The 115,343-nt window shown below is 72.1% G+C and carries 80 protein-coding genes, 1 tRNA gene, 2 rRNA genes and 2 pseudogenes (2 of these 85 only partly in view); 24 read left to right on the top strand and 61 right to left on the bottom strand.

Going from position 1 to position 115,343, the window contains the following annotated elements; all coding sequences use genetic code 11:
- Positions 1-824 carry the 5' portion of a dipeptidase gene (locus AC1VWI_RS31815; protein WP_499514428.1) on the bottom strand. 544 nt of this gene lie to the left of the window's left edge, so only the first 824 of its 1,368 coding nucleotides appear in the window; it begins with the start codon at positions 822-824; its stop codon lies off the left edge, out of view.
- Positions 825-1,878: 1,054 nt separating this feature from the next.
- On the opposite strand from AC1VWI_RS31815, the gene AC1VWI_RS31810 reads away from it, so the two are divergent.
- A complete protein-coding gene (locus AC1VWI_RS31810; protein ID WP_499514427.1) occupies positions 1,879-2,460 on the top strand; it encodes a hypothetical protein in 582 nt (193 codons plus the stop codon).
- A gap of 190 nt (positions 2,461-2,650) precedes the next feature.
- Here the strand turns inward: AC1VWI_RS31810 and AC1VWI_RS31805 are convergent, their stop codons facing one another.
- The 7 genes from AC1VWI_RS31805 to nrdR form a co-directional block, all read right to left on the bottom strand.
- Positions 2,651-3,139, bottom strand: a complete 489-nt coding sequence (locus AC1VWI_RS31805; RefSeq protein ID WP_499514426.1) for a hypothetical protein — start codon at positions 3,137-3,139, stop codon at positions 2,651-2,653.
- An 81-nt stretch (positions 3,140-3,220) separates the two neighbouring features.
- Complete coding sequence (locus AC1VWI_RS31800; RefSeq protein WP_499514425.1) at positions 3,221-3,745, bottom strand: hypothetical protein; 525 nt, start codon at positions 3,743-3,745, stop codon at positions 3,221-3,223.
- The gene (locus tag AC1VWI_RS31795) at positions 3,742-5,970 is read right to left on the bottom strand and encodes a hypothetical protein (protein ID WP_499514424.1); all 2,229 of its coding nucleotides are present in this window, start codon (positions 5,968-5,970) and stop codon (positions 3,742-3,744) included. The genes AC1VWI_RS31800 and AC1VWI_RS31795 overlap by 4 nt, the downstream gene beginning before the upstream one ends.
- Positions 5,963-7,819: a hypothetical protein gene (locus AC1VWI_RS31790; RefSeq protein ID WP_499514423.1), complete on the bottom strand. Its 1,857-nt coding sequence runs from the start codon at positions 7,817-7,819 to the stop codon at positions 5,963-5,965. Before AC1VWI_RS31790 ends, AC1VWI_RS31795 begins: the two co-directional genes overlap by 8 nt.
- Positions 7,820-9,208: a site-specific integrase gene (locus AC1VWI_RS31785; RefSeq protein ID WP_499514422.1), complete on the bottom strand. Its 1,389-nt coding sequence runs from the start codon at positions 9,206-9,208 to the stop codon at positions 7,820-7,822.
- Positions 9,209-9,349: 141 nt separating this feature from the next.
- Positions 9,350-12,259, bottom strand: coding sequence for a vitamin B12-dependent ribonucleotide reductase (locus AC1VWI_RS31780; protein WP_499514421.1), 2,910 nt, complete (start codon positions 12,257-12,259; stop codon positions 9,350-9,352).
- 127 nt (positions 12,260-12,386) lie between these two features.
- Entirely contained in the window at positions 12,387-12,899 is a 513-nt protein-coding gene (nrdR, locus tag AC1VWI_RS31775) for a transcriptional regulator NrdR (RefSeq protein ID WP_499514420.1), read from the bottom strand.
- Positions 12,900-13,435: 536 nt separating this feature from the next.
- Here nrdR and lexA point away from each other — a divergent pair.
- Positions 13,436-14,206, top strand: coding sequence for a transcriptional repressor LexA (lexA, locus tag AC1VWI_RS31770; RefSeq protein ID WP_499514419.1), 771 nt, complete (start codon positions 13,436-13,438; stop codon positions 14,204-14,206).
- Between the two features lie 105 nt (positions 14,207-14,311).
- On the opposite strand, the gene AC1VWI_RS31765 is transcribed toward lexA, so the two are convergent.
- The 4 genes from AC1VWI_RS31765 to AC1VWI_RS31750 form a co-directional block, all read right to left on the bottom strand.
- Entirely contained in the window at positions 14,312-16,300 is a 1,989-nt protein-coding gene (locus AC1VWI_RS31765) for an ATP-dependent DNA helicase (protein WP_499514418.1), read from the bottom strand.
- A gap of 82 nt (positions 16,301-16,382) precedes the next feature.
- Positions 16,383-17,132: a GNAT family N-acetyltransferase gene (locus tag AC1VWI_RS31760; protein ID WP_499514417.1), complete on the bottom strand. Its 750-nt coding sequence runs from the start codon at positions 17,130-17,132 to the stop codon at positions 16,383-16,385.
- A 21-nt stretch (positions 17,133-17,153) separates the two neighbouring features.
- Positions 17,154-19,019, bottom strand: coding sequence for an IucA/IucC family protein (locus AC1VWI_RS31755; RefSeq protein ID WP_499514416.1), 1,866 nt, complete (start codon positions 19,017-19,019; stop codon positions 17,154-17,156).
- A 67-nt stretch (positions 19,020-19,086) separates the two neighbouring features.
- A complete protein-coding gene (locus AC1VWI_RS31750; RefSeq protein ID WP_499516968.1) occupies positions 19,087-20,469 on the bottom strand; it encodes a diaminobutyrate--2-oxoglutarate transaminase family protein in 1,383 nt (460 codons plus the stop codon).
- A gap of 203 nt (positions 20,470-20,672) precedes the next feature.
- Between AC1VWI_RS31750 and AC1VWI_RS31745 the strand changes: the two genes are divergently transcribed.
- Positions 20,673-21,848: a trypsin-like serine peptidase gene (locus tag AC1VWI_RS31745; protein WP_499514415.1), complete on the top strand. Its 1,176-nt coding sequence runs from the start codon at positions 20,673-20,675 to the stop codon at positions 21,846-21,848.
- A 69-nt stretch (positions 21,849-21,917) separates the two neighbouring features.
- Here the strand turns inward: AC1VWI_RS31745 and hflX are convergent, their stop codons facing one another.
- From hflX to miaA, 6 genes are all read right to left on the bottom strand, one after another.
- A complete protein-coding gene (gene hflX, locus AC1VWI_RS31740; RefSeq protein ID WP_499514414.1) occupies positions 21,918-23,417 on the bottom strand; it encodes a GTPase HflX in 1,500 nt (499 codons plus the stop codon).
- A gap of 145 nt (positions 23,418-23,562) precedes the next feature.
- Positions 23,563-25,047: a M1 family metallopeptidase gene (locus tag AC1VWI_RS31735; RefSeq protein WP_499514413.1), complete on the bottom strand. Its 1,485-nt coding sequence runs from the start codon at positions 25,045-25,047 to the stop codon at positions 23,563-23,565.
- A gap of 72 nt (positions 25,048-25,119) precedes the next feature.
- On the bottom strand, positions 25,120-27,252 hold the full coding sequence (locus AC1VWI_RS31730) for a RelA/SpoT family protein (protein WP_499514412.1): 2,133 nt from the start codon (positions 27,250-27,252) through the stop codon (positions 25,120-25,122).
- Between the two features lie 152 nt (positions 27,253-27,404).
- Positions 27,405-28,283, bottom strand: coding sequence for a diaminopimelate epimerase (dapF, locus tag AC1VWI_RS31725; protein WP_499514411.1), 879 nt, complete (start codon positions 28,281-28,283; stop codon positions 27,405-27,407).
- A 16-nt stretch (positions 28,284-28,299) separates the two neighbouring features.
- Positions 28,300-28,776 (bottom strand): hypothetical protein, encoded by a 477-nt coding sequence (locus AC1VWI_RS31720; RefSeq protein WP_499516967.1) that lies wholly within the window; start codon positions 28,774-28,776, stop codon positions 28,300-28,302.
- A gap of 99 nt (positions 28,777-28,875) precedes the next feature.
- Positions 28,876-29,817: a tRNA (adenosine(37)-N6)-dimethylallyltransferase MiaA gene (gene miaA / locus AC1VWI_RS31715; RefSeq protein WP_499514410.1), complete on the bottom strand. Its 942-nt coding sequence runs from the start codon at positions 29,815-29,817 to the stop codon at positions 28,876-28,878.
- Positions 29,818-29,925: 108 nt separating this feature from the next.
- Here miaA and AC1VWI_RS31710 point away from each other — a divergent pair, with 108 nt between their 5' ends.
- Positions 29,926-30,165, top strand: coding sequence for an antitoxin (locus AC1VWI_RS31710; protein ID WP_499514409.1), 240 nt, complete (start codon positions 29,926-29,928; stop codon positions 30,163-30,165).
- Between the two features lie 30 nt (positions 30,166-30,195).
- Here the strand turns inward: AC1VWI_RS31710 and AC1VWI_RS31705 are convergent, their stop codons facing one another.
- The 4 genes from AC1VWI_RS31705 to AC1VWI_RS31690 all read right to left on the bottom strand — a co-directional run bounded on the left by AC1VWI_RS31705 (position 30,196) and on the right by AC1VWI_RS31690 (position 33,791).
- Positions 30,196-30,891, bottom strand: a complete 696-nt coding sequence (locus AC1VWI_RS31705) for a class III extradiol dioxygenase subunit B-like domain-containing protein (protein ID WP_499514408.1) — start codon at positions 30,889-30,891, stop codon at positions 30,196-30,198.
- A 25-nt stretch (positions 30,892-30,916) separates the two neighbouring features.
- Positions 30,917-31,246 carry a hypothetical protein gene (locus AC1VWI_RS31700; protein WP_499514407.1) on the bottom strand — a complete coding sequence of 110 codons (330 nt, stop codon included), beginning with the start codon at positions 31,244-31,246 and terminating at the stop codon, positions 30,917-30,919.
- A 44-nt stretch (positions 31,247-31,290) separates the two neighbouring features.
- The gene (miaB, locus tag AC1VWI_RS31695; protein ID WP_499516966.1) at positions 31,291-32,781 is read right to left on the bottom strand and encodes a tRNA (N6-isopentenyl adenosine(37)-C2)-methylthiotransferase MiaB; all 1,491 of its coding nucleotides are present in this window, start codon (positions 32,779-32,781) and stop codon (positions 31,291-31,293) included.
- A gap of 122 nt (positions 32,782-32,903) precedes the next feature.
- Entirely contained in the window at positions 32,904-33,791 is an 888-nt protein-coding gene (locus AC1VWI_RS31690; RefSeq protein WP_499514406.1) for an MBL fold metallo-hydrolase, read from the bottom strand.
- 131 nt (positions 33,792-33,922) lie between these two features.
- Between AC1VWI_RS31690 and AC1VWI_RS31685 the strand changes: the two genes are divergently transcribed.
- Positions 33,923-34,906: a TAXI family TRAP transporter solute-binding subunit gene (locus AC1VWI_RS31685; protein ID WP_499514405.1), complete on the top strand. Its 984-nt coding sequence runs from the start codon at positions 33,923-33,925 to the stop codon at positions 34,904-34,906.
- Positions 34,907-35,030: 124 nt separating this feature from the next.
- Positions 35,031-36,872: a bifunctional serine/threonine-protein kinase/glutamate ABC transporter substrate-binding protein gene (locus AC1VWI_RS31680; protein WP_499514404.1), complete on the top strand. Its 1,842-nt coding sequence runs from the start codon at positions 35,031-35,033 to the stop codon at positions 36,870-36,872.
- 36 nt (positions 36,873-36,908) lie between these two features.
- Here AC1VWI_RS31680 and AC1VWI_RS31675 read toward each other — a convergent pair whose 3' ends face one another.
- Genes AC1VWI_RS31675 through AC1VWI_RS31655 form a run of 5 tightly spaced genes read right to left on the bottom strand, consistent with a single transcriptional unit; the run spans position 36,909 to position 42,728 of the window.
- Entirely contained in the window at positions 36,909-38,690 is a 1,782-nt protein-coding gene (locus AC1VWI_RS31675; RefSeq protein ID WP_499514403.1) for an HAD-IA family hydrolase, read from the bottom strand.
- Between the two features lie 49 nt (positions 38,691-38,739).
- Positions 38,740-39,831, bottom strand: a complete 1,092-nt coding sequence (locus tag AC1VWI_RS31670; RefSeq protein ID WP_499514402.1) for an ABC transporter ATP-binding protein — start codon at positions 39,829-39,831, stop codon at positions 38,740-38,742.
- A gap of 7 nt (positions 39,832-39,838) precedes the next feature.
- Complete coding sequence (locus AC1VWI_RS31665; RefSeq protein ID WP_499514401.1) at positions 39,839-40,675, bottom strand: ABC transporter permease; 837 nt, start codon at positions 40,673-40,675, stop codon at positions 39,839-39,841.
- A complete protein-coding gene (locus AC1VWI_RS31660) occupies positions 40,663-41,571 on the bottom strand; it encodes an ABC transporter permease (RefSeq protein WP_499514400.1) in 909 nt (302 codons plus the stop codon). Before AC1VWI_RS31660 ends, AC1VWI_RS31665 begins: the two co-directional genes overlap by 13 nt.
- The gene (locus AC1VWI_RS31655; protein ID WP_499514399.1) at positions 41,568-42,728 is read right to left on the bottom strand and encodes an ABC transporter substrate-binding protein; all 1,161 of its coding nucleotides are present in this window, start codon (positions 42,726-42,728) and stop codon (positions 41,568-41,570) included. Before AC1VWI_RS31655 ends, AC1VWI_RS31660 begins: the two co-directional genes overlap by 4 nt.
- A 276-nt stretch (positions 42,729-43,004) precedes the next feature.
- On the opposite strand from AC1VWI_RS31655, the gene AC1VWI_RS31650 reads away from it, so the two are divergent.
- Positions 43,005-43,772, top strand: a complete 768-nt coding sequence (locus AC1VWI_RS31650) for a GntR family transcriptional regulator (protein ID WP_499514398.1) — start codon at positions 43,005-43,007, stop codon at positions 43,770-43,772.
- Here AC1VWI_RS31650 and AC1VWI_RS31645 read toward each other — a convergent pair.
- A complete protein-coding gene (locus AC1VWI_RS31645; protein WP_499514397.1) occupies positions 43,747-45,135 on the bottom strand; it encodes a sensor histidine kinase in 1,389 nt (462 codons plus the stop codon). The genes AC1VWI_RS31650 and AC1VWI_RS31645 overlap by 26 nt on opposite strands.
- A gap of 14 nt (positions 45,136-45,149) precedes the next feature.
- On the bottom strand, positions 45,150-45,860 hold the full coding sequence (locus AC1VWI_RS31640; RefSeq protein WP_499514396.1) for a response regulator transcription factor: 711 nt from the start codon (positions 45,858-45,860) through the stop codon (positions 45,150-45,152).
- Positions 45,861-46,151: 291 nt separating this feature from the next.
- Between AC1VWI_RS31640 and AC1VWI_RS31635 the strand changes: the two genes are divergently transcribed.
- The 5 genes from AC1VWI_RS31635 to AC1VWI_RS31615 all read left to right on the top strand — a co-directional run bounded on the left by AC1VWI_RS31635 (position 46,152) and on the right by AC1VWI_RS31615 (position 51,253).
- On the top strand, positions 46,152-46,928 hold the full coding sequence (locus tag AC1VWI_RS31635; protein ID WP_499514395.1) for an amino acid ABC transporter ATP-binding protein: 777 nt from the start codon (positions 46,152-46,154) through the stop codon (positions 46,926-46,928).
- Between the two features lie 39 nt (positions 46,929-46,967).
- The gene (locus AC1VWI_RS31630; protein WP_499514394.1) at positions 46,968-47,888 is read left to right on the top strand and encodes a glutamate ABC transporter substrate-binding protein; all 921 of its coding nucleotides are present in this window, start codon (positions 46,968-46,970) and stop codon (positions 47,886-47,888) included.
- Between the two features lie 111 nt (positions 47,889-47,999).
- Positions 48,000-48,647 carry an amino acid ABC transporter permease gene (locus tag AC1VWI_RS31625; protein WP_499514393.1) on the top strand — a complete coding sequence of 216 codons (648 nt, stop codon included), beginning with the start codon at positions 48,000-48,002 and terminating at the stop codon, positions 48,645-48,647.
- Positions 48,644-49,492: an amino acid ABC transporter permease gene (locus AC1VWI_RS31620; RefSeq protein ID WP_499514392.1), complete on the top strand. Its 849-nt coding sequence runs from the start codon at positions 48,644-48,646 to the stop codon at positions 49,490-49,492. The genes AC1VWI_RS31625 and AC1VWI_RS31620 overlap by 4 nt, the downstream gene beginning before the upstream one ends.
- A 105-nt stretch (positions 49,493-49,597) precedes the next feature.
- Positions 49,598-51,253, top strand: coding sequence for an FAD-dependent monooxygenase (locus AC1VWI_RS31615; RefSeq protein WP_499514391.1), 1,656 nt, complete (start codon positions 49,598-49,600; stop codon positions 51,251-51,253).
- Between the two features lie 73 nt (positions 51,254-51,326).
- Here AC1VWI_RS31615 and rny read toward each other — a convergent pair whose 3' ends face one another.
- The 5 genes and pseudogenes from rny to AC1VWI_RS31590 all read right to left on the bottom strand — a co-directional run bounded on the left by rny (position 51,327) and on the right by AC1VWI_RS31590 (position 56,405).
- Positions 51,327-52,814 (bottom strand): ribonuclease Y, encoded by a 1,488-nt coding sequence (gene rny / locus AC1VWI_RS31610; RefSeq protein WP_499514390.1) that lies wholly within the window; start codon positions 52,812-52,814, stop codon positions 51,327-51,329.
- Positions 52,815-52,907: 93 nt separating this feature from the next.
- Positions 52,908-53,615: pseudogene (gene recX, locus AC1VWI_RS31605) on the bottom strand (recombination regulator RecX); the annotation flags it as partial.
- A complete protein-coding gene (gene recA / locus AC1VWI_RS31600) occupies positions 53,507-54,643 on the bottom strand; it encodes a recombinase RecA (RefSeq protein ID WP_499514389.1) in 1,137 nt (378 codons plus the stop codon). The pseudogene recX and the gene recA, both read right to left, overlap by 109 nt.
- 247 nt (positions 54,644-54,890) lie before the next feature.
- Positions 54,891-56,189, bottom strand: a complete 1,299-nt coding sequence (locus AC1VWI_RS31595; protein WP_499514388.1) for an AI-2E family transporter — start codon at positions 56,187-56,189, stop codon at positions 54,891-54,893.
- Between the two features lie 21 nt (positions 56,190-56,210).
- Complete coding sequence (locus AC1VWI_RS31590) at positions 56,211-56,405, bottom strand: DUF3046 domain-containing protein (protein ID WP_499514387.1); 195 nt, start codon at positions 56,403-56,405, stop codon at positions 56,211-56,213.
- A gap of 339 nt (positions 56,406-56,744) precedes the next feature.
- Here AC1VWI_RS31590 and AC1VWI_RS31585 point away from each other — a divergent pair, with 339 nt between their 5' ends.
- The 3 genes from AC1VWI_RS31585 (at position 56,745) to AC1VWI_RS31575 (ending at position 61,139) form a co-directional block, all read left to right on the top strand.
- Positions 56,745-57,326, top strand: coding sequence for a TMEM165/GDT1 family protein (locus tag AC1VWI_RS31585; protein WP_499514386.1), 582 nt, complete (start codon positions 56,745-56,747; stop codon positions 57,324-57,326).
- Positions 57,327-57,519: 193 nt separating this feature from the next.
- Positions 57,520-58,740 carry a PP2C family protein-serine/threonine phosphatase gene (locus AC1VWI_RS31580; RefSeq protein ID WP_499514385.1) on the top strand — a complete coding sequence of 407 codons (1,221 nt, stop codon included), beginning with the start codon at positions 57,520-57,522 and terminating at the stop codon, positions 58,738-58,740.
- Between the two features lie 92 nt (positions 58,741-58,832).
- Positions 58,833-61,139 carry a SpoIIE family protein phosphatase gene (locus AC1VWI_RS31575; RefSeq protein ID WP_499514384.1) on the top strand — a complete coding sequence of 769 codons (2,307 nt, stop codon included), beginning with the start codon at positions 58,833-58,835 and terminating at the stop codon, positions 61,137-61,139.
- Here the strand turns inward: AC1VWI_RS31575 and AC1VWI_RS31570 are convergent, their stop codons facing one another.
- From AC1VWI_RS31570 to AC1VWI_RS31555, 4 genes are all read right to left on the bottom strand, one after another.
- Positions 61,140-61,751 (bottom strand): HdeD family acid-resistance protein, encoded by a 612-nt coding sequence (locus AC1VWI_RS31570; RefSeq protein ID WP_499514383.1) that lies wholly within the window; start codon positions 61,749-61,751, stop codon positions 61,140-61,142.
- 61 nt (positions 61,752-61,812) lie between these two features.
- Positions 61,813-62,232 carry an SHOCT domain-containing protein gene (locus AC1VWI_RS31565; protein ID WP_499514382.1) on the bottom strand — a complete coding sequence of 140 codons (420 nt, stop codon included), beginning with the start codon at positions 62,230-62,232 and terminating at the stop codon, positions 61,813-61,815.
- A 93-nt stretch (positions 62,233-62,325) separates the two neighbouring features.
- A complete protein-coding gene (locus AC1VWI_RS31560) occupies positions 62,326-64,803 on the bottom strand; it encodes an ATP-dependent Clp protease ATP-binding subunit (protein ID WP_499514381.1) in 2,478 nt (825 codons plus the stop codon).
- Between the two features lie 145 nt (positions 64,804-64,948).
- On the bottom strand, positions 64,949-67,603 hold the full coding sequence (locus tag AC1VWI_RS31555; RefSeq protein ID WP_499514380.1) for a Pls/PosA family non-ribosomal peptide synthetase: 2,655 nt from the start codon (positions 67,601-67,603) through the stop codon (positions 64,949-64,951).
- Between the two features lie 323 nt (positions 67,604-67,926).
- Between AC1VWI_RS31555 and AC1VWI_RS31550 the strand changes: the two are divergent.
- The 4 genes and pseudogenes from AC1VWI_RS31550 (at position 67,927) to AC1VWI_RS31535 (ending at position 72,610) form a co-directional block, all read left to right on the top strand.
- Positions 67,927-69,778 (top strand): annotated as a pseudogene (locus AC1VWI_RS31550) (Na+/H+ antiporter NhaA).
- A gap of 72 nt (positions 69,779-69,850) precedes the next feature.
- On the top strand, positions 69,851-70,567 hold the full coding sequence (locus AC1VWI_RS31545) for a HEAT repeat domain-containing protein (RefSeq protein ID WP_499514379.1): 717 nt from the start codon (positions 69,851-69,853) through the stop codon (positions 70,565-70,567).
- 280 nt (positions 70,568-70,847) lie between these two features.
- Positions 70,848-71,513, top strand: coding sequence for a response regulator (locus tag AC1VWI_RS31540; RefSeq protein WP_499514378.1), 666 nt, complete (start codon positions 70,848-70,850; stop codon positions 71,511-71,513).
- Positions 71,510-72,610: a sensor histidine kinase gene (locus AC1VWI_RS31535; RefSeq protein WP_499514377.1), complete on the top strand. Its 1,101-nt coding sequence runs from the start codon at positions 71,510-71,512 to the stop codon at positions 72,608-72,610. The genes AC1VWI_RS31540 and AC1VWI_RS31535 overlap by 4 nt, the downstream gene beginning before the upstream one ends.
- On the opposite strand, the gene AC1VWI_RS31530 is transcribed toward AC1VWI_RS31535, so the two are convergent.
- The 6 genes from AC1VWI_RS31530 to AC1VWI_RS31505 form a co-directional block, all read right to left on the bottom strand.
- Positions 72,571-75,360: a cation-translocating P-type ATPase gene (locus tag AC1VWI_RS31530; RefSeq protein WP_499514376.1), complete on the bottom strand. Its 2,790-nt coding sequence runs from the start codon at positions 75,358-75,360 to the stop codon at positions 72,571-72,573. The genes AC1VWI_RS31535 and AC1VWI_RS31530 overlap by 40 nt on opposite strands.
- 51 nt (positions 75,361-75,411) lie before the next feature.
- The gene (locus AC1VWI_RS31525; protein WP_499514375.1) at positions 75,412-76,371 is read right to left on the bottom strand and encodes a polyphosphate kinase 2 family protein; all 960 of its coding nucleotides are present in this window, start codon (positions 76,369-76,371) and stop codon (positions 75,412-75,414) included.
- A gap of 61 nt (positions 76,372-76,432) precedes the next feature.
- Positions 76,433-77,491 carry an AraC family transcriptional regulator gene (locus AC1VWI_RS31520; protein WP_499514374.1) on the bottom strand — a complete coding sequence of 353 codons (1,059 nt, stop codon included), beginning with the start codon at positions 77,489-77,491 and terminating at the stop codon, positions 76,433-76,435.
- Between the two features lie 139 nt (positions 77,492-77,630).
- The gene (locus tag AC1VWI_RS31515; protein WP_499514373.1) at positions 77,631-79,721 is read right to left on the bottom strand and encodes a SpoIIE family protein phosphatase; all 2,091 of its coding nucleotides are present in this window, start codon (positions 79,719-79,721) and stop codon (positions 77,631-77,633) included.
- Between the two features lie 147 nt (positions 79,722-79,868).
- Positions 79,869-82,310, bottom strand: coding sequence for an ATP-binding SpoIIE family protein phosphatase (locus AC1VWI_RS31510; RefSeq protein WP_499514372.1), 2,442 nt, complete (start codon positions 82,308-82,310; stop codon positions 79,869-79,871).
- 100 nt (positions 82,311-82,410) lie between these two features.
- A complete protein-coding gene (locus tag AC1VWI_RS31505; RefSeq protein WP_499514371.1) occupies positions 82,411-83,586 on the bottom strand; it encodes a hypothetical protein in 1,176 nt (391 codons plus the stop codon).
- A 164-nt stretch (positions 83,587-83,750) separates the two neighbouring features.
- Between AC1VWI_RS31505 and AC1VWI_RS31500 the strand changes: the two genes are divergently transcribed.
- Positions 83,751-84,653 (top strand): hypothetical protein, encoded by a 903-nt coding sequence (locus tag AC1VWI_RS31500; protein ID WP_499514370.1) that lies wholly within the window; start codon positions 83,751-83,753, stop codon positions 84,651-84,653.
- 7 nt (positions 84,654-84,660) lie between these two features.
- Here the strand turns inward: AC1VWI_RS31500 and AC1VWI_RS31495 are convergent, their stop codons facing one another.
- Genes AC1VWI_RS31495 through AC1VWI_RS31480 form a run of 4 tightly spaced genes read right to left on the bottom strand, consistent with a single transcriptional unit; the run spans position 84,661 to position 87,822 of the window.
- Positions 84,661-85,881 (bottom strand): PucR family transcriptional regulator, encoded by a 1,221-nt coding sequence (locus tag AC1VWI_RS31495; protein WP_499514369.1) that lies wholly within the window; start codon positions 85,879-85,881, stop codon positions 84,661-84,663.
- Between the two features lie 48 nt (positions 85,882-85,929).
- Positions 85,930-86,238, bottom strand: coding sequence for an AzlD domain-containing protein (locus AC1VWI_RS31490; RefSeq protein ID WP_499514368.1), 309 nt, complete (start codon positions 86,236-86,238; stop codon positions 85,930-85,932).
- Positions 86,235-86,963 carry an AzlC family ABC transporter permease gene (locus AC1VWI_RS31485; RefSeq protein WP_499514367.1) on the bottom strand — a complete coding sequence of 243 codons (729 nt, stop codon included), beginning with the start codon at positions 86,961-86,963 and terminating at the stop codon, positions 86,235-86,237. The genes AC1VWI_RS31490 and AC1VWI_RS31485 overlap by 4 nt, the downstream gene beginning before the upstream one ends.
- 10 nt (positions 86,964-86,973) lie before the next feature.
- Positions 86,974-87,822 carry an AraC family transcriptional regulator gene (locus AC1VWI_RS31480; RefSeq protein WP_499514366.1) on the bottom strand — a complete coding sequence of 283 codons (849 nt, stop codon included), beginning with the start codon at positions 87,820-87,822 and terminating at the stop codon, positions 86,974-86,976.
- Between the two features lie 112 nt (positions 87,823-87,934).
- Between AC1VWI_RS31480 and AC1VWI_RS31475 the strand changes: the two genes are divergently transcribed.
- Genes AC1VWI_RS31475 through AC1VWI_RS31465 form a run of 3 tightly spaced genes read left to right on the top strand, consistent with a single transcriptional unit; the run spans position 87,935 to position 94,317 of the window.
- Positions 87,935-92,644, top strand: coding sequence for an ATP-dependent helicase (locus AC1VWI_RS31475; RefSeq protein WP_499514365.1), 4,710 nt, complete (start codon positions 87,935-87,937; stop codon positions 92,642-92,644).
- Between the two features lie 18 nt (positions 92,645-92,662).
- Positions 92,663-93,487: a DNA-formamidopyrimidine glycosylase family protein gene (locus tag AC1VWI_RS31470; RefSeq protein ID WP_499514364.1), complete on the top strand. Its 825-nt coding sequence runs from the start codon at positions 92,663-92,665 to the stop codon at positions 93,485-93,487.
- Between the two features lie 32 nt (positions 93,488-93,519).
- Positions 93,520-94,317 carry an SDR family NAD(P)-dependent oxidoreductase gene (locus AC1VWI_RS31465; RefSeq protein ID WP_499514363.1) on the top strand — a complete coding sequence of 266 codons (798 nt, stop codon included), beginning with the start codon at positions 93,520-93,522 and terminating at the stop codon, positions 94,315-94,317.
- Positions 94,318-94,854: 537 nt separating this feature from the next.
- Here the strand turns inward: AC1VWI_RS31465 and AC1VWI_RS31460 are convergent.
- The 9 genes from AC1VWI_RS31460 to AC1VWI_RS31420 form a co-directional block, all read right to left on the bottom strand.
- The gene (locus tag AC1VWI_RS31460; protein WP_499514362.1) at positions 94,855-95,325 is read right to left on the bottom strand and encodes a Dps family protein; all 471 of its coding nucleotides are present in this window, start codon (positions 95,323-95,325) and stop codon (positions 94,855-94,857) included.
- Positions 95,326-95,486: 161 nt separating this feature from the next.
- Complete coding sequence (locus tag AC1VWI_RS31455) at positions 95,487-95,870, bottom strand: helix-turn-helix domain-containing protein (RefSeq protein WP_018561778.1); 384 nt, start codon at positions 95,868-95,870, stop codon at positions 95,487-95,489.
- 94 nt (positions 95,871-95,964) lie between these two features.
- Positions 95,965-96,507, bottom strand: a complete 543-nt coding sequence (locus AC1VWI_RS31450) for a CinA family protein (RefSeq protein ID WP_499514361.1) — start codon at positions 96,505-96,507, stop codon at positions 95,965-95,967.
- Positions 96,504-97,241 (bottom strand): CDP-diacylglycerol--glycerol-3-phosphate 3-phosphatidyltransferase, encoded by a 738-nt coding sequence (gene pgsA / locus AC1VWI_RS31445; RefSeq protein WP_499514360.1) that lies wholly within the window; start codon positions 97,239-97,241, stop codon positions 96,504-96,506. The genes AC1VWI_RS31450 and pgsA overlap by 4 nt, the downstream gene beginning before the upstream one ends.
- The gene (gene rimO / locus AC1VWI_RS31440; protein ID WP_499514359.1) at positions 97,238-98,722 is read right to left on the bottom strand and encodes a 30S ribosomal protein S12 methylthiotransferase RimO; all 1,485 of its coding nucleotides are present in this window, start codon (positions 98,720-98,722) and stop codon (positions 97,238-97,240) included. The genes pgsA and rimO overlap by 4 nt, the downstream gene beginning before the upstream one ends.
- Positions 98,723-98,836: 114 nt before the next feature.
- Positions 98,837-99,637: a helix-turn-helix domain-containing protein gene (locus tag AC1VWI_RS31435; RefSeq protein WP_499514358.1), complete on the bottom strand. Its 801-nt coding sequence runs from the start codon at positions 99,635-99,637 to the stop codon at positions 98,837-98,839.
- Positions 99,638-99,857: 220 nt separating this feature from the next.
- Positions 99,858-102,491 carry a DNA translocase FtsK gene (locus AC1VWI_RS31430; protein ID WP_499514357.1) on the bottom strand — a complete coding sequence of 878 codons (2,634 nt, stop codon included), beginning with the start codon at positions 102,489-102,491 and terminating at the stop codon, positions 99,858-99,860.
- Between the two features lie 114 nt (positions 102,492-102,605).
- On the bottom strand, positions 102,606-103,286 hold the full coding sequence (locus AC1VWI_RS31425) for a response regulator (RefSeq protein WP_431965404.1): 681 nt from the start codon (positions 103,284-103,286) through the stop codon (positions 102,606-102,608).
- Positions 103,287-103,544: 258 nt separating this feature from the next.
- Positions 103,545-109,022, bottom strand: coding sequence for a HAMP domain-containing protein (locus tag AC1VWI_RS31420; RefSeq protein ID WP_499514356.1), 5,478 nt, complete (start codon positions 109,020-109,022; stop codon positions 103,545-103,547).
- 284 nt (positions 109,023-109,306) lie between these two features.
- Between AC1VWI_RS31420 and AC1VWI_RS31415 the strand changes: the two genes are divergently transcribed.
- Positions 109,307-111,922, top strand: a complete 2,616-nt coding sequence (locus tag AC1VWI_RS31415; RefSeq protein WP_499514355.1) for a SpoIIE family protein phosphatase — start codon at positions 109,307-109,309, stop codon at positions 111,920-111,922.
- A 72-nt stretch (positions 111,923-111,994) separates the two neighbouring features.
- On the opposite strand, the gene AC1VWI_RS31410 is transcribed toward AC1VWI_RS31415, so the two are convergent.
- From AC1VWI_RS31410 to AC1VWI_RS31395, 4 genes are all read right to left on the bottom strand, one after another.
- A tRNA-Thr gene (locus AC1VWI_RS31410) sits at positions 111,995-112,067 on the bottom strand.
- A gap of 82 nt (positions 112,068-112,149) precedes the next feature.
- Entirely contained in the window at positions 112,150-113,115 is a 966-nt protein-coding gene (locus AC1VWI_RS31405; RefSeq protein ID WP_499514354.1) for a DegT/DnrJ/EryC1/StrS family aminotransferase, read from the bottom strand.
- A 141-nt stretch (positions 113,116-113,256) separates the two neighbouring features.
- Positions 113,257-113,373, bottom strand: a 5S ribosomal RNA gene (gene rrf, locus AC1VWI_RS31400).
- 65 nt (positions 113,374-113,438) lie between these two features.
- Positions 113,439-115,343, bottom strand: a 23S ribosomal RNA gene (locus AC1VWI_RS31395) (it continues 1,216 nt past the right edge of the window).

Genomic DNA, 115,343 nt, shown 5'->3' with positions numbered 1-115,343 from the left:
CCGTCCAGTACCCCGCCGTCCACGCGGAAATCGGCCTCGGGGTAGGCCAGTCCACGCCATGCGCCGTCGGTCTCCAGGCCCTCGACCCGGGGCGATCCGTCGTCGTCCACCAGCGAGCCGAGGATCTTCACGAGCGCGGTGAGCGCGTCGGGCGCGGCCCCGCCGAACTGGCCGGAGTGCAGGTTGCCGCGCAGGGTCTCGACGCCGATCCGGAGCATCGTGATGCCGCGCAGCGACGCGGTGACGGTCGGCATCCCGAGGCGGAAGTTCCCGGCGTCACCGATGAGGATCACGTCGGCGTCGAGCAGTTCGGGGTGGGCCCGCGCGTACCGTTCCAGGCCGCCCGTCGCCTGCTCCTCGGAGCCCTCCACGATCACCTTGACGTTCAGCGGCACGCCGCCGTGCGCCTTGAGCGCACGCAGGGCCAGCAGGTGCATGACCACGGCGCCCTTGCAGTCCGCGGTGCCGCGTCCGTACCACCGTCCGTCGCGCTCGGTCAGCTCGAACGGCGGGGTGCGCCAGGCCTGTTCGTCCGGGGCCGGCTGGACGTCGTAGTGCGCGTACAACAGGATCGTGGGAGCCCCCGCCGGCCCCGCGAGATGACCGTGGACGGACTGGTGGCCGTCGGGCATGTCGAGCACGCGTACGTCGTCGAACCCTTCCTCCCGCAGGGCGCCGGCCACCCAGGCGGCGGCCTTGTGGCATTCCTCGGGGGGTGAGACGGCCGGGTCCGCGACCGACCGGAACGCGACGAGTTCCGCGAGCTCGTCCCGCGCTGCCGGGATCAGCGAGGCGACGGTGTCGGCGAGGGGATCGGTGGACAACGGGAACTCCTTGGCGTGCGGGGAAGGGAGCGCCGATCGCCGGAGGAGGGAAAACACCTCACCGTCACGGGAATTCGACAACCCCCTCGACCCTAATCGCGTCGCGACGGACGGAATAGAAGGTGAGTGCCATTCTCGGCGGCACCGGATACCGGAGGAACAAGCGGTCCGGGCGGAGGCCGCCGGAGGCGCCGGCGTCCTGGCCGGCACCGCCCACCGTCCGCTGCCGGCCTGACGGCCCGGCCTCACTCCAGATGCCGACGGGAAAGCCCGCGAGGGGGATCCGGGACGAATCCGGATCCCCCTCGCGGGCACCTTCGGGTGTCGACCCCCCGGGATCAGCTGGACTTGACCAGCTGGGGGGTGTCCCCCCACGTTTCGGCGTCCCCTCCGGGCACCGGTGTGTCCCGGTGAATCGGCTGTAGCGCACCCGCTGAGGTAGTTCCGAAGCGCGGAACTTGAGGCTTCAGTGTCCCCTCATAGCGCCCGGGTGTCGATGACGCCACTCGGTGAGGCCGGCCACCTGATGGCACCCGTTCAGTGCTGGCCGACGCCTCGCCGGTCGAGTTGATCGATCAGCGCTTCTTCTTTTCGGAGCAACCGGTCGCGCTCATCGGCAGGCAGCGATGCGAGGGCGTCAATCAGGATCCGTTCGGAGGAACGTGGACCATGTTGCCCTCGTAGATCCGGCATCCTGAGCACCATGCCAGCCCGATGCAGCGTTCGAACATGGAGGACTCGGGCGGATGGAAGCGGTACTGATAGGAACGGATCGGTTCCCGGCATACATCGCAGATCCGGCGCTCTCCGTCGGAGACGGTCCAGCCGGTCCCCCTCTTGCGCCAGGACTGCCGTCCGGCCGGTGCTCTTCAAGTCGCCATGCTGAGCATTGTCCTGCCCCGACACAACCGATGTCACGCCGGCCCGCGTCTGCACCGTGACCTGCAACAACATGGGCTACGGCCGCGCCAACGCCGGCCTCCTTCGCCGACGAATCCTCCTCGGTCCTTGACGCCACCAGGTCGCGTGATGGTGCACTGCTATCGTCCGCGGGGTGCCTCGCGATGAAGAAATCCTGGACTCGATTCGGCGGGACTCCGATCTCGCTGAGGCGCTCTGGCGCGTTTGCGAATTTGACCTCTCGCGCAGCGACCCCGGCGAGCCTGTCCGCCTCTCGTCTGACGTCGCCCTTGCGGGCGTCGCGGGCGACTACACCGGTGGAACCTTCTTCCTCTGCGGCGACGGCAGCAAGGATCGATCCGTGCTCTATGCCAGCTCCGAAGGACAGGCTGGCCTGATCGGCGACAGCTTGACTGAAGCGTTGGAGATCATGGTTGGATTGCCGTCGTGGTGGGACTGCCTGAAGTTCTCCGGGTCAGGCGATCTGGCGGTCATGCGCACGTCGGCGGACCACCTTCGCGCTGACGAGCTCAGGGACGAGCCCGGGATGGACGCAGATCGAGCAACGGTCGCCGAGACACTGGGCTTGGAGCTCAGCGCCATCCCGGTCCTGTTGGCCCGCCTGTACGCCGCGGTGTCTGCCACTGCGCCTGACTTCGTACTCACCAGCGAGGCAGGCGAGTACGAAACCCTTTTCGGTCCCTGGACGCCGAGCCGTAACCCCGCTTGGCGGTGAACAGTAGGCGGCCACGAGGCAGGTCGCCGCTACGACCGATCAGTTTGTGACCAGTTCCTCGGCGTCACGAGATCACCGACTGCACCCCAATTGCGTGACCGTCGACGCGTGATACTGGCACGGAGGAACGCACCGCGCCCGAGGTCACCTCCACGACGACCTGCCAGTCGGGGGCCGGACATGCCATCCGTCACGCGAAGTGGGAAGAGGCATCCCCAACGGCGACAAGCAGTTGGAACGGCCACTCCGGGTCAGCCTGTCCGATAGTCAACGCGAGCCAGCGACCGGAGCCTGCCGGGCGCCACACCTGCATGCTGCCCGCGACCCCGCTCAGAAAGAGGAGTGGCTGTGGCGCCACAAAGCCAGGATCAGGGTGGTCGAGGCCCAGATACGGCCATAGGTCGACGGTTTCCGGCTTACCCCACCGTGCGGCCAGGGTGCATGCGGCGGCAGCAAGGTCCTGTTCCAGCTCTCGCTCAGCTGCCTCGACAACGTCATCACTCCGGTCATCCCAGAAATCCTGACTCTGCCGGAGAACAGCCAGGTGATAGCCGGGCCCGCCCCATCTGGCTTCCTTCCCCGGTCGTTCTTCTCGATCCGGGAACGGCGCGGCCAGAAGGGAGTCGATGATCGACAACTGATGAGCGGCGGATGCTGGCTCCTGATCACGTCTCGCCATGATCGAAGCCTAGCCTCAGGCTTAGTCTCGGCGAAGAAACGATTCTTCAGGCAGCTGGCGAGTTCGGAGAACCCAGTCCCTTCAGTCCCTCCCAGCGCTGGAGTCCGTAGGCTCAGCAACCGGTCGAAGGTGCCGCACCTTCTCGGTCTTCTCCCTGATGACGGCGTCGTACTCGTCCTTCAGCTTCCAGTGGAGTTCCCGAGCGTACGAGGCGACGTGGCTGAGTTGCCGCTCGGCCTCCTCACGTCGCTCTCGTTCCCTCTGAATCGTGCGGTTAGCCTCCTGCAACTGCCGCGCTAGGTCCGTTACAGACGCCCCACTGTCCGCGCGGTCGAGCTGCGCCTGTACCAGCACTGGCAAGACAGTCGTCACCTGCTCCAGCAGTTCCGCATGGTCGCGATACGTGGCAGAGCGGGCGGCCGGCGCCGTCGTCGTGACCGACTTCTTGTTCACTGGCCTGTCAGAGGCTGCCAGGACGGCCGCGGCAAGCACGAGCCGAAGGGCGACCGGGACTCCCTCCTGGACGAGGAGTTCACCGCTGAACGCTTCGCCGTCCTGCACTCGGGTGGCCACCCGCATGAGAGCCTCGATGCCGTCGTCGCTCACGCATCGCCTCCCAGGGCTTCGCGGATGTAGGCGTTGACGTGTTCGAGGACGATGCCGTAGACGTCCTCATCGCTCAGAGTGCCGAACTCCTCGCGAATGTGCGGATTGCCCTCGTCCATCTTCGCTGCTGCCCGCTGCGACGATTCGCTGCCGATAGCGAGCTGCTGGCGGCGCATGAGTTCGTAGCGAGCTCGGTCCGCCCTGGTCATAACGGAGTTTCGGCATCTCCCGGGGAAGCAGAGCCGGAAGTTCGGCTTTCCCTCGCCGTCGCACATGGCGCCCTCTGCCTGCCACATGCACAGCGTCAACGGCCCCTGGGTGACGTTGCGGTTCTTCTTGCCGAGGGACTTCAGGCGGGCAGGGCTCAAGGGGGCGGGGTTGCTCAGCGGGGCTCCTACGGCCGTGACCGCGGCATCGAACCGGGGTAGGCCGTTGCCGGTGAGCGTGTCTCGCTGGGCCGCAGCCCATCGCATGCGGCGACCGACATCCTCCTGGACGACCTCGGCGACTTCCTCTGGTTCAAGCGGGGTGATGATCTTGTAGATATCGCCGATGTAGCCGCGGGTGACTGCTGCCGTGTCCCATTGCCCGAACGCGGCGGCCAGGGCTTGGCCGTGTTCGCGCACTGCATAGGCCTGGCCGGCAGTGATGCGAACCTGGCGCATGTTGACCTTCAAGTCGGCGAGGCTGCGTCGGATGACCGCGCGGTTGTGGAGGTCCGCACCGGCCTCCTTCATGAGCGTGACGAACCACTGGTCGAGATAGAGGCCCTCACGGGCGTCGACCCGGGCCTTCTTGCCTAGTGGGGTCGCGAGTCGCTGGTCGAACAGGTAGCGAAGGCCCGTGAGACTGTGGATCGCCGGCTCGAAGCCCAGCGCCCGCCGGAGGCGATCCATCAGCGCGACCACGTGCTGGATCCGGCTGTTGACAGCAACCGTCGTCGGCACTGGCATGTGCCGGTTCTTGGTCTTGTGGGCAGAGAGGGTGCGCTTGACGTAGATGGTCCCGTCGGGTCGTTGGACTTCTTCGTCCGTGACGCAGTTTGGGGTGAGGATGGCGAGCTGGCTATCGCGAAGCATCAAGGTCGCCGACAGGTAGTACATGCAGGCGTAGACGATGCGTCGTTGCCAGATATCCAGTTCGCTGTCTGAAGCAATCAGGCGGACCGTCCAGGGTTCCTCACCCCCATTGACGGTGGGAACGGAGGAAATTGGCAGCGGGCATGGGCTGCAAGACTCGTCGAGGATCACTCGGCCCCGCAGCTGAGACTGGACCCAGCGACCCGCCTTGAAGGCTTCATCGGCGTCGTAGACGCCGTGCAGGCGAGCGAGTGATGAATGGGCGAGGGTGAGTTCGCCGTTGAGGTTGCGCGAGCCCGGCACCTTGCCGCCGGCCCGGTGGGCGATCTCAAGCACCTGTCCGAGCATCCGCTGTCGCAGCTCGTCCTGGGACACCGGGGCTTCGGCTGCCGTGTTGGCCGCCCACCACTCCACGTGCGCAATCACGTCCTCGGCGACGTGGTCGATCAGCCAGGCGGTGAAGCCGAGCAGGTGCCCGACGTGCTCGTGCGGGCGGACCTGATTCCGATTGCCGCGCTTGGCGAACAGTTCGTTGATCTCACGTCCGCCGAAGGGCAGGCCGTGTCCAAGCAGCCCACGTCGGCCGCTGATCTGCGTGGCTTGCCACAACGCCACCAACTGCTGGGCCCTGCCCCGGCCGACCAGCGGGGACAACGTGGCGCCCGTCTGCTTGTCTTCGACGCTCGCGGGCTGAACGAGGAGGAAAGGGAGCTGCTCCCAATCATCCGCGTCGAAGCGCACCATCTGGTGCACGTCCGCGACCTGCAGAGCGAGGGTCAGCGCCTTGAGGTTTCCCTGGGCTGTGACCGGTTTGATGGGCTCTTGGATGTGCGCCCAGTTGTCGGCCATCGGGTTGCCGGGTGCGCGTTCGGAAGCCAGCGCGGGGTTCATCTGCAACAGGGCGAGTTCCTTCGCCGCGTCGCGCCACCGGCCGGAGAGCTTCGCGAACGGGAACCGAGTGGCCGTGCCGGCTTTGTCGCGCCAGTCCGGGTGGCCCGCAAGATCCCAGGTGTCCTCACCGACCCTGACGTCGTACAGGAGGCTCTCACCACCGGGGATCAGGTCGTTGACCCGCTCTGTTGCGACGAACAGGGGCTGTTCCGGCACCGGTGCGTCGGGGCCCGGAAAGGCGAGGATCTCAGCCATGCCTCAGCTCCATGTACAGGCCCGTCACTGTGAGAATGTGCGGGCGAAGGTCGGTGGTGCGGCGGACGTTCTCAACGACGCGGGACGGGAACTCCTTGAGGCTTCCCTCGGCGTAGAAGCGCAGGTGAGAGGCCTCTCCGTCCTCCCACTCGGTGGGATCGTTACGTTCAACGATCTTGGTGAACTCGACTGCGGCGAGCAGTCCGGGGATGTGGTCGACAGTGCGAAAGCCGTTGGGGCAGGTGAAGCACGCGACCATTCCGAGGGAGCATCGCCGTTCCGGTGCCTGCGGGTCGTTGCCCTTGCTGGTGCAGACTCCGATTTCGACGTCCATGAGCTCTTCGGGGTCGACCGAGGCGAGCTCGGCTGCCGGACCGTCTGCGGCTTGAGACAGGGGTTTGAAGCTGGCGACGGCCTGGTCGTGGAAGTCGTTCTGTGCGGCAGTGGCGAGCTTGTTGAGCAGGTAGTCGGGCAGCACATGAGAGGCGTAGTGGACCTTCGTGCGTTCGGAGTGCCCGTGGACGTCGCCCTTGAGTCCTTCACCCAGGGCACGGGCCTGCGCAACGAGTCTGAGCGCGCCAAACCGCAAGGGCACCTCCGCACGCGGACCAGCGGAGTCGTCCCACTGGACATCGAATTCAGGTGATCCTCGCCAGGCGCTTTGCGGACGCTGGCTGTCGAGGACCTTCGCGGCTGCGGGGTCGGCGGTGTGCTCGACGTAGAGCCGGCCCGCGATCGCAGCAGGCTTCCCGTCGGCGTTGATCAGTTGCCGTCGGCTGTAGCGGGAGAAGCGGGTGAGTCCGGTGAGGGCCTCAACGATCCCGCCGGGAGTAAAGATCGACGACAGGCGCGTTGCTCTGGTGTCCTGGCTGTGATTCCTGCCCTTGACCGCGTGCTCCAGGGCCACGTCGCTGCCCACGCGGATCAGGCTCTCGGCGTTCTTCTCCAAGAGCACGGCGTAGTTGTAGCCGCTGTTCTCGCCGAGGCAGTGCAGGATGAGTGCGGCAGTGAGGGTGACGTTGTCGGGATACAGGGCCCGGCCGATCTCCTGCATGTCGTGGCCGACGACCTGCGGCCTCCGCGCATGCTTGACGTAGCCGAATTTCTCCGGGTGAGTAAGGGCCCAGGCCACTTGCTCCTCGTAGGTGGCGCCGAAGACAGGCTCCCACGCGTCGGTGCCGCACTGGTCCGGGTGAGTGTCACGTGCCCAGGCGATGACGTCTTCCGCGGGTACACGGAGCCAGGCCCTTCCGTCGACCTCGAAGCCGATGGAGTGGAAGAGCTCGCGCTGGGCGGTGAACCGGGCCGTGTACACGCCGCGGGCGGCCGTCTCGATCGCCGCTGCGGCTTCGTCCTCGTAGACGAATGGATCGGTGTCTTCGACTCGGAACCTGGTGTTCTTCAGCGCTGTCGCAAGCGCCTTGCCATTGGGATGGTTCTCGCGGACCACACGCGCCAGCAGCCAGCATGCCGATCGCTTGCTGTTGCTCGTGAGCGGGTCATACAGCGATCTGAGGGTAGGAACGTCCAGCAGCGGTGCCTCGAACGAGTCGTATCCGTGCCCGGCCAGCTCCGACAGCATGATGCGAACGTAGGACGCCGACCTCAGCAGCGTGAGTGCTGATTCCCAGCCCGAGTCACGGTCGCCGTTGTCACCGACTTTGACGGAGTTAGCCATTGCCCGCAGGATCTGCCGTGCGGCTGGCGTGGCCGGTGCGTTGACCCGGAGCGTCTCCGGCTCGTATGCACCAGCGTGGCGGAACGTGATGGTCAGTTCGTCCAGGTCGACACCGACGAGTTCCTGGATTTCGTAGGTTCCGGTGCGGTGGCCTCGGGTGGGGTGTGCCATTCAGTTTTCTCCGAGGAACTGTTCGGCGGGGATGGCGAGGAATCGGTGGGCGGACTGGTTGTAGAGGCGGGTTGAGGATTCGCTGGCGTGGCCGAGGGAGAACTTGACGAGTTCCACTGCTGCGGCGATGTTGTCGGCGATCCAGTTCTCTCGACGGTCCTCGGGAACGGAGTCCGCGATGACGCCCCGGTAGATGCAGACGGTGAGATGGACGGCGTACGTGTGGCGGCAGTCGTGGAGCCGGAACCCGCCCGGGAAGTCGGCCGTGATGTGCGTGCGGACGAAGTCGCGAGCGCCTTCGATGATGTGCTGAAGGCTCCGGTAGGCGAGGGGCTCGCCGGTGAACTCGTTGAGGAAGACGATCGGGCTGGAGCCGTCTGGTGCCACCAGACGGCGCCGGATCCCGGAGTCGCAGTCCGCCCACAAGCGGGTCCGCACGCCGTTGGGGTGGTCCGGGTCCTGGTAGCGGACCCGTTTCTGGTCGGCCTCGAGGATGTGCAGGGGCCGTTCGGGCGTGTAGGCGGTGCGTGTGGCGATCTCCGCACGGGCGTTGTCGACGTAGTCCCAGACGGCCTGGAGGCGGTGGGTGAACACCAGGGCGTCGCCGCCGGCGTCGCCTTTGGTGATCTGGTCGGCGACTCGCGTGGTGGTGATGGGGAGGGGGCTGATCCGGGGCAGTTCGTACATGGTGGTGTTCGCGAGGTTGTGCCGGCGCTGGCCTGTGGCAAGAGCGAGCGAGATCAGGGCGTGGTCGCGGTCGGCGCCGAGGTAAGCCTGCTGGCGGCCGTTGAGGTCAACGCGGAGAGCGCCCAGGAGGAGGTAGTCGGCGTACTCAGGGGTGATCGGGATCCCCGCGGAACCGGTGTTACGCCTCCGGGGCGCGTAGCCCGCGATGGTCGTGCCGCTCCACTGGCCGTCTTTGCTGACTTTGATGATCTCGAACGGCGGCGCGTGCTGGTACCGGCGCTGCAGGTACTCGTAGAGGCGCTTGATGGCGGAGGAGGCGTTGCCCCAGCCGTCGCCGGTGAGCATGTGGGCGTCCTCGCCGTATTGGCGGCGGCGGTAGTAGGCGTTGAAGTCCTCTTCGGTGGCCGCCAAGACGGGGTCGCGGTGGTCTTCGAAGGGGTGGTGTCCGCGGTGGTTGACGAGGAAGTCCACCCAGCCGACGAGGTCGGAGGCGATGCGGACGGCGGTGCTGAGTTCGGGCTTGGCCAGGCAGTGGTGGCGTAGGAAGTTGCTGGTGAGTCCGTGGATGCGGCCGTCGATCGTGATGAAGGGTGCCAGGACGCGGTCAGCGTGGCCGAGGGGTAGCGGCGCTTGCCCAAGTGCGTCAGCCACGACCTGTTCGTCGTACGCCACGGGCTGCCGCACCCGCACGTCCACCCCCATGCCGCCCTCCCCAACGCAGCGTGTCCCCCCGGAGCTGATCACTCCGGGGGGACACGCTACTTGGTCACATGCGCCTCATGCCATCTGTGTCACAACTTCCCTCGAAATCGAAGGCAGGGGACACATTGAGGATGGTCATTTTCAGCTGCAGCCGCTGGTGGAGCCGCAGCCCTCGCAGAGGTAGCAGCTGCCCGCGCGGCGCATCTTCGTGCCGCAGGAGAAGCACAGCGGGGCGTCGGCGTTGAGGCCGAGCTGGATCTCCAGCAGCTCCGTGGAGTTGTGCGCGGTCTTCGGCGCCGGGGTCACCGCGACGGCCTCGGGCGTGGCCGTGACGGCCGGCTTGGGCGCCTCGGTCTGGCGCGGGGCGGACTGCGCCAGGCCCTCGACGTCGACCTCCTCGGCGGCGGGCTCGTACGAGCCCGTGTCGAGGTGGCGCTGGCGCTCCTCGGCGGAGTGGATGCCGAGGGCGGAGCGGGTCTCGAAGGGCAGGAAGTCCAGCGCCAGGCGGCGGAAGATGTAGTCGACGATCGACTGCGCCATCCGCACGTCCGGGTCGTCCGTGAGACCGGCCGGCTCGAAGCGCATGTTGGTGAACTTCGAGACGTAGGTCTCCAGCGGCACGCCGTACTGCAGGCCGACCGAGACGGCGATGGAGAAGGCGTCCATCATGCCCGCGAGGGTCGAACCCTGCTTGGACATCTTCAGGAAGACCTCGCCCAGACCGTCGTCCGGGTAGGAGTTGGCGGTCATGTAGCCCTCGGCGCCACCCACCGTGAAGGAGGTGGTGATCCCCGGACGGCCCTTGGGGAGCCGGCGGCGGACCGGGCGGTACTCGACGACCTTCTCGACCGCGGCGGGGGCGGGGGCCTGCACCGTCTCGGCCTTCTTCTCGCCCGCCTTCTTCTTGGCGGAGAGCGGCTGGCCGACCTTGCAGTTGTCGCGGTAGATCGCGAGCGCCTTCAGGCCGAGCTTCCAGCCCTCGTAGTAGATCTCCTCGATCTCCTCGACGGTCGCCGACTCCGGCATGTTGACCGTCTTGGAGATGGCGCCGGACAGGAACGGCTGGGTCGCGGCCATCATCCGGACGTGGCCCATCGGCGCGATGGAGCGCTCGCCCATGGCGCAGTCGAAGACCTCGTAGTGCTCGGACTTCAGGCCGGGCGCGTCGATGACGCTGCCGTGCTCGGAGATGTGGGCGACGATCGCCTCGATCTGCTCCTGCTGGTAGCCCAGGCGGTGCAGGGCCTGCGGGACCGTGTTGTTCACGATCTGCATGGAGCCGCCGCCGACCAGCTTCTTGAACTTGACCAGGGCGAGGTCCGGCTCGATCCCGGTGGTGTCGCAGTCCATCATCAGGCCGATGGTGCCGGTCGGGGCCAGCAGGGAGGCCTGCGCGTTGCGGAATCCGTTCTTCTCGCCGAGGCGCAGGACGTCCTGCCAGGCCTCGGTGGCCGCGGCCCAGACCGGGGAGTCCAGGTCGTCCATCCGCGTGGCGACCGCGTTGGCGTCGGAGTGCTGCTTCATGACGCGCTTGTGGGCGGTGGCGTTGCGGGCGTAGCCGTCGTACGGGCCGACGACCTCGGCGAGCTCCGCGGAGCGCTTGTACGAGGTGCCGGTCATCAGGGAGGTGATGGCACCGGCCAGCGCGCGGCCGCCCTCGGAGTCGTAGGCGTGGCCGGTCGCCATGAGCAGCGCGCCGAGGTTGGCGTAGCCGACGCCCAGCTGGCGGAAGGCGCGGGTGGTCTCGCCGATCTTCTGCGTCGGGAAGTCCGCGAAGGAGATGGAGATGTCCATCGCGGTGATGACGAGCTCGACGACCTTGGCGAAGCGCACGGCGTCGAAGCGCTGGTTGCCCTTGCCGTCGTCGTCGAGGAACTTCATCAGGTTGAGCGAGGCGAGGTTGCAGGACGAGTTGTCCAGGTGCATGTACTCGCTGCAGGGGTTGGACGCGGTGATGCGGCCGGTCTCCGGCGTGGTGTGCCAGTGGTTGATGACGTCGTCGTACTGGATGCCGGGGTCGGCGCAGGCCCAGGCGGCCTCCGCCAGCCTGCGGAAGAGCGCCTTGGCGTCGATCTCCTCGATGACCTCGCCGGTCATCCGGGCGCGCAGGCCGAACTTCTCGCCGTTCTCGTACGCCTTCATGAACTCTTCGTTCACGCGGACGGAGTTGTTGGCGTTCTGGTACTGGACGGACGCGATGTCGTCGCCGCCCAGGTCCATGTCGAAGCCCGCGTCGCGCAGGGCGCGGATCTTCTCCTCCTCCTTCACCTTGGTCTCGATGAAGGCCTCGACGTCGGGGTGGTCGACGTCCAGGACGACCATCTTGGCCGCGCGGCGGGTGGCACCGCCGGACTTGATGGTGCCGGCGGAGGCGTCCGCGCCGCGCATGAAGGAGACCGGGCCGGAGGCGTTGCCGCCGGAGGAGAGCAGCTCCTTGGAGGAGCGGATGCGGGAGAGGTTCAGGCCCGCGCCGGAACCGCCCTTGAAGATCATCCCCTCTTCCTTGTACCAGTCGAGGATGGACTCCATGGAGTCGTCGACCGAGAGGATGAAGCAGGCCGAGACCTGCTGCGGCTGGGCGGTGCCGACGTTGAACCAGACCGGGGAGTTGAAGCTGAAGACCTGGTGGAGCAGGGCCCAGGTGAGCTCGTGCTCGAAGATCTCCGCATCGGCGGGCGACGCGAAGTAGCCGTGGTCCTCGCCGGCCTTGCGGTACGTCGTGACCACGCGGTCGATCAGCTGGCGGAGGCTGCTCTCGCGCTGCGGGGATCCGACGGCACCGCGGAAGTACTTGCTGGTGACGATGTTGACCGCGTTCACCGACCAGAAGTCGGGGAACTCCACGCCGCGCTGCTCGAAGTTGATCGAGCCGTCGCGCCAGTTGGTCATGACGACGTCACGGCGCTCCCAGACCACCTCGTCGTAGGGGTGCGTCCCCGGGGTGGTGTGGATGCGCTCGATGCGCAGGCCCTTGGCGGCCGGAGCCGCCGCGGCCGCCTTGCCGGCCTTGGCTCGGGAACTCCGTGCCGGGCCGCTCGTCGTCTCTGTCATGTGCCGCCTCCCATTACAGGCATTACAGGTAAAACGCCCTGAAGCGCCGCGGTCTTCCCGCGTCTGTGTCTCTCACGGCCGGTACACCCCCCGGGTGCCCGGCAAGTCTCGTACCGGTGTGCCGCCGCTACTCTGCGGCGACGGCGGCGGTCGGGACGGCTCCGTCCCGGTCCCGCCCACCGGTGTCGTCCGGTGGCCCCTGGTCGCGCAGCTCGGCGATCGCCGTCTCGAAGTCCTCGAGCGAGTCGAAGGCCCGGTAGACGGAGGCGAAGCGGAGGTAGGCGACCAGGTCCAGGTCCTTCAGCGGGCCGAGTATGGCCAGTCCGACGTCGTGGGTCGACAGCTCGGCGCTGCCCGTGGCACGCACCGCCTCCTCGACGCGCTGCCCGAGCTGGGCGAGGGCGTCCTCGGTGACGGGCCGCCCCTGGCAGGCCTTGCGGACTCCGGCGATGACCTTGTTACGGCTGAAGGGTTCGGTGACCCCGCTGCGCTTGATCACCATCAGCGAGGCCGTCTCCACGGTGGTGAAGCGGCGGCCGCAGTCGGGACACTGCCGGCGACGACGGATCGAGGTGCCGTCGTCGGTGGTCCGGCTGTCGACGACGCGGCTGTCGGGGTGTCGGCAGAAGGGGCAGTGCATCGTTTCCCTCTCCCTCCCTCACCCACGGTGAGCGCACGACTTCTGAGCCCGAAGGGCCGGTCACGGCCCCCCGAAGCAGCCACAAGCATAGGCGATCCGGAAGGGCTTGATGACCCAGGGACCACTACTTGTGGGGGCTGGACCCCATCCAACCACTAGATCTGGTGGCGGGGCGGCCATATGCGCCCATCGCGCGGACCGCGTGTCGCGGCCCGCCGACGGGACGGGAGCCTACGCGACGCGCGGCCTCCCGGGAGAGCCGGGGCGCGGGTGACACACTGGGTGTACGGATCGTCACGCCTCGCGCATCATGGAACCGGGCGGGCGGACGGGGGCGACACGGCAATACCGGCCCGGGGAAACGGCGTTCGGATCCCGAAATGCGGGATGAATTCGAAATCATATTCGATCAATACCATCTACACCTTGATCGCGTCACTGGATCCGCGCAAATTCACTCGAACGTGTGTTTGGCGCAACCTTTCGAAAGCAACTACCGTTGTCCTACTAGGGAGAACATCTCGAGAGGGGCCGCCGTGACCACCACCGCCGACAGCGCCACATTGACCGCCCATGACCGCCCCCAGGACCGGCTACGCCCGATGGAAGCGATGAACGACGAGACGCCAAAGCCCGCGCGAGCGCTACCCGGACGACCTCCAGGAATCCGGGCGGACAGTTCCGGACTCACCGACCGCCAAAGGCGCGTCATCGAGGTGATCCGGGATTCCGTCCAGCGGCGCGGATACCCGCCGTCCATGCGCGAGATCGGCCAGGCCGTCGGGCTGTCGAGCACCTCGTCGGTCGCCCATCAGCTCATGGCGCTGGAGCGCAAGGGCTTCCTCCGGCGTGACCCGCACCGGCCCCGCGCTTACGAGGTGCGGGCGTCCGACTCCGCGCAGGCGCAGCCCACGGACACCGCGGGCAAGCCGTCCGCGTCGTACGTCCCCCTGGTGGGCCGGATCGCCGCCGGTGGCCCGATCCTCGCCGAGGAGTCCGTGGAGGACGTGTTCCCGCTCCCCCGCCAGCTGGTGGGCGACGGCGAGCTGTTCGTCCTGAAGGTCGTCGGCGACTCGATGATCGAGGCCGCCATCTGCGACGGTGACTGGGTGACCGTGCGCCGTCAGCCGGTCGCGGAGAACGGCGACATCGTCGCCGCGATGATCGAGGGCGAGGCCACGGTCAAGCGCTTCAAGCGCGAGGACGGGCATGTGTGGCTGATGCCGCACAACGCCGCGTACCAGCCCATCGCCGGTGACGAGGCGACCATCCTCGGCAAGGTGGTGGCGGTGCTGCGCCGGGTCTGAGCCAAGGACCCGCCCGTGACCGGGCCCCGGAACCTCTGCGCCGGTTCCGGGGCCCCGTTGTGTGCCGGGGCTGCTGTCGTGCTCTGCCGGGGGTGCCCGGTGGCGTCACTCGGCCGCCGAGGCGGCGGCGTCGATGGCGGCCAGCGAACGGCGGACCTGGTTGCGGTCGGTCGTCTGCCAGAAGTCCGGCATCGAGGCCTTGATGAAGCCGCCGTAGCGGGCCGTCACCAGCCGGGGGTCGAGGACGGCGACGACCCCGCGGTCCCCGGAGGCCCGCACCAGCCGGCCGGCGCCCTGCGCCATGAGCAGGGCCGCATGCGTGGCGGCGACCGCCATGAACCCGTTGCCGCCCCTGTCCTCCACCGCCTTCTGGCGCGCGCTCATCAGCGGGTCGTCGGGGCGGGGGAACGGGATCCGGTCCATGACGACCAACTGGCAGTTCGGCCCGGGCACGTCCACGCCCTGCCAGAGCGAGAGGGTGCCGAACAGGCACGTGCGGGCGTCGGAGGCGAAGCGGCGGATCAGCTCGCCCAGGGTCTCCTCGCCCTGCAGCAGGACCGGGTGGTCGATGCGGCCGCGCAGCGCCTCGGCGGCGCCCTGGGCCGCACGCATGGACGAGAACAGCCCGAGCGTACGACCGCCCGCGGCCTCGATCAGCTCCGCGAGCTCGTCCAGCATGTCCTCGCGGCCGCTGTCCCGGCCGGGCTGCGACAGATGCCGGGCGACATAGAGGATGCCCTGCCGGGGGTAGTCGAAGGGCGAGCCGACGTCGACGCCCTTCCACACCGGGGGCTCCTCCTCGCCCTCGGCGGCCACGGTGCCCTCCGGCGCCAGTCCGAGCGAGGCCGCGACCCCGTTGAAGTCGCCGCCGAGCCGCAGCGTGGCCGAGGTCAGGACGACGGAGCGCTCGGTGAACAGCTTCTCCCGCAGCAGTCCGGAGACGCTGAGCGGGGCGACCCGCAGCGAGGCGCCGAAGCGGTCGTGGCGCTCGTACCAGACGACGTCGTACTCGGAGCCCTCCACGATGCGCTCGGCGACCTCGTGGACGTTCTCCGTGGCGGCGAGGGCCATCTTCCGCACGGCGTCCTCGTCCTGCACGGAGCGGTCACGGGTCTCGCCGAGCGAGGTGATGACCTGACGGCAGGCGTCGCGCAGCGCCATCAGGGCGTAGCGGAGATCCTCGGGCAGCTCCTCCAGACGCCCGGGGAGGGCCAGCTCCATGAGCCGCTCGAAGCCCTCCGACGCGCTCATCAGGGCGTCCGCGGCCTTCTCGTTGACCAGCTTGGCCGCGAGCTTCACCGTCCGGTTGACCCTGCCGGGGGTGAGCTCGCCCGTGGCGACGCCGGTGACGCGCGAGACCAGTTCATGGGCCTCGTCGACGACCAGCACCTCGTGGCTGGGCAGGACGGGCGCGCCCTCCAGGGCGTCGATGGCCAGCAGCGCGTGGTTGGTGACCACGACGTCGGCGAGCTTGGCGCGCTCGCGCGCCGCCTCCGCGAAGCACTCGGCGCCGTAGGCGCAGCGCGAGGCGCCCAGGCACTCGCGGGAGGTCACCGAGACCTGCTGCCAGGCGCGGTCGGAGACGCCGGGGGTCAGGTCGTCGCGGTCGCCGCTCTCCGTCTCGTCCGACCAATCGCGCAGCCGGAGCAGGTCCTGGCCGAGCTTGCTGGTCGGCGCCGCGGCCTCGAACTGGTCGAAGAGCCCGTCGCCCTCGTCCTGCGGCACGCCCTCGTGGAGCCGGTGCAGGCACAGGTAGTTGGAGCGGCCCTTGAGCATCGCGAACTGCGGCTCGCGGCGCAGCAGCGGCTGCAGCGCGGTGACGGTGCGCGGCAGGTCGCGCTCGACGAGCTGGCGCTGCAGGGCCAGGGTCGCGGTGGCCACCACGACCCGTTCGCCCTGCGCCAGCGCGGGCACCAGGTAGCCCAGCGACTTGCCGGTTCCGGTGCCGGCCTGGACCAGCAGGTGGGAGCCGCTGTCGACGGCTTCGGCGACGGCTTCGGCCATGGTGACCTGGCCGGGGCGCTCCACTCCGCCGACCGCGGTGACGGCGGCGTGGAGGAGGTCGGTGAGGGCGGGCTTCGCGGGCTGTGTCATAGGGCATCCAGCCTACGGGGCGGCACTGACACCGCGGTCGCCACCGCACGTACCGGTGCCCGCCCGCCCGCGGCGCGGCCGGTCACAGGACGTGACGCAGCGCGCGGTCGCGGACCAGCAGCGCGGCCCGCTTGCCGGGCAGCTCGACCTCCGCGGAGAAGCGGAAGCCCGCGGCGAGGAAGGCGGCCACGGACGGGGTGTTGCGCAGGTCGGGCTCGGCGATCACCCGGGTGCACCGGGGGCGCTGCCGCAGGGCGTGGTCGGCGACGGCCCGCAGCAGGGTGCCGCCGAGGCCGCGGGCCCGGTCGGCGACGGGACCGATGAGCAGGTGGAGCCCGGTGTCGTGGGGGCGGGCCGGGTAGAAGCGGGCCACCGCGTCGAGGTCGGCGCGGTACACCTCCCAGTAGCTCATGGGCACCCCGTCGAGGACCCCGACGCAGGGCATGCTGCGCCCGTCGCCGTCGAGCTGGGCGCGCAGGTGCCGCTCGGCGACCTCGGGCCGGCCCGCGAGGTCCCAGAACTCCGCGACGGCGGGGTCGTTCATCCAGTGGGTGATGACCGGGAGGTCGCGCTCGGGGCGTACGGGGACGAGCTGGAAGGTGCCCGCGGGGGTGCCGACCGGGCCCCAGTCGGCGACGCCGTCGAGGAGGTCGTCGAGCGGGGCCGGGCCGCCGGCGCGGTCGTCGGCGGTGACGTCCTCGTCGAGGAGCGCGCGGAGCTCGGGCGGCAGTTCCAGGTCGAGGGTGTCGTCGGCGTTCCCGGCACCGGGGTCCCGGGGGTCGGCGGTCGCGGGCGCGCCCACGGGGGCGCGGGTGGGGTCGGCGGTCGCCACGGTGGTCGCGGCCTCCTCTCGTCAGGCGGTGAGGGGGTTGGGGACGGTGACGTAGACGGACTGGGTGTCGACGGGGCCGGCCAGCTCGTCCATCCCGTGCAGCCGGGTGAGGAGGTTGGCCTTGCAGCGCAGCCCTGGTTCCTCCAGCAGCCGTGCGGGCAGGCCGGAGCGGCCGGTGCGGGCGGCCTGCTCCAGGAAGCGGCGCAGGGCGGCGAGGAGCACCCGTTCGTCGGCGAGGCGCTGGGAGCCCAGGGCGCCGACCAGACCGAGGACGTTGTTGACCCCGAGGTAGTAGGCGAAGCGCTCGTCCGCCACGGCGTCGGCCACGAAGGTGTCGCTGCTCCCGCCGGCCCCGGGCAGCAGGGCGGTGAGCCCGGCGCGCGCGGACTCGCGGAAGTAGTAGCCCTGGTTGTCGCGGTAGCGGCCGCCGGCCGGCCAGCCGTGGGCGTCGAGGACGACCAGGGTGTTCTGCTGGTGGGCCTCCAGGGCGATGCCCGCCTCGCCGTCCAGCCACAGCACCGGCCGGACCACGGCGTCCAGGTAGCGCAGGAACCACTCGGTGGCCACGGCCGCCACCGGTCGACCGGTACGCGACGCGAGCCGGGCCAGCAGTTCGCCGAGCCGGGACCGCAGGGCGCCCCCGTCCGGCGCGGGGCGCAGGGCCGTGATCCCGGCGAGGCAGCGCACCTCGTCGCCGGGGCCGAAGGGGTTGTGCCGCAGGACGACGTCGAGGCCGGGTACGGGGGCGCCGGCGGCGGTGCCGACCGCCAGCCAGGCGGGGTCGCGGACGATGTCGAACCCGGGGTGCACGGCGTGCCAGCGCGCGGCGAGGCCGGCCCGGAGCAGCCGGTGCACCTCGACGCCCCGGTGGAGTTCCTTGCGGAGGTTCTCGCGGCGGGAGTTGGTGATCCGCAGGGCCAGCGAGAGCTTGAGCATCGCGGGGGCGCCCGGGCGGAACACCGTGCGCAGCGAGGACGTGGGGTGCCAGGGGTCGCCCGCGGCGCCGAGGTCGTGGAGGAGCCCGGCCTCCAGCAGTGCGCGCACCGCCGGGCGGTGGACGACCTCGCGGGCCTGCCAGGGGTGGAGCGGCAGGGCCACGGTGCCGGCGGGGAGCCGCCGGGCGAGTTCAGGTCCGGCGAGGGCCGCCAGCAGGTGCTCGGCGGGGACCGGGCGGCCGCGTTCGGTCCAGGCGGAGTCGGTGGCCAGCAGCGAGCGGTGCACGGACAGCCAGTGCAGGACGAAGGCCCCGCGCGTTTCCGGGGCGTAGACCACGGCCTCGGCCTCGGTGAGTCCTTCCCGGCCCTTGGGCGCGGGGTGGAACGGGTGGCCCAGGACGAGGGCCTGCTCGGCGTCGAGGAAGGGGTGGGTACCCCGGGGGGCGGCGGGGCGGGCGCGGCGTGCGGACAGGAAGGCGGCGGTCTGGCGTACGGAGTCAGCGACCCGCGCGACGAGGCCGGGCCCGTCCGGGCCGGCCGCGGCGGCCTCCCGCGCGAGCAGCGCGGCGAGGGTGACGGCGTCCAGCGGAGCGCCCCCTGCCGCGGGGCGCGGGGCGCCGAGGCGGTGGTGGCCGACGGCCGACCAGTGCAGGACCGGGACGAGGAGTTCCGCGCCGCTCGCGGGCAGCGGCACGCGCAGGGTGCGGCCGTCCGGCTCCCGCGGCAGCCCCGTCTCGCGGACCCAGCAGCGCAGCAGGGCCTCCGTGCCGGCCGCGTCGGCGGCGGCCCACGGATCCGCCTGCTCCAGCGGGTCGTCGCCGGACGACGGGGCGGACGGTCCGGGCAGCCCGGCGTGGGCCGGCGGTTCGGCCCGGCCCGGCAGTTCGGCCGTGGCGGCGCGCTGCTGGGGGACGGCTGCCACGGTGGCTTCGTCGCCGGGACGTACGGTCATCGCTTCGCTCCGTGAGGGGTCGGCGCCCGGTGCGGTCCGCCGCGGGGCGGGGCCGGTGGGCACGAGGTCACGCCCGGACCGCGGTCGCCGCGACGAGGGCGTCGGCGAGGCGGTCGAGGACGGCTTCTGACTGTTCTTCGGTGATCGTCAGCGGGGGCAGCAGCCGGATCACGGCGGCGTCGCGGCCGCCGAGTTCGACGATGAGGCCGCGGTCGAGGGCGGCCCGCCGGACGGCCGCCGCGAGGCGGGGCGCGGTCGGGGGGACGCCCCGTGGGCCGGGGGCGGCGTCAGGGTCGACGAGTTCGACGCCCAGCATGAGGCCGCGGCCGCGGACGTCGCCGACACAGGGGTGTTCCGCGGCCAGGGCCCCCAGCCGGGCGAGCATCCGGGCACCGAGCTCGGCGGCGCGCTCGGCGAGGCCGTTGCGCCGCACGTAGGCGAGGGTGGCGGTGCCCGCGGCCATGGCGAGCTGGTTGCCGCGGAAGGTGCCCGCGTGGGCGCCGGGCTGCCAGGAGTCGAGTTCCTCGCGGTAGACGATGACGGCGAGCGGGAGGCTGCCGCCGATCGCCTTGGACAGCACCATCACGTCCGGGACGACGCCGCTGTGCTCGACGGCCCAGAAGGTCCCCGTGTGCCCCACGCCGGTCTGCACCTCGTCGGCGATGAGCGGGATGCCGCGGGCCGCGGTGAGGTCGCGCATCCGCCGCAGCCAGGTGTCGGGGGCGGGGATGACACCGCCCTCGCCCTGGACGGGTTCGAGGAGCATGCCCGCGGGGGGCTGGATGCCGCCCTTGGGGTCGTCGAGCAGGTTCTCCGTCAGGCGGGCGGAGAGTTCGGCGCCGTGTTCCCCGCCGACGCCGAACGGGCAGCGGTAGTCGTACGGGTAGGGGAGCCGGGTGATCCGGGCGTCGGCGGCGCCGGCCGCGCCCCGCACGGCGATGTCCCCGGTGGCGGCGAGGGCGGCGGCGGTCATGCCGTGGTAGCCGCCGGAGAAGGCGAGCAGTCCGCTGCGGCCGGTGGCGGTGCGGACGAGCTTGAGGGCGGCCTCGACCGCGTCGGTGCCGGCCGGGCCGCAGAACTGGATGCGTCCGTGGTCGGCGAGTTCGCGCGGCAGGGTATCGAAGAGCGCGGTGGTGAAGGCGTCCTTGACGGGGGTGGCGAGGTCCAGCACGTGGAGCGGGGCACCGGAGTCGAGGACGGCGCGAATGGCCTCCAGGACGACGGGGTGGTTGTGGCCGAGGGCGAGGGTGCCGGCGCCGGAGAGGCAGTCGAGGTAGCGGCGGCCGTCGGCGCCCTCGACGGTCATGCCGCGGGCGCGCACGGGGACGACGGGCAGCGAGCGGGCGTAGGTGCGGGCGGCGGACTCGCGCGCCGACTGACGCCGCAGGATGCCCTCGGTGTCGTCGAACCCGCCCTCGTGCACCGCCGGTCGGCTCCTGGCGCTCGGCATGGCGGCCACGTGCTCACTCCTCGGTGTCGGCTGCTCCGTCCCCGGAGCTACCAACGACGCACGCGCTTACCGGCAACTGTCTCGGGCCGAGATCCTGGCGAGGAACCGCGGGTGCGGCGCCCGCCGTCCTCCCTTCGAGGGCACAGTGAGGGGTTGCCCTTGAGCGGGCAGACGACATGTTCACAACAGGGGGACCACAACCCATGGCACCGATAAGCCGGTTGGCCGTGGCCGCCGTCGCCGCGGCCCTGCTCGCGGTGACCGCGACCGCCTGCGGCCCGTCCGACGACAACGCCGACGCCAAGCCGAGCCCGACACCCAGCGCGACGGCCGGTGACGGCGGCCTCCAACTGCCGACGGCCCTCCCGACCAGCCTCGACGACCTCGACCAGTGGGCCGACGCACTGAAGAACGGCGGCTGGAAGGACTGGGACAAGGACAAGTGGCTGCGCGACGCGGCCGACTTCATCAATCCCATCATCAAGGACCTCTGGGACGCCGACCGGCTCCGCAACGCCGACGGGACCCCGGACGACGAGCAACGGCCCGACCTGGGGCGGGTGGACGACGGCACCACCGACCGCGAGCCCGCCGCGATCCGGGCGCAGCGCCTTTCGACCCCGTACCACCAGGCCTCCCCGGCGACGGGCAAGCTGCTCTTCGACATGCCCGACGGCCAGGCGGTCTGCTCGGCGACCGTGGTCGGCGACCCGGCCAACCCGGGCCGCAGCAACCTGGTGTGGACGGCGGGGCACTGCGTGCACGCGGGCGCCCAGGGCGGCTGGTACCGCAACATCGTCTTCGTTCCGTCCTTCAACGACACGGGCCTGAGCGGCGCCGCGCTGCGGAGCGCCACCAAGGAGCAGCTCGCCCCCTACGGCACATGGTGGGCGACGAAGGCGGGGACCTCCCAGCAGTGGATCGACGGGGGCGGGGAGTCCTCGGAGACGAGTTCCGCCTACCCCTACGACTTCGCGGTGCTGAAGGTGACCAACCCGGACTCCGGCACGTCGCTGGAGGAGACGGTCGGGGCGTCGGTGCCGGTCTGGTTCGACGCGCCCACCTCGGCCGGCATCGACTCCATGGACATCCGCGGCTACCCCGCCGCGGCCCCCTTCGACGGCTTCGGCTACCAGCAGTACCACTGCTCGGGCGACCCGGTCCGCCTCGCCCTGGACCCGGGGGCGCCGACCATGCACTGGCTCGGCTGCACCATGACGGCGGGCTCCTCCGGCGGCGGCTGGTTCGCCCGGGGGCCCGGCGGGAAGCCGGCCCTGGTCAGCAACACCTCCATCGGTCCGCAGGACAGTCCGCGCTGGCTGGCCGGACCGCACCTGGGCTCGGAGGCCGAGGAGGTCTTCGACGCGATCCGCGGCTGACACCGCCGCCGGACACGAGGAGGGCCCGCCCCCGGCCGGGGGCGGGCCCTCCTCGTACGTGCGTACCGCCTAGCGGCGCGCGACCAGCGCGAACGGCTCGAGCTCCGCCGCGAGCTCGTCGTGCACCCGCGCCTTGAGCAGGGTGCCCTCGCCGGTGTGCTCCTCGGAGAGCACCTCGCCGTCCGCGTGGACGCGGGCGACGAGCGCACCGCGCGTGTACGGCACCAGGGCCTCGATCTCGACGGCGGGCCGCGGCAGCTCGTCGTCGATCATGGCGAGCAGCTCCGCGATGCCCCGCCCGGTGCGGGCGGAGACGGCGATGGCGTGCCTCTCGCGGCGCAGCAGGGACTGCAGCACCACCGGGTCGGCGGCGTCCGCCTTGTTGATCACCACGATCTCCGGCACGTCCAGCGCGCCGACGTCGCGGAAGACCTCGCGCACGGCGGCGAGCTGCTCGTCCGGGTTGGGGTGCGAGCCGTCCACCACGTGCAGGATGAGGTCGGCCTCGGCGACCTCCTCCATGGTGGAGCGGAACGCCTCGACCAGGTGGTGCGGCAGGTGCCGCACAAAACCGACGGTGTCGGCCAGGGTGTAGAGCCGGCCGCTCGGGGTCTCCGCCCGGCGCACGGTCGGGTCCAGGGTGGCGAACAGCGCGTTCTCCACCAGGACGCCCGCGCCGGTGAGCCGGTTGAGCAGCGAGGACTTGCCGGCGTTGGTGTATCCGGCGATCGCCACCGAGGGCACCTTGTGGCGCTTGCGCTCCTGGCGCTTCAGGTCGCGGCTGGTCTTCATCTCCGCGATCTCCCGGCGCATCTTGGCCATCTTCTCGCGGATGCGCCGCCGGTCGGTCTCGATCTTGGTCTCACCGGGACCACGGGTCGCCATGCCGCCGCCCGAGGAGCCGGCGCCACCGCCACCCATCTGCCGGGACAGCGACTGACCCCAGCCTCGCAGCCGCGGCAGCATGTACTGCATCTGCGCGAGCGAGACCTGGGCCTTGCCCTCACGGCTCTTGGCGTGCTGGGCGAAGATGTCGAGGATCAGCGCGGTGCGGTCGACGACCTTGACCTTGACGACGTCCTCGAGGTGGATGAGCTGGCCGGGGCTGAGTTCACCGTCGCAGACCACGGTGTCCGCACCGCTCTCCATGACGATGTCGCGCAGCTCCTGGGCCTTGCCGGAACCGATGTAGGTGGCCGGGTCCGGTTTGTCACGGCGCTGGATGACACCGTCCAGGACGAGGGCGCCGGCGGTCTCGGCGAGGGCGGCGAGCTCCGCGAGGGAGTTCTCGGCGTCCTGGACCGTGCCGTCCGTCCACACCCCGACGAGCACGACCCGCTCCAGGCGGAGCTGGCGGTACTCGACCTCGGTGATGTCCTCGAGCTCGGTGGAGAGGCCCGCGACGCGGCGCAGCGACGCTCGCTCGGAGCGGTCGAACTGGTCGCCGTCACGCTCTCCGTCGATCTCGTGACTCCAGGCGACGTCCTCTTCCATCAGGGCGTCGGCCCGAAGGCTCTCGGGGAGGCGCTGGCGGCTGCGGGCAGAAGAAGAGGAGGAAGAGGAGGTCATTGGATCCTTTGCTCGGAAGATCGACGGGAACGGGGGGCTCCCGCCCCTCGTACGGAGACAACGCCGCACGGACCCGGAGGATTCCCCCGGCCCGGGCACGCCGCCGTCGCCGCACCTAGATGGTCGCACGGTCGTCGCCGCCGGGTCACGCGACTTTCCCCGCCTTGCGCCGGTGCGCGGGACCGTGCACCGGTTTGGCGGGCACGGAGCGCTTCCAGTCGGGGTGGCCGGGCATCGGGGGCGTGGTCGGGCCGTAGAGCCAGGCGCCGAGGAAGCCGCCCAGGTCGCGGCCGGCGACCTCGGAGGCGAGGGCGATGAAGTCCCGGGTGGAGGCGACCCCGTCGCGGTGGCGGGCGACCCAGGCCCGCTCCAGCCGCTGGAAGGCGTCGGCGCCCATCTCCTGGCGCAGCGCGTACAGCACGAGCGCTCCGCCGTAGTAGACGTTGCCGCGGAAGATGCCGAGCTTGCCGTCGGCGCCGGGCGGCTTGGGGGCGGCGGCCGGGCCGCCGTCGCGGCGCAGACGCGCGTCGGCGCCGTATGCGGCCTTGGCGAGCTGCTCCAGCGTGAGCTCGTGGTAGTGCTCGGCGGCGTAGCGCCACTGGTACCAGGTGGCGTGCCCCTCGTTGAGCCACAGGTCGGACCAGGTCGCGGGCGAGACGCTGTCGCCGAACCACTGGTGGGCCAGTTCGTGCACCATCACCGGCGCCGCGTCGGCCTCGCGGGACAGCAGCACCCGCCGCTCGAAGAGCGAGAGGGTCTGGGTCTCCAGCTCGAAGCCGGTGACGGTGTCGGCGCTGAGGATGCCGTACGTCTCGAAGGGGTACGGACCGACCTGCTGCTCCATCCACGCGATCTGCCCGGCGGTCATCGCCAGGCGCTTCTCCAGTTCGGCCCGGTCGGGGTCGGCGGAGCCGACGACGTCGCGCAGCGGGAGGCCGCCGGGGCCGGTGCGGCGCAGCACCGCGGAGCGGCCGATGGAGACCTGGGCGAGCTCGGTGGCCATCACGTGGACGGTGCGGTAGTTCCAGGTCGTCACGGGGCCCTTGCGGACGGCCGTCTCGGGCAGGCCGTTTGCGACGACGGTGAGGTCGTTCGGCGCGGTGACGTGGAAGGCGAAGCGGGCCTTGTCCGAGGGGTGGTCGTTGCAGGGGAAGACGGTGTGGGCCGCGGCTGCCTGGTTGGCCATGGCCAGGCCGTCCTTGGTGCGGATCCAGCCGGTGTCGCCCTTGGCCGCGGGGTCGCTGGTGTGGACGACGGTCACCCGCAGGCGGTCGCCGCGCGGTACCGGGAAGGCGGGGGTGACGACGAGTTCCTCGCGCCAGGTGCGGAACGCCGCCCGGCGGCCGTTGACCTCGACGGAACGGACGTCGCCGCGGAAGTCGAGGTGGAAGCGGTCGAGGGTGTCCGTGGCGAGCGCGTCGACCCGGGTCACCGTGTCCAGGGGCCGGTCGTTGCCGCGGTAGGTGAACGAGATGTCGTAGTCGTAGACGTCGTACCCGGGGTTGCCGAGTTCGGGGTAGAGCCGGTCACCGAGCCCCGCGGGCGTCGCGTCGCCGGGCAGTCCGGCCGCGGTGAGCGCCACCACGGCCGCCGCGGTGACGGTGGCACGGCGCGCAAAGGATCCGATCATGGGATACCGGTATCAGCGCACCGTGCCCGCCCGAAGGCGGCACGTCAGCACCCCACCCGATCGGGTACTCCTCTACGGCTGCGCGGCGGCCACGGCCTCCTGGGCGCGGTACACGTCGTACACACCGGGGACGGCGCGCATGGCGCGCATGAGGGCGGGCAGCGCTTCCGGGTCGGGCAGTTCGACGGTGTAGGTGTGGCGTACGCGGTGCTCCTGCGGCGGCTCCACGGCGGCGTAGACGATGGCGACGCCCTGGGTGGCGATCACCTCGGTGAGGTCGGCGAGCAGCCGGGGCCGGCCGAGCGCCTCGGCGTAGAGGGTGGCCCGGTGGCCGGTGACGGGGGCGTCGGAGCGCCAGTGGACGGCGACCCTGGCGCGGCCCGAGGCGGCCATGCGCGCGGCGACGGGACACTCGCTGCGGTGCACGGCGACGGTGCCGCCGCGGATGGGGAAGCCGGTGATCCCGTCGGGCGGCACGGGCGTGCAGCAGCGGGCCATGCGGACGGCGGTCCCGGGCGGGTCGGTGTCCGCGAGCGGTTCTGCGGCCCTGCGGGCGGCCGTTGCGGCGGTGCGGACGGCGGGGGCGGCCGGCTCCTCCTCGGCGGTGGCCGCCGGGTGGGCCTCCAGCCAGCGGGCGATGGCGATCCGGGCGGCCGGGGTGCGGGCGTGCTCCAGCCACTCGGGCGACGGCCCGTACCCCTCCCCGTCCCCGTCCGTGGCCTCGGCCATCAGGAGCTGGACGGTGTCGCCGTCCCGCAGGACCGTGCCGAGCGGCGCGAGCCGCCCGTTGACGCGAACCCCGACGCAGGAGTGGGCGCCCTCACCGTGCAGCGCGTACGCGGCGTCGGTACAGGTGGCGCCGTCGGGCAGGCCCACGGTGCCGCCGTCGGCGGAGAAGACGGTGATCTCGCGGTCCTGGGCGAGCTCGTCGCGCAGGGTGCTCCAGAAGAAGTCCGGGTCGGGGGCCTCGCGCTGCCACTCCAGCAACCGGGCCAGCCAGCCGGGGCGCGTGGGGTCGACGCTCTCGCCCTCGTCGGATTCCGCCGCCTCGGCGGTGGCGTACGGGTTGCCGAGCGCGATGACCCCGGCCTCGGCGGTGTGGTGCATCTGCCGTGTGCGGATGAGGACTTCGGCGATGCGGCCCTCGCCGTCGCGGATGGCGGTGTGCAGCGACTGGTACAGGTTGAACTTGGGCGCCGCGATGAAGTCCTTGAACTCCGCGATGACGGGGGTGAAGCAGGTGTGCAGTTCACCGAGGACGGCGTAGCAGTCGGCGTCCTCGGCGACCTGGATCAGCACCCGCCCGAAGTCGCTGCCGCCGGGCTGCGCGCCGCCGCGCTTGAGCCGGACCCGGTGCACGGACACCACGTGCCGGGGCCGTACCTCGACCTCGGAGCTGATGCCGGCCTCGCGGAGCACCTTGCGGACGTCCTCGGCGACTGCGCCCAGCGGATCGGGCAGGGCGGCGTGCTCCAGGATGAGTTCGGTGGTGCGGAGGTAGTCCTCGGGGTGGAGGATGGCGAAGACCAGGTCCTCCAGTTCGGTCTTCAGCGCCTGGACGCCGAGGCGTTCGGCGAGCGGGATCAGCACGTCCCGGGTGACCTTCGCGATGCGGGCCTGTTTCTCGGGGCGCATGACGCCGAGGGTGCGCATGTTGTGCAGCCGGTCGGCGAGCTTGATGGACATGACGCGGACGTCGTTGCCGGTGGCGACGAGCATCTTGCGGAAGGTCTCGGGCTCGGCGGCGGCGCCGTAGTCCACCTTCTCCAGCTTGGTGACGCCGTCGACGAGGAAGCGGACCTCCTCGCCGAACTCCTCCCTCACCTGATCGAGCGTCACATCGGTGTCCTCGACGGTGTCGTGGAGCAGCGACGCGGTCAACGTCGTGGTCTCCGCGCCGAGTTCGGCGAGGATCAGGGTCACGGCGAGCGGGTGTGTGATGTACGGCTCCCCGCTCTTGCGCATCTGGCCGCGGTGCGAGGACTCGGCGAGCACGTATGCGGTGTGCAGGATGGCGAGGTCCGCGCCGGGATGTCGGGCGCGGTGCACCTTGGCGATGTGCTCGATGGACTCCGGCAGCCGGCCGGCGCGGCCGCCGGGGCCCAGCAGGGCGGCGCGTCCCAGCCGGCGCAGGTCCGCGGCCCGGGGGATGCGCCTGCGTCCTGCGGCGCCCGGGGCGGTCTCCACTGCGTTGTCCGGTCTCATGCGGCACCTCCGGCAGCGTCACCCACCGGCGGGATGGCTTCCGTGCCGGTGCTTGATGCTACCGAGCCCATCACGTGCCGCTGCCACGCTCTCGCCCAGCGTGATCGGCATCACCCGTTCGAGCGAATACCGGGCCCTCGGAGCGGGTATCCTCAGCCGCCGTCGCCGAGCCAGGCCGGATCGATGACGCCCTCGGCGACGATCACGGCGGGACCGGTCATCTCGACGGTGCCGTCGGGACGTTCGGTGATCACCAGGGTGCCGCCCGGCAGGTCGACGCGGTACGTCTCGGGACGGCCGGTGACGGCCGGGTCGCGGCCGTCGCGCCGGGCCGCGGCGACCATGACGGCGCAGGCCCCGGTGCCGCAGGAACGGGTCTCGCCGGAGCCTCGCTCGTGGACCCGCATGGCGACGTGGCGCTCACCCCGGTCGACGACGAACTCCACGTTCACACCGTCCGGGTAGGCCGCGGCAGGCGTGTGGGCCGGGGGGTCCAGCAGCTTGCCGGCGTCGGCGAGGTCGTCGACGAAGGCGACGGCGTGCGGGTTGCCCATGTTCACGTTGCGGGCGGGCCAGCTGCGCTCGCCGACCGCCACCTCGACCTCGCCGGCGGGAAGCGCGGCGCGGCCCATGTCGACGGTGATGTCGCCGTCCTTGTCGATGTGCACCCGGCGCACGCCGGCGCGGGTCGCCACGGCGACGTCCCCGGCACCGGTGAGACCGGCGCGCCGGAGGTAGTGGGCGAAGACCCGTACGCCGTTGCCGCACATCTCCGCGATGCTGCCGTCGCTGTTGCGGTAGTCCATGAACCACTCGGCCTCGGCGGCCATGGCGGCGGCCTCCGGGTGCTTCGCCGACCGCACGACCCGCAGCACCCCGTCGCCGCCGATCCCGGCGCGGCGGTCGCACAGGCGCGCGACGGTCCCCGCGGTCAGGTCGAGGGCCCCGTCGGGGTCGGGGATGATCACGAAGTCGTTCTCCGTGCCGTGCCCCTTGAGGAAGGGCAGGCCCTGCGGTGCTGCGCTGGTCATGCGCCGAGTCTACGGGTCAGCGCAGACGGGCGACCCGCCAGAAGGCGAGCAGCGTGAGCACCACCGTGATCGCCGCGTACAGCGCCACGAAGCGCCAGTCCGGGCGGCGGCCGGAGCCGCGGGCCGGCAGTCCCGGCCAGGTGTAGCCGACCCGGCGGGCGGCCATGATCCCCCAGCCCGCGGAGCAGCAGCCCAGCAGGAGGCCGAGCATCGCGACGACGGCACCGCCGTCGCCGGTCTCGAAGGCCAGCGGGAAGGCGAACATGAGCGAGCCGAGCACGCCGAGGGCGACGATCGGGGCGAGCTGCCACGCGCGCAGGCGCCGCTCGGGACGCAGCTCGCGGAAGGACTGCTCCTCCTCCGCGAGGGTCTGCCCGTCCAGCGGGTCCTCCAGGGGGCCGTCCACCACGAGCCGGTCGCGCGGCTCGAGCTCCTCGCCAGAGGTGCGCTCGGTGTGTTCCGGCTGCGGTCCGTTGCGAGGGCCGGCTTCCATCGCCACGCGCCCTCCCAAGAAGTCCGACACCGTAGCTCCGATGCTCGATGATGGCACGCTCGAAGAGGCGTCAAGTGCCGCTGGGGCGTCCCGATGCCATCACGTGATCAGGCTGTGACCGCCCGACCGGGCGGGGCCGAGCAGGGCGAGCGCCTGGCCGACCAGTTCCTGTCCACGGCCCGCCAGCCAGTGCACCCGGCCGTCCCGGCGGAACCACGAGTCCTGCCGGCGCGCGAAGCGCTTGGTGGCGCGGACGGTCTCGGCGCGCGCCTCCGCGTCCGTGCACTCCCCGGCCAGCGCGGCCAGCACCTGCTGGTAGCCGAGCGCCCGGGAGGCCGTGCGCCCCTCGCGCAGGCCGGCCGTCTCCAGGGCGGCCACCTCGCCGACCAGTCCGGCCTCCCACATGCGGTCGACCCGCAGCGTGATGCGTTCGTCGAGCTCCGGGCGGGGGACGTCGACGCCGATCTGGACGGTGTCGTACACCGAGTCGTGCCCGGGCAGGTTGGCCGTGAAGGGGCGGCCGGTGATCTCCACGACCTCCAGCGCGCGGACGATCCGCCGGCCGTTGCCGGGCAGGATCGCGCGGGCCGCCTCCGGGTCCACGGCGGCCAGGCGGGCGTGCATCGGGCCGGAGCCGAGCGTGTCGAGCTCGGCCTCCAGCCGGGCGCGCACCTGCGGGTCGGTGCCGGGGAACTCCAGGGCGTCGATGGCGGCGCGCACGTAGAGCCCCGAGCCGCCGACGAGCACGGGCGTGCGACCGGCGGCCAGCAGCCGGTCGATCTCGGCGCGGGCGAGGCGCTGGTACTCGGCGACGCTGGCGGCCTGGGTGACGTCCCACATGTCGAGCAGATGGTGCGGCACGCCCTGCCGCTCGTCCTCGGTGAGCTTGGCGGTGCCGATGTCCATGCCGCGGTAGAGCTGCATGGAATCCGCGTTGACCACCTCGCCGTCGAGGGCCTGGGCAAGGGCGACTCCGAGGTCGGACTTGCCGGCCGCGGTGGGGCCGACGACGGCGATCACGTGGGGGACGTCGATTCTCACGTGCACAGTTTCGCAAATTCCGGCGGCGCGGATTTACCCATGGACGAGTAAGATCTTTACGGGAAAAGGGTCATTTCCGGCAAAGGCATCCACGGGAGACGGTGACGCATGAGCTTCAAGGACACGCTGAAGGCCAAGGCCGAGCACGCCAAGGCCAGGGCAGGCGCCAAGGCCGGCGACTTCATGGAGCACCACGGCGAGTCGATCGGCTCCCGCCTGGACAAGGTCGCGCGCACGGTCGACGAGAAGACCAAGCACAAGTACAGCGGGAAGATCCACAAGGGTGTGGACAAGACGAAGGACGCCATGGAGCACCTCAAGGAGGGCGGCTCCAAGGGCACGCCCTGAGGACGTCCCGGACCCCGGGGACCGGCCGGTCTAGGACCAGGCCGCCACGAAGTAGCCGACGCCGTAGGGCGCCTGGTCGTACAGCAGCTGTCCGTGGAGCCCGGCGCCGTCCGCGGCGCCGGCCAGGACCTGCCAGGGGGCGCGGCCGGCCGCCCCCAGATCGGTGGCGAGGCGTGCGTCCAGGGCCGCCAGCGTCCCGGTGTCGGCGGCACCGAGGGCGCGCGCCACGGAGGCGTCGAAGGGCTCGGCCCGCTCGTCGAGGTAGCCGGGAGCCTTGAGCGTGCGGGACGTGGTGCCGTCGCCCATGACCAGCAGCGTCACCCGGTCGGCCAGTCCCGCCAGTCCCTGTCCCAGCTCCAGCATCCTGGCCGCCGGCGCGTGCGCGGGCACGGCGCAGGCGTGCAGGGGCGCGGCGGAGCCCGCCTGCGTCAGGAGCCAGGCCGCGAGCGTCAGCGACGGGGCCAGGGGCTCGGGGTCGCTGCCGTCGCCGAGCCGCACCGTCAGGTTGACGCCGAACGGGCGCAGCGAGCCCGTACCGCCGCCCTCCCAGACGTGCGCGGAGTCCGCGGCACCCACCACGACCAGCAGATCGGCACGCGCGGCGGCCAGCACGGCCAACGCGTCGGCGCAGGCGGCGCGCAGCGGGTCCAGTTCCGGCGCCGCGCCCGACGCGACGTCGGGCACGAGCAGCGGCGGACAGGGGCAGACGGCGGCGGCGACCAGCATGATCGGAACCCTACCGTCCGCCGTCTCAGAAGCCCTCGGGCACGCGGTCCCAGGGCTCGGCCGTGGCGGCGACCTTCGGGTCCTTGCTGTCGCGGACCAGCTCGGCGACCGTGAAACGGCAGATGTAGGTCGTGGTCACACCCTCGTTGACCTGGACGAACCCCTCCCCCGAGCGGTACAGCCAGCTGCGCCGCACGCTGAACGGCTTGCTGGGCCGGTAGGCCAGCGCCGCTTCCTCCAGCTTGCCCAGCGCCTCCTCGCGCGTGCCCTCGGCGTGGCCGAGGAGCTCGAACTCCCAGCGCCTGGCGTCACCGCTGCCCACGGTCTCCTCGGCGAAGAGCCCCCAACGAGCCATCCGTGTCCCCCCTCGTCTCCGCGGACCTCGCGGTCCCCGCTCCGTCAGTCGCAGCCGCAGCCCGGCGCGGCCGCCGCCGCTGCCGGAACGGGCGCGCCGATCGTCGGCAGGCCCAGCATGACACCCGCGGGCTTGGCCGCCGCGGCCGAGGTACGCCGCTCCCAGGCGTCGCCCGCCGCAGTGCGGCGGACGCCGAAGGCCGGGCTCTCGGCGAGCAGGTGGTGCGGCGCGGCGTAGGTGATCTCCGCCATGACCATGTCGCCGGGGCGGACGGGCTCGGCGGGCGGCGCGAAGTGCACCAGGCGGTTGTCGGGGGCGCGGCCGGACAGGCGGTGCGTGGCGTCGTCCTTGCGGCCCTCGCCCTCGGCGACCAGCACCTCCAGGACGCGGCCGACCTGCTTCTTGTTCTCGGCCCAGGAGATCTCCTCCTGCAGGGCGACCAGCCGCTCGTAGCGCTCCTGGACGACCGCCTTGGGCACCTGCCCCTCCATCTCGGCGGCGGGCGTGCCCGGGCGCTTGGAGTACTGGAAGGTGAAGGCCTGCGCGAAGCGCGCCTCGCGGACCACGTGCAGCGTCTGCGCGAAGTCCTCCTCGGTCTCGCCGGGGAAGCCCACGATGATGTCGGTGGAGATGGCGGCGTCCGGCATGGCCGCGCGCACCTTCTCGATGATGCCGAGGTAGCGGTCCTGCCGGTACGAGCGGCGCATCGCGCGCAGCACGGCGTCGGAGCCGGACTGCAGCGGCATGTGCAGCTGGTGCATCACGTTCGGGGTCTCGGCCATGGCCGCGATCACGTCGTCGGTGAAGTCGCGCGGATGGGGCGAGGTGAAGCGGACCCGCTCCAGGCCCTCGATCTTCCCGCAGGCGCGCAGCAGTTTGCTGAAGGCCTCGCGGTCGCCGATGTCGGAGCCGTAGGCGTTGACGTTCTGGCCGAGCAGGGTGACCTCGGTGACGCCCTCGGCGACCAGCGCCTCGACCTCGGCGAGGATGTCGCCGGGTCGGCGGTCCTTCTCCTTGCCGCGCAGCGCGGGGACGATGCAGAAGGTGCAGGTGTTGTTGCAGCCGACCGAGATCGACACCCACGCCGCGTAGGCCGACTCGCGCCGCGTCGGCAGCGTGGACGGGAAGGTCTCCAGCGACTCGGCGATCTCGACCTGCGCCTCTTCGGCGATCCTGGCTCGCTCCAGCAGCACGGGGAGGCTGCCGATGTTGTGGGTGCCGAAGACGACGTCGACCCACGGGGCCTTCTTGACGATCGTGTCCCGGTCCTTCTGCGCCAGGCAGCCGCCGACGGCGATCTGCATGCCCGGCCGGGCGGCCTTCTGCGGCGCCAGGCGGCCGAGGTTGCCGTACAGGCGGTTGTCGGCGTTCTCCCGGACCGCGCAGGTGTTGAAGACGACGACGTCCGCGGACACCGTGCCGTCCTCGTCCTTGGGCGCGCGGACGTAGCCGGCCGCCTCCAGGAGGCCTGCCAGCCGCTCGGAGTCGTGGACGTTCATCTGGCACCCGTAGGTGCGGATCTCGTAGCTCTTCACACCCTGCTCTTCACGCTGCACCCATCCAGGGTAAGGGCGCGCCGCGCGCGCTCGTGCCCGCGCCCGCCCCCGCGCGGACGGCTGCGGACGGCTGCGGACGGCACCGGGCGGCGCCCGCCGCATCAGGTGCCGGGTGGCTCGGCGAGGAGGCGGTGGCCGCCCGCCTCCGGGACGACGGTGCCCGCGGTGGGCGGCGGGAAGTGGGTGCCGAGCAGCAGGGTGTCCGTACCCGCGTACGCGGTGAGCAGCGCGCGGCGGGTGCGTACGGCCAGGGCCGCGTCGGAGTCGGCGGTGCTGGTGATCGCGGGGTCGGCGATCTGCACGGGGTGGTGGAAGCTGTCGCCGGTGACCACCGCGGACCGCCCGGCGCCGTGCAGCTCCACCGCGAGCTGCCCCGGGGTGTGCCCGGGCACCGCCAGGAGACGGATGCCGGGGGCCGCCTCCACGGGGGCGTCGGTGACGTCGGCCAGGTCGAGCAGTCCGGCGTCGCGGACCGGCAGCACCGAGTCGCGGAAGACCTGCCGGTGGTCGTCGTCCAGGTCCGTGCCCGCCCAGTGGTCCCATTCGGCACGGGAGACCAGGTAACGGGCGCGGGGGAAGGCGGGCACCCAGGTGCCGCCGTCGTCACGGGTGTTCCAGCCGACGTGGTCGGTGTGCAGGTGGGTGAGGATCACCAGGTCCACGGCGTGCGGCGGGAAGCCCGCCTCCGCCAGCCTCCGTGGGTAGTCGGTGGCGAGCCGGTGCCACGCGGGGTCGGACCGGGTCTTGCCGTTGCCGATCCCGGTGTCCACCAGGACGCGCAGGCCGCCGGCCGCCACGGCGAAGGTGTGGGTGGCCAGCAGGAGCGTGCCGTCGGGGGCGGTGAAGTCCGGCCGCAGCCACGGCGCTCCCGCCACCACCTGCGGGGTCGCGGCGGGCAGCAGCCGCCGTCCGGTCGCCGCGGGCAGCGTGGTCTCGTCGACGCGGTGCACGACGAGGTCGCCCACCGTCCAGCTCACCGTGCGTCCCATGCGGGGCCTCCCTTCGTACGGGGTGCGCCCTGGGACGAGTGTTCCCCGTGGGGCGGGCCGTCACGTCCGGGATCCGGACGCGGCAGGACGGCGCTGGCCGCGGCGCCGCCGGGCCTGGCACTATCGCGGGGATGGAGTTCCCCCGTATCGGCAGACGCAGGGCCGTGCAGGCCGTGCTGGCGGTGGCGGCGTCGGTCGCGCTGCTGCTGTGGTGGGTGCTGCCCTCCGACGGGCCGTCGTACCCAAAGGACCGGGTCGACTTCGCCACCGGTGTGCGCAACGGCGTGTACGACACGTACGGGAAGCGGCTCCAGCCCTACCTGCACACCGACCTGCCCGGGGTGCCGGTGCGCCTGGTGCGGTCCGAGGGGTCCGTGGACAACGTCCGGCGGGTCGCGACCGGCAAGGCCGATTTCGCGATCGCCGCGGCCGACGCCGTCGCCGACTACGACGGCCCGGGCGCGGGGCGGCTGCGTGCCTGCGCCCGGCTGTACGACGACTACATGCAGCTCGTGGTGCCCGCCGACTCGCCCGTGAGGTCGGCGAAGGACCTGCGCGGGCTGCGGGTGGGGATCGGCCAGCCCAGCTCCGGCGTGAACCTGATAGCGCAGCGGCTGCTCGAGGCGGCCGGGCTCGGGGAGCCGGGCGACGTGCGGCGCCGGACGGTCGGCATCGACCGGGCGCCGGAGATGCTGCGCCAGGGGGAGCTGGACGCGTTCTTCTGGTCGGGCGGACTGCCGACCAAGACCATCGCGAACCTGGCGGAGACCACCGACGTGAAGCTGGTGCAGCTCGGCGACCTGGTGGCCAGGCTGCACGCCGAGAGCGACGAGTCGACGTACTACCGGCAGGCGGTCATGCCGGCCGACGCGTACCCCATGGTCCAAGGCGGCCGCGCGGTGCAGACGATCGCCGTGGCCAACCTGCTGATCACCACGGACCGGACGGACACCGGGCTGGTGGACCGCCTCACCCGCACGGTGATCGACAGCCGTGACCGGATCGGTCAGGAGGTGCACGCCGCCCAGCTGATGGACCTGCGGACGGCGGTCTTCACCGACCCGTTGCGGCTGCACGCCGGCGCCGAGCGCTACTACCGGTCCGTGAAGCCCTAGGCGATCCAGCACCGGTACGGACCATTCCGCCCGACATGTGATCGTTCCCCGCCCCGGGGACGATGTTCATCCCCGTCAGAGCCCCCTAACCTGTAGCGGACCACGTACCGATGGGGGCACACGCATGAGTTCTGGGGGGATGCCGCACACCCTCGTCGACGGCCGCTACGAGCTGCGCCGGCAGTTGGGGCGCGGTGGCATGGGCGTGGTGTGGGAGGCCTACGACAACCGGCTCGGCCGTCAGGTCGCCGTCAAGGAGCTGCTGTTCCGGGGCGCGCTGGACCCGGAGACGCAGGCCCAGTGGGTGGAGCGGGCGCGCCGGGAGGCGCAGGCCATCGCCCGGATCGGGCACGAGCACGTGGTCGCCGTGCACGACGTGATCGAGGCCGACGGCCAGGTCTGGATCGTCATGGAGCAGGTCAACCCGCACTCCCTGGCGGACCAGTTGCGCGAGCAGGGCCGGATCCCGGCGCTGCAGGCGGCACGGATCGGCCTGGAGGTGCTGCGCGGGCTGCGCGCGGTGCACGCGGCCGGGGTGCTGCACCGCGACGTGAAGCCGCACAACATCCTGTTCCGCCGGGACGGGCGGGCGGTGCTCATGGACTTCGGGATCGCGACCTTCGAGGGCGCGGCCCAGGTGACGCGGGTGCACGAGACCGTCGGCACCCCGCAGTACCTGGCACCGGAGCTGGCCAACCGGCTGCCGCCCACGCCCGCCGCCGACCTGTGGTCGCTGGGCGTCACGCTCTACGAGATGGTCGAGGGCCGGGCCCCCTTCCGCGGACCGACGCCGTACGAGGTACTGGAGGCCGTCCGTACGGCCGAGGTGCCGCCGACGGCGCACGCGGGGCCGCTGCGGCCGCTGATCGACGGACTGCTGGTCAAGGAGCCGGGGGCGCGCCTGTCGGCGGAGCGCACCGAGCAGTTGCTGCAGCACGTGGCGCAGGAGACCCCGCAGTTCCCGGTCGGCGTCTACCCGGACTACGACCCGGACGCCACGCGGACGGACGGGTCCGGCGGCACCGCACAGCAGGTTCCCGACTCCGTGACCCCGCCACAGGATCCGCAGCCCCCGCGACCGCGCCCCTCCCGGCGACGCTGGTACACGCTGGCGGCGGGCGGGGTCGCGCTCGCGGTCCTGGCCGCGGCCGGCTGGTTCGTCTTCGACCGGTCGCGCGACGCCGGGCCGGACCTCTCCGATTCGCCGACCGTCCAGGCGGCCCGGGCACGCGGCTACCTGCTCGTGGGCGTCAAGGAGGACCAGCCCGGCCTGAGCGAGGCTTCTGCCACGGCCAAGGGCGGCTACGAGGGCTTCGACATCGACCTGGCCTGGGCCATCGCCCGCGAACTGGGCTTCAAGGAGGTCCGGTTCGCGGTGGTCAACACCCAGTCCCGCGAGTACCGGCTGGGCACCGGGCAGGTCGACCTGATAGTGGCCAGCTACTCGATCACGGAGGAGCGCAAGAAGCAGGTCGACTTCGCAGGCCCCTACTACCAGGCCGCGCAGGACTTCCTCGTGCGCAACGAATCTCCCGTCCACGGCACGCAGGACCTGTTCGGCCACAAGGTCTGCACGGTCACCGACTCGACGCCCGCCGAACGGCTGCGCACGCAGTACCCGTTGATAAAGACCGAGCAGCTCGCCTCGTACGGCCTGTGCGTCGACGAACTGCTCTCCGGCCGGGTCGACGCCGTGTCGACGGACGACATCATCCTGGCCGGCTACCGCGCGCAGCACAGCAAGCAACTCCGCCTGCTCGGAGCGCCGTTCGGCAGCGAGGAGTACGGCGTGGGGCTGCACAAGGACGAGCCCGCGCTGAAGCACGCCATATGCAGCGCCATCAGGGAGCAGATCTCCTCCGGTGCCTGGCGGGAGTCGTACAAGAGGCACCTCAAGCCGCTGACCCCGCAGGAGCTGGCGGATCAGCGGCCGCCGGAGTTCGAGAGCATGGAGGAGTGCCGCTGAGCCCGCGCGACCGGCCGGTCGCGCGGGCCCGCGCCTTCAGGACAGGGCGAAGGTGGTGACGACGGCGGCGTGGTCGGAGGGCCAGGCGTTGCCCGCCACGTCCGGTTCGGGACGGGGCTCCCCGGTGACCAGGGTGATGGAGTCCAGCACCCGCAGACCCCGCCCGGCGTACAGGACGTAGTCGATCCGGTCCTGCGGCTCGGGCTCGGGGGTGACGGGCGACCAGGTGGTGCCGGGCTCGCGCACGGGGTCCGGGTGGGCCTCGCGGTAGGAGTCGCGCAGTCCGGCGGCCTCGGCGGCGAGGGTGACCGGCCAGGGCACGGGTCCGTACCCGCCGTGCAGGGGCGCCGCCTCGGCGGTCCAGTCCAGGTGGGAGGGGACGTTGAAGTCGCCGACGAGGACGACCGGGGTGGTGTCGCGGGCGGCGAGGTCGCCTGCCATGTCGTGCAGGATGTCCCGGATCTGGTCCACGCGTCCCGAGGCCGCCTCGTGCTCGACGAGCACCTCGACCGGCTGCCGGTCGTGGAGGGCGTCGTAGGGGCCGTACGGGGTGTAGTTCAGGTGCGCGCTCCACAACGTGACGTCGTGGCCCTCGTCGAGCCGCACGGTGGCGCCGAGGCCGCCGTAGAACGGGCTCGCGGGCAGGCCGTGGCGGGAGACGATCGGGTAGCGGCTGATGACGCCGAGGTTGTCGCCCGCCTGGTGGTGGTCCCAGCCCAGTGCCTCGGCCAGTTCCTTGGCGGAGTGCGCCCGTGTCTCCTGCAGGCCGACGACGTCCACGTCGGCTTCCAGCAGCACGCGCAGCTGCTTGTCCCGGTGGTCGTCGACGCGGGTGCCGCCGAGCCACAGGTTCCAGCTCATGACGCGCAGCTCGCGCAGGACGGGTTCGCCCGCCGCGACGACCGGCACACGCACGGTGACGGTGGCGGAGCGGCCGTCGGCGTCCGTGGCGGTGACGGCGACCTCCGCGTCGCCGGGTGCGTCGGGGGTGCCGGTGACGGTGCCGTCGGCGGAGACCCGCGCCCAGTCGGGGCCCGCGGTCCCGGCGTACGTGACGGGGGCGCCGCGCAGGAGCCCGGCGACGGTGGCGCGGAACGGCTCGCCGACGCGGGCGCGGCGGCTGGTGAAGGCGGGTACGAGGAAGGACGGGGGCCGCGCGACCAGGGCCCGCAGCACGGAGACGTCGGCCCGTTCCAGGCTGCCGAGCACCGCGCGTCCGGCGGCGGGGGCGATGGGCGCCAGGGAGGGCACGGCCAGCACGCGGCAGCCGGCGGCCTCGGCGGAGGCGACACCGGTCGGGGTGTCCTCGACGGCCACGCACGCGCCGGGGTCCACGCCGAGGGCGTGGGCGGCGGCGAGGTAGGGGTCGGGGGCGGGCTTGGTGCGGGGGGTGTCGTCGGCGGTCAGGGAGACCGCGAAGCGCTCGCGGCCCAGCACCGCCAGCACGATGTCCACGACCTCGCGCGGGGACGCCGAGACCAGGGCGATGGGGATCTCGTGCCGGGCGAGTTCGTCCAGCAGCTCCAGCGCTCCGGGGCGGGGCACCGTGCGGGCGCGGACCCGCTCGGCGAACTCCCGGTGCAGGAGGGCGGCCAGTTCGTCGGCGCCGGCCGCCGTCCCGCTCGTGGTCGCCAGGTGGGCGGCGGTGTGCTCGACGGCGCGGCCGAGGACCTCGGCCACGTCCGCGTCGCCGAGCACGTGTCCCAGCCCGGCGGCCACCTCGGCGACCGCCTCCCACCACAGCTCCTCGGTGTCGACGAGCGTGCCGTCCATGTCGAACAGGACGGCCTGGAGCGGGTGGTGCGGTGGGTGGGTCACGGTGCTCTCTTTCCTCGGGGGTGTGGGGGGATGGGAGGTGCGATCGGGGTCAGGCGGTGCGCGCGGTGACCAGGACGGGCCGGTCGGGCAGGGAGACGGTGACGGTCGCCCCCGGCGGGAGGGCGGCGGCGTCGGAGCCGGCCACGTCGGCCTTGACGAAGGCGCCGTCGGCCAGTTGCACGGTCACCCGGGTGACGGCGCCGAGGAAGGCGGTCGCCATGACGCGCGCATCGCCGGTGGGGTCGGCGGTCAGGTGCACCGCCTCGGGACGGACGAGGACGTCCACTTCGGTGCCCGCGGGCACCTCGCCCTGGGCGGGGAGCCGCCGGCCGAGGACCTCGACGGTGCCGCCGTCGGTCAGCCGGCCCGGCAGGCGGCTGTTGGTGCCCACGAACTCGGCGACGAAGGCGGTGGCGGGGCGGTCGTACAGCTCGGCGGGGGCGGCGCACTGCTCCATCCGCCCGGCGTTCATGACGGCGACGCGGTCCGCCATGGACAGCGCCTCCTCCTGGTCGTGCGTCACGAACAGCGTCGTGATGCCGAGTTCGAGCTGGAGGCGGCGGATCTCCTCGCGCAGGTTGGTGCGCACCTTGGCGTCCAGCGCGCTCAGCGGCTCGTCCAGGAGCAGGACGCGCGGCCGCAGCGCCAGGGCGCGGGCGAGGGCCACGCGCTGCTGCTGGCCGCCGGAGAGCTGGTGGGGGTAACGGTCCCCGTGGTCCGGCAGGCCGACGAGTTCCAGCAGTTCCGCGGCGCGGGCGCGCCGTTCGGCGGCGCCGACCTTGCGCATGCGCAGCCCGAAGGCGACGTTGTCGGCGGCGCTCAGGTGCGGGAAGAGGCTGTAGGACTGGAAGACCATGCCCGCGTCGCGGCGGTGCGCGGGGATCTTGGTGATGTCCTTGCCGTCGACCAGCACCTGACCGGAGTCGGGGTGCTCGAAGCCGGCGAGCATCCGCAGCGCGGTGGTCTTCCCGCAGCCGGACGGGCCGAGCAGGGCGAGGAGTTCTCCGGGCCGGACGGTCAGGTCCAGTCCGTCGAGGGCGACGGTGGGCCCGAAGGCGCGGCGCAGCGCCCGGAACTCGACGGTGGCGCCGCCGGGCACGGTCGGCGCGGCGTCGGCCGGGGCGGGGACGGTGTCGGTCATGTCTCGGTCACTTCCGGGAGGCGGTACGTGAGGTCGGGCGGCGTCCGCCGACGGCGGCCAGGACGAGCAGCAGCACCCAGGTGACCAGCAGGCTGAGCACCGAGACGGCCACGGACAGCTGTGCCTGCGAGCCGCTGACCGTGACGATCCACACCGCGAAGGGCTGGAAGCCCAGCAGCTGGGCGACGGTGAACTCGCCGAGCACCAGGGCGAGGGTGAGGAAGGAGGCGTTGAGCAGCGCCCCGCGCAGGTTGGGCAGCACGACCCGGACCAGCGCGCGCGGCCAGTCGGCGCCGCAGGAGCGGGCGGCCTCGACCAGGGTGCGGACGTCCACCGCCCGCAGTCCGGCGTCCAGGGCCCGGTACACGAAGGGCAGCGCCATCACGACGTACGTGAGCACCAGGACGACCGGGAAGGACGGGTTCTGGATGGCCACGAAGGTCTGGAACAGCGGCGTGCTGGCCAGGTGCTCGGGGCCCCAGCGCAGCACGTTGCTCACCCCGGCGACCAGCGCGATCGGCGGCACGACCAGCGGCAGCGAGCAGATGACCTCGACCACCGGGCGCAGCCGGGGCGCGGACAGCCGCAGCGCGACCATGGCCGGCACCATCAGCAGCAGGACGACGGCGATGGTGGCGGCCGCGAGCTCCAGGGAGAGCAGCAGGCTCGAGGTGAAGCCCTCGGCGCCCAGGATCTGCCCGTACGCGTCGAAGGTGATGCCCTGGCCGGGGACGTCCACGGTGAAGATCACCGAGGCGGCCAGCGGCACCAGGAAGTAGAGGCCGGCACCGGCGAGGACGATGCCGCGCCAGGGCCGGATCCGGGTGCTCGTCAGACCAGCCATCGCGCGCTCCGTCGTTGCAGGGGCAGGTAGACCGCCATGACCAGGCCGGCGACGACGACCATGTCCAGGCTGAGGGCGAGGGCGACGTTCTCCTGCCCGACCAGGACGTTGCCGGAGATGGCGTCGGCGATCTGCAGGGTGATCAGCGGCACGGAGCTGCCGACCATCGCCGCGGCGGTGGCGTAGGCGGCGAAGGCGCTTCCGAAGAGCAGGACCAGGCCGCCGAGGAGCGAGGGCGCCAGCACGGGCAGGGCGACGTGCCGCCAGTACTGCCCGTTGGTGGCGCCGTTGTTCTGGGCCGCCTCGCGCCACTGGACGCGCAGCCCCTCCAGCGCCGGGGTCACGGTGAGCACCATGAGCGGGATGAGGAAGTAGAGGTAGACGATGACCAGGCCCCAGAAGCTGTAGAGGCTCCAGCCGTGGTCGGCGAGACCCAGGTGGCGGGTGAGGACGCCGGCGTTGCCCAGGGTCGCCACGAAGGCGAAGGCCAGCGGCACCCCGCCGAAGTTGGCGAGCACGCCGGAGGCGGTCAGCACGGCCTCACGCAGCGCGCGGAAGCGCGAGGTCACCACGGCCTGGGCGAGCAGCAGCCCGAACACCGCGCCGATGGCGGCGGAGAGCCCGCACAGCTTCACGCTGCCCCACAGGGCGGTCAGGTAGGCGCCCTGCAGGGAGGCGGTCAGGTTGGCCGTGGTGTACGAGGTGGCCCCGGTCGCGGGGTCCTTGACGGTGAAGGCGCCGTTGAGCATGGCGACCGCGGGGGCCCCGAAACTGATCGCGACGAAGACGAGCAGCGGGACCACCGCGAGCCAGCCGGCCGAGCGCCGCCGCGCCGGGGCGGTGGCCCCGGCAGCGGCGGCGACGGGCGCCGCGGTGGCGGTCATCGGGTCGGTCATCCGGAGACGGCCTTGCCCCAGCCCTGGGCCAGCACTTCCTTGGCCTTGTTCTGCTGGGCGTCGGTCGGGAAGGACGGGGTGCCGCTGACCGCGGGGAGCTTGCCGGCGGCGGTCTTGTCGAGGGTGCCGGCCGTGTCCATGGCGGGCATCAGGACGGGGCGGGCGAAGCCGGCGAGCCACAGGTTCTGGCCCTCGGCGCTGTACAGGTACTCCTGCCACAGGCGGGCGGCCGCCGGGTGCGGGGCGTCCTTGTTGATCGCCTGCGCGTAGTACTGGGCGTACTCGCCGTCGCTCGGGACGGAGACCTTCCAGTCCACGCCCTTGCTGGCGAACTCCTCGGCGTAGCCGGCGTTGAGGTAGTCCCAGTCGATGCTGATCGGGGTCTCACCCTTCTCGACGGTGGCCGGGGTGGACTCGACGGGGTTGTAGTTGCCGTTCTTCTTCAGCTTGCCGAAGAAGTCGATGCCGGGCTGGATGTCGTCGAAGGAGCCGCCGTTGGCCAGCGCCGCCGCGTAGACGCCGCCGAAGGCCGAGCCCGACTTGGTCGGGTTGCCGTTCATCGCGACCTGGCCCTTGTACTCGGGCTTGAGCAGGTCGGCGAAGGTGGTCGGGCAGTTCTTGACGCGCTTGGCGTCGCAGCCGATGGAGACGTAGCCGCCGTAGTCGTTGTACCAGCGGGCCTGGGCGTCCCTCTGGGCGGCCGGGATGTCGTCGTAGGAGGCGACCTTGTAGGGGGCGAACAGGCCCTGCTGGGCGCCGCTGATCGCGAAGGACGCGCCGAGGTCGAGGACGTCGGGGGCGCGGTCCTGGCCCTTGCGGGAGGTGACGGCGTTGATCTCGTCCTGGCTGGCGGCGTCCGGGGTCTCGTTCTGGATCTTGATGCCGTACTTCTTGGTGAAGCCGTCGATCAGCGCGCCGTAGTTCGCCCAGTCGCGGGGCAGGGCGATCGCGTTGAGCGTGCCCTCCTTCTTGGCGGCGGCGACCAGGGCGTCCATGCCGCCGAACTCCTCGGCGGAGGTCGCGGTGGCCGCGCTCTTGCCGTTCTTGCCGTCGGCGGCGGTCTGGGTGGTGGGGGCCGAGCCGCAGGCGCTGAGCGCCAGCGCGGTCACGGCGAGGCCGGCGGCGAGTACGGCCGCCTTCGGGAGGGACGCGGGCACGGAAGTCTCCTGGAGGGGAAGTCGGGTCCTGAGGGCCAGGGAGGTCGGGCGGTTCAACTTGTCCGAACAAGTTGGCCCTCAGTAGGCCGTGCGTCAATGGCCTTTCCGTAAACGGCGGGAAAACCTCGGCAAGCCTGCAGAGGGCAGTCGTCCCTTTTCAGCCAAGGACCCCGGGAGCGGCCCCGGAAGCCGGGAACCCCTGCGCGCGATCGGCGCCCGGCTCGTCTACGCTGAGCGATGTTGTGCGCAGACGGTGAATGAACGGAAGGGGGCGCGGTGGCGGCGCGGCACGAGGAGATCGCCGAGGAGCTCCGGCGGGCCATCGACGACGAGGAGTACACGGTCGGTGCCCTGCTCCCCCCGGAGACCGAACTGGCCGCCCGGTACGGCGTCTCCCGCGGCACGGTGCGCCAGGCCGTGGCCGCGCTGACCGCGGAGGGGCTGATCGGCTCCCGTCAGGGCGCCCGCCGCGTCGTGCTGGCCAGCCGGCGCAGCCAGAGCTTCGCGGAGCTGCGCAGCTTCGCCCAGTGGGCGCGGGCCATGGGCCGCGCCGCCTCGGGCACCGTGGTCCGCACCGAGACCCGGCCGGCCACCGCGGAGGACGCCACGCGCCTGCACCTGCGCACGGGCGCGGACGTGCTGTACGTGCTGCGGGTGCGCGGACTGGACGGTGAGCACGTCCTGGTGGAGCGCACGGTCTACGCCGACTGGATCGCCCCCGCGGTGCTGCGCATAGAGCCTGACTGCGAGTCGGTCACCCAGCGGCTGTACGACGACACGGGCCTGGTCTTCGCCTACGGGGAGCACCTGATCGACGCGGTCGCGGCCGGCACCCGGGACAGCGAACTGCTGGGCGTGCGGCGCGGCAGCCCGCTGCTGCGGGTGCGCCGGGTCACCACCACGCAGAAGGGCCGCCCGGTGGAGTGGTCGGACGACCGCTACCGCTCGGACGCCGTCAACTTCAGCATCCACAACTCGATCGGCTCCAACCCGCTGGCCCGCCAGGCCGGCCCCGGGCTCAGGGAGCCGTACGCGGCACCGTGAGGGTCACCACCAGTCCGTGCGGCTCGTTCGGCGCGTACGCGATGCTGCCGCCGCCCTGCGCCAGCAGCACCCGCGCGATGGAGAGGCCGAGGCCCGAGCCGTCGACGTTCTGGTGACGCGGGCTGCGCCAGAAACGGTCGCCGATGCGGGCGAGTTCGTCCTCGGTGAGACCCGGGCCGCCGTCGGCGACAGTCACGTCGATGGCGCCGGGGCGGCCGCGCAGTTCGGTGGTGACCCGCACGCGTTCACCGTCCGGGGTGAACTTCACGGCGTTGTCGATCACGGCGTCGAGGGCGCTGGACAGCGCCACCGGGTCGGCCCAGCCGGTCACGGCGGCGGCGCCCCCGTAGGAGAGCTCCACGCCGTCGCGCTCGGCGACCGGCCGCCACGCCTCCACGCGTTCGGCCGCGAGGGCGGCGATGTCGGTGAGGGCGAGGTTGGCCTCCGCGTGCTCGGCGGTGGCCAGGCCCAGCAGGTCGTCCAGGACCGAGGCGAGGCGCTTGCCCTCCTCCCGGACCGAGGCGATCTCCTCGTGCCCGTCGGGCAGTTCCAGGCCCAGCAGCTCGATCCGCAGCAGCAGCGCGGACAGCGGGTTGCGCAACTGGTGGGAGGCGTCGGCGACGAAGGCCCGCTGCTGGTCGAGGACCTCCTCGACGTTGTCGGCCATCTCGTTGAACGAGCGTGCCAGGCGCCGCAGTTCCGGCGGTCCACCGGACACCGCCACGCGGGACTTCATCCGGCCGGTGGCGATGTCGTGGGTGACCCGGTCCAGCACCCGGACCGGGCGCAGCACCCAGCCGGTGAGCCGGAAGGCGGCCATGACGGCCACGATCATGGCGGCCAGCTCACCGGCCGCGAGCAGCAGCCAGCCGCGCAGGATGCGCGAGCGCATCGCGCCGGTCGGCGAGTCGGTGAGCACGACCGCGACGACGTCGCCGTCCCGGACGACCGGGGAGGCGACCGACAGGGAGCGGTGCTGCCAGGGCCAGATCTGCTTGGGGTCGTGGCTGCGCCGCCCGGCCAGGGCCTCGCTGTACGCGGTGAAGGCCTCACCGCCGGTGGGCAGCGTCCAGCCCTTCGGGGCCGAGGCGATCGGCTCGCCGTCGCGGTCGAAGACGCCGGCCCGGATCCCGTACACGTAGTGGTACTGCAGCAGCTCCGCCCGCAACGTCTCCACCCGTTCGCCGCTGCCGTCGGTGCTGACGTACTGGGCGAGCGCGGCGAAGCGCGCGGTGTCGTCGATGCGGTCGACGACGACGCGCTGCTGCTGGGCGGCGGCCAGGCTGGCCGCCAGCGGGAAGCCGAGGGCCAGCAGCACACCGGCCATCAGCACGATGAGCAGCGGCAGCAGCCGGGTGCGCACGGAGGAACGGCCTCCTAGCCGGAGGGCACGACGAGGCGGTAGCCCACCCCGCGCACGGTCTCGATCAGGGAGGGCAGGCGCAGCTTGGACCGCAGGGACGCCACATGCACCTCAAGGGTGCGCCCGGTCCCCTCCCAACTCGTGCGCCACACCTCGCTGATGATCTGTTCCCGGCGGAAGACCACACCGGGCCGCTGCGCGAGCATCGCGAGCAGGTCGAACTCCTTGCGGGTGAGCGCGACCGGCTCGTCGCCGACGGTGACCTTGCGGGTCTCCAGCTCCACACGGACCGGGCCGAGCCCGATGACACCGCCCGCGGCCTCCGCGCCCTCCGCCTCGGGCCCGGCGGACGCCTCCTGCGCCTTGCGGCGGCAGACGGCGTGGATGCGGGCGAGCAGCTCACCGGTGTCGTACGGCTTCACCACGTAGTCGTCGGCGCCGAGGTTGAGGCCGTGGATGCGGGACCGCACGTCGGCGCGCGCGGTCACCATGATCACGGGGATGGCGGTGCGCAGCCGGATGCGGCTGCACACCTCGAAGCCGTCCTGGTCGGGCAGGCCGAGGTCGAGCAGGACCACGTCGAAGCCGGGCCCGTGGTCCGGCAGCAGCGCGTGCAGCGCCTCCTCGCCGCTGCGGGCGTGGGTGACCTGCAGCCCGTGCTTGGCCAGCACGGCCGACAGCGCGGCGGCGACCCGGTGGTCGTCCTCCACGAGCAGCAGTCTCATCCGTTCACCTCCCGCGGTCCGGCCCTTCACGCCCCCCGCAATCATGCTCCACCACCGAATACACGCCGATGTGCCACGTGCGCGTCAAGCGCAGCCCGCTCCTGCGGGGCGACTGTTACGGAGCCGGTACGCTGCACAACCGGCCGAGCTCACCCACAGTGCCGGATTTGTGCCAGCCAGTGACCGGATCGTGATGCTCAAGTTCCCCTCAGATGTGCTGACTCGGTTTGCCAAGCGTCAATAGGGTGATCGCCAAGGTCTGGTCAACCGACGAGGATGGAGCACACGCCGATGACCGAAGTGCCGGTGACCGAGGACGCCGTTCCGGCGCCCGACGACCTGGTCGTACTGAAGGACGTGAACAAGCACTTCGGCGCGCTGCACGTGCTCCAGGACATCAACCTCAGCATCGGCCGCGGCGAGGTCGTGGTCGTCATCGGCCCCTCGGGGTCGGGCAAGTCGACGCTGTGCCGGGCCGTCAACCGCCTGGAGACGATCGATTCGGGCGCGATCACGATCGACGGGAAGCCGCTGCCCCAGGAGGGCAGGGAGCTGGCCCGGCTGCGCGCCGACGTCGGCATGGTCTTCCAGTCGTTCAACCTCTTCGCGCACAAGACGGTCCTGGAGAACGTCACGCTCGGCCAGGTCAAGGTGCGCAAGGCCGGCAAGAAGGCCGCCGAGGAGCGGGCCCGCGCCCTGCTGGACCGGGTCGGCGTGGGCAGCCAGGCGGACAAGTACCCGGCGCAGCTCTCCGGGGGCCAGCAGCAGCGCGTGGCGATCGCCCGGGCGCTGGCGATGGAGCCGAAGGTCATGCTCTTCGACGAGCCGACCTCGGCGCTCGACCCGGAGATGATCAACGAGGTGCTGGAGGTCATGCAGCAGCTCGCACGCGACGGGATGACGATGGTAGTCGTCACCCATGAGATGGGCTTCGCCCGGTCCGCCGCCAACCGCGTGGTCTTCATGGCGGACGGGCGGATCGTCGAGCAGGCGACGCCCGACCAGTTCTTCAGCAATCCCCGGAGCGACCGGGCCAAGGACTTCCTTTCGAAGATCCTTCACCACTGAGAGCGACACCGACGGTTCGCCGACCTAAGGATGATCACGATGAGCTTCCGTACCACTGCCGCCGCCGCTCTGGCCGTCCTGGCGCTGACCGCCACCGCGACCGCGTGCGGCAAGGAGGGCTCGCCCTCCTCCTCCAGCACCCCTGACAAGGGCTCCAGCAGCGCGCCCGCCGCCGAACTGCCCACCTACACCGTCAAGACCGGTGTGGACCTGGCCGGCTCCAAGACCTGGGACCGGATCAAGAAGAACGGCAAGCTCGTCATCGGCGTCAAGGCCGACCAGCCGAACCTGGGCTACCAGGACCCCGGCAGCAAGAAGTACTCGGGCTTCGACATCGAGATCGCCAAGATGATCGCCGCCGACCTCGGCTTCGACGAGAGCAAGATCGAGTACAAGACGATCCAGTCGGCCAACCGCGAGACCGCCCTCTCCGGCGGCCAGGTGGACTACTACGTCGGCACGTACACCATCAACGACGAGCGCAAGAAGTCCGTCTCCTTCGCCGGCCCGTACTTCGTCGCGGGCCAGGACCTCCTGGTCAAGAAGGGCAGCGGCATCAAGAGCACGGGCGACCTCAAGGGCAAGAAGGTCTGCTCCGCGACCGGTTCGACCTCCATCCAGCGCATCAAGGAGGGCAACTACGGCGCCGAGCCCGTCGAGTACGACTCCTACTCGCTGTGCGTGCAGAACCTCGCCTCCGGCCAGGTCGACGCGGTGACCACCGACGACGCCATCCTCAAGGGCTACGCGGCCCAGGACCCGGCCAACCTCGAGGTCGTCGGCAAGCCGTTCTCCGAGGAGCCCTACGGCGTGGGCCTGCTCAAGGACGACACCGTCCTGCAGGAGGCGATCACCAACGCGCTGAAGAACCACGAGGACAACGGCGACTGGAAGAAGGCCTACGACGCCACGCTCGGCAAGTCCGGCGTGAGCGCCGAGATCCCGCAGCTCCAGTCCTGAAGCGGGCGGGACCCGGCCTGACCCGGGTCCCGTCCCCCCTCCCCGGCACAGCCCGAGCCTGATGCGCCGGCGGCCAGGAGCGGCCGTCGGCGCACCCCTTTCGGAGAATCGATGAACGTACTGCTGGACAACTTCGCGCTCTTCCGCGAGGGGTTCCTCGGCACGGTCGAGCTGACCGCGCTGAGCGGGGCGATCGCCCTGGTGCTCGGGGTGATCATGGCCGCCTTCCGGGTGTCCCCGGTGCCGCCGCTGCGCGCCTTCGGCACGGTCTGGGTGACGCTGCTGCGCAACACCCCGCTGACCCTGCTCTTCTTCATCGCGGTGCTGGTGCTGCCCCGGCTGGGGCTGAACACCTGGAGCTTCTTCCGTCTCGCCGTGCTCGCCCTGAGCTGCTACACCTCGGCGTTCATCTGCGAGGCCGTGCGCTCGGGCATCAACACCGTCCCGCTCGGGCAGGCCGAGGCCGCCCGGAGCCTGGGGATGACCTTCACCCAGACCCTGCGGCTGATCATCCTGCCGCAGGCCACCCGGACCGTGCTGCCGCCCATCGGCAGCCTGCTGATCGCGCTCACCAAGAACTCCGCGATCGCCGGTGGGTTCAGCGTCACCGAGCTGTTCAGCGTGCAGAAGGCGCTCGGTGAGAAGGGCTACAGCATCTTCGCGACCTTCGTCTGGGTGGCACTCGCCTACCTGGTCCTCACCCTCTTCATCAGCGCGGTCTTCCGACTGCTCGAGAACCGGCTGGCGGTGGCCCGATGAGCGCGAACGTCCTCTTCGACGCGCCCGGCCCCCGGGCCAGGATCCGCAACCGGGTCGTCGGCGCGGCCGCCGCCCTGGTGATCCTCGCACTGCTGTGGTTCGTCTACCGGCGGCTCGACGAGTCGGGGCAGTTCGCCTCGTACCTCTGGGAGCCCTTCCAGTACACCGACATCCAGCAGCGCATCGTCGACGGTCTGCTCGCCACGCTGAAGGCCTTCGCCCTGGCCGCGGTCTTCTCGCTGGTGCTGGGCGCGGCGCTGGCGGCGGGCCGGCTGTCGGACCACGCCCCGGTGCGGTGGGTGGCGACGGTCGTCGTGGAGTTCTTCCGCGCGATGCCGCTGCTGATCATGATCTTCGCGCTGTACGTGGGCGTCTTCACCTCGGCCCCGCTGTGGGCGCTGGTGATCGGCCTGACCCTCTACAACGGCTCGGTGCAGGCCGAGATCTTCCGGGCCGGCATCAACGCCGTACCGAAGGGCCAGCGCGAGGCCGCGTACGCGATCGGCCTGCGCAAGACGCAGGTCATGGTCTTCGTGCTGATCCCGCAGGCGGTCCGGGCGATGCTGCCCTCGATCATCAGCCAGCTGGTGGTCACCTTGAAGGACACCTCGCTCGGCTACATCATCACGTACGAGGAACTGCTCTACACCGGCAACCTCATCGCGAAGAACAGCATGGGCTTCCCCTTCATTCCGATGATCATGATCGTGGCGCCGATCTACATCCTGATGTGCCTGGCGCTCAGCGCGCTGGCCAACTGGATCGAGCGTCGCGGCCGCCGCAGCCGCAAGGGCGCGCCGCCGAAGGCGGGCGACATCAAGGCGGTGGAGGCCGCCGCGGAGTGACGGTGCGCCAGGCGCACCACCGCGCTGCAGGTGTGGTCACTTGACGCACGCACGCGCAGTAGGTTGCATACGCAATGTGACTGCACAGCTTCCGGGGACCACGCAGTGGACCCGGTGATCATCGCGGGGGCGGGTCCGGTCGGGCTCGCCCTCGCGCTCTGCCTGGCCCGGCACGACGTGCCGAGCATCGTGCTGGACGAGCACGACCACGCGCCCTCGCTCCCCGCGGAACGCACGGCCGTCCTCAGTCCCGAGACCGCCGGGCTGCTGGTGCGGCTCGGCCACCGCCGGCTCTACGAGTCCGGCGCCACCTGGGAGGCGTGGCGGACGCTGCGCCGACGGCAGGAGACCGTCCGGGTGGAGTTCGGCGACCGCGCGTCCGGCGGGCAGGGGCCCTCCCCGCTGCACATCGGGCAGGAGCGCCTGGAGCACGGGTTGCGCGGGGCCCTCGCCGAGCAGGCGCTGGTGCGGATCGTCCCGGGGGCGCGCGTCGACTCCGTCGAGCAGGACGACCGCGGTGTCAGCGTCCGCACCAAGGGTGCCAACGCCACCTGGTGGCGAGGGAGTTACCTGATCGGCTCCGACGGTCCGCGGTCCACCGTGCGCAAGCTCCTGGGCGTGCGCTTCCCCGGCCGCACGGCCGTCGACCGGCACGCCGTCGCCGCACTGCGGGTCGCGCTGCCCGACGAGGGCGTGGCGCTGCTGCACCGCGAGCCGCCGGGGCCCGGCGCGGGACCGGAGGTGACGGCCCGTCCGCTGCCGGACGGGGTGTGGCGGCTGGACTGGCTGCTGCCCGCGCGCGGTGAGCCGCTCACCTCCGACGAGCTCGTCTCGCGGATCCGCGGCACCCTCTCGGCCTGGTGCGGAAGCGTTCCGTCGTACGAGCTGCTGGGCTCCGCCGAGTACCCGGTGCACCAGCGGCTGGCCCGGCGCTGGCGCGCCGGACGCGTCTTCCTGGCCGGGGACGCGGCGCACCTCATGGGCGCCCTGGGCGCGCAGGGCCTGGAGGAGGGCCTGCGCGACGCCGACAACCTCGCCTGGAAGCTCGCCCTGGCCTGGCACCACGGCGCCTCGGACACCCTGCTCGACAGCTACCAGGCCGAACGGCGCGACGCGGTGGGCGCCCGGCTGCGGGCCACCGACCAGGTGCTGCCGCTGCTGCGGGCCAGCGGTGTCTGGCACACGGTGCGACGCTCCGTGCTCTCCGGCTCCGCCCGGCGGTACGCCGAACTGCTCACCGACGGCCACCTCGGCCGGGGCCCGCTCGGCGCACCGCCGGTCTACGCCCGCTCACCGCTCGCGCTGCCCGCTCCCCGCGGGGCGGGCGCCGCAGCCTCGGCCTCCTCGGCGGCCGCGCCGTCGCCGCTCCTGGGCTCCTGTGCCACTCCCCCGGGCGGTGCGGTCGTCGACGTCCCGGTCACGGCGCTCGACGGCTCCGGGGCGCGCCTGTACGAGCGCCTCGGGCGTGACCTGCTGGTCGTCCTCGTCGCGCCGGGCACCGGTGTGTGGGAGAGCCGGCACTGGCTCACCGCGGGCCTGATGCCCCGGCTGGCCAAGGCGGTGGCGGCCCTGCCCACCCGGGCGGAGCTGCTCGTCACGGAGGCGTACCCGGGGTCGACGGCGCACAGCGTGCTGCTGATCCGCCCGGACGGCCACCTGGTGACGGTGATGACCGGCTGCCGCCCGACCGAGCTGTACGCCTACGCCGACCTCGCCCGCGGCGGCCCCCCGAGCCCCGTCCAGGACCGCGTCCCCCACTGACGGGACGGGGCGCGGGCCGGGCCGGGCCGTTCGTCCGGGCCGGGCCGGTCCGGTCCGGGCCGGGCCGGGCCGCTCAGCGGGCGAACTCCGTGGCGCGGGACTCACGGACGACGGTGATGCGAATCTGACCGGGGTAGGTGAGCTCCTCCTCGATCTGCTTGGCCACGTCACGGGCGATGACCTGCGCCTGGATGTCGTCCACGTCCTCCGGGCGCACCATGACCCGGACCTCGCGTCCGGCCTGCATGGCGAAGACCTTGGCGACGCCCGTGTGCGCGGCGGCGATCTGCTCCAGTCGCTTGAGCCGGCGGACGTAGCTCTCCAGGGACTCGCGCCGCGCGCCGGGGCGGCCCCCGGAGATGCCGTCGGCGGCCTGGGTGAGGACGGCCTCGACGGTGCGGGGGTCGACCTCGTTGTGGTGGGCCTCGATGGAGTGGACGACGTCCTCGGACTCGCCGTGCCGCCGCGCCAGGTCCGCGCCGATGAGGGCGTGGCTGCCCTCGACCTCGTGGGTGAGCGCCTTGCCGATGTCGTGCAGCAGCGTGCCGCGCTTCGTCACGGCCGGGTCGATGCCGAGTTCCGCGGCCATCATGCCCGCGATGTGCGCGGACTCCAGGAGGTGGCCGAGCACGTTCTGGCCGTAGGAGGTGCGGTAGCGCAGCCGCCCGAGCAGCGTGACCAGTTCGGGGTGCATGTCGGTGATGCCGATCTCGGTGAGCGCGTCCTCGCCGTGGCGCACGCAGAGCTGCTCGACCTCGGCCTGCTTGCGCTCGTAGACCTCCTCGATGCGGTGCGGGTGGATGCGGCCGTCGGTGACGAGCGCGTCGAGGGTGAGCCGGGCGACCTCGCGGCGCACCGGGTCGAAGCAGGACAGCAGCACCGCCTCGGGGGTGTCGTCGATGATGAGGTTGACCCCGGTGACGGCCTCGAAGGCACGGATGTTGCGGCCCTCGCGGCCGATGATCCGGCCCTTCATCTCGTCCCCCGGCAGTTGGAGCACCGAGACCACGGACTCGGTGGTCTGTTCGGTGGCCACGCGCTGGATGGCCCCGGCCACGATCCGCCGGGCGCGTTCCTCGCCGCGGTCGCGGGCCGCACGCTCGATGTCGCGGGCGATCACCGCCGCCTCACGCTTGGCCTGTTGCTCGGCGGAGCGCACGAGGTCGGCGCGGGCCTCGGCCGCGGTGTAGGCGGCGACGCGCTCCAGGACGTCGCGCCGCTCCTCCTCCAGCCGGTTGAGCTCGGCGCGGCGGCGCTCCAGTTCCTCGCGTTCCTCGGCCAGTTCACGGCGACGCCGGTGCAGTTGCTCCGACTCGGCGTCGATGCGGGCCTCCCGGTCGGCGAGCCGCTGCTCACGCCGCTCCAAGTCGGCCCGGATCTCGCGGACTTCCTCCTTGGCGGTGGCCCGGATCTCCCGGGCCTCACGCTCGGCCGCCGCCCTGAGCTGTTCGCGTTCCGCGCGGAGCCGTCGGAGCAGCACCCCCGCGGTGACCGCGACGACCACGGTGACGGCCACGGCCACGGCCGTGAACACGGATTCGGTCCCCAGCGCGATGCCCATGGCACCAACTCCCGTATCTCTGAGGACGCGATCCCTCACCGGTTGTGAGGCTAAGTCGACTCAGAGGCACGGTCAAGGAACCTCAACGGAGGTTCAGTCGGGCAGGTAGTGCTCCAGCGACTCCGGGTCCTCACCCTCCTCCTCCAGAGCACGGCGGACCACCCTCAGGGCGAGCCCTTCCGCGTACCCCTTGCGGGCGAGCATCCCGGCGAGCCGGCGGATCCGCTTCTCCTTCTCCAGGCCGCGGGTGGCCCGGAGCTTGCGGTCGACGAGGGCGCGGGCGGTCTCCTCCTCCTGCCCCGCGTCGAGCCCCCCCACGGCCTGGCCGATCGCCTCGGCGTCCACCCCCCGGGTGCGCAGCTCCTGGGCCAGGGCACGCCGGGCGAGGCCCCGGCCGTGGTGCCGGGACTCCACCCAGGCGTTCGCGAACGCCTGGTCGTCGATGAGCCCGACGTCCTCGAACCGCTCCAGCACGTGCTCCGCCGCGTCCTCCGGGATCTCGCGGCGGCGCATGGCGTCGGCGAGCTGCTTGCGGGTACGCGGCGTCCCGGTGAGCAGGCGCAGGCAGAGCGCCCGCGCCTGCTCCACGGGGTCGAGCGGGCGCTCTTGCTCCGCCCTGGGCCCCTCCTGCCCCACGGCGGGCGAGGAGGGAGAGGAAGAGCCGCCACGATCTTTGTGCCCGGATGCCACCGTCAGGCCTTGGCGGCCGTGGCCTTGGTCGCCTTGACGGCCTTGGGCGCCGGGACCGTCGCGCCGGCGTCCGCCTTGGCCGGGTCGGCCACCGCGGCGGGAGCGGCCGCGTCCTCACCGGGCTGCTCGCCCGAGGCCTCGGGCCGGACGCCGATGCCGAGCTTCTCCTTGATCTTCTTCTCGATCTCGTCGGCGAGGTCGGGGTTGTCGCGCAGGAAGTTGCGCGCGTTCTCCTTGCCCTGGCCGAGCTGGTCGCCCTCGTAGGTGTACCAGGCACCGGACTTGCGGATGAAGCCGTGGTCCACGCCCATGTCGATCAGGCCGCCCTCGCGGCTGATGCCCTGGCCGTAGAGGATGTCGAACTCGGCCTGCTTGAAGGGCGGCGCGACCTTGTTCTTGACGACCTTGACGCGGGTGCGGTTGCCGACCGCGTCGGTGCCGTCCTTGAGGGTCTCGATGCGGCGGATGTCCAGCCGCACGGAGGCGTAGAACTTCAGCGCGCGGCCACCGGTGGTGGTCTCCGGCGAGCCGAACATCACGCCGACCTTCTCGCGGAGCTGGTTGATGAAGATCGCGGTGGTCTTGGACTGGCTGAGCGCACCGGTGATCTTGCGCAGCGCCTGGCTCATCAGACGGGCCTGCAGACCCACGTGCGAGTCGCCCATCTCGCCCTCGATCTCGGCCCGCGGCACGAGGGCCGCCACGGAGTCGATCACGATGAGGTCCAGCGCACCGGAACGGATCAGCATGTCGGTGATCTCGAGGGCCTGCTCACCGTTGTCCGGCTGGGACAGCAGCAGGGAGTCCACGTCCACACCGAGGCGCTTGGCGTAGTCGGGGTCGAGGGCGTGCTCGGCGTCCACGAAGGCGACCTTGCCGCCGGCCCGCTGGGCGTTGGCCACCGCGTGCAGGGTCAGGGTCGTCTTGCCGGAGGACTCCGGGCCGTAGACCTCCACCACGCGGCCGCGCGGGAGACCGCCGACGCCGAGGGCGACGTCCAGGGCGGTGGATCCCGTCGAGATGACCTCGATGGGCTCGTTCGGCCGGTCGCCGAGACGCATGACGGCGCCCTTGCCGAACTGCCGTTCAATCTGTGCGAGCGCGGCGTCGAGCGCCTTCTCGCGGTCGGTTCCTGCCATGGGTTCCACCCTGGGTGTCTGAGTCGTTCGCTTCACGTCCATGACGCTACTGCCTGCCACTGACAACGCGTCCCGACGCCGCCCCCGGCCTGTGGACAACCCACGGGAGTCCGTGAAAACCCTTGGGAAACCGGGTCCGGGACATCCATGAGAATGGATGTTCGATTTTCGTGTCAAGCGACTCCCGGACCCCGGTCGCCCCCGCCGTCCGCCCCGTCCGCCCCGTTCCGGCCGTCGCGCCGGTCCCTCACGCCCCCGCGGGCCCCTCCGGTCCGTCGCCCGGCCCGTCGCCCGGACCGGCGCCCTGCCCGTCGCCCTGCCCGTCGCCCGGCCCGCTCCCCCGGCCGGTCCGGCGCGGCCGCAACCGGAACAGCGGCCGCCGCTGCGGCCCGTGCGCCCGCGGGTCCGTGACGGCGTACCGCTTCACGTACGCCCCGAGGAAGCCCTGCAGCGTCGCCGTCGCCGGGATCGCCACCAGCGCGCCCACCGCCCCCAGCAGCGCCGTGCCGGCGATCACCGACCCGAAGGCCACCGCGGGGTGGATGTCGACGGTGCGCGCGGTGATCCGCGGCTGCAGCACGTAGTTCTCGAACTGCTGGTAGACCACGACGAAGCCGAGCACCCACACCGCGTCCCACGGGTCCTGCGTGAACGCGATCAGCATCGGCAGCGCCCCCGCCAGGTACGTGCCGACCGTCGGCACGAACTGCGAGACCACGCCGACCCAGACCGCCAGCGCCGGCGCGTACGGCACCCCGATGATCACGAACAGCACGTAGTGGGAGACGGCCGAGATCAGCGCCATCAGCGCCCGCGAGTACAGGTAGCCGCCGGTCTTGGCCACCGCGATCTCCCAGGCCCGCAGCACCTCGGCCTGCCGGGCGGGCGGCAGCACCGAGCACACGGCACGGCGTATCCGGGGCCCGTCGGCGGCGAAGTAGAAGGTGAACAGGCTGATCGTCAGCACCTGGAAGACCCCGCCGAGGACCGTCGCCGACAGCCCCCACACGTTGCCCGCCTGCCGCTGCACGTAGGTGCGCAGCCAGTCGGAGTGCAGCACGTTCTCCTGCACCTTGCCGACGGACAGGTCGGTGCCGAAGGTGTGGTTGACCCACACGACCACGTCGTCGACGTACTCCGGCAGATTGCGCCCGATCGAGGTGATCTGGTCCACCAGCAGGGAACCGAGCAGCACCACGAAGATCCCGCCCGCGGCGAGCACGACCAGGAACACCAGCCCGGTCGCCCACCCCCTGCGCATGCCGCGCGCGGCCATCCAGTCCACCGCCGGCTCGATCGCCAGGGCGCCGAAGAAGGCCAGCAGGATATTCACCAGCAACCCGATGACCTGGTGGAACGCCCAGTTCGCCAGTTGGAAGGCGGCCAGCAGCGCGATCGCCAGCAGCATCGCCTTCGGCAGCCACCGCGGCATCGCGGAACCCCCCGCGCCCTCCCCGGCACCCGTTCCGTGTCCCGGGTCCCCGGGCTCCCCCGGCGTCCGCGGACCCGCGGCCGCCCCGGCTATCGTCTCGTCGCTTCCCGCCACGACCCCAGTCCCACCCCGTGATCAGCGGCGCGAGGCCGGAACGTCGACGGCCGCGCAGACCGCCCGCCACACGTCCTTGGTCTCCCAGCCCTCGTCCAGTGCCTGGTGCACGGTCCGGCCGCCGAGCTCGGACATCACGTGGTCGCGCGCGAAGGAATCGGCGTACGTCTCGCCGAAGTGCGTGCGCATCCGTTCCCAGAACACCGTCAGCTTCATGCGGCCAGTATCCCGCGCCGCCGACCGAACGGGCGGGCGTCGCACAAGGGCGCGCACGTCCGCCGCCGGGCCGGCGGGGACGATCCGTGCGTTGGGTACACTGGGCTGCAGCGAAGGGGAGTAGTCCCGCAATACCGGCTGGTCGACACACTGGACGTCCTGGACGTCCCGGCCACCGGGCCGCCGCACCGGGTGCGGGGGTGGACGAGACCTTCGGCCAAGGCAAGACGTGGTCCGCACCGCCGTGCGGGCCGCACCGTCGTGCCGGGCCGTTGGCGCTTCCCGTCGCCCCCTGGGTGCCGTCGAGTCCGCGGTCCGGCCCCAGCAGAAAGCACCGGAATGACCTTCGACCCCCTGGCGCTCGTCACCGCCTTCGGGCTGATCTTCCTCGCCGAGCTCCCGGACAAGACGATGTTCGCCTCACTGGCGATGGGCACACGCATGCGCCCGTTGTACGTCTGGTTCGGCACCTCGACCGCCTTCATCGTGCACGTGGCCATCGCGGTGGGCGCCGGCAGCCTGATCAGCATGCTGCCGAACATGGCCGTGAAGCTCGTCTCCGCCGCCCTGTTCGCCTTCGGCGCCGTGATGCTGCTGCGCAGCGGGGGCGACGACGACCACGACGAGGCCGGCAGGACCGTGACCGGTTTCTGGCCGGTGTACTCCACCGCCTTCATGGCCGTCTTCATCGGCGAGTGGGGCGACCTCACGCAGATCACCACCGCCAACCTCGCCGCCACCAACGGCTGGCTGCCCACGGCCGTCGGCTCGGCCGCGGCCCTGATGTCGGTTTCCGCCCTGGCCCTGGTGGTGGGCCGGTTCATCGCCAAGAAGGTGCCGCTGAAGACCGTCCAGCGCATCGGCGGCGCCTGCATGGCGGGTCTGGCCGTCTGGACCCTGGTCGAGGCGTTCACGGGCTGACGGTCCCCGGCCTCCGGGGAGGGCGCACCGCCGCCTTCCTTCCTCGCTCGGTCCACTTTTTCCGAATGCCGCCATTAAGTGGTGTTATGACCGGAGATGTTTGCCGGGCGTACATTCGGTGTATGGGAGCGCCAGCGGTGGAGGACGACCTTCGCGCCGCGGCCCCCGGCCCCGTCAGGGACCCGGAGCCGCGATGAAGGGCAGTCTCACGCACCGCCTGCGGCGGCTGCCCGGACGGCGGGCGGCCGCGCCGGGCTCAGGGCCCGGCCCCTCCTGGGTGACGCAGGTGACCCAGGGCCACGGGCCGCTCGCGCTGGCCCTGTTCATGATCGGCGCGATCATGGTCACCGGCTTCATACTGCCGCCCACCGAGCACCTGGCCTCGCTGATGGTGGTGGTCCCCGCCACCACGGCTGTGCTGGCGGGGCCGGGGACGACGACCCTGAGCGCCGCCCTGTCCTGCGTCGCCGCCTTCGTGCTGGACGTCCACGACAACCTGCTGGGCACCTCCATCCCCGCCGTCCACCAGCTGGAGATCCTCCTCGTCTCGGCCTTCGTCATCGCCTCCCGCAGCATCCGGGACCGCAGCGTCCGGGAGCTGATGGAGGTGCGGATCGTGTCCGACACCATCCAGCGCGTCCTGCTGCGCCCGCTGCCCCCGCGCATCGGGCCGTTGCTCGTGCGGGCGACGTACCACGCCTCCCATCCGTACGCGCAGATCGGCGGGGACCTGTACGCGGTGGCCCGGAGCGCGGCGGGGGTCCGTTTCCTGATCGGGGACGTCAAGGGCAAGGGGCTGCCGGCGGTCGAGGACGCGGAGGCCCTGCTCGGGGCGTTCCGGGGGGCCGCGCGCAGGTTCGGCTCGCTCCCGGAGCTGGTGGCGGACCTGGAGCACGCGGTGCGCGGCCACTTCGAGGAGACCGGCCGCACCGACAGCGACGCCGTGGAACGGTTCATCACCGCGCTGGTCCTGGAGGTCCCCGACGGCTGCGCCGAGATCCACATGGTCACCTGCGGGCACCCCCCGCCCTACATGGCGCAGCGGTCCGACACCCTGCTGCTGTCCCCGGCCGTGCCCTCTCCCCCGCTCGGCCTGGGGAGCCTGAACGCCGAGGACTACGTCGTCGACACCTTCCCCTTCGGCCGTGAGGCGACGCTGCTGCTCTACACCGACGGCGCCATCGAGGCCCGCAACGACGACGGCCAGTTCTACGACCTGGGCGCCCACGTGGCCGACTGGCCGGGCTCCCGTCCGGAGGAACTGCTCCAGCACGTGCTCGACGGGCTCTCCCTGCATGTGGGCGGCGGGGCCATCAAGCTCGACGACGACATCGCCATGATCGCGGTGCAGTACCGCGACGGGTTCCCCTCGCCCTCCCCCGCACCGTCCGATGAGCGGCTCCTCACCTCCTGACACGGTCGCGGCGGCGGACCCTCCGCCGTGGGGAAACGCCAGGGTGCGGGGGCTGGTGGGGTGGGAGAGGGTGAGGTGGGAGGTGCGTGCGGATGGCGGGTGGCGGTGACGTGCTCCTGCTCGTCGACGAGGACGGGCGGGTGGCCGAGTGGCGGCCCAAGGCCGAGGAGGTGTTCGGCCTGCCCGCCGACCGGGCCGTGGGACGGCCCGTCGCCGACCTCGTCCGCGCGCCCGGATCCGCCCTCGGCCACAGCGAGCTGCTGGTCAGGCCGCTCCTGTGCGGTGCCTGCGTGATGTGGGAGGTGCGCGCGGGCGGCGACGCCCTCGGCGTGCGGGACATGGCGCTGCTGAAGGTGATGTTCTCGCAGGCCCCGGTGGGTCTGCACGTCCTCGACGACCAGTTGCGCCTGGTGCGGATGAACAGCGCGACGCGGGCGCTGCACGACGCCCAGCTGAGCCCGGGGCGGCACTTCGGCGAGGTGTTCCAGCTGGACGACCCGGTGACGGAGGAGGAGGTCGCCCGGCGGGTGCTGGAGACCGGGGAGCCGGTGGTGAACCGCCTGGTGCGCGGCGCACTGGGCCAGGGCCGGCCGCACCGGCGCATGTACCTCACGTCCGTCTTCCGTCTGGAGGGCCCGCACGGCGAGGTGCTGGGGCTGGTGGCCGCGGCCTCCGACGTCACCGAGCGGCAGACGAGCCGCCGGCGGATGGCCGTCCTGGACGCGGTGCGCGAGCGGGTGGGGCAGCGGCTGGACGTGGTCGCGGTCTGCGAGGAGCTCGCGGAGGCGGTGGTCCCGGCGTTCGCCGGGATCGTGGTGGTGGAGGTGGTGGAGGACGTCGTGCGCGGCGAGGTGCCGCCGCTGGTCCCCGTCGACCGCGACGTGCCGCTGCGCAGGGCCGCCTACCGCGGGAAGATCTCGGCGTACCCCGTGGGGGACGTCCGGCACCTGCCCTACGGCACCCCGTTCGCCCGCGTGCTGGCCGATCTGCAGCCGCGGCTCATCCCGGTGGACGAGAACAGCATGTGGCTGGCGGCGGACCCGGCGCGGGCCGACGCGATCCGCCGGCAGAACGTGCACTCCCTGATCGTGGCGCCGCTGGCGGTGCGCGGTGAGGCGCTGGGTCTGGTCAGCTTCTACCGGCACGACGGCGAGGACCTCTTCGACGAGGAGGACGTCAGGCTGGCGCTGGACGTGTGCACCCACGCGGCGCTGTGCATCGAGAACGCCCGGCGCTTCACCCGCGAGCGCACCATCGCCGCGACCGTGCAGCGCCGGCTGCTGCCGCAGCGGCCGGCGCCGCGGATCGCGCTGGAGACGTCCCACCTCCACCTGCCGGGCATGGAGGGCGGAGGGGCGTGGTTCGACGTGATCCCGCTGCCCGGGGCGCGGACGGCCCTGGTCGCCGGTGACGTCAAGGGCCGGGGCGTCGAGGCCGCCACCACCATGGGGCAGTTGCGTACGGTGATCCACTCCCTGGCCGCGCTCGACCTGCAGCCCGAGGAACTGCTGGCCCGGCTGAGCGACACGGCGACCCGGCTGGCCGAGGAGCGGGCGGCGCTGCCCGCCGGGGACCCCCTGCACCGCGAGCCGCTGACCGCGGAGTGCGTCATCGCCGTCTACGACCCGCTCGACCTCACCTGCACGATCGCCCTCGCGGGCCACCCGCAGCCGATCGCCGTCTTCCCCGACGGCGCGATCGAGTCGCTGTCCGTCTCTGCCGGTCCGCTGCTGGCGGAGACGAGCAACACCCCCTTCTCCGCCACCACGGTCGCGCTCCCCGAGCACACCACCCTGCTGTTCGGCATCTCCCCGCTGACGGACCTGCTCCACCCCCGCTCCGGAACGCTGCACGGCCTGCTGGAGCGGTACGGACGGGGCCCGCTGCAGGAGCTGAGCGACGCCTTCGCGTACGCCATCAGGAACGGCAGCCAGCCCGGGGACCTGCTCATGCTGCTCGCCCGCACCCGGGGGTTCCCCGGCGACAGGGTGCTGACCTGCCCGCTGCCCAGTGACGCGGAGGCGGCGCCCATCGCGCGGTCGCTGGCGCGGCGCCGGCTGGCGCAGTGGGGGGTCGACGAGGAGACGGCCTTCACCACGGAGCTGATCGTCAGCGAACTGGTCGGCAACGCGGTGCGGTACGGGGCCCCGCCCCTGCAACTGCGGCTCGTGCTGGACGCCACGCTGACCTGCGAGGTCAGCGACGCGGGAGCCAGCGCGCCGCACTTGAAGCACGCCCGCACCCTGGACGAGAGCGGGCGCGGCCTGTTCATCATCTCCCGCTGCGCCGACCAGTGGGGCACCCGCTACCACGGCGAGGGCAAGACCATCTGGGCCGAGCAGTCCCTGCAGACCCCGGTCCCGCCCCTGCGGGCCGCCGCCGACGACGCGTGGCCCTGATCACGTGTGCGGAGGCGCGGACGCCGGCCGTTTCGCGAGGGAGCGCAGCGCGAGCGCCGCCGCCACCTCGGCCAGGCCGAGCAGGAGGAGCCACAGCCCGACCAGCCGGGCCAGCGCGACCGCCGACTGCACGGGGAAGGCGAGCACGACGATCCCCGCGACGACGCCGAGCGCGGCCACGGCGAAGGCCATGCCCCTGTGCGGCATGTCCCGTCCCGCCACGGCGATGAAGCCCACGAGCAGGCCGGACACCAGCCAGTAGGCACCGAGGACGAGGGAGAGCACGGCGGCGGTCTGCAGCGGGTGCCGCAGGCACAGCACCCCCGCGAGCACGGCGACCACCGCGACGATCACCGCCGTCACCCTGCTGCCGCCGTCCCGGCGGGAGAACGCCGTGACGAAGTGGAAGACCCCCGTGACCAGCAGGTACAGGCCGATGACGACCGCCAGCACGTGCAGCGTCTCGTCCGGCCAGACGAGCACGATCACCCCCGCCACGAGCGTCGCGAGGCCGAAGCCGAGGGACCACCCCCAGGAGCCCCCCAGCTTGCCGAGCACCTCGTCGGGGTCGGCCGTCCCTTGCGGCGTGGCGTGTCCGTACGGTGCGTTCATGGTGTCTCCCGGCGGTGCCCGCGGCGGCGGACACCGCCGCGGGACGAAGGGCTGGGACGGCTCAGTGCAGGACCTTCTCCTTGAAGCGCTGGAACTCCTCCTCGGTCAGGTCGCCCCTCGCCTTGAGCTCCGAGAGCTTGGCGAGCGCGTCGACCCCGCCCGTCGCCGTGCCGGCGCCGCCCGCGGTCTCGCGGATGTAGTCGTCGAACGCCTTCTGGCGGGTGCGCGCCTGCTCCGCCTCGCGCTTGCCCATGCCCGAGCCGCGGAAGAGGAGGTAGGCGAGGATCCCGACGAAGGGGAGGACGAGCACGAAGAGCAGCCATGCCGCCTTGGCCCATCCGTTCATGGTGTCGTCGCGGAAGACGTCCATCACGACGCGGACGATGAGGAAGATCCAGATCACCCACAGGAAGATCCACATCATCGTCCAGAACGCGCCCAGGACCGGGTAGTCGTAGGCCAGGTACATGTGACCGGTCATTTCCGTCTCCTCCTGGCGCCCGCCCCGTGTGGTTCAGGGAAGGGCGCGGCCCGTGGCGGATGCCCGCCCGTGAAGCCGCGCGGTGGGCCGGGGTCAACCGTCCGACGCCGCCGCCTCCTTGGCCGGCTCCCGCGGTTCGCCCTCCTTGAGGCCGAGGGACAGCTGCCCGTCCTTGACGTCGGCGACGACCGTGTCCCCGGGGTTGAGGGTGCCGTCGAGCAGCATGTTGGAGAGCCTGTTGTCGAGTTCGGTCTGGATGGTGCGGCGCAACGGCCGCGCCCCGAACTCCGGTTGGTAGCCCCGGTCGGCCAGCCACTCCTTGGCGGCCTGGGTGACCTCGAGGCCGACCTGCTGGGCGTGGAGCCTGCGGCGGCTGCGCTCCAGCAGGAGGTCGACGATCTGCACGAGGTCCGACCGGGTCAGCGCGTGGAAGACGATGATCTCGTCGATGCGGTTGAGGAACTCGGGCCGGAAGTGCGCCTGGAGCTCGGCCATCAGGTCGTCCCTGATGTCGTCGACGGCCCCTTCGTGGTCGAGGATGTGCTTGGAGGCGATGTTGCTGGTCATGATGACCACGGTGTTCCGGAAGTCCACCGTGCGGCCCTGGGCGTCGGTGAGGCGCCCGTCGTCCAGCACCTGCAGCAGCAGGTTGAAGACGTCCGGGTGGGCCTTCTCGACCTCGTCGAACAGCACGACGCTGTACGGCTTGCGGCGCACCGCCTCGGTGAGCTGCCCGGCCTCCTCGTACCCGACGTAGCCGGGCGGGGAGCCGACGAGCCGGGAGACGGTGTGCTTCTCCTGGAACTCGCTCATGTCGAAGCGGATCATGCGTTCGGGGTCGCCGAAGAGCAGCTCGGCGAGCGCCTTGGCGAGTTCCGTCTTGCCGACGCCGGTCGGTCCCAGGAAGAGGAAGCTGCCGGTGGGCCGGTCGGGGTCGCCCATGCCGGCGCGGCCGCGGCGCACGGCCTGGGCGACGGCGTCGACCGCCTCGTCCTGGCCGATCACCCGCCGGTGGAGGTCCTCCTCCAGCTTCATCAGCCGGTCGCGTTCGGTCTCGTTCAGCTGGGAGACGGGGATGCCGGTGCGCGCGGACAGCACTTCGGCGATGTCCTCGGCCGTGACGCCGGGGGGCTGTTCCCGTGCCGCGGTGACCGCGGCGCGTTCGTTCTCCAGCTCCCGAATCCGCTCCTTGAGACCGCCGGCGCGTTCGAAGTCCTCGGTGCTGACGGCCTCGTCCTTCTCGCGGCGGAGTTTCGTGAGGCGCTCCTCCAGCTCGTCGGACGGGCCCGGGCCGCCCAGGGAGCGCAGCCCCACGCGGGCGCCGGCCTGGTCCATGAGGTCGATCGCCTTGTCGGGCAGGAAGCGGTCGCTGACGTACCGGTCGGACAGGGCGGCCGCGGCGTCCAGTGCCTCGTCGGTGTAACGCACCTGGTGGTGCGCCTCGTAGGAGTCGCGCAGCCCGCGCAGGATCTCGACCGTCTCGTCGACGGAGGGCTCGGGGACCATCACGGGCTGGAAGCGGCGCTCCAGGGCGGCGTCCTTCTCGATGTACCTGCGGTACTCGTCGATGGTGGTGGCGCCGACCACGCTCAGGTCGCCGCGGGCCAGGGCGGGTTTGAGGATGTTCCCCGCGTCCATGGCGCCCTCGCCGCCCGCCCCGGCGCCGACGACGGTGTGGAGTTCGTCGATGAACAGGATGACGCTGCTCTTCGCCGCGGTGACCTCGTCGATCACCTTCTTCAGGCGCTCCTCGAACTCGCCCCGGTACTTGGAGCCGGCCACGAGTCCGGCCAGGTCGAGGCCGACCACCCTGCGGTCCCGGAGCGTCCTGGGCACCTCCCCGGCCACGACGCGCTGCGCGAGGCCCTCGACGATGGCGGTCTTGCCGACGCCGGGGTCGCCGATGAGCACGGGGTTGTTCTTCGTCCGCCGGGACAGCACTTCGACGGTCTGCTCGATCTCCTCGCCCCGGCCGATCACCGGGTCCAGCCGTCCGGCGCGTGCCTCCTCGGTGAGGTCCCGGCCGTACTCGTCCAGGGTCGGGGTGTCGGTCGGCGCGGACCGGGGGCCGCCGCCCTTGCCTGCGAGGGCCGTGGGATCGGCGCCCTCGGAGCGCATCTCGAGGCCGGAACGGGGGTCGTCCGCGAGCGCGGCGAGGATGTGCTCCGGGCCGATGTAGGAGGCGCCGGAGGCCTGGGAGCGCGCGTGGGCGGCGAGCAGGGCGCGTTTCGCGGCCGGGGTCAGCGCGGGCTCCCCGCTGCCGGTGCCCGAGGGCAGGATCGCGCCCACGTCCTCGGCCAGCCGGTCGGGGTCCACACCCGCCTGCTCCAGCAGCTGCCTGCCCGCCGGTACGCGGGTGGCCGCCCACAGCAGGTGCTCGGTGTCCAGGTCGGCGCCGTCGGCGGCCGCCCGGCTCGCGGCGGCCGCCAGCAGTTCGTTCGAGGAGTCGCTGAGCAGGCGCCCGATGGGGACGCGCTGGACCGCGGGCGGCGATGCCGCGGGACTCATCCCGAAGAAGCGGTTGAAGAGGTCGGAGAACGGGTCGCCGGACCCGAAGGGGGAAGTCGTCACCTTGCCCACCCGTCCGGCGGGCCCACAACGGCTGAGTGGCGCCCGCCGTAGTCGATTTGCCCGTACTCCACCAGTGTTGGCCCGATCGGACGCGCGTGCCACCGGGGGTCCCGGCCGGTCACCGGACGCGGCGCGGCGCCGCCGCTCAGCCGGTCCGGGCGGCGGTCGCGGCGTCGCGGTGCGCCGGGGGCACCGGCAGCACGTCCGGCATCTCCCGGGCGGGGTTGCCGGCCCAGTGGGCCCCCGGCGGCATCTCCTCGCCCTTCATCAGGAAGGCGTCGGGCGCGAGGACCGCCTCGTCGCCCATCGTCACCCCGTAGTGCACGAGGGCGCCGACGCCGAGCGTGCAGCCGGCCCCGAGGGCGCTGTGGTCGGACTTGAAGGTGCCGTCCTCCTGGGAGTGGCACTGGATGCGGCTGCCCTCGTTGAGGACGCACTCGTCCCCGACGGCGACCAGGGAACGCTCCGGGAAGTAGCAGCCGTCGTCGAAGACCCGCCGGCCCACCCGGACGCCGAGCCAGCGCCAGATGACGCTCTTGAAGGGGGTGCCGTTGAAGAACATGATCGCCTCGCTCACGCTCGTGACCTTCCAGTACCGCTCGTGCCGCCAGAAGGGACGTTCGTAGATCGAGCAGTACAGCGGCCGCAGCCCCCGGAAGCCGGTGGCGATGCGTTCGGACAGCACCATGTCGGCGACCGTGAAGGCGAGCGTGAGGATGTTGGCGAGCGCGATCACCGACACCCCGAGCGCGTCGTAGAGGTCCGCGGCCACCGACACCACGAGCGCCACCCAGAAGAAGAACACCCACCGCGCGAGCAGGTGCAGCGCCATGGTGGAGACGTTGTGCTTGTTCTTGGCCGCCAGGCGCCGCCGGAAGGTCTCGCCGTCCTTGAGGTGGTCGAACTTGCTGTCGCGCAGGACGGACCGCGGGATCTCGAAACTGGGCGAGCCCAGCAGGCCGACGCCCTCCCGCACCTTCCCGTCCACCGGGACCATGACCTTGGTCGCCAGGAGGCAGTTGTCCCCCGTCCTGCCCTGCGACGGGTAGGCGACGTAGTTGCCGACGAAGTTGTGCGGCCCGATGGTGACGCGGGAGACGCAGAAGGACGAGCTGGAGAAGTCGGCGTTGATGATCGACAGTCCGTCGGCCACCATCGTCCCCCGGCCGACGGCGCTGAGGAACGGGTTGTCCTGCTTCATGATCGTGCCGAAGTTCGACCCGGTCTGCTCCACGTGGGAGAGCCGGTAGCCCAGGCCGCCGAGGTAGTGGACGATGGCCGAGCTGTCGCCGAACAGCGTCTTGAAGAAACGCCGGTTGGTCAGGAAGCCGATGGTCCGGTGCATCCCGTACCGGAAGCCGAACAGGGGGTAGACCGTGTCCGGCCGGACGGCGCGGTTCAGCACGCGCGGGACCGTCACCGTGAACAGCAGGCCGAGCACCACCGCGCCGAAGAACAGGGCGACGGAGGTGACCAGGGCGTCGGAGTAGAACGACCAGGTCGTCAGCGCCCTGGGGTCCGGCTCCAGGAGCGAGGCGAACTGCGGCACGGCGGCGAACAGCAGCACCGAGCCGGCGACGGCCAGCGGTACGTAGACCAGGACCGCTCCCAGCAGTTGCGACAGGGAGTAGCCCGCCCTGCGCGCGGTGCCGCAGCGGGCGGGGCCGACGGCCCGGTAGTCGACCTCGGCGGGCTGGGCGGGGGACCCGTGCCAGTGCTCGCCGTCGGGGACGCGCTGGCCGGCGTGGAGCGAGGAGGCGTGCCCGAGCTGGGTGCCGTCGCCCATGACCGTGTCGATGTCGATCACCGTCACCTCGCCGACCAGCACGTCCCTGCCGAGCGTGACGGGGCCGGTCCGGATCACCCCGGACTCGGCGCGGTAACAGGAGAAGAACACGTCCTTGCGGATCACCGTGTCCTCACCGATGGTGAGCAGGTCGGTGCAGACCGGCACGCGCCGCGACAGGACGGTGACCCGGCGCCCGATCTTCGCGCCGAGTGCCCGCAGGTAGAGCGTGTACAGCGGCGACCCGTGGAAGAACACCAGCGGATCCGACCGGATGAGGGTCTTGACGCACCAGAAGCGCAGGTAGGACAGGCTCCAGATGCGGATCTGCCGGGGCCGCCACCGGCCGACGAGCACCCACTTGGCGACGATCGGGAGCACGCACACCGCGACGAAGGTCATGCTGCCGAAGGTGATCGCCCGCAGGTAGGTGTCGACCAGGCCCGAGGCCCCGGCGATCCAGTCCACGCCCTTGGTGAGGACGAGCGCGGCCCCGAAGGAGTACGCCACGAAGAAGGCGAGCTGCAGCGTCGCGCACAGCACGTAGTGGGGGGTGCCGGAGGGCGGCCCCACCGCCGGCCGTGGCACCGCGGCGCGCGACGGGTCGGCGCCGGTGTACCCGTTCACGCCGGGCGCGCCAGGCGCGCCGTCCGCGGAGGAGGCGCGTACGGAGCCGGAGGGGGCGGGCGCCGTGGCGGAGGCGGCCGGTGCGGCCTCCTCGAGGGCCGCCGCCAGGCTGCGGACGGTGGGGTTGCGGTAGATCTCCTTCATCGACACCGACGGCGCGTCCGGCCGTTTCCTCAGCCGTGCGCAGAAGTGGGCCATCACCAGGGAGTCGGCGCCCAGGTCCTCGAAGAAGTGGCTGTCGACGCGGACCTGCTCGACGTGGACGACGCCGGCCAGGGTCTCCGCGAGGATCCTTTCCGTGCCGGTCCGCGGACCGGCACGATCGCCCCCGGCGGCTGAAGCGTCATCCTGATCGCGCCGACTGGCTTCGGCTGATTTGTCCACCATGTGATCCCCTGAGGGTCTACGACCATCCGCGTCCCAGCGGCCCGCTGCCACGAGGGGTCGTGGGCGCCTGTCCGGCCGTACGGGAAGAAGTCGTCTCCTTGCAGTCTCGAACGTCCGGCGCCGGGGCGCCAACCGCCGGGCCCGCGGCCGCCGGAGCGGTCACCGTGCGTAGGGCGGCCGCGCGCCGCGGAACCGCCGCCCGGGCCCCCGTCCTGACCCGTGGGCCCGTGCGACAGGCCACCGTCGCGGGCTCGTGCCACGATGTGCGGGTGAGCGCGTTCTCGTCACTGCGGGCAACGGGGCAGACTCCGCGCCGCCCCGGCGTGACCACTCCGCGCCTGCGGTTCCTGCGCACCGAGACGGCGGGCGCCGGTTTCCTGCTGGCCGCCACGGTCGCCGCCCTGGCCTGGGCCAACCTGGCGCCGGGCAACTACGAGTCGGTGTGGCACACCCATCTGTCGCTCACGCTGGGCTCACGGGGGGTGTCGCTCGACCTGCGGGAGTGGATCAACAGCGGGCTGATGACGCTGTTCTTCTTCATCGTGGGCCTGGAGGCCCGCCGGGAGTTCGACCTCGGCGAGTTCCGCGAACGGACCCGGATCACCCTGCCGACCATGGCCGGACTCGCCGGGATGCTCGTACCGCTCGCCCTCTACCTCGCCTTCACCCACGGCACCCCGCAAGCGCGCGGCTGGGGCACCGTGATCTCCACCGACACCGCGTTCGCCCTCGGGATGTACGCCCTGCTGGGCCGCAGACTCCCCGCGGCCACCCGGGCGTTCATCCTGACCGCGTCCGTCGTCGACGACTTCATCGCGCTCGCCGTCATCGCGTTCGCGTACACCAGCGGCATCTCGTGGCCCGAACTGTTCGTCGCCATCGGCCTCTTCGCCGTCGGGATCGGGGCGGCCAACTCCATCGTGCGGACCTGCGGCGAGTTCCGCGGCGCCGCCTACGCGCTGACCGGCGTGGCGGTGTGGTTCGCCCTGCTCGGCTCCGGGGTGGAACCCGGTCGTGACGGGGCTGGCGCTCGGTCTCATGGCCTGCGACCACCCGGCGCGCGGCGCCGACCTGCGCCGGGCCAGCACGCTCTACCTGCGTTTCAGGGAGCAGCCCACACCCGCACTGGAGCGCAGCGCCCGGCGGGGTCTGGCGCTGTCGGTCTCGCTCAACTCCCGCCTGCAGGAGCTGTTCCGGCCCTGGACCAGCTACCTCATCGTCCCCGCCTTCGCCCTGGCCAACGCCGGCATCACCATCGACGCACGGCAGTTGGCGGCCGCGTTCACCTCCCCCGTCACCCTCGGCATCGTCGTCGCGTACGTGGTGGGCAAACCGCTCGGGATCGTGGGCGCCTCCGCGCTGACCACCCGGCTCAGCCGCGGCCGGCTGCGCCCGGCGGTCGGCTGGGGAGCGGTGACGGCCGGCGGCACCATCTCCGGCATCGGCTTCACCATCGCCCTCCTCATCGCGGACCGCGCGTTCCAGGGCGGACGGCTCGCCGAGGCGAAGATCGGCATCCTCACCGCGGTGGTCCTCTCCTTCCTGCTCACCTGGTGCGTCACGCTCGTCCTGAACCGGCTGCCCCGGGCGGTGCGCCGGCGGGCGCTGCTCGGCAGGTCGCAGCAACTGGAGGACCTGGCCGTCCCCGTGGACCCGGAGCGCGACCACGTCCGCGGCCCGCACGACGCCCTGGTCACCGTCGTCGAGTACGGCGACTTCGAGTGCCCCTACTGCGGCGAGGCGGAGCCCGTCATCCGCGACCTGCTCGCCGACTTCGGCGACGTCCGTTACGTGTGGCGCCACCTGCCGCTCGCCGACGTGCACCCCCACGCCGTCCAGGCCGCCCGCGCCACGGAGGCCGCCGCCGAGCAGGACCGCTTCTGGGAGATGCACGACCAGATCTTCGCCCACCCCCAGGCGCTCGACTCGCGGGGACTCGAACGGCTGGCCACGGCGATCGGGCTCGACATCGAGCGCTTCCGGCGCGACGTGGAGACCCGCTCCGTCGCGGTCCGGGTCGCCGAGGACGCCGAGTCCGCGGACCTGAGCAATGTGTCGGGGACCCCGACGTTCTTCATCAACGGCCGCCGCCACTACCGCGCGTACGACATCGAGAGCCTCTCGGCCGGGGTCCGCGGCGCGCTGGAGCGCGCGAAGACGGCCCTCCACCACTGACGCCCCGCAGGCACTGTCGTACCGCGCCCGTAGGCTCCCGGTACCGCAGCACTGAACCGGGAGGGACGTCCCGTGGACGAGACGGTGGTCGCCGACCTCGAGGCCCTCGCCACCGGACTGGCGGACCCCGACGCGGACCTCGACGCCCTCCACGTACTGGACGCGCGGGTGCTCGCCGCCCGTGACGCGGCCCTCGTCCCGGCGCTGGAGGCCCACCTCGCGGCCGCGGTGGAGGCGCGGGGCTGGTACGCACGCGCCGTACTCGCCGGGATCCTCGTGCACACGGCGGGCCGCGCCTCGCTGCCCGCGCTGCTGCGCGCCCACGCCCGGGACCTCGGGGACGACCAGGACTCCCTCACGGCCCAGCTGACCCACCTCGCCGAGGAGGACCCCGCCTCCGCCCGCGCACTGCTGCTCCCCTGGACCCTCGATCCGGACCCGCAACTGCGGCGGACGGCGTTCTGGCTGCTCGGCTACGTGCGGCACGCGTCCGACGTCGAACGGCTCGCGCGGGCCGCCGGGGACCCGGACGAGGGCGTCCGCCGCGCGGTGGCGGGGGCGCTGACCGGGCATTGCGGGACCGATCCGCGGGCCGCCGACGTCCTGACCGGGCTGCTCTCCGACACATCGCCGGGCGTGCGGATCTCGGCGCTGAGCAGCCTCGGTTCCGCACGGTGCCCGCAGACCCTGCCGGCGATCCGCGGGCTCGCGGACGACCCCGACGTCAGGGTCCGTTCCTGGGTGCCCGTCGCACTCGCCCGTTTCCCCGCCCGGGACGACGCCGGTTGATCGGCCGGGCCGGAGGGCCGGGGCGGTGCACGGGGGACACGAACCTGCCGGGCACCGCCGGACCGCGCGCGCCGTGGCCCGCGGCGCACCCGGTGTTACGTTGGTCAGTGCTCCAGGGTTGTGGAAACCGCCCGCGGCACCCCGTCGGGCAGTCGTCCGGAACCGCACCCGCCCCCGCCCGGCGCTCCCCGTCACCTGGGCGGACGCGGCCCGGTGCCCTGCCGGACGGCGCGCGGCGTGGTAGGAATCGGGCAGGGGTCCGGTGGTGAGTGGAGCACACGTGATCCGGGTATTGGTGGTCGACGACGAGGCCCTGATCCGTACGGGCTTCCAGCGCATCCTCGACGCGGCGGACGACATCGAGGTCGTGGGTGCCGTGCCCGGCGGGCAGGCGATCCGTACGGCGCAGGACGCCCAGCCCGACGTCGTCCTGCTGGACATCAGGATGCCCGACGTGGACGGCCTCACCGTCCTGGCCGGGCTCCGGCGGCTGCCGCAGCCTCCGGTGGTGGCGATGCTGACGACCTTCGACATGGACGAGTACGTGACCACGGCGCTCCGCTCGGGCGCGGCCGGTTTCCTGCTGAAGGACACCGACCCCGAGGAACTGCCCTTCCTGGTGCGGACCCTGGCCGACGGCGGTGCCGTGCTGTCGTCCAAGGTCACCCGGACGGTCGTGGACGGCTACCTGGGCGCCGGCCCGCAGGAGTCGGCGGCCCGTGGCGTGGCCCGGCTGACCGAGCGCGAGCGCGCCGTCCTGCTCCTGGTCGCCGAGGGCCTGTCGAACGCGGACATCGCCGGGCGGATGCACCTGGGGACGGGCACGGTGAAGGATCATGTGAGCGCCATCCTGACCAAGCTGCAGGTGGGCAGCCGGGTGCAGGCCGCGCTGCTCGCGGAGCGCGCGGGGCTGCTCAAGCGACCGCAGGACGGTGAGGGCGGATGAGGTTCCGGCGTCCGGCGCCCGTGGTGGTGGACCTCGTCGTCGTCGCGGTCGCGCTGTTCGACATCTGGGTCAACGTCGACCCCGAGGAGCCGGTGCGCCTCGGGTGCGCCCTGGGCGGCGCCGTCGCCCTGATGCTGCGCCGGCGTCTGCCGCTGGTCACCTTCGTGCTGGCGCTGCCCGCCGTGCTGGTCTCGGACGCGGCCTTCGCCACGCTGGCCGCGCTCTACACCCTCGCCTCGCTCTCCCAGCGCCGGTGGCTGCTGGCCGGCTGCGCGCTGGCCTTCACGATCGCCGACATGGCGCCGTGGCCCGCGCCGAAGTTCGACCTGTCCGAGCCCTCGACCCTGATCACCCTGAGCTACACCGCGGCGACGGCCGCCGCACCGGTCTTCCTGGGCCAGCTCGTGCAGGCCCGGCGGGACCTGTCGCTGCGGCTCACCGAGATCTCGGAGGCCCGTGACCACGAGCGGCTGCTCACCGCGCAGACCGTACTGGCCAAGGAGCGCGCCCAGCTCGCCCGGGAGATGCACGACGTGGTCTCCCACCAGGTCAGCCTGATCGCCGTACGGGCCGGGGCGCTCCAGGTCGGCACGCAGGACGCCGAGGTCAAGGAGGCCGCGGCGACGATCCGGCGGCTGAGCGTGCAGACGCTGGACGAGCTGCGGCACATGGTGAGCGTGCTGCGCGCCGCCGGCGGCCGGCCCACGGAGCTGACCCCGCAGCCCTCCCTCGCGGACCTGGAACGGCTGGTGAGCGGCAGCGGCATCGAGGCCGAGCTGCAGCCGGACCTGCCGGACGGGCTGCCGCCGACGGTGCAGCGCGCGGTGTACCGCACCGTCCAGGAGGCGCTGACCAATGTGCGCAAGCACGCGCCCGGGGCCTCCGCACGGGTCCGGATCCACCGTCAGGGCGGCACCGTCCGGGTCACGGTCACCAACACCGCCCCCACCCGGCCCGCGCTCCCCCTGCCCAGCGCCCACTACGGCCTCGTGGGCCTGCGGCAACGCGCCGCGCTGCTCGGCGGCACCGTCACCTCGGGCCCGACGGCCGACGGCGGCTACGAGCTCAGGCTGGAACTGCCCGCCGCGGGCACCTGAAGCGGCGCCGCCCGGCCCCGCTCCGCGGCCGCCGCCTGCACCCGGCGTGCCAGGAGCTTGCCGAGCTCCCACAGGAGCAGCAGGACGACGGCGGACAGCAGGGCCCAGCCGAACTGCCGCAGGTTGATCCCGGTGGTGCCCAGGATGCGGCGGAAGCCGTCCATCTGGGTCACCAGGACGGCGAGGACGAACTCGCCCAGGGCCGCCCAGTTCATCTGCTTGCTGTCGAAGGTGGTGGTCGTGAGGACGGAGGCGGTTTCGCTGCGGCACTCGAACGCGGCCACGATCAGGCAGAGCGCGAAGGCGGTGAAGGCCATCGAGTTGCCGACGGCGGCGCTGTGGAAGTGGCTCTCCCCCACCTTGATCAGGGCCAGCAGGATGACGGTGACCGCCAGCCCGCTCAGCCCCACGGTGATCAGCACGGGCCTGGTGAGCACGGACTGCCCGCGGGGCCGGGGCGTGCGGCGCATCAGGCCGGGGCTCTCCCGGTCGAAGCCGAGGGCGAAGCCGAAGGGGGCGTTGACGACGAAGTGCACCCACAGGACCTGGGCGGGGGTGAAGGGTTCACCGGCGGCGATGTTGAGCAGGGTCGCGCCGAGGAAGGTCAGGACGAAGGTGACCAGCAGCAGGAGGACGAAGCGGATGTACTTGGTGAGGTTGTCGTAGAGCTTCCTGCCCTCCTCCACGGCGTGGATGATCGTGGCGAAGTTGTCGTCGGACAGGATCATGCGGCCGGCGTTCTTGGCGACGTCGGTGCCGCTGCCCATGGCGATGCCGATGTCCGAGGCCTTGATGGCGGGGGCGTCGTTGACGCCGTCGCCGGTCATCGCCACCACCTCGCCCTTCTTCTTGAGGGTGTCGGCGAGCAGGACCTTGTGCTCGGGGGCGACCCGTCCGACCACGCCGATGCCGTCGATGCGGGCGAGCCGTTCCTCCTCCGGCAGCGCGGCGAAGTCCGCGCCGAGCATCGCCTCGCCGGGGATGCCGAGCTGCCGCGCGATGGCGGCGCCGGTGGTGACGTCGTCGCCGGTGACCATGCGGACCCTGATGTGGGCGGCCTGGGCGTCCGCCACCGCGTCCCGTGACTCGTCGCGGGGCGGGTCGATCATGCCGACGAGGCTGGTCATCCGCAGGTCGGTGACGAGGGCGAGGAGGTCGCCGGCCGGGTCGAAGCCTGCGGGGTCCAGATCGCGGGTGGCGGCGGCCATGACGCGGCGTCCCTCGCCGCCCATCCGCTCGGTGGCCCCCTGGGCGCGCCGGCTGAGGTCGTCGTCCCAGGGGACGGTCGTACCGGCGGACAGCGCGGTCGCGGCCCGTGCCATCACGGCCGGCGCCGCGCCCTTGACGAAGCACCGTACGACCGGCCGGCCCGAGACGTCGGTGGCCGAGTGGAAGGTGGCCATCAGCTTGTAGCCGGGGTCGAACGGCAGGGTGGCCAGCCGGGGCAGCCGTTCGCGGGTGGCCTCGATGTCCAGCCCGGCCTTGTGGCCGAGGACGAGCAGCGCGCCCTCGGTGGGGTCGCCGACCACCGTGCCGTCCACCAGCTTGGCGTCGCTGGCCAGCACGTACGGCAGGATCGCGTCCTCGATGCCCGCGGAGGAGCCCGCGGCGTGGTGGATCCTGCCCTCCAGGCCGTAGCCGGTGCCGGAGACGGTGTAGCGGTCGGTGGGGCTGACCACCTCGACGGCGGTCATCTGGTTCATCGTCAGGGTGCCGGTCTTGTCGGAGTTGATGGCGGAGGTGAAGCCGAGGGTCTCGACCGAGGGCAGTTCCTTCACGATCGCGTTGCGCCGGGCGAGGTTGAGGCTGCCGACCGAGAGGATCACCTGGGTCACCGTGGGCAGCGCCTCGGGGATCGCGGCGATGGCCAGGGACACCGCGCTGACGAACAGCGCGTCCCACTCCTGGCCACGGGCACGGCCGAGGGCGAACATCACGACCATCGTGAGGCCCGCGGCCGCGGCGATCCACAGGGTGAGGTCGTCGAGCTCCTTGGTCAGCGGCGACTGCTCCTTGGCGGTGGCCGACAGCATCCCGGAGATCTTCCCGAGCTCCGTGCCCGAGCCCGTGCCGGTGACGATCAGCACGCCGCTCCCGTGGGTGACGGGGGTGTTCATGAAGGCCATGTTGGTCTGGTCGCCGGGCCCGAGGGGGGTGGCACCCGCGGGCAGGGCGCCGGTGTCCTTGACGGCGGGGACGCTCTCGCCGGTCAGCGCGGACTCGTCGATCTGCAGGGCGTTGGCCCGGACGATCCGCCCGTCGGCCGGCACCTGGTCGCCGGCGGCGATGAGCACGATGTCGCCCGCCACGACGCCCTCGGCCGGGATCTCCGACTCGGTGCCGTCGCGCCGCACCCGCGCGGTCGCCTTCATCATCGACTTCAGGGCGTTCATCGCGCTCTCGGCCTTGCCCTCCTGGCGCAGCCCGACGACCGCGTTGAGGAGTGTCAGCAGGACCAGGAGGATGCCGGTGCTCCACTGGGAGATCAGGAACGAGACCACGGCCGCGGCGACCAGGATGATCTGCATGTAGCTGCGGTACTGGTCGAGGAAGCGCCGCCACGCCGGCGGCGGTTTCTCCTCGGGCAGCGCGTTCGGGCCGTGCGCGGCCAGCAGTTCGGTCACCCGCGCCGCCGGCAGGCCGGCGTCCGGGTCGACCTCGAACGCCATGGCGACGTCCTGCGGGGACCGCGCGTACCAGCCCTCCGGTGACGCGGGCCGTTCCCCCTCCGGGTGGGGCTGCACCGTCATCGTCCTGCCTCCGATCCGGTCGCTGCGTCCGGCGGTCCGTCGGCCCCGGGGCTAGGGGCGCCGCGCGTCCTTCGTCCGCCGCCGGGCCGCGTACGGGTCGGCCGGCGCCCCTTGCGGGGCCTCGGCCTCCAACTCCCGCCGGGCGGCGAGCAGGTCGCGCCGGGCGTCCTCGCCGACCGTGGGGTACCGGGGGTCGATCTCCATCAGCGTGTGGGCGAGCACCGCCGCGGCGCAGATCCGCGCGAACCACTTCCGGTCCGCCGGGACGACGTACCAGGGGGCGTGCTTGGTGCTCGTCGCCGACAGCATCTCGGAGAAGGCCTTCTGGTACTCGTCCCAGTGGCGGCGCTCCCGCACGTCGGCGGCGGAGAACTTCCAGTTCTTCTCGGGGAGGTCGATCCGCTTCAGGAAGCGGGCGCGCTGCTCCTCCTTGGAGAGGTTGAGGAAGACCTTGACGACCTTGAAGCCGTTGTCGGTCAGGTAGCGCTCCCAGTTGTTGATCTCCCGGTAGCGGCGCTCCCAGATGCCCGCGCCCCTGGGCTGCTCCGGCAGCTTCTGCCGCTGGAGGACCTCGTGGTGCACCCGGACGACGAGGACCTCCTCGTAGTGGGAGCGGTTGAAGATCGCGATCTCGCCCCGCGTGGGCAGCCGCTGCGCGTAGCGCCACAGGTAGTCGTGGTCGAGCTCCTCCGCGGAGGGCACCTTGAAGCTGCTGACCCGCACGCCCTGCGGGTTCACCCCGCTCATGACGTGACGGATGGTGCCGTCCTTGCCCCCGGCGTCGAGTGCCTGGAGGCAGAGCAGCACCCCGTAGGTGTCCTGGGCGGCCAGCCGCGCCTGGTACTCGGCCAGCAGCGACACGCCCGTGCTGAGCAGTCCGACGCCGTCCCGCTTCTTCAGGCTGCCCTTGTACCGGGGGTCGAAGTCCCTGGCCAGGTCCACGGTGGATCCGGGCTTCACACGCAGCGGCTCGATGAACGCGGCTATGCGCCTGGCCTGAATGTCCGCCATCGCCGTCCGGCCTTTCTACGAGCGGGGATACCCGCCACGGTCCGCCGCCCCGGACGGTGCGTCAAACGGACCGGGTCCGTTCGCCTGAACGGGCGGCGCCGGCCACGGACCGGATCGGCGGCCGGTCCTGCCCGCACCTGCGCCACTCCCGCGGGCTGCAGCCGAACCGGTCGTGGAACCAGCGGGAGAACGCGCTGAGCGACGAGAAGCCCAGCAGCCGGGAGACCTCCGTGAGCGACCGGCACGGGCCGGCCACGAACTGCCGCGCCAGGTCCATGCGGGCGGCGTTGAGCAGCGAGGAGAACGTCTCACCCGAACGGGTCAGGTGCCGGTGGAGGGTGCGCCGGTCGACGCCGAGGCTGCGGGCGACCTGCTCGATCGAGCAGCGGCCGGAGGGCAGCAGCACCTCGATCAGTTCCCGCACCCGGTCCACGACGGTGGCGTCCCGGGGACCCGCGAGCACCTGCGGCTGCCCGCCCGCGTACCCGGGCGGGCGGTCGGCGGTGGCGTTGCGGGCGTCGAGGTCGTCGGCCCGCAGGAGGATGCCGTCGAACGCCCGGTCGAACTCCACGACCGGGCCGAACAGCCGCCGGCAGGTCACCGTGTCCGCCGGTGCGGGGTGGGCGAACCACACCGAGAGCGGCTGCCAGCGGGGGTGCAGCACCTCGCGCAGGGTCCGGTGGTAGGCGGCGACGGCCAGTTCCGTGGCCTGCCGGGCCTCCATCGGCACGCCGAGCCGTACGCCCACCTTGAGGGTGGCGAGTCCGTCCGTCTCGGACAGCCGGGCGTCCAGCACCTCGTTGTACACGCGCTGGTGCCGGATCAGGACGCCGAGCACACCGCGGACGTCGGGCTCCTGACGGACGACCAGGCCGATGGGGCCGAGGTCGCGGAAGCGGCGGAACTCCGCGAGGAGCAGCCCGAAGTCCTCGTGCCCGGAGGCCTCCGCCGAGAGTCCCAGCACCTGGGCCACGGCCGCGCCGGAGATCCACCGCTCCGGGAGGGCGAGCGTCGCGACGTCCAGGCCCACGCGCCTCATCAGCGTCCGCGGGTCGATGCCGAGGGAGCGGCTCAGCTCGGCGTATCCGCTGAGCGCGGCGGTACGGACCAGGGGCCGCAACGGCGCGCACCCCCTCTCCGTCCGGGAATGACGAGCCCGCCGTCACGCCGGGCCGGGCACGCGGCGGGGTCGGCAACCCAGCACGGCACCAGGTGCCCGGCCCGGCCTTCGTGGACCTCGCCGCCGGCGGGCGGGCCGGTCAGCCCGCAGGGGCCGGGAGGGCCTGCTCGGTCCAGATCGTCTTGCCGTCCTCCGCGTACCGCGTGCCCCACAGGTCGGCGAGCTGGGCGACGATGAACAGCCCGCGGCCGCCCTCGTCCACGGTGCGCGCGTGCAGCAGGTGCGGGGCGGCGGGGCTGGTGTCCCGGACCTCGCAGGTCAGCATCCGGTCGTTGATGAGGCGCAACCGCATCGGGGGGCTCCCGTAGCGGATGGCGTTGGTGACCAGTTCGCTGACGATCAGCTCGGCGTTGAACACGGTGTCCTCGTCCGCTCCCCACTCGGCGAGCCGGTCGCGGACCAGGGCCCGCGCGGTGGCGACCGCAGTGCGGTCGTCCGCGAGCGGCCAGGCGGCGACGCGGTCCTGCGGGAAGGGGCGTGTGCGGGCCAGCAGGAGCATCGGCACACCCCGGTCGACGCCCCCGGGAAGCGTGTACATGATCTCGTCGCAGAGGTCCTGGAGCGGACGGTCCCACCCCGGCCGGCCGCCCTTGAGCGGTGTGGAACCGCCCGCCAGGTGCAGGGACAGCACCGGCGAGCTGGTGAAGGCCAGGACACTGCCCTCCGGGATGTCGAGCTCGGCGGCGGCGAAGGGCGTCCCCCCTGCGGTGCCCAGCCGCGGCCCGTCCGGGATCTCCGGGATCTGCGCACTGCCGTCCGGCGCTACGATCACCGGCGCGAGATGACCGGCGCGGGCCATCGTGCATCGGCGGGTCAGCGGGTCGTACACGGCGTACATGCAGGCGGCGGTGAGGGCCTCCCGGTGCAGCGGGTCGGCGGGCGGCAGTGAGGCGCGCTCGGCCGCCAGGTGCGTCGTGATGTCGTTGAGCCGGGCCAGCAGTTCGTCGGGCCCCAGGTCGAACGCGCTCAGCGAGCGGATGACGGTACGCAACTGGCCCATGCCGGCGGTGGCGTGGATGCCCTGTCCCGCCACGTCCCCGACGACCAGCGCGGTGCGGGCGCTGGACAGCGGGATCGTGTCGTACCAGGACCCCGCCGCGCTCTCCCTCGCCGCCGACAGGTAGGCGGTCTCCAGCGCGGTGTGCGACACGGGGCGACGGGGCAGCAGCTGCCGCCGCACCGTGGCGGCGACGCTGTGCTCCCGGGTGTAGCGGCGGGCGTTGTCGATGCACAGGGCGGTGTGGTCGGCCAGCTGCAGCGCGATCTCGACGTCGTCCTCCGTGAAGGGCTCCAGCCGTTCCGTGCGGTAGAGGCTGATCAGCCCGAGTACCGCCCCGCGCAGTGTCAGCGGCACCGTGAGCAGCGTCTGCGTCCCCGAGGCACGGATCGCCTCGGCGCGGGCGGGGTCGGTGGCGAGCCACGGCAGCCCGGCGTGCAGCCGCACCACGCGGGGACGCAGGTCGGACAGCGCCTGGGTGTACGGGGTCGGGTCGGGCAGGCTCCGCACGTCGCCCACCGGGTACGCCTGGGGCTGCCCGAGGCCGGCGCTGCTCCCGAACGCGGCCCGCCGCAGCGGGGTCCCCAGGGGGAGCGGCGACAGCGGTGGGTCGTCGCCGCGGACCACGTCGTCGACGACCTCCACCACGACGACGTCGGCGAAGGCGGGCACCACGGCGCCGACGAGTTCCTCGCAGGTCACCACCACGTCCAGGGTGCGGCCCACGCGATCGCGCACCGCGTTGAGGACGCGCATCCGGGCACGCCCCTTCTCCCGCTCGGTCACGTCGACCACGGCGAGCGCGACGCCCAGGACCGTCCCGTCCGGGTCCTCCAGCCGGAAGACGGAGACCGAGTAGGAGTGCGCCTCGCCGTCCCCGGTCAGCGGGTACGTCCGCACGAGGTCCTCGATCAGCGGGACGCCGGTCTCCAGCACCTGGCGCAGGCGCATCTCCACGTCGTCGGGCGATACGACGGGATAGGCGTCGCGGAAGTACCGCCCGAGGAGGTCCTCCGAGCGCACCCCGCGCATGGCAGGGGTGCCCATGTTGACGCGGACCACCCGCAGGTCCGGGTCGAGGACGTGCAGGCCGACCGGCGACTGGGTGAACAGGGCACGCAGGATCGCCGCCTCCGCGTCACCCATGGGAGCGGGCGGGCTGCCGTGCGCCACTGGAACCACCTCCGTCGGCGCCCGCCCGGTGGACACCGGACGGGCCCCGCCTACGGCCGTCCTCCCAGCTTCCGCGCGAACCACCGCAACCGGCGACCCGGGCGGCCCGGATGCCTGACACCGCCCGGACACGCCGCCCCGCCCGCCTCAGGACTCGGACAGCGGCTGCTCCGCCCAGATGGTCTTCCCGCCCGCGGTGTAGCGGCTGCCCCAGCGGCTGGAGAGCTGGGCGATGAGGAACAGCCCGCGGCCGCCCTCGTCGGACAGCCGGGCCCGGCGCAGCCGGGGCTGGGTCTGGCTCGGGTCGGACACCTCGCAGACCAGGGTGTCGTCGCGGATCAGGCGCAGCCCGACGGGGTCGCCGCCGTAGCGGATCGCGTTGGTGACCAGCTCACTGGTGATGAGTTCGGTCGTGAACGCCAGGTGCTTGAGGTCCCACAGCTGCAGCTGGCTCTCCACCGCGGTCCTGGCCCGCGCCACGACGGCGGGATCGGCGGGGAACTCCCAGGTGGCGACGGAGCCGGGTGGCAGGGGGCGCATGCGGGCGACGAGCAGCGTGACGTCGTCGCCGGGCGGTTCGGCGAGGAGTTCGTCGAGGATCGCGCGGCCGGTCTGGGTGGGGGTGCGGGTCCCGCCGGGGTCCGTGGCGAGCACCGAGCACAGACGTGCGAGCCGCTCCTGCGCGGAGCCGTCGGGGTGGGACAGGAGCGGTTCGTTGAAGAACGCGAGCACGCTGCCCGGGGGGACCTCGAAGCCGACCGGCTCGAAGGGCAGGCTGTCCACGCCCAACGCCGGACCGGGCTTGAGGCCGATCACCCGGGCGGGGGCGCCCGGCGCGGCGTACACCGGCGCGGGATGCCCGGCGCTCGCCATCTCGCAGCGGCCCTCGACGGGGTCGTAGACGCAGTACAGGCAGGTGGCGCCGACCGCGCTGCCGCCCGCCGTGCCGTCCTGGTCCTCGCCGTGCGGCGGGGCGACGTCGCCGAGCCTGACGACGAGGTCGTCCATGTGGGCCAGGAGTTCACCGGGCGGCAGGTCGAGGTCGGCCAGGGTCTGCACCGCCGTGCGGAGCCTGCCCATGGTGGCCGCCGCGTTCAGACCGTGGCCGGTGACGTCCCCGCTGACCAGCGCCAGCCGGCTGGAGGACAGCGGGATCACGTCGAACCAGGCGCCGCCGACCGCCTCCGTCGTGCCCGCCGGTACGTAGCTGCCGGCGGTCAGCACCCCGGTGGTCTCGGTGATCGACGGCGGGAGCAGGCTGCGCTGGAGCGCCTCGACGGTACGGTGCTCGCGCGTGTAGCGGCGGGCGTTGTCCAGGCCCAGGGAGGCCCGCGAGGCGAGCTCCTCCGCGAGGCCGGCGTCGCCCAGGCCGTACGGCGGGAGGGCGGCGGTCCGCCACATCACCAGGACGCCGAGCACGAGGCCGCGGGCGATCAGCGGCACGCTCAGGAAGGACGCCGCCGTGTCGGGCAGCAGCAGCCGGCTGCGTTCGAGGTCCCCGGCCAGGCCCTCGCGCCAGGAGGTCAGGTCCGACCTGAAGACGGCGGCGCCACCGCGCAGGTGGTCGCTCTCCAGGCTGCGCAGGCGGAAGCCGGCGCCCCGGGGGTGGATCTCGGGGGGCCACGATCCGTCGGAGGAGGCCACCGCGACCCTGCGGAAGGGGGCACCGAGCCGGAACTCGCCGGGCTCCTGGCCGATCAGCACGGTGTGGGTGAGGTCCACCGCGGCCAGGTCGGCGAAACGGTGGGAGACGAGCACGTCCACGAGTTCCTGGGCGACCTTGGCGACGTCCAGGCTGCGGCCGATGCCCTCCGCGGCGGCGTGCATCAACTCCATGCGCTGGCGGGCGGCGTACTCCTGGGTGACGTCGGTGAAGATGACGGCGACCCCGACGGGGCGGTCGTTCGCGCCGTGCAGGCGGAAGGCGGAGAAGGACGCCACCCTTTTGACGTCCGGTGTCCCCTGGCGCCGGGCGCTGTGCACCCAGTCGATCAGCGGCTCCCCGGTCTCGGCCACGTGCCTCAGCTGCTCCCGGAGGGCCGCCGCGTCCTTGGGGAGCAGCACGTCCTCGACGGTCCAGTCCGTCGGATCCACGCGGACGCCGGCTTGCGGCGGGAGGTCGATGCCGGAGACGAGGTTGAACCGGGTGGTCTCCAGCGCCATGTCGTGGATCGCGAGGCCGACGTGCCGCTGCTGGAAGAGGGCCCTGAGCAGTGCCTCGTCCTCCTTGCGGCGTTCGGCCACCGCGCGGGGTGTGACGGTCACGACCATCCCCCCGGCCGGCCCGCCGCCCGCGGCCGTCGGCTGCACCCGCAGCCGCACCGGGACCGTGGTGCCGTCGCTGTGCCGCAGCTCGGCGTCGTCCTCCGCTTCGGCGGCGCCCGCCGCGGGGAGGAGTCGTGCCCACACCTCCGGGGCCGTCAGGAGTTCGGCGACCGGGCGTCCGCACACCGCCCCGGGGGGCCGTCCGGTCAGCTCGTGCACCGATCCGGTGCACATGAGGACGTCGCCGTGCCCGTCGACGACGAACAGGGCGCCGCTGCCGTCACGCGGCGAGCCGAGGTTGTCCAGGTCGGTGTGTGTAGTCACCCGGTCGTCCGATGTCGTGGTTCCCCCTCCCATTCAAACCCCCGGGAGCCCGCACGCGCATCGCCACCGGGCCCGGTCGGGCGCCGTCGCCGCCGACGGCTCAGGGCGCGGGGCGGCCGGTGACGTCGACCCGGCCGAACGCCGCGCCGGCGCCCCTCAGGGAGACTTCGCCGGGGGCGAGGCGGTCCACTCCCGGGACGCCGCCGTCCGGGCTGCCCGACAGAAGGGCGGCCAGCTCGGCGGTGGTGACGGGGGTCCCGGGCAGCACGCCGGGCGGGGCGGCGGACGCGGTGACCGTCCACGCGGCGGGCCCGGCGAACACCGACTCCTCCACCCCGCGCAGCCATCTCACCAGGGCACGGCGCGACGAGGACGCGGCCCGCTGGTGCACGACCACCCCGAGCAGCGGCCCGGCCCACCGCGCGAGCCGCTCCGGGGGCCCGGAGGCCGTCACCTCGGGGCCGAAGGGCCGGCCGACCATGAGCAACGGCGTCCCGTGCTCGATCTTCCGCACCTCCGCGCGGAGGTTGCCGTACGGCAGGACGGCCCGGGCGGCACGGCCGGTGAGCGCGGAGAGCGCCGGCCGCGCCCCCCAGGCCGCGTCCAGTTCGCCGAGCCACCGGGCCAGTTCGCCGGCCGTGGTGACGGGCCTGCGTTCGAGGACGGCCGGGTGCAGGAGAAGCCCGGACTCGTGTGCGAGGGTGTCCGGCCGCGTGCGGACGAGCACCCGGTCGTCCGCGGGGCGCAGCCCGGAACCGGCCGGACGCCCGTCGCGTGCCTCCAGGCCGATCAGGACGTCGCCGGCGCGGTGGTACAGGGTGACGGCGAGCGGCTCGGGCAGCGGATGGGCCGACGCCTCCCGGCGCGGGACCGGTACGGGGAGCAGCGGCGACAACTGGGTCAGCCATGCGGCGAGCGCGGCCGGATCGGCGACCGGGGCCGTGAGGCGTACGGTGCCCGCGCGCTCGCCCGACGGCACGATGCGCAGGGCGTCCGCGCCGGCGCGGTCCTCGACGCGGAGCTCGACCGAGGTCTCCCCCTGCCGGGCACCGCGGTGCGTGGTGGCGCGCAGCGCGTCGGCGCCCTCGGCGGTGAGGAACCGGGCGAGGGCGCCGGTGTCACCGGCCCGGTGGATCACGCTCCCGTAGTCGGGGAAAACCGGACCGCTCCACACGTCGTACCCGGCGACCGTGTCCCCGAGCAGCTTCCGCCGCACACCGTCGAGCCAGTCGGCCAGTTCCCCGGAACCGGCCCGCCACAGCAGTGGATCGTCCACCGTGCCCCCTCCCCCGTGCTTTCCGGCACATTAAGTCCGGGGGGTGCCAGAGCCGTCAACTCCCGGCGGCGGATGACCCGTACTGGGGGGCGCGTGGTCGCACGCCAGGGTGCTCCCTGCGCACTTCTGTGTGCAGAGCGCTTACGGAGGCCTACTGTGCGCACATGTCAGCAACCCCGCTAGAACGCGCCGAGCATTTCGTGTGGCTGACCGCACGCGTGCTCGAGCAGCGCAGGTTCGCGTACCACTTCCGGAACGGCCCGGCGGACGCGGTGGAGACCGCGCTGACCGCCTACCGCAACGGCGACGACGGCTACGGCCACGCCCTCGAGCCCGATCTGCGCGGCACGGTAAGCCAGCCGCTGCACGTGGCCCACGCGCTGCGCGTGCTCGACGAGATCGGCAGGTGCGCCGGCCAGCGCGCCGAGCGGATCTGCCGCTACGTGACGGCCGTGTCGACCCAGGAGGGCGCGCTGCCCGCGCTCCACCCCTCGCTGCGCGGCTTCCCGGTCGCCCCCTGGCTGCCCCTGGTGGACAGCCCGCCGGGCGACCTGCTGGCCACCGGGCCGGTGGTGGGCACGCTGCACCGCAACGAGGTCTGGCACGCCTGGCTGTTCCGGGCCACGGACTTCTGCTGGGAGGCGATCGAGACCCTCGACAAGACCCACCCCGGCGAGGTCGTGGCCGCGATGGCGTTCCTGGACCACGCGCCCGACCGGGCGCGGGCCCGGGCGGCGGCGGCGCGGCTGGGACGGATCGTGCGCGAGCAGCGGCTCGTCGTACTGGACCCCGGGCGGCACCCGGAGGCCGCGCCGCCGCCGGGATCCCCGGACGGCGAACACCGTTTCGCGTACGACTACGCGCGCACGCCGGACTCCCCGGCGCGGGAGTGGTTCACGGACGCGGAGATGGACCGCGCGCTGGACTTCCTGGCGGCCGGCCAGCAGGACGACGGCGGCTGGCCCGCGCGCCGGGCCGCGTGGGCCCCCGGGACGCTGCTGGAGTGGCGGCCGCTGGTCACCCTCGACGCGCTGCTCACCCTGCGGGCGTACGGACGCCTCGCCTGAGGACGGCTCACCCGGCGGCGTCGCGCAGCAGCAGCGCGGCCAGCGCCAGGGCCGTGCCGTGCGGCGCGGCGAGGTCGAGCCCGGTGAGTTCGCAGATCCGGGCCAGCCGGTTGTCGACGGTGTTGGGGTGCAGCCCCAACTGCCGCGCGGTGCTGCGGCGTTCCTGCCGGCTGCCCAGGTAGGTCCGCAGCGTCTCGACCAGGTCCTGGCGGCCCGCGATCGGGTCGAGCAGGGCCGCTATGCGGTCGCTGCTCTCGTCGCGCCGTGACAGGTGGTACTCCAGCAGCACGTCGTCGAGCCGGTGCAGCCCCGGCGGCAGCCCTCCGGCGCGCGCCACCCTCAGCACCTCCGTCGCCGTGCGGGCGGCACCGGGGATGTCCTCCGGCCTTGCGGCCGTGACGGCGGCCAGCCGCACGTCCGCGGAGCAGGCGCGGCGCAGCGGTGCGAGCAGCGCGTCGTCGCCGCCCGGCAGCACCGGGTGGCCGGGGACGACGGCGTGGCCGCCGGTGTCGTCGAGCAGGGCCGGCACCTCGGTGCCGAAAGCACGGTCCAGCGCGGCCTGGGCCCGGCGCGGCCTGCGGTGCGCGGCCGCCGGGGGGCGGCCGGCGGCGTCCTCTGGCGGGAAGTGGAGGGCGAGCACGAGGGCGCCGCCCGCCAGGCCCAGCCGCCCGGCGGGGAACCGTTCCGGCGGCAGGGAGCCGTCCAGCAGCGCCCGCACCAGGGCGCGGCGCTCCTCACGGCGTTCGGCGGCGAGCGTGCTCTGCTCGTCCAGGTACGTCTCGGAGACGGCGCCGACGATGCCCTCCTGGATGCCGATGAGGACGTCGGCGAGTTCGGCGAGCGCGGCCTCCTCGCCCGGCCGCGCCACCTCCCGCAGCGCCCGCCACAGCACGGCGGTGCCGCGCAGATGGCCGCGTAGCACCAGGTGCAGGGGCAGCCCCTCCTCGGCCCGCTGGGCGGCGCGTTCCCTGAAGCGGTCGAAGTCGCCCCGCTCCGGCCGCTCGGCGGGAGTGCCGTGGACGACCCGGCGCAGGAAGAGCCGCAGGCCGTGGCGCGCGGTGGCGGCGAGCTCCCCGTCCTTGACGTCCGCGGGCAGTTCGGCATAGCCGGGGAGGTCGGCGAAGGCGCGCGTCGTCATGGAGCGGGCGATCTCGTTCACCCTGTGCTCGCAGCGCGCCGCGAGGGCGCGGGCCGCGTCGGAGAGGACCGGCAGGGAGTCGACCGCCATCGTCCCACCCTCACTTGCGCATCCGTTGTGACGGGTCACACTAACCCGTCACCCGGTGACGGCCCGCAGCGCTCCGGTCACCACCACCGCGACGGCGACGACCACGAGGAAGGGGGCGCGCAGCAGGAGGGCGACGCCGGCCGCCGCCAGACCCGCGGCGCGCGCGTCGAGCACCAGGCCGCGCCCGTCCCCGAAGGTCTGCAGTGCGGTGAGGGCCGCCAGCAGGGCGATGGGCAGCAGCGCGGCCAGCCGCCGCACGACGGGGCGTTCCAGGAAGCCCGCGGGAACGGACAGGCCCAGCAGTTTCACGGCGTAGCAGCCGAAGGCGGTGACGCCCACGGCGATCCACGTGCTCAACGGTCGGCCTCCTTGTGGCGGGTCACGGCCAGGACGAGCGGTGCGGCCAGCGCCGCGACCAGGACGGGCACCCCGGCGGGGAGCAGTGGCAGGCACACCAGGGCGAGCGGCACGGCGACCGCCGCCGTGGCCCGCTCGCGGCGGTCCCGCAGCATGGGTGCGAGCAGCGCGAGGAAGACCGCCGGACCGGCCGCGTCCAGGCCCCAGTCGGCCGGGTCGCCGAGCGCGGCGGCGCCGAACGCGCCCAGGAACGTGGTCAGGTTCCACAGCGCGTAGAGGGTGGCGCCGGTGACCGTGAAACCCAGCCGGGCGCTCGCCCGGTCGGGCTGCGCCAGGGCGACGGCGGACGTCTCGTCGATCACCCACTGCGCCGCGAAGGGGCGCAGTGCGCGCGGGACGCGCAGCAGTTCGGACAGCCGCAGCCCGTAGAAGGCGTTGCGCACCCCGAGGAAGAACGCCCCGGCGGCGGCCGCCAAGGGAGCGCCGCCCGCGCCCAGGGCGCCGACGAGCGCGAACTGCGAGGCGCCGGTGAACACCAGCAGGCTGAGCGCGCAGGTCTGCAACAGGCTCAGCCCGGCCCCGGCCGAGGTCACTCCGAAGGCGAAGCCGGACAGGCCGACGGCGACGCCCACTCCCAGGGCGTCACGGACCACCTCGGAACGCGGCTTCACGGACGACGGTGGGTGCTGCCGGCGCCGGCCGGCTTCCAAGGGTGCTGCGGTCACCTGCCCGACGCTAGGCCGCGCCCTTGGAGCCGTCTTGTACGTTCTTGCGCTCCCGCTGGTACGCGCCCGGCGGCACCCCCACGATCCGCGTGAAGTGGCGGTTCAGATGGGGCTGGTCGGTGAAGCCCACGGCCACCGCGGCCTCGGCCGGTGCCGTCCCGTCGTCCAGCAGTCGCCGCGCGCGCCGGACCCGGGCGTCGGTGAGCCAGGCGTGCGGGGGCATGCCGTACAGGTCGCGGAAGCCGCGCAGCAGCGCGAAGGGACTCGTGCCCAGCCCGGCCGCGAGCTCCGCCAGCGGCGGCGGGTCGGTGAGGCGCGCCTCCAGGACCTGCCGGGCCCGCTCGGCGTTGCGGGCGCCGGCGGTGAGAAGGGCGCGCTCGGGCAGCGTGCCCCCGTGGGCGCGCAGCAGCCGGGCGACGGCCAGCCGCATCATGGTGTCGGCGGCGAGCGCGTTGCCCTGGTCGGCCGCCCGCAGCACCTGGGTGACCAGGTGCACGGCGTACGGGTCCTCTGCGACGGCGACGGTGAAGCCCACCGTCCCGCGGATCGCCGTCGTCTCCGCCGCGACGGAGGCCACGACGTCCGCCCCGGGGTAGAGCACGCTGTACGTCCACCCCTCGGGCACGCCCGCGTGCCCGGTGTGCGCGGTGTCGGGGTTGATCAGCGCCACCGCCCCCGGCCCCGCCCGCTCGATCGTGCCGTGGTGGTGGAAGGCCTCGACTCCCTGGGTGATGCCGGCGATCACGAACGACTCGTGCGTGTGCCGGACGAACGTCTTGCGCACGTACCGCGCCCGCAGGAGATCGACGTCCGGCAAGCCCGGATGCCTCCAGAACCGCGCCCGCTCGTCCGACCCCATCCCCCCATTCTGCGCCGTACCCGCCCTCCTCCCGCCCGCCCTGCCCGGGAAAGACCGCGTACGTGCACGGAGGGGGGGCGGTTTGTCAGTGGGGCGAGGCAGGATGGATGGCATGTCGCGACGGAGCACTGGGGCCACCCCGGAGGAGCGGGATCCGGCGGGGGCCCTCGACGCGTTCGCCCCCGCCACGCGCGCGTGGTTCACGGGGGCCTTCAGCGCGCCCACCGCCGCGCAGGCGGGGGCCTGGCGGGCGATCGCCGGCGGGTCCGACGTGCTCGTGGTGGCCCCCACGGGCTCCGGGAAGACGCTGGCGGCGTTCCTGGCCGCCCTGGACCGGCTGGCGTCGACGCCGCCGCCGGCCGAGGCCAAGCGCCGTTGCCGCGTGCTGTACGTGTCGCCCCTGAAGGCGCTCGCCGTCGACGTGGAGCGCAACCTGCGCAGTCCGCTGACCGGCCTGCGGCACGAGTCCGTGCGGCTGGGGCTGCCGGAGCCCGAGGTGCGGGTGGGCATCCGCTCGGGCGACACCCCGGCCGCCGAGCGGCGCGCGCTCGCGACCCGGCCGCCGGACATCCTGATCACGACCCCCGAGTCGCTGTTCCTGATGCTGACCTCCTCGACCCGGGAGTCGCTGCGCGGTGTCGAGACGGTGATCCTCGACGAGGTGCACGCCGTCGCCGGGACGAAGCGCGGCGCGCACCTGGCGCTGTCGCTGGAGCGGCTGGACGAGCTGCTGGAGCGCCCCGCGCGGCGCATCGGCCTGTCGGCGACGGTCCGCCCGGTGGACGAGGTGGCGCGCTTCCTGTCGCCGCAGCGCAAGGTGACGGTCGTCCAGCCCCCGTCGCAGAAGGAGTTCGACCTGTCGGTGGTCGTCCCCGTCGAGGACCTGGGCGAGCTCGGCGGCTCCCCCGCCACCGAGGGCGACGACCCCCGGCCCTCGATCTGGCCGCACGTCGAGGAGCGCATCGCCGACCTGGTGCAGGACCACCGCTCCACGATCGTCTTCGCCAACTCGCGCCGCCTGGCCGAGCGGCTGTGCAACCGGCTCAACGAGATCGCCTACGAACGGGCCATGGGCGAGCCCCTGCCCGAGGGCGCACCGCCTGCGGAGATCATGGCGCAGTCCGGCGCGGCGCGCGGGGCGCCGCCGCTGCTGGCCAGGGCGCACCACGGCTCGGTCTCCAAGGAGCAGCGCGCCCTGGTGGAGGAGGACCTCAAGGCCGGGCGGCTGCCGGCCGTCGTCGCCACGTCCAGCCTGGAGCTGGGCATCGACATGGGCGCGGTGGACCTGGTCGTCCAGGTGGAGTCGCCGCCCTCGGTGGCGTCCGGGCTGCAGCGCGTGGGCCGGGCGGGACACCAGGTGGGGGCGGTCTCTACCGGGGTGGTCTTCCCCAAGTACCGCGGCGACCTCGTGCAGTCGGCGGTGGTCACCGAGCGGATGCGGAGGGGCGCGATCGAGGCGTTGCGCATCCCGGCCAACCCGCTGGACGTCCTGGCGCAGCAACTGGTCGCGATGACGGCGCTGGACACATGGGACGTCGACGAACTGCTGGCGGTGGTACGCCGGGCTGCGCCCTTCGCCGCACTGCCGCACTCGGCGTTCACCGCGGTGCTGGACATGCTGGCCGGGCGCTATCCGTCGGACGCCTTCGCGGAGCTCCGGCCGCGCGTGGTGTGGGACCGGGTGGCGAACACGGTGGCGGCCCGGCCCGGCGCACAGCGCCTGGCGGTGACCTCGGGGGGCACGATCCCCGACCGCGGGCTGTTCGGGGTGTTCCTGGCCGGCGCCGACCCGAAGAAGGGCGGCGGCCGGGTCGGCGAGCTCGACGAGGAGATGGTCTACGAGTCCCGGGTGGGAGACGTCTTCACCCTGGGTACGACCTCCTGGCGTATCGAGGACATCACCCGCGACCGGGTGCTGGTCTCCCCCGCCCCGGGCGTGCCCGGGCGGCTGCCGTTCTGGAAGGGCGACCAGCTCGGCCGTCCGCTCGAGCTGGGCCGCGCCCTCGGTGCGTTCCTGCGCGAGGTCGCGGCCCTGGACCCGCGCAAGGGCCGGGCCCGGCTGGCCGCGGCCGGGCTGGACCCGTGGGCGGTCGACAATGTGCTGGCCTACCTGGAGGAGCAGCGCAAGGCCTGCGGCCATGTGCCCGACGACCGCACCATCGTGGTGGAGCGCTTCCGGGACGAGCTGGGCGACTGGCGGGTGGTCGTCCACTCCCCCTTCGGCGCCCAGGTCCACGCCCCCTGGGCGCTCGCGCTGGGTGCCCGGCTCGGTGAGCGGTACGGCTTCGACGCGCAGGTGATGCACGCCGACGACGGCATCGTGCTGCGGCTGCCGGACGCGGATCTGATGGGCCTGGACCTGCTGGACGTGGACCCGGCGCGGCAGGGCACCGAGTACGACGCGGACCAGTCCCCGGTCGGCGCCGCCGACGTCGCCTTCGACAAGGGCGAGGTCGAGCAGCTCGTCACCGACCAGATCGGCGGTTCCGCGCTGTTCGCGTCCCGGTTCCGGGAGTGCGCGGCCCGTGCGCTGCTGCTGCCCCGCCGGGACCCCGGCAAGCGCACGCCGCTGTGGCAGCAGCGCCAGCGGGCCGCCCAACTGCTCCAGGTGGCCTCGGAGTTCGGTTCGTTCCCGATCGTGCTGGAAGCGGTCCGCGAGTGCCTGCAGGACGTCTTCGACGTCCCCGGGCTGGTCGAGCTGATGGGCGACATCGAGTCCCGCAAGGTGCGGCTGGTCGAGGTGACGACGCCCGAACCGTCGCCGTTCGCCAAGTCGCTGCTCTTCGGCTACGTGGCGCAGTTCCTCTACGAGGGCGACTCGCCGCTGGCCGAGCGGCGCGCCGCGGCGCTCTCGCTGGACTCCCGGCTGCTGGCGGAGCTGCTGGGCCAGGCCGAGCTGCGCGAGCTGCTCGACGCCGACGTGATGGTGGAACTGGAGCAAGAGCTGCAGTGGCTCACCGAGGACCGGCGGATCAAGGGCCCCGAGGGGGTCGCCGACGTGCTGCGGCTGCTGGGCCCGCTGGACGACGCCGAGCTGGCCGCGCGCGGCGCGGAACCGGGCTGGGCGGCCGGGCTGGAGGGCGCGCGCCGGGCGATCCGGGTCCGCGTCGCGGGCGTGGACCGCTGGGCCGCCGTGGAGGACGCCGGGCGGCTGCGGGACGCCCTGGGCACCGCCCTGCCGGTCGGTGTGCCGGAGGCCTTCACCGAGCCCGTCAAGGACCCGCTGGCGGATCTGCTGGCCCGCTACGCCCGTACGCACGGGCCGTTCACCTCGGCCGAGGCCGCCCAGCGCTTCGGCCTGGGCACCGCCGTCGCCGACGGCACCCTGCACCGGCTCGCCGCGTCCGGCCGGGTCGTGCAGGGCGAGTTCAGGCCCGGCGGCGCGGGCCACGAGTGGTGCGACGCCGGTGTGCTGCGGCGGCTGCGGCGGCGCTCGCTGGCGGCGCTGCGGCACGAACTGGAACCCGTGCCGCCGGCCACGCTGGCCACCTTCCTGCCGCAGTGGCAGCACGTGGGCACGCACGGCCTGCGCGGCCTCGACGGCCTGGTGCGGGCCGTCGAGCAGTTGCAGGGCGCCGCCGTCCCCGCCTCGGCCCTGGAGAAGCTGGTCCTGCCCGCCCGAGTGACGGACTACACCCCGGCGATGCTCGACGAGCTGACGTCGGCGGGCGAGATCGTGTGGGCGGGGGCCGGCGCCCTGCAGGGCAAGGACGGCTGGCTGTCGCTGTACCTCGCCGACACCGCGCCCCTGTTGCTGCCGCAGCCCCAGCCGCTGGAGCTCTCCCCGGTGCACCACGCGGTCCTGGACGGGCTCTCGGGCGGCTACGGACTGTTCTTCCGGCAGATCTCCGAACAGGTCCGCGCCGCCGGGCACGAGCTGTCCGATCCGGAACTGGCCGAGGTGGTCTGGGAGCTGGCCTGGTCGGGCCGGCTGACCAACGACACGCTCGCGCCGCTGCGCGCCCTGCTCGGCTCCGGCCGTACGGCGGGCTCCACCGCGCACCGGGCGCCGCGCGCGGTGCCCCGCGGCCGCTACGGCGCCTTCACGGCCCGCACCGGCCGGCCCGCGCCCCGGGTGACGGCGTCACGGGGCGGGCCGCCGACGACGGCGGGCCGCTGGTCCCTGGTACCGGAGGCGGAGCCCGACGCGACGCACCGGGCGCACGCCCTCACCCACGCGCTGCTGGACCGGCACGGCGTGGTCACGCGGGGGGCGGTGGCCGCCGAGGGTGTGGAGGGCGGCTTCTCCGCCGCGTACCGCGTCCTGTCGGCCTTCGAGGAGACCGGCCAGGCGCGCCGCGGCTACGTCGTGGAGGGGCTGGGCGCGGCCCAGTTCGCCATGGACGGCGCGGTGGACCGACTGCGGGCCATCAGCAACGCCCGGGACCGCGAGGACGCCCGGCACGACAAGGCCCGCACCGTGGTGCTGGCCGCGGCCGACCCGGCCAACGCCTATGGCGCCGCCCTGCCCTGGCCCGAGCAGCCCGCCGGGGTGACCCACCGGCCGGGGCGCAAGGCGGGGGCCCTGGTCGTCCTGGTCGACGGCGAGCTCACGCTGTACGTGGAGCGCGGCGGCAAGACCCTGCTGGCCTGGCCCGGCACCTCCGCGGCGGAGGGCGACGGCCGGGGCGGCGGCAGTGCGGACGAGGAGCGGTTGCAGGCGGCCGCCGACGCGCTCGCCCTGGCCGTGCGTGACGGTGCGCTCGGCCGGCTCACGGTGGAACGCACGAACGGCGAGTCCGCCCTCACCTCGGTGCTCGGCCGGGCCCTGGAGGCGGCCGGCTTCCATGCGACACCCCGCGGCCTGCGGCTGCGGGCCTGAACGGGAACAGGGGGATCCGTGCCCGAGGGCGACACGATCTGGCTGGCCGCGCACCGGCTGCACTGGGCGCTGGCGGGGCACGTCCTGCTCCGTGCGGACCTGCGTGTGCCGCGGCTGGCGACGACCGACCTGTCGGGACGCCGCGTGGAGGAGGTCGTGGCCCGCGGCAAGCACCTGCTGATCCGGGTCGAGGGCGGGCTGACCCTCCACTCGCATCTGCGCATGGACGGTTCCTGGCAGTTGTACGCACCCGGTGAGCGCTGGCGGGGCGGTCCCGACCACCAGGTCCGGGCGGTCCTCGCCAACGCCGAGCGGGTCGCCGTCGGCTACCGGCTGCCCGTGCTGGAGCTGCTGCGCACCGCCGAGGAGGACCGGGCCGTCGGCCATCTCGGTCCCGATCTGCTGGGCCCGGACTGGGATCCGGCCGAGGCGCTGCGCCGGCTGACCGCCGACCCGGCCCGGCCGGTCGGGGAGGCGCTGCTGGACCAGCGCAATCTGGCGGGCATCGGCAACGTCTACAAGTGCGAGGTGTGCTTCCTGCGCGGCGTCACGCCCTGGATGCCGGTCGGCGAGGTCCCCGAGCCCGAGCGGGTCGTCGAGCTCGCCAGGAAGCTGCTGCAGGCCAACAAGACCCGGCACGGCCACATCACCACCGGCGACACCCGGCGCGGCCGGACGCACTGGGTGTACCGCCGGGACCGGCACGGCTGCCTGCGCTGCGGGACGGCGATCCGCGTCGCCGAGCTGGGCCCGCCCGGCCAGACCCGTGCGACGTACTGGTGCCCGCAATGCCAGCGCGGCCCCGCGCCCGCGTCCGCGCCGGCGCCGCGCCACACCAATTGACGGACCGTCAGATCCGGTCGTACGGTCGCCGCATGACCGTACCGGCGTACGACCTCACCGGGCGCACCGCTCTGGTCACCGGTGCCGCCAGCGGCATCGGCCGGGCCTCGGCGCTGCTGCTCGCCCAGGCCGGGGCCACCGTAACGTGCGCGGACGTGGACGAGCCGGGCGCCCGGCACACCGCCGAGCTCGCCGTGAAGGCCGGCGGCGCGGCGGAGGCGCGTGCCGTGGACGTCACCGACCGCGCGCAGGTGGCCGCGGCCGTCGCGGCGATCATGGCCGCCCACGGACGGCTGGACGTCCTGGCCGCCATCGCGGGCGTCATGCACTTCAGTTCCGTCCTGGACACCGACGAGGCCGACCTGGACCGGGTGCTGTCGGTGAACTTCAAGGGTGTGCTGCACTGCGCCCGCGAGGCCGCCCGCCCGATGGCCGAGCGTGGTGCCGGCAGCATCGTCACCATGGCCTCCGGCGCCATCGACACCGGCGCCCGCGGGCTGCTCTGCTACAGCGTCTCGAAGGCCGCCGTCGTCCAGCTGACCCGGACCCTCGCCACGGAGCTGGGACCCCACGGCGTGCGGGCCAATGCCGTGGCGCCCGGCTTCGTCCGCACACCGATGACGAGCCACTACGGCACCGGCCCCGACGGCCTCTTCGACGAGCGGGCCCAGGCGCGCGCCGAGGAGGCGCTGGTGCGCGCCGCGCCCCTGGGCCGTGTGGGCGACCCGCAGGACGTGGCGCACACCGTGCTCTTCCTGGCCTCCGACGCCTCAGCCTTCACGACCGGCCAGATCCTGCGCCCCAACGGGGGCGTCGTCATGCCCTGGTAGCGACTGACTTCGCGGACCCGGAAGTCTTCCCGTCAGCTCTCCCGGCGCCGGGCCCTCAACCTCACGGACGGCCACCGGAGCGGCGGATGATGATCCCCGTGACCACCTCGCCGTGTGCAGGGGGACGATGCTGAGCCCCCAGCCACCGGCGACGACCAGGCCCTCGAAGGAGCCTGCCTGTGCGGGCTGGACGATGAGCCTCAGCAGGGCCCACCACCACACCACTCCCGCGACGAAAGCGATCGCCCAGCGGACCGGCCGCCGGGCCCACAGCTCGTGAAACAGGCGGAGAACGTGCATGGCCGCCTCCTTCGGAGCCCCGAGGTTGCGGCGGGTATCACCAGGGACCCAATCCCGGGCTTTCCCCGTACACAGGTGCGATCCCCTTCCGGCAAGATCTCTAGACCTCTGCCGCCCCACCCCGCACGACGTTCACCCGGAAGGAGGACACGCACGGCTACTACCTGCGACATTCCCCCGCCCGAGGCAACCCAGGGCGACCGGCCCCGATGCTCCCGCCGACGACGCCCCGCCGGCCTAGACGTTCTCGGCCTGGAACATCCAGTGGTGCTTCTCGAGCTCGGCGGCGAGCCCGATCAGGATGTCCTGGCTCACCGGATCGGGCTTCTCCGTCGCCTCGATCCCCTGGCGCACCCGCCTGATCACGGCGTCCAGCGCCACGATCATGACCGAGACCACCTTCTCGTCCTTGATCCAGCCGTCCGGCACCTCGTCGATCCTGCTGCTCTTGGAGACCGTCCCCGCGCGCCCGTCCGGCGTCACCCCGACCGCGGCCGCCCGCTCCGCGACCGTGTCGGCGTAGGTCCGCGCGGTGGTCACCACGTCGTCGAGCTGGAGGTGGACGGACCGGAACCGCGCCCCGACCACGTTCCAGTGCACCTGCTTGGCGACGAGCGACAGGTCGATGAGATCGCTGAGGGTGTGCTGCAGGGCCTCACCGACGGTCTTGCGGTCGGCCTCGGGCAGCGTGCTCTTCACGACGGTCATGCTGCTCCTCCTCGGGAATCGCCTGGCGTCGCAGGGCCACCTCCACGGCGGCCCCGCCTCATGGGCGCCTTCCCCGGATCCGCGGACCACACGCGGACACGCCGTGGCCCCGGCCGGTTGCCCACCGGCCGGGGCCACGGTTCGGAACTGCTTGGTGTCGCTCAGGCCGCGACGACGTCCACGGCCTCGGTGGGCGCCTTCGGCGCCTTGATGGTGACCCGCTCGTCCGGACCGGACGGTACGGACGGAACCGCGCCCAGCAGCGGCCGCATAGGCGCGGCTGCCGACCCGACAGCAGCCGACTCGGCGAGTTCGGCAAGCGCCAGATCGTCGCTGACCTCCCGCATCACCTCGGACATCGGGACGTCCAAGGCGTCACAGATCGCGGAGAGCAGTTCGGAGGAAGCCTCCTTCTGCCCTCGTTCGACCTCCGACAGATAGCCCAGGGAGACCCGGGCGGATGAGGAGACCTCACGCAGGGTGCGGCCCTGACGCTGGCGCTGCCGACGCAGCACGTCACCGAGCAGGCGACGGAGCAGAATCATCGGTGGCTCCCTCCTCGGACCGCGAATTCGCAACCTTCTTGCCCCACCGTACCGCCTCCGACACCGGCCGTGCGGGGAGCGATGACGTGTTCACTCAGGGCTGCAAACATCCCTTCCCCCCGCTGTCTTCCCTACCCTTCGCCGTCGGGGATTCGTCGGGTGTTCCCCCGCCCGTCAGGAGCGTCTGCTGCAAGAGGGTCAGAACGGCGTTCACGGTGGTGGTACGGATTTCGGCACGGTCGCCGTTCAACTGCAGTCTCTCGCACCACGAGCCGGTCGGCCCGGCGACCGCCACGAAGACCGTCCCGACCTGCTGTCCGTCCTGCGGGTCCGGACCGGCGACTCCGGTGGTGGCCAGCCCCCAGTCGGCGCGCAGCACGCGCCGCACGCCCTCGGCCATCCCCCGCGCGACGTCGGGGTCGACGGCCCCGCGTTCGGCCAGCAGTGCGCCGTCCACGCCCAGCACGTCCCGCTTCAGTTCGGTGGCGTACGCGGTGACCGAACCGCGGAAGGACCTGGAGGCGCCGGGCACCGAGGTCAGCTCGGCGGCGACCAGGCCACCGGTCAGCGACTCGGCGACGGCGAGCCACTGCCGCCGCCCCTCCAGCAGCCCCAGCACCTCGGCGGCGACGTTCACGCGCCCTGTCCCTGCTCCTCCGGGAACTCCAGCGGGACGTCCTCCGCGAGCGCCCCCTCCTCCTCGTCCGCGCCCTCGCGCGCCCGGCGCACGGCGGCCGCGCGCTGCGCGGCCAGTCCGGCCCGGCGCATGACGACGGCCTGGCGCACGTAGTCCAGGCCCGTCACCACGGTCAGCACCACCGCGGCGCCCATCAGCACCGCCCGCAGCGTCGCCAGCGGCCCGGTGAGGATCAGGATGTACATGCCGACGGCGACGCCCTGGGTGAGCGTCTTCAGCTTGCCGCCCCGGCTGGCCGGGATCACTCCCCAGCGGATCACCCAGAACCGCATCAGCGTGATGCCCAGCTCGCGGAAGAGGATCACCGCGGTGACCCACCAGGGCAGGTCCCCGAGGGCCGAGAGCCCGATCAGCGCCGCGCCCATGATCGCCTTGTCGGCGATCGGGTCGGCGATCTTGCCGAAGTCGGTGACCAGCCCGTAGCGCCGGGCCAGCTCGCCGTCGAAGAGGTCGGTGATCATCGCGATGGCGAACGCCGCCCACGCGAAGGAGCGCCACGCCGGGTCGTGCCCGTCGTCGTGCACGAGCAGCACGACGAAGCCCGGCACCAGCAGCAGCCGCACCATCGTGAGGACGTTGGCGATGTTCCACAACGAAGGCCGCCGGACCGCGGCCGCAGGGGCTGCGGGTGCGGACCGGTGGTTGCCGGCGGCGGACGCCGGGACTCCCGTCATCTGCGCGCCTCCTGCGTCGTGCCAAGCGGCTCCGCGACGAGGTCGACGCCTTCGGTGTCCACCACCTTCGCCGCGACGAACGATCCGGGCACCAGGCCCGCGTGGGAGGTCAGGACGACCTGGCCGTCGGTCTCCGGCGCCTGGTGGGCACCGCGGCCGACCGCCCCCTCCTCCTCGTCGACGGAGTCGACCAGCACCTGCACCGTCGAGCCCAGCCGCTCCTCGGCACGCTGCGCGGTCAGCTCCTCGGCCAGCCGCGAGACCCGGGCCAGCCGCTCGGCGACGACGTCCTCGTCGAGCTTGCCGTCGTAGCCGGCCGCTTCGGTGCCCTCCTCGTCGGAGTAGCCGAAGACGCCGATGGCGTCGAGCCGGGCGGCGCCCAGGAAGCGCTCCAGCTCCTCCAGGTCCGCCGCCGACTCGCCCGGGAAGCCGACGATGAAGTTGGAGCGGACCCCGGCCTCCGGCGCCTTGGAGCGGATGGTGTCCAGCAGCTCCAGGAAGCGCTCGGTGTCGCCGAAGCGGCGCATCGCGCGCAGCACCCCGGGTGCGGAGTGCTGGAAGGACAGGTCGAAGTACGGCGCGACCTTGGGCGTCGAGGTCAGCACGTCGATCAGGCCCGGGCGCATCTCGGCGGGCTGCAGGTAGCTGACCCGGATCCGCTCGATGCCGTCGACGGCTGCCAGTTCCGGCAGCAGCGTCTCCAGCAGCCGGATGTCGCCGAGGTCCTTGCCGTACGAGGTGTTGTTCTCGCTGACCAGCATGACCTCCTTGACGCCCTGCTCGGCCAGCCAGCGCGTCTCGCCGAGCACGTCCGAGGGGCGGCGGGAGATGAAGGAGCCCCGGAAGGACGGGATGGCGCAGAAGGAGCAGCGGCGGTCGCAGCCGGAGGCCAGCTTCACCGAGGCGACCGGACTGCTGTCCAGGCGGCGGCGGAGCGGTGCGCGCGGCCCGGAGGCGGGCGCGACGCCCTCGGGCAGGTCCGCGGGGGCGGGGACCGGCTCCGTGGCGCTCTGCGCGTGGCCGGGCAGCGCGACCTCGCTCACGGCCTGCCGGGCGGCCGGGCTGACCGGCAGCAGCTTGCGGCGGTCGCGCGGGGTGTGGGAGGCGTGGACGCCGCCGGAGAGGATCGTCTGCAGGCGGTCGGAGATGTTCGCGTAGTCGTCGAAGCCGAGCACCCCGTCCGCCTCGGGCAGGGCCTCGGCCAGCTCCTTCCCGTAGCGCTCGGCCATGCAGCCGACCGCGACGACGGCCTGGGTGCGGCCGTGGCCCTTGAGGTCGTTGGCCTCCAGCAGGGCGTCGACGGAGTCCTTCTTGGCGGCCTCGACGAAGCCACAGGTGTTCACGACGGCCACGTCGGCGGCGGCGGCGTCCTCGACGAGCTGCCACCCGTCCGCCGCCAGCCGGCCGGCGAGCTCCTCGGAATCCACCTCGTTACGGGCGCAGCCGAGCGTGACAAGAGCGACGGTACGGGGTTCGGACATAGGCTCAGCCTACTTTGTCCCCGACGGGGCTCCGACGCGCAGCGGCGCCCGGCGCCGGGACGGGTGTCCCGCGCCGGGCGCCGCGGTGTCCGTGCGCGCCCGTGGAACCGGGCGTCACCCTGCTTCCGGGTCGCCGGGGGTGAAGGTGAGGCGCTGGACCTGACCGGGGTCACCCGCGGGCCCGAGGTCCTTGCCGTTGACGAAGAGGTGGACCGCGCCCGCGTTGCCGATGATGAGGTTGATCTTGCTCTTGTCGGTGAAGGTCTTGGAGTCGCCCGGCTCCAGACTGCCCTGGTAGAGCTGCCTTCCGTTGCTGTCCACCGCCTGGATCCAGCTCTTGTCGTTCTGGGTGGTGAGCTTGACCGTGACCTTGTCGGCCGGCGCCGCGGCGATCGCGCTGTCGGACTCCTCGGGCCTCGGCGCGGAGCTCGTGGGGTTGCCGGACGGCTTGGCCGCCGGGCTCGCCGCACTCGGCTTGCCCGCCACCGGCTCCTTGCCGCCGTCCTCGCCACCGCTGAACAGGGTGAACCCGACGAAACCGACGACGGCGACGATCGCCGCGACCATGGCGGCGGTCCAGTTGGGGCGGCGCGGCTCGGACCTCATCCGCTCCGCCTCGTACAGCGGCGCCACCGGGGTGGGGGCGGGCGCACTGCCGTGCTCCGCCGAGAACTGCTCGATCAGGGCCTCGGGATCGAGGCCCACGGCGCGCGCGAGCGCCCGGATGTGGCCGCGGGCGTACACGTCGCCGCCGCAGCGGGAGAAATCGTCCTCCTCGATCGCGTGCACGATGGGCGGGCGCACACGCGTTGTGGTACTGACCTCGTCGACGGTCAGACCCGCGGCGATGCGGGCCTGGGCGAGGGCGCGACCGACCGAGAGCCGGTCGTCGGGGGGCGGGTTGCCGATGGACACGGGGGCGCCTTTCGAGCGTGCAGCCACCTGCTGGAGACTCAGTCTAGGGGGGTGTGCAAAAGGACGGGCAAGCGGGCGGGCGTTGTTTGTCCGCCATCAGGATTGCCGTCTTTCCCGGCGCCGATGACAGTCGGCCATACGCCTTCCCCCTGCACTAACTTGACGTACGGGCGGGAGCAACGGTTGCGTCCAACCCACTTACGAGTGAGCCACGGAATGGCTACGAACCGGCCTCGCCCCGGAGCAGGGCGAGCACTCCGTCCATCTCGTCCGGCTTGACCAGTACGTCACGGGCCTTCGACCCCTCGCTGGGGCCGACGATCCCGCGCGATTCCATCAGGTCCATGAGCCTGCCCGCTTTCGCGAAGCCGACACGCAGTTTCCGCTGGAGCATCGAAGTCGAGCCGAACTGCGTGGAGACGACCAGTTCCGCGGCCTGGCACAACAGGTCCAGGTCGTCGCCGATCTCCTCGTCGATCTCCTTCTTCGGACCCGAGCCGACGACCACGTCGTCACGGTAGGCGGGGGTCAACTGCGCCTTGCAGTGGGCGACCACGGCCTGGATCTCGTCCTCGGTGACGAAGGCGCCCTGCATGCGGACCGGCTTGTTGGCGCCCATCGGCAGGAACAGCCCGTCACCCTTTCCGATCAGCTTCTCGGCGCCGGCCTGGTCGAGGATGACCCGGCTGTCGGCGAGCGACGAGGTCGCGAAGGCCAGCCTGGACGGCACGTTGGCCTTGATGAGACCCGTGACGACGTCGACGCTGGGCCGCTGGGTGGCCAGCACGAGGTGGATGCCGGCGGCCCGGGCGAGCTGGGTGATGCGGACGATCGCGTCCTCGACGTCCCGCGGCGCGACCATCATCAGGTCGGCCAGCTCGTCCACGATCACCAGCAGGTAGGGGTAGGGCGCGAGCTCCCGCTCGCTGCCCTCCGGCGGCTTCACCTTGCCCGAGCGCACCGCCGCGTTGAAGTCGTCGATGTGCCGGAAGCCATAGGCGGCGAGGTCGTCGTAGCGCAGGTCCATCTCGCGCACGACCCACTGCAGCGCCTCGGCGGCCCGCTTGGGGTTGGTGATGATCGGGGTGATGAGGTGCGGGACGCCCTCGTACGCGGTCAGCTCGACGCGCTTGGGGTCGACGAGCACCATCCGCACCTCGTCGGGCGTGGCGCGCGCCAGGATCGAGGTGATCAGGCAGTTGATGCAGGAGGACTTGCCGGATCCGGTGGCGCCCGCGACGAGGATGTGCGGCATGCGCGCGAGGTTGGCCATGACGTAGCCGCCCTCGACGTCCTTGCCGAGGCCCACCGTCATCGGGTGCTCCTCGCCGGCGGCCTCCGCCGAGCGCAGCACGTCGCCGAGGTTGACCATCTCCCGGTCGCTGTTGGGGATCTCGATGCCCACCGCCGACTTGCCGGGGATCGGGCTGATGATCCGCACGTCCGGACTGGCCACGGCGTACGCGATGTTCTTGGCGAGGGCGGTGATCCGCTCGACCTTGACGGCCTGGCCGAGTTCCACCTCGTAACGGGTCACCGTCGGACCGCGCGTGAAGCCGGTGACCCGTGCGTCCACCTTGAACTGCGAGAAGACGCTCGTCAGCGACTCGACCACGGCGTCGTTGGCGGCGCTGCGGGTGCGTCCTGGACCGCCGCGCTCCAACAGGTCCAGGGACGGCAGGCCGTAGGTGACGTCGCCGGACAACTGGAGCTGCTCGGCGCGCGGCGGCAGCGGCGGGCCCTGCTCGGGCGCCGCGCGCTTGGTGAGGTCGGGCACGGACCGGTCGGCGGAGTCCTCGGCGGCGGCCTCCCCGGTGTCCCGGGCCTGCGGCAGGGAGTGGCTGACGAGATCCGCGACGACGGAGGAGCCGGGCACGCCGTAGGCGAGGGCGCCGTCGAGGTCGGCGGCCACGCCGTAGGCGAGGTCGACCGCGTCCAGTCCGTCGCTGGGCCTGAGGTCGGGCAGTTCCGACCGTTCCCGGCGGCGCCTGGACCGGCGGCGCGACTTCTCCCCGCCGTCCTGTGGGGCGGTCTCCTCCTCCAGCAGGTCGCTGAACGGCACGGCGTCGTCCTCGGTCCCGGCGCCGCCCTGGTCCTCCACCAGGCCCAGCCGGATGCCGAGTTCACGCAGCCGCCGGGGGATGGCGTTGACCGGGGTCGCGGTGGTGACCAGCAGCCCGAAGAAGGTGAGCAGTGCCAGCAGCGCCACCGCCAGCGGTGCGCCGACGGTGTAGTCGAGCGGCGCGGACGCCGCCCAGCCGATCAGGCCGCCCGCGTCGCGGATCGCGTCGGCGCCCTGCCCGCGGCCGGGGGAACCGCAGCCGATGTGCACCAGGCCCAGTACACCGACGGTGAGGGTGCTCAGGCCGATGACGATGCGCCCGTTGGCGTCGGACTTCTGCGGGTGGCGCATCAACCGCCAGACGACGGCACCGACGAGGAACGGCACGAGCAGGTCCAGCCGCCCGAACAGCCCGGTGATCAGTATCTCGACCAGATCGCCCACCGGACCACGCAGGTCCGACCAGGTGCCGGTGGCGACGACCAGCGCGAGGCCGAACAGCAGCAGCGCCAGGCCGTCCTTGCGGTGCGCCGGGTCGAGCCCGCGCGCGCCGCGCCCGACGCCGCGGAAGAGGGCGCCCACGGTGTGCGCCAGGCCGAGCCAGACCGCCCGCGCGAGCCGGTAGACGCCGCCGGTCGGGGACGGCGCGGGCTTCGGCGCGGGCTTGGCCGCCGCCGCCTTGGCAGGCGGCTTCTTGGCCGCCGCCTTCTTCGCGGGGGCCTTCTTCGCCGCGGGCTTGGCCGCAGGTTTGGCGGCAGCCTTCTTGGCGGTGCCGGACGTACGTGAGGCCATGGTGGTGAGGTTACCGTTCCGCCCCGTGCACGACACGCGTGGCCACGCATACCGCCATTCGTGTCGTGCCCCTGTTGCGCCATGGATGACACTGCATCAAGTGGCGCACACGCTTCACTCTTGCGGGGGAATCTTCTTGTCGCCGCCGCCCGTGCCCGGCTCCAGCGCGTCCAGCGCGCGGCGCAGGCCGGTCAGCTTCCGCTCCAGATGGGCGGCCGTGGCCACCGCCGCCGCGTCCGCGGACTCGTCGAGCTGCTTGGACAGCGCCTCCGCCTGCTCCTCCACCGCGGCGAGCCGTGCGGAGAGCTCGGCGAGCAGGCCCACGGGCTCCTTGGCGCCGTTGCCGCCCTGCCGCGCGCCCTGTTCCAGCTGCAGCCGGAGCAGGGCGGCCTGCTCACGCAGCTGGCAGTTCTTCATGTAGAGCTCGACGAAGACCGAGACCTTGGCGCGCAGCACCCACGGGTCGAAGGGCTTGGAGATGTAGTCCACCGCGCCGGCCGCGTAGCCGCGGAAGGTGTGGTGCGGCCCGTGGTTGATGGCGGTCAGGAAGATGATCGGGATATCACGGGTACGTTCGCGCCGCTTGATGTGCGCCGCGGTCTCGAACCCGTCCATGCCCGGCATCTGGACGTCGAGCAGGATCACCGCGAAGTCGTCGGTCAGCAGCGCCTTGAGCGCTTCCTCCCCGGACGATGCCCGCACCAGGGTCTGATCGAGCGCGGAGAGGATGGCCTCCAGCGCCAGCAGATTCTCCGGCCGGTCATCGACCAGGAGGATCTTGGCCTTCTGCACCATGGCCCGCCCTCCTCGCCCCGGCACTGCACCGGTCGCCGCCCCCATGGACGACTCCTGAGTGCCGCCCGTCCTTGTGCCGGTCATGGTAGCCGCACCCCGCTGTCCGCCACACCCTGTCACCGCCATGTCACTGTGCACGTAGCAGAAACGCAAGCGGGGACCAGAAGGTTCCCAGAATCCCGCACTCCCACACCTCTTCACACACGCCGAGTCATGGGCGTTCACCGTCCGTTGCCCGGCCGCTCACCCAACGTGGCGTCACCTGGACTGCATCCACTGCTCCATCACCGCGAGGAGGTGGTCGGTGTCCACCGGCTTGGCGACGTAGTCCGACGCCCCGGACTCGATGCTCTTCTCCCGGTCGCCCTTCATCGCCTTGGCCGTCAGCGCGATGATCGGCAGCCCCGCGAACTGGGGCATCCTGCGGATCGCGGCCGTGGTCGCATAGCCGTCCATCTCGGGCATCATGATGTCCATCAGGACGACCGCGACGTCGTCGTGCTGCTCCAGGACCTCGATCCCCTCCCGGCCGTTCTCGGCGTACAGCACGGTCAGCCCGTGCTGCTCCAGCACGCTGGTGAGGGCGAAGACGTTGCGGATGTCGTCGTCCACGATGAGCACCTTCTCACCGCTGAACCCGCCCGCGAAGCCGGTGTAGGCGTCGCTGTGCGCCCCCTCCACCCACGACTCGGGCAGCGCGGCGCGCTCCAACGGCCCGGCGGCCGCGGCGGGCCGCGGTGCCGCGGAACGCCGGCGCAGCCGGGCCAGGCTGCTGCCCGCGCCCCGGCCGCGCATGGCCACGTGACCGTGGGCCGGGACGTGGAACGGCTCGGTCGGCGCCCCCTCGAGTTCCCCGGCCTCGCCGCCGGGGAGCTGCGGGTAGCCCTGCGGCGGCAGTTCGGATGTGTTGAGCGGCAGGTAGAGGGTGAAGGTCGAGCCGCGGCCGGGCTGGCTGTCGGCGTGGATCTCGCCGCCGAGCAGCCGGGCGATCTCCCGGCTGATGGACAGGCCCAGGCCCGTGCCGCCGTACTTGCGGCTGGTGGTGCCGTCCGCCTGCTTGAACGCCTCGAAGATGACCCGCATCTTGCTCGCCGCGATGCCGATGCCCGTGTCGGTCACCGAGAAGGCGATCAGCGGCTCGTCCGCGCCCCGCAGCGAGCCGGACTCCAGCAACTGCTCCCGGATGGCCTGCGGCACGTCGGGCCCGGCCGGGCGGATGACCAGCTCGACCGAGCCGCTGTCGGTGAACTTCACCGCGTTCGACAGCAGGTTGCGCAGCACCTGCAGCAGCCGCTGCTCGTCGGTGTGGAGGGTGGCGGGCAGCTCCGGGGAGACCCGTACGGAGAAGTCCAGGCCCTTCTCCGCGGTGAGCGGGCGGAACGTCGCCTCCACGTAGTCGACCAGCTGGACCAGGGCGATGCGGGTCGGGCTGACGTCCATCTTGCCCGCCTCGACCTTGGACAGGTCCAGGATGTCGTTGATGAGCTGCAGCAGGTCGGAGCCGGCGCCGTGGATCGTCTCGGCGAACTCGACCTGCTTCGGCGACAGGTTGCCCTCGGCGTTGTCCGCGAGCAGCTTGGCCAGGATGAGCAGCGAGTTCAGCGGGGTGCGCAGCTCGTGCGACATGTTGGCCAGGAACTCGGACTTGTAGCGCATCGAGACGGCGAGCTGCTCGGCGCGTTCCTCCAGGACCTGCCGGGCCTCCTCGATCTCGGTGTTCTTCACCTCGATGTCCCGGTTCTGGCGGGCCAGCAGCTCCGCCTTCTCCTCCAGCTCCGTGTTGGACATCTCCAGCTGCTTCTGCCGGTTCTCCAGCTCCGCCGAGCGCTCCCGCAGCTGTTCGGTCAGCTCCTGCGACTGCTCCAGCAGGTACTCGGTCTTGGTGTTCACGCTGATGGTGTTCACGCTGACCGCGATCATGTCGGTGATCTGGCCGAGGAAGTCCTTCTGGATCTGCGTGAGCGGCTGGAAGGAGGCCAGCTCCATCACACCGAGCACCCGGTCCTCGAACACCACCGGCAGCACGATGACGTGGGCCGGCGGCGCCTCGCCGAGCCCGGAGGAGATCCTGAGGTAGCCCGGCGGGACGTCCTCCACCAGGATCGAGCGCTTCTCGACCGCGGCCGTGCCGATCAGTCCCTCGCCGGGCAGGAACACCGTCGGCATCGTCCGCTTGGAGAAGCCGTACGAGCCGGACAGCCGCAGCTCGTAGCCCTCCTCGATCTCCTCCCCGCCGGCCGGCTCCTCCGCGATGAAGAAGGCGCCGTGCTGGGCGGAGACCACCGGGGTCAGCTCGCTCATGATGAGCGCCGCCACGTCGTTGAGGTCGCGGCGGCCCTGCATCAGACCGGAGATGCGGGCGAGGTTGCCCTTGAGCCAGTCCTGCTCCTTGTTGGCGAGCGTGGTCTCGCGGAGCCGGACGATCATGGTGTTGATGTAGTCCTGGAGCTCCAGGATCTCGCCCGCCGCGTCCACGTCCGTACGGATGTTGAGGTCGCCGCGGGTCACCGCGGTGGCCACCTGGGCGATGTTGCGCACCTGACGGGTCAGGTTGTTCGCCATCAGGTTCACCGACTCGGTGAGGTCCTTCCAGATGCCGGACACGCCCGGCACGCGCGCCTGGCCGCCCAGGCGGCCCTCGGTGCCCACCTCGCGGGCCACCCGGGTCACCTGGTCACCGAAGGCCGACAGCTGGTCGACCATCGTGTTGATGGTCGTCTTCAGCTCCAGGATCTCGCCGTGCGCGTCGACGTCGATCTTCTTGGACAGGTCGCCGCGGGCGACCGCGGTGGTGACCATGGCGATGTTGCGGACCTGGCCGGTCAGGTTGGAGGCCATGTTGTTCACCGACTCGGTGAGGTCCTTCCACGAGCCGGACACGCCCGGCACGCGTGCCTGGCCGCCGAGGATGCCGTCGGTGCCCACCTCGCGGGCCACCCGGGTCACCTCGTCACCGAAGGCGGAGAGCGTGTCCACCATGGTGTTGATGGTCTCGGCGAGCTGGGCGACCTCGCCGCGCGCCTCGACGGTGATCTTCTTGGTGAGGTCGCCGTTGGCGACGGCGGTGGCGACGGAGGAGATCGAACGCACCTGGCTGGTCAGGTTGTTGGCCATCAGGTTGACGTTGTCGGTGAGGTCCTTCCAGATGCCGGAGACGTCCCGCACCCGGGCCTGACCGCCCAGCTGGCCCTCGGTGCCCACCTCACGGGCCACCCGGGTCACCTCGTCGGCGAACGCGGACAGCTGGTCCACCATCGTGTTGACGGTGGTGACCAGGGCGAGGATCTCGCCCTTGGCGTCGACGGTGATCTTCTTCGACAGGTCGCCCTGGGCGACCGCGGTGGTGACCTCGGCGATGTTGCGGACCTGCATCGTCAGGTTGTTCGCCATGAAGTTGACGGACTGCGTCAGGTCCTTCCAGGTGCCCGACACGCCCTTCACCTCGGCCTGGCCGCCCAGGATGCCCTCGGTGCCCACCTCGCGGGCGACCCGTGTCACCTGCTCGGCGAAGGACGAGAGCTGGTCGACCATCGTGTTGAGGACGTTCTTGAGCTCCAGGATCTCGCCGCGCGCGTCGACGTCGATCTTCTGGGACAGGTCGCCGCGGGCCACCGCGGTCGCCACCTGGGCGATGTTGCGGACCTGTGCGGTCAGGTTGCCCGCCATGCCGTTCACGGAGTCGGTGAGGTCGCGCCACACACCGGCGACGCCCGGCACCTGCGCCTGGCCGCCCAGCCGGCCCTCGGTGCCCACCTCGCGGGCCACGCGGGTCACCTGCTCGGCGAAGGAGGAGAGCTGGTCGACCATCGTGTTGATGGTGTTCTTCAGCTCCAGGATCTCGCCGCGCGCGTCGACGTCGACCTTCTGGGACAGGTCACCGCGGGCCACCGCGGTCGTCACCTGGGCGATCTGGCGGACCTGCGAGGTGAGGTTGCCCGCCATGAAGTTGACGGAGTCCGTCAGCTCCTTCCACACGCCGCTCACGCCGTCGACGCGGGCCTGACCGCCGAGGCGGCCCTCCGTGCCCACGTCCCGGGCCATGCGGGTGACCTGCCCGGCGAACGAGGAGAGCTGGTCCACCATGCGGTTGACGGTGTTCTTCAGCTCCAGCATCTCGCCGGAGACGTCCACCGTGACCTTCTGCGACAGGTCGCCGTTGGCGACCGCCGTCGTCACCTGCGCGATGTTGCGGACCTGGCCGGTCAGGTTGCGGAACGCGGTGTTCACCGAGTCCGTCAGGTCCTTCCACAGACCCGCCGCACCCGGCACCTGCGCCTGGCCGCCCAGTTCACCCTCGACGCCGACCTCGCGCGCCACCCGGGTCACCTCGGCGCCGAAGGCCGACAACTGGTCGACCATCGTGTTGACGGTGTTCTTCAGCTCCAGCATCTCGCCGGAGACGTCCACCGTGACCTTCTGCGACAGGTCGCCGTTGGCGACCGCCGTCGTCACCTGCGCGATGTCCCGCACCTGGCCGGTCAGGTTGCGGAACGCGGTGTTCACCGAGTCGGTGAGGTCCTTCCAGATGCCCGCCGCACCCGGCACCTGCGCCTGGCCGCCGAGGCGGCCCTCCGCGCCGACCTCGCCCGCGACACGGGTCACCTCGTCGGCGAAGGTGCGCAGCGTCTCGGTCATCGCGTTGACGGTCTCGGCGAGCTGCGCGACCTCGCCGCGCGCGCCGATGGTGATCTTCTGCGACAGGTCGCCGTTGGCGACCGCGGTCGTCACCTGGGCGATGTCGCGCACCTGGGCCGTCAGGTTGCCGGCCATCAGGTTGACGGAGTCCGTGAGGTCCTTCCACACGCCGTCGACACCGGCCACCTTGGCCTGGCCGCCCAGCTGGCCCTCGGTGCCCACCTCGCGTGCGACGCGGGTCACCTCGGCGGCGAAGGAGGAGAGCTGGTCGACCATCGTGTTGACGGTGTTCTTCAGCTCCAGCATCTCGCCGGCCACGTGCACCGTGACCTTGCGCGACAGGTCGCCCTTGGCGACCGCCGTCGTGACGAGGGCGATGTCACGCACCTGGGCCGTCAGACGGGACGCCATGGTGTTGACCGAGTCCGTCAGGTCCTTCCACGAACCGGACATGCCGCGCACCCGCGCCTGGCCGCCGAGCTTGCCCTCGGTACCGACCTCGCTCGCCACCCGGGTCACCTCGTCGGTGAACGTGGACAGCTGGTCGACCAGCCCGTTGACGGTGCGGCCCACCTTGAGGAACTCGCCGCGCAGCGGATGCCCCGAGCCGTCGGCGCCCTGCGAGCGCAGGTCCATCCGCTGCTCCAGGTCACCCTCGGCGACCGCCGACAGCACCCGGCCGACCTCGGACATGGGGCGCACGAGGTCGTCCACGAGCGCGTTGGAGGCGTCGATGGCCGCCGCCCAGGCACCCTCGCACGCCCCCGTCTCCAGGCGCTCGGCGAGCTTGCCCTCGCGGCCCACGACCCGCCGCACCCGCGCCAGCTCCCCGGTGAGGTGCTGGTTGCGGTCGGCGACCTCGTTGAACACCGCGGAGATCTCCGCCATGACCCCGTCGCCGGTGACCGTCAGCCGCTTGCGGAAGTTGCCGTCCCGCATGGACTCCAGCGCGGACAGCAGCCGGTGCAGGGCCGCCGAGTCGACCTCGACGGTCCCCGTACCGGCCCCGCTCTTACGCGACCGCGCGTTCTTCACCCGTGCGGAACCGCCCCGCTTCGCCGCGGATGCCGCGCCGCCTCGCGCCGATGCGCCAGACTCCACCGTGTCCCTCCCGGAGGGTCGACCGACCTGCAGGTGCCTCGTTCAGACATGACCAGTGTTTCACCATGCCCGGGCCCGGCCATAACAGTTCGGCAGCATCGCATATGACCGGCGTCATGATCGGGGCAGGAACACCCCCAACCGGCACACACGCGGTCGCCGGGGGTAAGTAACCTGGCATGCGGTTGCCCACCTTGGGCCGGGCGTACACCTCGAAGTGGGGGCCGGTGGTGACAGTACAGCGGACGACGAATGGTGACGTCCCGGGACAAACAAGGAGATCTGTGATCACGGCGCGGGCAGCGGCCACCTTCGAACCCGTGGGACGCTCGGTCGCCACCGCACGCGCGTTCGTCCGCGACACGCTCCAGGGCTGGGGCTTCTCCGAGGTGGTCGACGACGCCGTCGTGCTCACCAGCGAACTCGTCACCAACGCCGTGGTGCACGCCGGCACCGCCGCGGACGTCCAGTGCCTGCGCTACGAGTCCGCCGTGCGCATCGAGGTCGCCGACCGCTACCCGGAACGTGAGCTTCCTCTCCACGACGCCAAGAAGCAGATCCACCCCGACCACGAGGGCGGCCGCGGGCTGCTCCTGTGCTCGGCGCTGGCCAGCCGCTGGGGCGTGGAGTACACCGCCGCCAACAAGCACGTCTGGTTCCGCCTGGAACTCCCCCAGCGCCCCGCCGGCACCCGTTCCGCGGGTCCCGCCCTGCCCGTCCAGGCGCTCCCGCTCGCCGACGAGCGGGTCCGCGTCGCGGTCGTGCAGGTCGACCGCGCAGGCATCATCACCCGCTGGAACCAGGACGCCGCCGAGCTCTTCGGCCACCTCGGCGAGCAGGTCACCGGCAAACCGCTCGGCGACTTCGCCGCCTGGCCGCAGACCCCCGGCACCGGCCACGGCATCGCCGAGGCCCTGCGGCTGTCACGCTGGGAGGGCAGTTACGGCATCCGCGGCGCGGACGGCCGCATCCTGCCCGTCTACGGCGCGCACCTACGGGTCCGCGACTCCTCCGGCGAGCCGTCCACCGTGTGCCTGCTGGTGCGCGAGGACGAACGCGCCGTCCTGCAGAACCCCGGCCGCGGGATGATCTCCGTCGAGGGCGGCGTCGAACGCGGCAAGGCCGTGGACCCCTTCGAGTCCTTCATCGGCTCCCCCGCCCCCGACGACCTCGACGGGCTGCTGCAGCGCACCGTGGAGCGGGCCCGCGACATGCTCGACGGCGACGCCGCCTACCTGCTGCTCGCCACCGACGACGAGACCGAACTCGAGGTGCGCGCCTCCACCGGCCTGCCCTCCGCCCGACAGCGCTTCGCACGGGTCCCCGTCGAGGCCGGCACCGGCCGCTACGGCAGCGCCCGCATGCCCGCAGTCCACGAGGACCTCACGGCGGTGCCGGGCGCCGTCCCGCTGCTCGCCGGCACCGGCATGCGCTCGATCGTCACCGTCCCCCTCAAGGTCGAGGGCCGCCTCACCGGCTCGCTCGGCGTCGCCGCGGAGAGCCCCGGCCGCTACACCAACGAGGAGGCGCTGCGGCTGCAGTTCGCCGCCGACCGCATCGCGCTGGCGGTGGAGAGCGCCCGCCTCACCGAGCTCGAGCGGCTGCGCCGCGGCTCGTTGTCCTTCCTGGTGGAGGCCTCCGACCTGCTGGCGGGCACCCTGGAACGCGACCAGACGCTCGCCCTGATGGCCCAGATGACCGTGCCCACCCTGGCCAGCTGGTGCGCCGTCTACACCATCGCCGACCAGGCCTCGGAACCCGAACTCGCCTTCGTCCTGCACGAGGACGAGGACCGCATCGACGGCATCAAGGCCCTGCTGTCCCGCCTCGCCCCGCCCGAGCCCGATCCCACCCCCGGCGCCCGGGTGTGGACCGCCCCCGCCGACGCAGCGCACTCCACCGCCCTGCGCGCCTCCCTGCGCAGCCTGGGCCTCGGCGAGGCGGGCCGGCCCGCCACGGGCCCCGGCACGGCCCTGGCGACCGCGGCCGCGGTCGGCGGCGAGACGGTCGTCCTGCCGCTCGTGGCCCGCAACCGCGTCATCGGCATGCTCACCCTCGGCAGGTCCGCCGACGAGCGCTTCCGCCAGGAGATCCTCGAACTCGCCGAGGACCTGTCCCGCCGGGCCGCCCTCGCCCTGGACAACGCCCGCCTCTACAGCGAGCGCACGGCCATCAGCCAGTCCCTGCAGCGCAGCCTGCTGCCGCCCGGCCTGCCGGTGATCCCCGGCGTCGAGGTCGAGGTCGTCTACCGCGCCGCCGGCGAGGGCAACGAGGTCGGCGGCGACTTCTACGACGTCTTCCCCATCCGCGACGGCTGCTGGGGCTTCGCCATCGGCGACGTGTGCGGCACGGGCCCCGAGGCCGCCGCCGTGACCGGTCTCGCCCGCCACGCGCTGCGGCTGCTCGCCCGCGAGGGCTTCAGCGGCCCCTCCGTCCTGGAACGGCTCAACGCGGCCATCCTGGACGAGGGGGCCCGCAGCCGCTTCCTCACCCTCCTCTACGGCGAGATGTGGCCGCAGAGCGACGGCAGCGCCGTCCTGAAGGTCGTCTGCGCCGGCCACCCCCTGCCGCTGCGACTGCGGCAGAGCGGCGTCGTGGAAGCCGCCGCGGAACCCCAGCCGCTGCTCGGCGTCATCGAGGACCTCGAACTCGTCGAGCAGACCGTCACCCTCGACCCCGGCGACGTCCTGCTCTGCGTCACCGACGGCGTCACCGAACGGCGCGAGGGCACCCGCATGCTGGGCGACGACGGCCTCGCCGACGTCCTGGCCACCTGTACGGGCCTCACGGCGGGCGCCGTGGCGGCCCGCATCCAGCGGGCCGTCGAGCGCTTCGCCTCCGACGCGCCCTCCGATGACATGGCCATCCTCACGATGCGCGTCCCGGAACTGCCCGCGTAGCGGCGACAGTCCGCGAAGGGGAAGGGAAACGAGAAAGGCCCCCGCCGGATGGCGGGGGCCTTTCCTCATCAGAGCCCCAATACGGAATCGAACCGTAGACCTTCTCCTTACCATGGAGACGCTCTGCCGACTGAGCTATTGGGGCGCGTCGACGTGAAGGATCTTAACGCATCCACGCCCCGGTTCGGAAATCCGATCGACGCACGGCCCGACGGGAGCGCCCGGCTTCAGAGCAGTCCGCCGAGCGTGTTGCACGCCACGGCCATCCGCTCCAACTCCTTCTCCGTCAGACCCGGGTGGACGGGCAGGGACAGCGTCTCGCCGGCCGCCTTCTCCGTGCGGGGCAGGTACGAGCTCGACCGGTACTCCGGCAACCGGTGCACGGGGGTCGGGATGCTCACGTTCGCCTGCACGCCGCGCGCGGCCAGGGCCATCGCGAACGCGTCCCGGTCCGGCCGGCCGTTGCCGGGTATCCGCACCGTGTAGCGGTGGTAGACGTGGTGCGCGCCGGGCTCCACGTACGGCACCAGGACACCGGTCAGGGCCGAGTCCAGGTAACGGCAGTTGGCCCGCTGCCGGGCCACGGAACCGGCGAGCTTCGCCAGCACCCCGCGGCCCGCGGCCGCCTTGCCGTCGGTCATCCGGGCCCTGGCGTGGGCCGTGTCCCGAAGCCTCTTGACGGCACCGGCCAGTTCGGGGTGCTCCGTGGTCACCACGGCGCCCTCCTCGACGGCGAACACGCTCAGCGCCCCGTAGGTGCCGACCCGGCGGCCGGCCAGCGTCGCCGCCTGGGCCTGGGTGGCGTCCTCGACGATCGCCAGGCCGTGCCGGGCGGCGATGTCGGTGATCTGGTCGACGGCGGCGGGGTGTCCGAAGAGGTGCACCGGCAGGATCGCCACCGTGAGGGGCGTGATCGCGGCGGCCACCGCCTCCGGGTCGAGGCAGAACGTCAGCGGGTCGATGTCGGCGAAGACCGGCACCGCACCGGCCAGCCGCACGGCGGCCGCGGTCTCCACCGGCGCGAACGACGGCAGGATCACTTCCTCGCCGGCACCGATGCCGAGCGAGAGCAGCGCCAGATGCAACGCGGAGGTCGCCGAGTCGACGGCGACGGCATGACGCCCGTCCACCGCGGACGCGAACTCGTCCTCCAGCGCGGCTACTTCAGCACCCTGAACCAGAAACTGCTGCATCAGGCTCACCTCCACTTACCCGTTCCGGCAAGGATCACCGCAGCCGGTGATGCGTTGCTGATCTGAACATGAACAGCGGGTGTGGATACGCCAAAGAGCCGTGCCCCCGGACTGGGTCCGGGGGCACGGCTACTAAAGATTGTTCGGCGGCGTCCTACTCTCCCACAGGGTCCCCCCTGCAGTACCATCGGCGCTGAAAGGCTTAGCTTCCGGGTTCGGAATGTAACCGGGCGTTTCCCTAACGCTATAACCACCGAAACACTATGAAACTGTCGAACCAACGGTTCGTTGTTTCAGAACTACACAGTGGACGCGAGCAACCTATGGACAAGCCCTCGGCTTATTAGTACCGGTCAGCTCCACCCATTACTGGGCTTCCACATCCGGCCTATCAACCCAGTCGTCTACTGGGAGCCTTAACCCCTCAAGGGGGTGGGAGTCCTCATCTCGAAGCAGGCTTCCCGCTTAGATGCTTTCAGCGGTTATCCCTCCCGAACGTAGCCAACCAGCCATGCCCTTGGCAGGACAACTGGCACACCAGAGGTTCGTCCGTCCCGGTCCTCTCGTACTAGGGACAGCCCTTCTCAAGACTCCTACGCGCACAGCGGATAGGGACCGAACTGTCTCACGACGTTCTAAACCCAGCTCGCGTACCGCTTTAATGGGCGAACAGCCCAACCCTTGGGACCGACTCCAGCCCCAGGATGCGACGAGCCGACATCGAGGTGCCAAACCATCCCGTCGATATGGACTCTTGGGGAAGATCAGCCTGTTATCCCCGGGGTACCTTTTATCCGTTGAGCGACGGCGCTTCCACAAGCCACCGCCGGATCACTAGTCCCTACTTTCGTACCTGCTCGACCCGTCAGTCTCACAGTCAAGCTCCCTTGTGCACTTACACTCAACACCTGATTGCCAACCAGGCTGAGGGAACCTTTGGGCGCCTCCGTTACTCTTTAGGAGGCAACCGCCCCAGTTAAACTACCCACCAGACACTGTCCCTGATCCGGATCACGGACCGAGGTTAGACATCCAGCACGACCAGAGTGGTATTTCAACGACGACTCCACAATGGCTGGCGCCACTGCTTCAAAGTCTCCCACCTATCCTACACAAGCCGAACCGAACACCAATATCAAGCTGTAGTAAAGGTCCCGGGGTCTTTCCGTCCTGCTGCGCGAAACGAGCATCTTTACTCGTAGTGCAATTTCACCGGGCCTGTGGTTGAGACAGTCGAGAAGTCGTTACGCCATTCGTGCAGGTCGGAACTTACCCGACAAGGAATTTCGCTACCTTAGGATGGTTATAGTTACCACCGCCGTTTACTGGCGCTTAAGTTCTCAGCTTCGCCCCACCGAAATGGAGCTAACCGGTCCCCTTAACGTTCCAGCACCGGGCAGGCGTCAGTCCGTATACATCGCCTTACGGCTTCGCACGGACCTGTGTTTTTAGTAAACAGTCGCTTCTCGCTGGTCTCTGCGGCCACCACCAGCTCAGGGAGCAAGTCCCCTCACCAACAATGGCCCCCCTTCTCCCGAAGTTACGGGGGCATTTTGCCGAGTTCCTTAACCACAGTTCACCCGAACGCCTCGGTATTCTCTACCTGACCACCTGAGTCGGTTTAGGGTACGGGCCGCCATGAAACTCGCTAGAGGCTTTTCTCGACAGCATAGGATCATCCACTTCACCACAATCGGCTCGGCATCAGGTCTCAGCCTCATGAGTGGCGGATTTGCCTACCACTCGGCCTACACCCTTACCCCGGGACAACCACCGCCCGGGCTGGACTACCTTCCTGCGTCACCCCATCGCTCACCTACTACTGGATAGGTTCAGCGGCTCCACCACTCCCCATCACTCCGAAGAGATCAAGGGCGGCTTCACGGCCTTAGCATCACCAGATTCAGCGCTGGCGCTTCAAAGCGGGTACCGGAATATCAACCGGTTGTCCATCGACTACGCCTGTCGGCCTCGCCTTAGGTCCCGACTTACCCTGGGCAGATCAGCTTGACCCAGGAACCCTTAGTCAATCGGCGCAAGAGTTTCCCACTCTTGTATCGCTACTCATGCCTGCATTCTCACTCGTGAACCGTCCACGACTCCCTTACAGGGCCGCTTCACCCGGCACACGACGCTCCCCTACCCATCACAGCCTCCGTTGGGAGTATTGCTGCAATGACACGACTTCGGCGGTACGCTTGAGCCCCGCTACATTGTCGGCGCGGAAT

It is taken from the genome of Streptomyces sp. TOM-9, assembly GCF_056858595.1.
The sequence above is the reverse complement of the archived record's forward strand: the minus strand, read 5'-3'. Positions and strand labels throughout refer to the sequence as shown.

What these genes read in the sequence shown, in the direction of transcription:
- AC1VWI_RS31640 (WP_499514396.1), bottom strand. Translation starts at nt 45,860, where the DNA reads ATGAGACTGCTGCTCGTGGAGGACGACCACCGGGTCGCCGCCGCGCTG.
- AC1VWI_RS31480 (WP_499514366.1), bottom strand. Translation starts at nt 87,822, where the DNA reads ATGGGGTCGGACGAGCGGGCGCGGTTCTGGAGGCATCCGGGCTTGCCG.
- recA (WP_499514389.1), bottom strand. Translation starts at nt 54,643, where the DNA reads ATGGCAGGAACCGACCGCGAGAAGGCGCTCGACGCCGCGCTCGCACAG.
- AC1VWI_RS31525 (WP_499514375.1), bottom strand. Translation starts at nt 76,371, where the DNA reads ATGGCGGACATTCAGGCCAGGCGCATAGCCGCGTTCATCGAGCCGCTG.
- hflX (WP_499514414.1), bottom strand. Translation starts at nt 23,417, where the DNA reads ATGACCTCCTCTTCCTCCTCTTCTTCTGCCCGCAGCCGCCAGCGCCTC.
- AC1VWI_RS31720 (WP_499516967.1), bottom strand. Translation starts at nt 28,776, where the DNA reads ATGGAAGCCGGCCCTCGCAACGGACCGCAGCCGGAACACACCGAGCGC.
- AC1VWI_RS31475 (WP_499514365.1), top strand. Translation starts at nt 87,935, where the DNA reads ATGTCGCGACGGAGCACTGGGGCCACCCCGGAGGAGCGGGATCCGGCG.
- AC1VWI_RS31405 (WP_499514354.1), bottom strand. Translation starts at nt 113,115, where the DNA reads ATGCAGCAGTTTCTGGTTCAGGGTGCTGAAGTAGCCGCGCTGGAGGAC.
- AC1VWI_RS31805 (WP_499514426.1), bottom strand. Translation starts at nt 3,139, where the DNA reads ATGGCGAGACGTGATCAGGAGCCAGCATCCGCCGCTCATCAGTTGTCG.
- AC1VWI_RS31735 (WP_499514413.1), bottom strand. Translation starts at nt 25,047, where the DNA reads ATGATCGGATCCTTTGCGCGCCGTGCCACCGTCACCGCGGCGGCCGTG.
- AC1VWI_RS31530 (WP_499514376.1), bottom strand. Translation starts at nt 75,360, where the DNA reads ATGACGGTGCAGCCCCACCCGGAGGGGGAACGGCCCGCGTCACCGGAG.
- AC1VWI_RS31625 (WP_499514393.1), top strand. Translation starts at nt 48,000, where the DNA reads ATGAACGTACTGCTGGACAACTTCGCGCTCTTCCGCGAGGGGTTCCTC.
- AC1VWI_RS31635 (WP_499514395.1), top strand. Translation starts at nt 46,152, where the DNA reads ATGACCGAAGTGCCGGTGACCGAGGACGCCGTTCCGGCGCCCGACGAC.
- AC1VWI_RS31730 (WP_499514412.1), bottom strand. Translation starts at nt 27,252, where the DNA reads ATGAGACCGGACAACGCAGTGGAGACCGCCCCGGGCGCCGCAGGACGC.
- rny (WP_499514390.1), bottom strand. Translation starts at nt 52,814, where the DNA reads ATGGGCATCGCGCTGGGGACCGAATCCGTGTTCACGGCCGTGGCCGTG.
- dapF (WP_499514411.1), bottom strand. Translation starts at nt 28,283, where the DNA reads ATGACCAGCGCAGCACCGCAGGGCCTGCCCTTCCTCAAGGGGCACGGC.
- AC1VWI_RS31565 (WP_499514382.1), bottom strand. Translation starts at nt 62,232, where the DNA reads ATGACCGGTCACATGTACCTGGCCTACGACTACCCGGTCCTGGGCGCG.
- AC1VWI_RS31630 (WP_499514394.1), top strand. Translation starts at nt 46,968, where the DNA reads ATGAGCTTCCGTACCACTGCCGCCGCCGCTCTGGCCGTCCTGGCGCTG.
- AC1VWI_RS31750 (WP_499516968.1), bottom strand. Translation starts at nt 20,469, where the DNA reads ATGCCGAGCGCCAGGAGCCGACCGGCGGTGCACGAGGGCGGGTTCGAC.
- AC1VWI_RS31455 (WP_018561778.1), bottom strand. Translation starts at nt 95,870, where the DNA reads ATGATTCTGCTCCGTCGCCTGCTCGGTGACGTGCTGCGTCGGCAGCGC.
- AC1VWI_RS31465 (WP_499514363.1), top strand. Translation starts at nt 93,520, where the DNA reads ATGACCGTACCGGCGTACGACCTCACCGGGCGCACCGCTCTGGTCACC.
- AC1VWI_RS31580 (WP_499514385.1), top strand. Translation starts at nt 57,520, where the DNA reads ATGAAGGGCAGTCTCACGCACCGCCTGCGGCGGCTGCCCGGACGGCGG.
- AC1VWI_RS31500 (WP_499514370.1), top strand. Translation starts at nt 83,751, where the DNA reads ATGTCAGCAACCCCGCTAGAACGCGCCGAGCATTTCGTGTGGCTGACC.
- AC1VWI_RS31575 (WP_499514384.1), top strand. Translation starts at nt 58,833, where the DNA reads ATGGCGGGTGGCGGTGACGTGCTCCTGCTCGTCGACGAGGACGGGCGG.
- AC1VWI_RS31535 (WP_499514377.1), top strand. Translation starts at nt 71,510, where the DNA reads ATGAGGTTCCGGCGTCCGGCGCCCGTGGTGGTGGACCTCGTCGTCGTC.
- AC1VWI_RS31665 (WP_499514401.1), bottom strand. Translation starts at nt 40,675, where the DNA reads ATGGCTGGTCTGACGAGCACCCGGATCCGGCCCTGGCGCGGCATCGTC.
- AC1VWI_RS31795 (WP_499514424.1), bottom strand. Translation starts at nt 5,970, where the DNA reads ATGGCTGAGATCCTCGCCTTTCCGGGCCCCGACGCACCGGTGCCGGAA.
- nrdR (WP_499514420.1), bottom strand. Translation starts at nt 12,899, where the DNA reads ATGCACTGCCCCTTCTGCCGACACCCCGACAGCCGCGTCGTCGACAGC.
- AC1VWI_RS31590 (WP_499514387.1), bottom strand. Translation starts at nt 56,405, where the DNA reads ATGAAGCTGACGGTGTTCTGGGAACGGATGCGCACGCACTTCGGCGAG.
- rimO (WP_499514359.1), bottom strand. Translation starts at nt 98,722, where the DNA reads ATGTCCGAACCCCGTACCGTCGCTCTTGTCACGCTCGGCTGCGCCCGT.
- AC1VWI_RS31765 (WP_499514418.1), bottom strand. Translation starts at nt 16,300, where the DNA reads ATGACACAGCCCGCGAAGCCCGCCCTCACCGACCTCCTCCACGCCGCC.
- AC1VWI_RS31780 (WP_499514421.1), bottom strand. Translation starts at nt 12,259, where the DNA reads ATGACAGAGACGACGAGCGGCCCGGCACGGAGTTCCCGAGCCAAGGCC.
- AC1VWI_RS31495 (WP_499514369.1), bottom strand. Translation starts at nt 85,881, where the DNA reads ATGGCGGTCGACTCCCTGCCGGTCCTCTCCGACGCGGCCCGCGCCCTC.
- AC1VWI_RS31710 (WP_499514409.1), top strand. Translation starts at nt 29,926, where the DNA reads ATGAGCTTCAAGGACACGCTGAAGGCCAAGGCCGAGCACGCCAAGGCC.
- AC1VWI_RS31670 (WP_499514402.1), bottom strand. Translation starts at nt 39,831, where the DNA reads ATGACCGACACCGTCCCCGCCCCGGCCGACGCCGCGCCGACCGTGCCC.
- AC1VWI_RS31660 (WP_499514400.1), bottom strand. Translation starts at nt 41,571, where the DNA reads ATGACCGACCCGATGACCGCCACCGCGGCGCCCGTCGCCGCCGCTGCC.
- AC1VWI_RS31585 (WP_499514386.1), top strand. Translation starts at nt 56,745, where the DNA reads ATGACCTTCGACCCCCTGGCGCTCGTCACCGCCTTCGGGCTGATCTTC.
- AC1VWI_RS31620 (WP_499514392.1), top strand. Translation starts at nt 48,644, where the DNA reads ATGAGCGCGAACGTCCTCTTCGACGCGCCCGGCCCCCGGGCCAGGATC.
- AC1VWI_RS31705 (WP_499514408.1), bottom strand. Translation starts at nt 30,891, where the DNA reads ATGCTGGTCGCCGCCGCCGTCTGCCCCTGTCCGCCGCTGCTCGTGCCC.
- AC1VWI_RS31430 (WP_499514357.1), bottom strand. Translation starts at nt 102,491, where the DNA reads ATGGCCTCACGTACGTCCGGCACCGCCAAGAAGGCTGCCGCCAAACCT.
- AC1VWI_RS31555 (WP_499514380.1), bottom strand. Translation starts at nt 67,603, where the DNA reads ATGGTGGACAAATCAGCCGAAGCCAGTCGGCGCGATCAGGATGACGCT.
- AC1VWI_RS31425 (WP_431965404.1), bottom strand. Translation starts at nt 103,286, where the DNA reads ATGGTGCAGAAGGCCAAGATCCTCCTGGTCGATGACCGGCCGGAGAAT.
- AC1VWI_RS31745 (WP_499514415.1), top strand. Translation starts at nt 20,673, where the DNA reads ATGGCACCGATAAGCCGGTTGGCCGTGGCCGCCGTCGCCGCGGCCCTG.
- AC1VWI_RS31460 (WP_499514362.1), bottom strand. Translation starts at nt 95,325, where the DNA reads ATGACCGTCGTGAAGAGCACGCTGCCCGAGGCCGACCGCAAGACCGTC.
- AC1VWI_RS31680 (WP_499514404.1), top strand. Translation starts at nt 35,031, where the DNA reads ATGAGTTCTGGGGGGATGCCGCACACCCTCGTCGACGGCCGCTACGAG.
- AC1VWI_RS31690 (WP_499514406.1), bottom strand. Translation starts at nt 33,791, where the DNA reads ATGGGACGCACGGTGAGCTGGACGGTGGGCGACCTCGTCGTGCACCGC.
- AC1VWI_RS31755 (WP_499514416.1), bottom strand. Translation starts at nt 19,019, where the DNA reads ATGACCGTACGTCCCGGCGACGAAGCCACCGTGGCAGCCGTCCCCCAG.
- AC1VWI_RS31700 (WP_499514407.1), bottom strand. Translation starts at nt 31,246, where the DNA reads ATGGCTCGTTGGGGGCTCTTCGCCGAGGAGACCGTGGGCAGCGGTGAC.
- AC1VWI_RS31790 (WP_499514423.1), bottom strand. Translation starts at nt 7,819, where the DNA reads ATGGCACACCCCACCCGAGGCCACCGCACCGGAACCTACGAAATCCAG.
- AC1VWI_RS31785 (WP_499514422.1), bottom strand. Translation starts at nt 9,208, where the DNA reads ATGGGGGTGGACGTGCGGGTGCGGCAGCCCGTGGCGTACGACGAACAG.
- pgsA (WP_499514360.1), bottom strand. Translation starts at nt 97,241, where the DNA reads ATGACGGGAGTCCCGGCGTCCGCCGCCGGCAACCACCGGTCCGCACCC.
- AC1VWI_RS31570 (WP_499514383.1), bottom strand. Translation starts at nt 61,751, where the DNA reads ATGAACGCACCGTACGGACACGCCACGCCGCAAGGGACGGCCGACCCC.
- AC1VWI_RS31685 (WP_499514405.1), top strand. Translation starts at nt 33,923, where the DNA reads ATGGAGTTCCCCCGTATCGGCAGACGCAGGGCCGTGCAGGCCGTGCTG.